The organism is Arthrobacter sp. 01T425 (genome assembly GCF_056398725.1).
In genome coordinates this window covers 54749-169718 of record NZ_JBFTPY010000001.1, presented here as the reverse complement: position 1 = coordinate 169718, position 114970 = coordinate 54749, and the positions used below count along the sequence as shown (strand labels likewise).

Annotated in this window: 102 protein-coding genes, 4 tRNA genes, 1 pseudogene and 1 riboswitch (2 of these 108 cut by a window edge); of the genes and pseudogenes, 37 read left to right on the top strand and 70 right to left on the bottom strand. The window is 64.9% G+C overall.

All coding sequences use genetic code 11. From position 1 onward, the window contains the following. The 3 genes in view from AC1DNG_RS00830 to AC1DNG_RS00820 are tightly spaced (each overlapping or abutting the next) and all read right to left on the bottom strand, a layout consistent with a single transcriptional unit that may run on beyond the window. Window positions 1-1521: the 5' portion of an FtsX-like permease family protein gene (locus tag AC1DNG_RS00830; RefSeq protein ID WP_476886406.1), read on the bottom strand. 705 nt of this gene lie to the left of the window's left edge; 1521 of the gene's 2226 nt are visible here — the first part of the coding sequence; its start codon is at window positions 1519-1521; its stop codon lies off the left edge, out of view. Beyond that, window positions 1518-2231 carry an ABC transporter ATP-binding protein gene (locus AC1DNG_RS00825; protein WP_476871670.1) on the bottom strand — a complete coding sequence of 238 codons (714 nt, stop codon included), beginning with the start codon at window positions 2229-2231 and terminating at the stop codon, window positions 1518-1520. The genes AC1DNG_RS00830 and AC1DNG_RS00825 overlap by 4 nt, the downstream gene beginning before the upstream one ends. Further along, window positions 2228-2755, bottom strand: coding sequence for a PadR family transcriptional regulator (locus AC1DNG_RS00820; RefSeq protein WP_476886405.1), 528 nt, complete (start codon window positions 2753-2755; stop codon window positions 2228-2230). Before AC1DNG_RS00820 ends, AC1DNG_RS00825 begins: the two co-directional genes overlap by 4 nt. A 248-nt stretch (window positions 2756-3003) precedes the next feature. On the opposite strand from AC1DNG_RS00820, the gene AC1DNG_RS00815 reads away from it, so the two are divergent. Beyond that, the gene (locus tag AC1DNG_RS00815) at window positions 3004-4554 is read left to right on the top strand and encodes a M1 family metallopeptidase (RefSeq protein ID WP_476886404.1); all 1551 of its coding nucleotides are present in this window, start codon (window positions 3004-3006) and stop codon (window positions 4552-4554) included. Between the two features lie 127 nt (window positions 4555-4681). Here the strand turns inward: AC1DNG_RS00815 and AC1DNG_RS00810 are convergent, their stop codons facing one another. After that, a complete protein-coding gene (locus tag AC1DNG_RS00810; protein WP_476886403.1) occupies window positions 4682-5416 on the bottom strand; it encodes an NUDIX hydrolase in 735 nt (244 codons plus the stop codon). A 106-nt stretch (window positions 5417-5522) separates the two neighbouring features. Here AC1DNG_RS00810 and AC1DNG_RS00805 point away from each other — a divergent pair, with 106 nt between their 5' ends. Further along, window positions 5523-6584 (top strand): SPFH domain-containing protein, encoded by a 1062-nt coding sequence (locus AC1DNG_RS00805; protein WP_476886402.1) that lies wholly within the window; start codon window positions 5523-5525, stop codon window positions 6582-6584. Window positions 6585-6593: 9 nt separating this feature from the next. Then, a complete protein-coding gene (locus AC1DNG_RS00800) occupies window positions 6594-7565 on the top strand; it encodes a diacylglycerol kinase catalytic domain-containing protein (RefSeq protein WP_476886401.1) in 972 nt (323 codons plus the stop codon). Window positions 7566-8156: 591 nt separating this feature from the next. On the opposite strand, the gene AC1DNG_RS00795 is transcribed toward AC1DNG_RS00800, so the two are convergent. Continuing rightward, window positions 8157-8495: an ArsR/SmtB family transcription factor gene (locus tag AC1DNG_RS00795; protein WP_476886400.1), complete on the bottom strand. Its 339-nt coding sequence runs from the start codon at window positions 8493-8495 to the stop codon at window positions 8157-8159. An 85-nt stretch (window positions 8496-8580) separates the two neighbouring features. Between AC1DNG_RS00795 and AC1DNG_RS00790 the strand changes: the two genes are divergently transcribed. From AC1DNG_RS00790 to AC1DNG_RS00740, 11 genes are all read left to right on the top strand, one after another. Next, window positions 8581-9507, top strand: a complete 927-nt coding sequence (locus tag AC1DNG_RS00790; protein WP_476886399.1) for an alpha/beta hydrolase — start codon at window positions 8581-8583, stop codon at window positions 9505-9507. A gap of 218 nt (window positions 9508-9725) precedes the next feature. Beyond that, window positions 9726-10706: a porphobilinogen synthase gene (gene hemB, locus AC1DNG_RS00785; protein ID WP_476886398.1), complete on the top strand. Its 981-nt coding sequence runs from the start codon at window positions 9726-9728 to the stop codon at window positions 10704-10706. Window positions 10707-11061: 355 nt separating this feature from the next. Further along, window positions 11062-12102 carry a LacI family DNA-binding transcriptional regulator gene (locus AC1DNG_RS00780; RefSeq protein ID WP_476886397.1) on the top strand — a complete coding sequence of 347 codons (1041 nt, stop codon included), beginning with the start codon at window positions 11062-11064 and terminating at the stop codon, window positions 12100-12102. Between the two features lie 183 nt (window positions 12103-12285). After that, window positions 12286-12828, top strand: a complete 543-nt coding sequence (locus AC1DNG_RS00775; protein WP_476886396.1) for a 2,4'-dihydroxyacetophenone dioxygenase family protein — start codon at window positions 12286-12288, stop codon at window positions 12826-12828. Between the two features lie 251 nt (window positions 12829-13079). Further along, on the top strand, window positions 13080-14081 hold the full coding sequence (locus AC1DNG_RS00770; protein ID WP_476886395.1) for an alcohol dehydrogenase catalytic domain-containing protein: 1002 nt from the start codon (window positions 13080-13082) through the stop codon (window positions 14079-14081). A 75-nt stretch (window positions 14082-14156) separates the two neighbouring features. Then, complete coding sequence (locus AC1DNG_RS00765; protein WP_476886394.1) at window positions 14157-15509, top strand: MFS transporter; 1353 nt, start codon at window positions 14157-14159, stop codon at window positions 15507-15509. Between the two features lie 23 nt (window positions 15510-15532). Further along, a complete protein-coding gene (locus AC1DNG_RS00760; RefSeq protein WP_476886393.1) occupies window positions 15533-16336 on the top strand; it encodes an SDR family oxidoreductase in 804 nt (267 codons plus the stop codon). A 260-nt stretch (window positions 16337-16596) separates the two neighbouring features. Continuing rightward, window positions 16597-17091 (top strand): MarR family winged helix-turn-helix transcriptional regulator, encoded by a 495-nt coding sequence (locus AC1DNG_RS00755; protein ID WP_476886392.1) that lies wholly within the window; start codon window positions 16597-16599, stop codon window positions 17089-17091. A 116-nt stretch (window positions 17092-17207) separates the two neighbouring features. Continuing rightward, window positions 17208-18014: an MBL fold metallo-hydrolase gene (locus tag AC1DNG_RS00750; protein WP_476886391.1), complete on the top strand. Its 807-nt coding sequence runs from the start codon at window positions 17208-17210 to the stop codon at window positions 18012-18014. Further along, window positions 18005-18433 carry a nuclear transport factor 2 family protein gene (locus tag AC1DNG_RS00745; RefSeq protein WP_476886390.1) on the top strand — a complete coding sequence of 143 codons (429 nt, stop codon included), beginning with the start codon at window positions 18005-18007 and terminating at the stop codon, window positions 18431-18433. The genes AC1DNG_RS00750 and AC1DNG_RS00745 overlap by 10 nt, the downstream gene beginning before the upstream one ends. Window positions 18434-18533: 100 nt before the next feature. Further along, entirely contained in the window at window positions 18534-19052 is a 519-nt protein-coding gene (locus AC1DNG_RS00740) for a DUF2087 domain-containing protein (RefSeq protein WP_476871721.1), read from the top strand. A gap of 139 nt (window positions 19053-19191) precedes the next feature. On the opposite strand, the gene AC1DNG_RS00735 is transcribed toward AC1DNG_RS00740, so the two are convergent. Further along, window positions 19192-19497 carry a hypothetical protein gene (locus AC1DNG_RS00735; RefSeq protein ID WP_476886389.1) on the bottom strand — a complete coding sequence of 102 codons (306 nt, stop codon included), beginning with the start codon at window positions 19495-19497 and terminating at the stop codon, window positions 19192-19194. A 274-nt stretch (window positions 19498-19771) separates the two neighbouring features. On the opposite strand from AC1DNG_RS00735, the gene AC1DNG_RS00730 reads away from it, so the two are divergent. From AC1DNG_RS00730 to AC1DNG_RS00720, 3 genes are all read left to right on the top strand, one after another. After that, window positions 19772-21391 carry a phospholipase D family protein gene (locus AC1DNG_RS00730; RefSeq protein WP_476886388.1) on the top strand — a complete coding sequence of 540 codons (1620 nt, stop codon included), beginning with the start codon at window positions 19772-19774 and terminating at the stop codon, window positions 21389-21391. A gap of 270 nt (window positions 21392-21661) precedes the next feature. Further along, window positions 21662-22042, top strand: coding sequence for a nuclear transport factor 2 family protein (locus AC1DNG_RS00725; protein ID WP_476873750.1), 381 nt, complete (start codon window positions 21662-21664; stop codon window positions 22040-22042). Between the two features lie 248 nt (window positions 22043-22290). Further along, complete coding sequence (locus AC1DNG_RS00720) at window positions 22291-23097, top strand: SDR family oxidoreductase (RefSeq protein WP_476886387.1); 807 nt, start codon at window positions 22291-22293, stop codon at window positions 23095-23097. Window positions 23098-23182: 85 nt separating this feature from the next. Here the strand turns inward: AC1DNG_RS00720 and AC1DNG_RS00715 are convergent, their stop codons facing one another. Together AC1DNG_RS00715 and AC1DNG_RS00710 are read right to left on the bottom strand one after the other, a co-directional pair. After that, entirely contained in the window at window positions 23183-24043 is an 861-nt protein-coding gene (locus AC1DNG_RS00715) for a 3-hydroxyacyl-CoA dehydrogenase (protein WP_476886386.1), read from the bottom strand. Window positions 24044-24069: 26 nt separating this feature from the next. Further along, on the bottom strand, window positions 24070-24702 hold the full coding sequence (locus AC1DNG_RS00710) for a TetR/AcrR family transcriptional regulator (RefSeq protein ID WP_476850100.1): 633 nt from the start codon (window positions 24700-24702) through the stop codon (window positions 24070-24072). Between the two features lie 69 nt (window positions 24703-24771). Between AC1DNG_RS00710 and AC1DNG_RS00705 the strand changes: the two genes are divergently transcribed. The 4 genes from AC1DNG_RS00705 to AC1DNG_RS00690 all read left to right on the top strand — a co-directional run bounded on the left by AC1DNG_RS00705 (window position 24772) and on the right by AC1DNG_RS00690 (window position 29983). After that, the gene (locus AC1DNG_RS00705; protein WP_476886385.1) at window positions 24772-27180 is read left to right on the top strand and encodes an alpha/beta fold hydrolase; all 2409 of its coding nucleotides are present in this window, start codon (window positions 24772-24774) and stop codon (window positions 27178-27180) included. Window positions 27181-27422: 242 nt separating this feature from the next. After that, window positions 27423-28058, top strand: coding sequence for a hypothetical protein (locus tag AC1DNG_RS00700; protein WP_476886384.1), 636 nt, complete (start codon window positions 27423-27425; stop codon window positions 28056-28058). 338 nt (window positions 28059-28396) lie between these two features. Beyond that, complete coding sequence (locus tag AC1DNG_RS00695; protein WP_476886383.1) at window positions 28397-28825, top strand: YybH family protein; 429 nt, start codon at window positions 28397-28399, stop codon at window positions 28823-28825. A gap of 747 nt (window positions 28826-29572) precedes the next feature. Next, window positions 29573-29983, top strand: coding sequence for a hypothetical protein (locus AC1DNG_RS00690; RefSeq protein WP_476886382.1), 411 nt, complete (start codon window positions 29573-29575; stop codon window positions 29981-29983). 761 nt (window positions 29984-30744) lie between these two features. Here AC1DNG_RS00690 and AC1DNG_RS00685 read toward each other — a convergent pair. The 3 genes from AC1DNG_RS00685 to AC1DNG_RS00675 are packed head-to-tail and all read right to left on the bottom strand — an operon-like array spanning window position 30745 to window position 33227. Then, a complete protein-coding gene (locus AC1DNG_RS00685) occupies window positions 30745-32382 on the bottom strand; it encodes an esterase/lipase family protein (protein ID WP_476886381.1) in 1638 nt (545 codons plus the stop codon). A 26-nt stretch (window positions 32383-32408) separates the two neighbouring features. Beyond that, a complete protein-coding gene (locus AC1DNG_RS00680) occupies window positions 32409-32873 on the bottom strand; it encodes a hypothetical protein (protein ID WP_476886380.1) in 465 nt (154 codons plus the stop codon). A gap of 48 nt (window positions 32874-32921) precedes the next feature. Then, window positions 32922-33227: a hypothetical protein gene (locus AC1DNG_RS00675; RefSeq protein ID WP_476886379.1), complete on the bottom strand. Its 306-nt coding sequence runs from the start codon at window positions 33225-33227 to the stop codon at window positions 32922-32924. Between the two features lie 544 nt (window positions 33228-33771). Here AC1DNG_RS00675 and AC1DNG_RS00670 point away from each other — a divergent pair. Further along, window positions 33772-34875 (top strand): serine hydrolase domain-containing protein, encoded by a 1104-nt coding sequence (locus AC1DNG_RS00670; protein ID WP_476886378.1) that lies wholly within the window; start codon window positions 33772-33774, stop codon window positions 34873-34875. A gap of 239 nt (window positions 34876-35114) precedes the next feature. Here the strand turns inward: AC1DNG_RS00670 and AC1DNG_RS00665 are convergent, their stop codons facing one another. From AC1DNG_RS00665 to AC1DNG_RS00645, 5 genes are all read right to left on the bottom strand, one after another. Continuing rightward, entirely contained in the window at window positions 35115-35837 is a 723-nt protein-coding gene (locus AC1DNG_RS00665) for a hypothetical protein (RefSeq protein WP_476886377.1), read from the bottom strand. Window positions 35838-36503: 666 nt separating this feature from the next. Then, a complete protein-coding gene (locus tag AC1DNG_RS00660) occupies window positions 36504-36932 on the bottom strand; it encodes a hypothetical protein (protein WP_476886376.1) in 429 nt (142 codons plus the stop codon). Window positions 36933-37136: 204 nt separating this feature from the next. After that, window positions 37137-38093 carry a DUF4429 domain-containing protein gene (locus AC1DNG_RS00655; protein ID WP_476886375.1) on the bottom strand — a complete coding sequence of 319 codons (957 nt, stop codon included), beginning with the start codon at window positions 38091-38093 and terminating at the stop codon, window positions 37137-37139. 62 nt (window positions 38094-38155) lie between these two features. Next, window positions 38156-38233, bottom strand: a tRNA-Arg gene (locus tag AC1DNG_RS00650). Between the two features lie 165 nt (window positions 38234-38398). Then, window positions 38399-38475 (bottom strand) — tRNA-OTHER (locus AC1DNG_RS00645). A 527-nt stretch (window positions 38476-39002) separates the two neighbouring features. Between AC1DNG_RS00645 and AC1DNG_RS00640 the strand changes: the two genes are divergently transcribed. Continuing rightward, window positions 39003-39380, top strand: coding sequence for a hypothetical protein (locus AC1DNG_RS00640; protein ID WP_476886374.1), 378 nt, complete (start codon window positions 39003-39005; stop codon window positions 39378-39380). A gap of 135 nt (window positions 39381-39515) precedes the next feature. Here AC1DNG_RS00640 and AC1DNG_RS00635 read toward each other — a convergent pair whose 3' ends face one another. From AC1DNG_RS00635 to AC1DNG_RS00620, 4 genes are all read right to left on the bottom strand, one after another. Continuing rightward, window positions 39516-40070 carry a hypothetical protein gene (locus AC1DNG_RS00635; RefSeq protein ID WP_476886373.1) on the bottom strand — a complete coding sequence of 185 codons (555 nt, stop codon included), beginning with the start codon at window positions 40068-40070 and terminating at the stop codon, window positions 39516-39518. A gap of 223 nt (window positions 40071-40293) precedes the next feature. Then, the gene (locus AC1DNG_RS00630) at window positions 40294-40890 is read right to left on the bottom strand and encodes a hypothetical protein (protein WP_476886372.1); all 597 of its coding nucleotides are present in this window, start codon (window positions 40888-40890) and stop codon (window positions 40294-40296) included. 2 nt (window positions 40891-40892) lie between these two features. Then, on the bottom strand, window positions 40893-41138 hold the full coding sequence (locus AC1DNG_RS00625; RefSeq protein ID WP_476886371.1) for a hypothetical protein: 246 nt from the start codon (window positions 41136-41138) through the stop codon (window positions 40893-40895). Window positions 41139-41145: 7 nt separating this feature from the next. Further along, window positions 41146-41760: a hypothetical protein gene (locus AC1DNG_RS00620; protein ID WP_476886370.1), complete on the bottom strand. Its 615-nt coding sequence runs from the start codon at window positions 41758-41760 to the stop codon at window positions 41146-41148. A 172-nt stretch (window positions 41761-41932) separates the two neighbouring features. Between AC1DNG_RS00620 and AC1DNG_RS00615 the strand changes: the two genes are divergently transcribed. Then, the gene (locus AC1DNG_RS00615) at window positions 41933-42196 is read left to right on the top strand and encodes a helix-turn-helix domain-containing protein (protein ID WP_476886369.1); all 264 of its coding nucleotides are present in this window, start codon (window positions 41933-41935) and stop codon (window positions 42194-42196) included. Between the two features lie 1014 nt (window positions 42197-43210). On the opposite strand, the gene AC1DNG_RS00610 is transcribed toward AC1DNG_RS00615, so the two are convergent. From AC1DNG_RS00610 to AC1DNG_RS00585, 6 genes and pseudogenes are all read right to left on the bottom strand, one after another. Beyond that, window positions 43211-43954, bottom strand: a complete 744-nt coding sequence (locus tag AC1DNG_RS00610; RefSeq protein WP_476886368.1) for a hypothetical protein — start codon at window positions 43952-43954, stop codon at window positions 43211-43213. Window positions 43955-43995: 41 nt separating this feature from the next. After that, the gene (locus tag AC1DNG_RS00605) at window positions 43996-47412 is read right to left on the bottom strand and encodes a DEAD/DEAH box helicase family protein (RefSeq protein WP_476886367.1); all 3417 of its coding nucleotides are present in this window, start codon (window positions 47410-47412) and stop codon (window positions 43996-43998) included. 127 nt (window positions 47413-47539) lie between these two features. Beyond that, window positions 47540-48088 (bottom strand): restriction endonuclease, encoded by a 549-nt coding sequence (locus AC1DNG_RS00600; RefSeq protein WP_476886662.1) that lies wholly within the window; start codon window positions 48086-48088, stop codon window positions 47540-47542. Between the two features lie 99 nt (window positions 48089-48187). After that, window positions 48188-48463, bottom strand: a pseudogene (locus tag AC1DNG_RS00595) (winged helix-turn-helix domain-containing protein); the annotation flags it as partial. Window positions 48464-48474: 11 nt separating this feature from the next. Continuing rightward, window positions 48475-49635 carry a restriction endonuclease subunit S gene (locus AC1DNG_RS00590; protein ID WP_476886366.1) on the bottom strand — a complete coding sequence of 387 codons (1161 nt, stop codon included), beginning with the start codon at window positions 49633-49635 and terminating at the stop codon, window positions 48475-48477. Then, window positions 49632-51128, bottom strand: a complete 1497-nt coding sequence (locus AC1DNG_RS00585) for a type I restriction-modification system subunit M (RefSeq protein WP_476886365.1) — start codon at window positions 51126-51128, stop codon at window positions 49632-49634. Before AC1DNG_RS00585 ends, AC1DNG_RS00590 begins: the two co-directional genes overlap by 4 nt. A 331-nt stretch (window positions 51129-51459) precedes the next feature. Here AC1DNG_RS00585 and AC1DNG_RS00580 point away from each other — a divergent pair, with 331 nt between their 5' ends. After that, window positions 51460-51936 carry a hypothetical protein gene (locus AC1DNG_RS00580; protein WP_476886364.1) on the top strand — a complete coding sequence of 159 codons (477 nt, stop codon included), beginning with the start codon at window positions 51460-51462 and terminating at the stop codon, window positions 51934-51936. Between the two features lie 341 nt (window positions 51937-52277). Here AC1DNG_RS00580 and AC1DNG_RS00575 read toward each other — a convergent pair whose 3' ends face one another. Continuing rightward, window positions 52278-55142: a hypothetical protein gene (locus AC1DNG_RS00575; protein WP_476886363.1), complete on the bottom strand. Its 2865-nt coding sequence runs from the start codon at window positions 55140-55142 to the stop codon at window positions 52278-52280. A gap of 351 nt (window positions 55143-55493) precedes the next feature. Between AC1DNG_RS00575 and AC1DNG_RS00570 the strand changes: the two genes are divergently transcribed. Next, the gene (locus AC1DNG_RS00570) at window positions 55494-55832 is read left to right on the top strand and encodes a hypothetical protein (protein WP_476867089.1); all 339 of its coding nucleotides are present in this window, start codon (window positions 55494-55496) and stop codon (window positions 55830-55832) included. Window positions 55833-55859: 27 nt separating this feature from the next. Here the strand turns inward: AC1DNG_RS00570 and istB are convergent, their stop codons facing one another. From istB to AC1DNG_RS00520, 10 genes are all read right to left on the bottom strand, one after another. After that, window positions 55860-56678, bottom strand: coding sequence for an IS21-like element helper ATPase IstB (istB, locus tag AC1DNG_RS00565; RefSeq protein ID WP_476886362.1), 819 nt, complete (start codon window positions 56676-56678; stop codon window positions 55860-55862). Then, window positions 56675-58351 carry an IS21 family transposase gene (gene istA / locus AC1DNG_RS00560; RefSeq protein WP_476886661.1) on the bottom strand — a complete coding sequence of 559 codons (1677 nt, stop codon included), beginning with the start codon at window positions 58349-58351 and terminating at the stop codon, window positions 56675-56677. The genes istB and istA overlap by 4 nt, the downstream gene beginning before the upstream one ends. Before the next feature lie 1309 nt (window positions 58352-59660). Beyond that, the gene (gene nrdF, locus AC1DNG_RS00555; RefSeq protein WP_223916933.1) at window positions 59661-60635 is read right to left on the bottom strand and encodes a class 1b ribonucleoside-diphosphate reductase subunit beta; all 975 of its coding nucleotides are present in this window, start codon (window positions 60633-60635) and stop codon (window positions 59661-59663) included. Then, on the bottom strand, window positions 60632-61426 hold the full coding sequence (locus tag AC1DNG_RS00550) for an NUMOD3 domain-containing DNA-binding protein (protein ID WP_476886361.1): 795 nt from the start codon (window positions 61424-61426) through the stop codon (window positions 60632-60634). The genes nrdF and AC1DNG_RS00550 overlap by 4 nt, the downstream gene beginning before the upstream one ends. Window positions 61427-61463: 37 nt before the next feature. Further along, on the bottom strand, window positions 61464-63584 hold the full coding sequence (gene nrdE, locus AC1DNG_RS00545; protein WP_476850156.1) for a class 1b ribonucleoside-diphosphate reductase subunit alpha: 2121 nt from the start codon (window positions 63582-63584) through the stop codon (window positions 61464-61466). 65 nt (window positions 63585-63649) lie between these two features. Further along, complete coding sequence (gene nrdI, locus AC1DNG_RS00540) at window positions 63650-64054, bottom strand: class Ib ribonucleoside-diphosphate reductase assembly flavoprotein NrdI (protein WP_223916943.1); 405 nt, start codon at window positions 64052-64054, stop codon at window positions 63650-63652. A 167-nt stretch (window positions 64055-64221) separates the two neighbouring features. Continuing rightward, entirely contained in the window at window positions 64222-64467 is a 246-nt protein-coding gene (gene nrdH / locus AC1DNG_RS00535) for a glutaredoxin-like protein NrdH (protein ID WP_018773329.1), read from the bottom strand. 408 nt (window positions 64468-64875) lie between these two features. Next, the gene (locus AC1DNG_RS00530; protein WP_476886360.1) at window positions 64876-66333 is read right to left on the bottom strand and encodes a class I SAM-dependent methyltransferase; all 1458 of its coding nucleotides are present in this window, start codon (window positions 66331-66333) and stop codon (window positions 64876-64878) included. After that, on the bottom strand, window positions 66330-67091 hold the full coding sequence (locus AC1DNG_RS00525; protein WP_476850107.1) for a DUF1365 domain-containing protein: 762 nt from the start codon (window positions 67089-67091) through the stop codon (window positions 66330-66332). Before AC1DNG_RS00525 ends, AC1DNG_RS00530 begins: the two co-directional genes overlap by 4 nt. Next, complete coding sequence (locus AC1DNG_RS00520; protein WP_476886359.1) at window positions 67088-68509, bottom strand: NAD(P)/FAD-dependent oxidoreductase; 1422 nt, start codon at window positions 68507-68509, stop codon at window positions 67088-67090. Before AC1DNG_RS00520 ends, AC1DNG_RS00525 begins: the two co-directional genes overlap by 4 nt. Before the next feature lie 317 nt (window positions 68510-68826). On the opposite strand from AC1DNG_RS00520, the gene AC1DNG_RS00515 reads away from it, so the two are divergent. Beyond that, on the top strand, window positions 68827-69747 hold the full coding sequence (locus AC1DNG_RS00515) for a LysR family transcriptional regulator (RefSeq protein WP_476858332.1): 921 nt from the start codon (window positions 68827-68829) through the stop codon (window positions 69745-69747). 28 nt (window positions 69748-69775) lie between these two features. On the opposite strand, the gene AC1DNG_RS00510 is transcribed toward AC1DNG_RS00515, so the two are convergent. Then, a complete protein-coding gene (locus AC1DNG_RS00510) occupies window positions 69776-71173 on the bottom strand; it encodes an aldehyde dehydrogenase family protein (protein ID WP_476886358.1) in 1398 nt (465 codons plus the stop codon). A gap of 110 nt (window positions 71174-71283) precedes the next feature. Here AC1DNG_RS00510 and AC1DNG_RS00505 point away from each other — a divergent pair, with 110 nt between their 5' ends. Beyond that, window positions 71284-71790, top strand: a complete 507-nt coding sequence (locus AC1DNG_RS00505; protein ID WP_026537142.1) for a DUF2004 domain-containing protein — start codon at window positions 71284-71286, stop codon at window positions 71788-71790. A 191-nt stretch (window positions 71791-71981) separates the two neighbouring features. On the opposite strand, the gene metE is transcribed toward AC1DNG_RS00505, so the two are convergent. Together metE and AC1DNG_RS00495 are read right to left on the bottom strand one after the other, a co-directional pair. Next, window positions 71982-74324 carry a 5-methyltetrahydropteroyltriglutamate--homocysteine S-methyltransferase gene (metE, locus tag AC1DNG_RS00500; RefSeq protein WP_476886357.1) on the bottom strand — a complete coding sequence of 781 codons (2343 nt, stop codon included), beginning with the start codon at window positions 74322-74324 and terminating at the stop codon, window positions 71982-71984. A 58-nt stretch (window positions 74325-74382) separates the two neighbouring features. After that, window positions 74383-75372, bottom strand: coding sequence for a methylenetetrahydrofolate reductase (locus AC1DNG_RS00495; protein ID WP_028277878.1), 990 nt, complete (start codon window positions 75370-75372; stop codon window positions 74383-74385). A 431-nt stretch (window positions 75373-75803) separates the two neighbouring features. Here AC1DNG_RS00495 and AC1DNG_RS00490 point away from each other — a divergent pair, with 431 nt between their 5' ends. After that, on the top strand, window positions 75804-76001 hold the full coding sequence (locus tag AC1DNG_RS00490) for a hypothetical protein (protein WP_018773338.1): 198 nt from the start codon (window positions 75804-75806) through the stop codon (window positions 75999-76001). A gap of 17 nt (window positions 76002-76018) precedes the next feature. On the opposite strand, the gene AC1DNG_RS00485 is transcribed toward AC1DNG_RS00490, so the two are convergent. The 20 genes from AC1DNG_RS00485 to AC1DNG_RS00390 form a co-directional block, all read right to left on the bottom strand. Then, a complete protein-coding gene (locus tag AC1DNG_RS00485) occupies window positions 76019-77221 on the bottom strand; it encodes an ROK family transcriptional regulator (protein WP_476886356.1) in 1203 nt (400 codons plus the stop codon). 155 nt (window positions 77222-77376) lie between these two features. Beyond that, the gene (locus AC1DNG_RS00480) at window positions 77377-78522 is read right to left on the bottom strand and encodes a class I SAM-dependent methyltransferase (RefSeq protein ID WP_476886355.1); all 1146 of its coding nucleotides are present in this window, start codon (window positions 78520-78522) and stop codon (window positions 77377-77379) included. A gap of 100 nt (window positions 78523-78622) precedes the next feature. Further along, the gene (locus tag AC1DNG_RS00475) at window positions 78623-79738 is read right to left on the bottom strand and encodes an NAD(P)-binding domain-containing protein (protein ID WP_476886354.1); all 1116 of its coding nucleotides are present in this window, start codon (window positions 79736-79738) and stop codon (window positions 78623-78625) included. Between the two features lie 14 nt (window positions 79739-79752). Then, window positions 79753-80112 carry a zinc ribbon domain-containing protein YjdM gene (locus AC1DNG_RS00470; RefSeq protein WP_230008766.1) on the bottom strand — a complete coding sequence of 120 codons (360 nt, stop codon included), beginning with the start codon at window positions 80110-80112 and terminating at the stop codon, window positions 79753-79755. Between the two features lie 81 nt (window positions 80113-80193). Next, a complete protein-coding gene (locus AC1DNG_RS00465) occupies window positions 80194-80991 on the bottom strand; it encodes an amino acid ABC transporter ATP-binding protein (RefSeq protein WP_476886353.1) in 798 nt (265 codons plus the stop codon). Next, complete coding sequence (locus AC1DNG_RS00460; protein ID WP_230008768.1) at window positions 80978-81643, bottom strand: amino acid ABC transporter permease; 666 nt, start codon at window positions 81641-81643, stop codon at window positions 80978-80980. The genes AC1DNG_RS00465 and AC1DNG_RS00460 overlap by 14 nt, the downstream gene beginning before the upstream one ends. A gap of 36 nt (window positions 81644-81679) precedes the next feature. After that, window positions 81680-82501 carry an amino acid ABC transporter substrate-binding protein gene (locus AC1DNG_RS00455; RefSeq protein ID WP_230008769.1) on the bottom strand — a complete coding sequence of 274 codons (822 nt, stop codon included), beginning with the start codon at window positions 82499-82501 and terminating at the stop codon, window positions 81680-81682. A 219-nt stretch (window positions 82502-82720) separates the two neighbouring features. Then, window positions 82721-82796 (bottom strand) — tRNA-Ala (locus AC1DNG_RS00450). A gap of 181 nt (window positions 82797-82977) precedes the next feature. After that, window positions 82978-83050, bottom strand: a tRNA-Ala gene (locus AC1DNG_RS00445). A 162-nt stretch (window positions 83051-83212) separates the two neighbouring features. Next, window positions 83213-83614: a ribosome silencing factor gene (rsfS, locus tag AC1DNG_RS00440; protein WP_018773346.1), complete on the bottom strand. Its 402-nt coding sequence runs from the start codon at window positions 83612-83614 to the stop codon at window positions 83213-83215. A 64-nt stretch (window positions 83615-83678) separates the two neighbouring features. Continuing rightward, window positions 83679-84965, bottom strand: a complete 1287-nt coding sequence (locus tag AC1DNG_RS00435; protein WP_476886352.1) for a hypothetical protein — start codon at window positions 84963-84965, stop codon at window positions 83679-83681. Between the two features lie 7 nt (window positions 84966-84972). Then, window positions 84973-85656, bottom strand: a complete 684-nt coding sequence (gene nadD, locus AC1DNG_RS00430) for a nicotinate-nucleotide adenylyltransferase (RefSeq protein ID WP_476850133.1) — start codon at window positions 85654-85656, stop codon at window positions 84973-84975. Between the two features lie 55 nt (window positions 85657-85711). Next, window positions 85712-85951 (bottom strand): hypothetical protein, encoded by a 240-nt coding sequence (locus AC1DNG_RS00425; protein ID WP_230011093.1) that lies wholly within the window; start codon window positions 85949-85951, stop codon window positions 85712-85714. Window positions 85952-86031: 80 nt separating this feature from the next. Then, window positions 86032-87417, bottom strand: coding sequence for a glutamate-5-semialdehyde dehydrogenase (locus AC1DNG_RS00420; protein ID WP_476850134.1), 1386 nt, complete (start codon window positions 87415-87417; stop codon window positions 86032-86034). Window positions 87418-87443: 26 nt separating this feature from the next. Beyond that, the gene (proB, locus tag AC1DNG_RS00415; RefSeq protein ID WP_476886351.1) at window positions 87444-88631 is read right to left on the bottom strand and encodes a glutamate 5-kinase; all 1188 of its coding nucleotides are present in this window, start codon (window positions 88629-88631) and stop codon (window positions 87444-87446) included. Then, window positions 88621-90210: a GTPase ObgE gene (gene obgE, locus AC1DNG_RS00410; protein WP_079555434.1), complete on the bottom strand. Its 1590-nt coding sequence runs from the start codon at window positions 90208-90210 to the stop codon at window positions 88621-88623. Before obgE ends, proB begins: the two co-directional genes overlap by 11 nt. Before the next feature lie 117 nt (window positions 90211-90327). Further along, window positions 90328-90591 (bottom strand): 50S ribosomal protein L27, encoded by a 264-nt coding sequence (gene rpmA / locus AC1DNG_RS00405; RefSeq protein WP_009372867.1) that lies wholly within the window; start codon window positions 90589-90591, stop codon window positions 90328-90330. Between the two features lie 61 nt (window positions 90592-90652). Continuing rightward, a complete protein-coding gene (rplU, locus tag AC1DNG_RS00400; RefSeq protein ID WP_476886660.1) occupies window positions 90653-90961 on the bottom strand; it encodes a 50S ribosomal protein L21 in 309 nt (102 codons plus the stop codon). 402 nt (window positions 90962-91363) lie between these two features. Next, window positions 91364-92911 carry a bifunctional hydroxymethylpyrimidine kinase/phosphomethylpyrimidine kinase gene (locus AC1DNG_RS00395; protein ID WP_476886659.1) on the bottom strand — a complete coding sequence of 516 codons (1548 nt, stop codon included), beginning with the start codon at window positions 92909-92911 and terminating at the stop codon, window positions 91364-91366. Window positions 92912-92980: 69 nt separating this feature from the next. Next, a riboswitch (TPP riboswitch) is annotated at window positions 92981-93078 on the bottom strand. 148 nt (window positions 93079-93226) lie between these two features. Continuing rightward, window positions 93227-96496 carry an Rne/Rng family ribonuclease gene (locus tag AC1DNG_RS00390; RefSeq protein ID WP_476886350.1) on the bottom strand — a complete coding sequence of 1090 codons (3270 nt, stop codon included), beginning with the start codon at window positions 96494-96496 and terminating at the stop codon, window positions 93227-93229. A 481-nt stretch (window positions 96497-96977) separates the two neighbouring features. Between AC1DNG_RS00390 and AC1DNG_RS00385 the strand changes: the two genes are divergently transcribed. From AC1DNG_RS00385 to AC1DNG_RS00370, 4 genes are all read left to right on the top strand, one after another. Continuing rightward, entirely contained in the window at window positions 96978-97649 is a 672-nt protein-coding gene (locus tag AC1DNG_RS00385) for a vitamin K epoxide reductase family protein (protein ID WP_028277864.1), read from the top strand. 165 nt (window positions 97650-97814) lie between these two features. Continuing rightward, window positions 97815-98360: a flavodoxin domain-containing protein gene (locus tag AC1DNG_RS00380; RefSeq protein ID WP_476856908.1), complete on the top strand. Its 546-nt coding sequence runs from the start codon at window positions 97815-97817 to the stop codon at window positions 98358-98360. Window positions 98361-98424: 64 nt separating this feature from the next. Further along, window positions 98425-99147: a dienelactone hydrolase family protein gene (locus AC1DNG_RS00375; protein ID WP_476886349.1), complete on the top strand. Its 723-nt coding sequence runs from the start codon at window positions 98425-98427 to the stop codon at window positions 99145-99147. Window positions 99148-99188: 41 nt separating this feature from the next. Further along, entirely contained in the window at window positions 99189-99809 is a 621-nt protein-coding gene (locus AC1DNG_RS00370; protein ID WP_476886348.1) for a hypothetical protein, read from the top strand. Window positions 99810-99951: 142 nt separating this feature from the next. On the opposite strand, the gene ndk is transcribed toward AC1DNG_RS00370, so the two are convergent. The 4 genes from ndk to ileS form a co-directional block, all read right to left on the bottom strand. Next, complete coding sequence (ndk, locus tag AC1DNG_RS00365) at window positions 99952-100365, bottom strand: nucleoside-diphosphate kinase (RefSeq protein ID WP_018773361.1); 414 nt, start codon at window positions 100363-100365, stop codon at window positions 99952-99954. Between the two features lie 73 nt (window positions 100366-100438). Continuing rightward, on the bottom strand, window positions 100439-100894 hold the full coding sequence (locus AC1DNG_RS00360; RefSeq protein WP_476856911.1) for a DUF4233 domain-containing protein: 456 nt from the start codon (window positions 100892-100894) through the stop codon (window positions 100439-100441). Between the two features lie 3 nt (window positions 100895-100897). Then, window positions 100898-102256, bottom strand: a complete 1359-nt coding sequence (locus AC1DNG_RS00355) for a bifunctional folylpolyglutamate synthase/dihydrofolate synthase (protein ID WP_223917442.1) — start codon at window positions 102254-102256, stop codon at window positions 100898-100900. A 3-nt stretch (window positions 102257-102259) separates the two neighbouring features. Continuing rightward, window positions 102260-105634 (bottom strand): isoleucine--tRNA ligase, encoded by a 3375-nt coding sequence (gene ileS / locus AC1DNG_RS00350; protein WP_476886347.1) that lies wholly within the window; start codon window positions 105632-105634, stop codon window positions 102260-102262. A 444-nt stretch (window positions 105635-106078) separates the two neighbouring features. Here ileS and AC1DNG_RS00345 point away from each other — a divergent pair, with 444 nt between their 5' ends. Beyond that, window positions 106079-107140, top strand: a complete 1062-nt coding sequence (locus tag AC1DNG_RS00345; protein WP_476886346.1) for an endonuclease/exonuclease/phosphatase family protein — start codon at window positions 106079-106081, stop codon at window positions 107138-107140. On the opposite strand, the gene AC1DNG_RS00340 is transcribed toward AC1DNG_RS00345, so the two are convergent. The 3 genes from AC1DNG_RS00340 to AC1DNG_RS00330 form a co-directional block, all read right to left on the bottom strand. Continuing rightward, a complete protein-coding gene (locus AC1DNG_RS00340) occupies window positions 107137-108216 on the bottom strand; it encodes a glycerophosphodiester phosphodiesterase (RefSeq protein WP_476873726.1) in 1080 nt (359 codons plus the stop codon). The genes AC1DNG_RS00345 and AC1DNG_RS00340 overlap by 4 nt on opposite strands. Before the next feature lie 172 nt (window positions 108217-108388). Continuing rightward, window positions 108389-109180, bottom strand: a complete 792-nt coding sequence (locus AC1DNG_RS00335; RefSeq protein WP_223917446.1) for an SDR family oxidoreductase — start codon at window positions 109178-109180, stop codon at window positions 108389-108391. A 27-nt stretch (window positions 109181-109207) separates the two neighbouring features. Beyond that, entirely contained in the window at window positions 109208-109597 is a 390-nt protein-coding gene (locus tag AC1DNG_RS00330; protein ID WP_476856916.1) for a DUF488 domain-containing protein, read from the bottom strand. Window positions 109598-109703: 106 nt separating this feature from the next. Here AC1DNG_RS00330 and valS point away from each other — a divergent pair, with 106 nt between their 5' ends. Next, window positions 109704-112322: a valine--tRNA ligase gene (gene valS / locus AC1DNG_RS00325; protein ID WP_476886345.1), complete on the top strand. Its 2619-nt coding sequence runs from the start codon at window positions 109704-109706 to the stop codon at window positions 112320-112322. A gap of 90 nt (window positions 112323-112412) precedes the next feature. Here the strand turns inward: valS and AC1DNG_RS00320 are convergent, their stop codons facing one another. Beyond that, window positions 112413-112706 carry a putative quinol monooxygenase gene (locus tag AC1DNG_RS00320; protein WP_476871691.1) on the bottom strand — a complete coding sequence of 98 codons (294 nt, stop codon included), beginning with the start codon at window positions 112704-112706 and terminating at the stop codon, window positions 112413-112415. A gap of 286 nt (window positions 112707-112992) precedes the next feature. Here AC1DNG_RS00320 and AC1DNG_RS00315 point away from each other — a divergent pair, with 286 nt between their 5' ends. Beyond that, on the top strand, window positions 112993-113466 hold the full coding sequence (locus tag AC1DNG_RS00315; RefSeq protein WP_476886344.1) for a DUF6325 family protein: 474 nt from the start codon (window positions 112993-112995) through the stop codon (window positions 113464-113466). Window position 113467: 1 nt separating this feature from the next. Further along, a complete protein-coding gene (locus AC1DNG_RS00310) occupies window positions 113468-113614 on the top strand; it encodes a hypothetical protein (protein ID WP_155855732.1) in 147 nt (48 codons plus the stop codon). Window positions 113615-114155: 541 nt separating this feature from the next. Here the strand turns inward: AC1DNG_RS00310 and AC1DNG_RS00305 are convergent. After that, window positions 114156-114761 carry a mycothiol-dependent nitroreductase Rv2466c family protein gene (locus tag AC1DNG_RS00305; protein ID WP_459386006.1) on the bottom strand — a complete coding sequence of 202 codons (606 nt, stop codon included), beginning with the start codon at window positions 114759-114761 and terminating at the stop codon, window positions 114156-114158. Between the two features lie 112 nt (window positions 114762-114873). Further along, on the bottom strand, window positions 114874-114970 hold the final stretch of the coding sequence (gene clpX, locus AC1DNG_RS00300) for an ATP-dependent Clp protease ATP-binding subunit ClpX (protein WP_476856918.1). The gene runs 1187 nt beyond the window's last position; only the last 97 of its 1284 coding nucleotides appear in the window; the start codon falls outside the window, past its right edge; it ends in the stop codon at window positions 114874-114876.

Genomic DNA, 114970 nt, shown 5'->3' with positions numbered 1-114970 from the left:
CGGGCCGGGGGCAGCAGGGGCGTAGCCGATGGTGACGTCGCGGATTCCGGCACGTTCCCCAGCCCTCTGGGCAGCGGCCGACACCTGGCCGGCAGCGTGTCCGGGCGCCACGAGCGCGTAGACGCTGGTGGGCAGGAGCAATCCCGGACGGGCCTCAGGCGGTTCAGCGGTTTCAATTGCGCTGGCGCCTCCGGCGAAGACGGAGACCATGAAGACGGCAATGACCAGCCCGGACACGGAGCGGAAGGTGGCAACGGGCGTTCTGCTGATGCGGCTGGCGGCGATGACCGAGGCTGCGCTGCGCGCCTGGTGCAGGCCGATGGTGCTGGCCATCCGGGTCAGCCACGGGCCGATGGTGACGATGCCGGCGGCGGTCAGCGCGAAGCCGCCGAGCAGCAGCGGAGAAGTCCACGGGTTGCCGTCCGTGTCGATCCTGGCCAACACGGCGCCTGTGGCCATGCCCGCCAGGCCGGCCAGCAGCGGCACGGCCCGCCACAGCGTGGGCGCTTTCTCATGCACGGCCCGTGTAACTCCCAGCGGGCCAATGCCCGTCCTGGCGGTGCGGCCGGCGGCGACCAGCGCGCAGGCGGCCACCACGAGCACTACGGTGGTCGCCGCGAATCCCGCGCCGAACGTGAAATCCGCCACGAACACTCTAGTGCCGTTGACGGGGATCTGGGCTGCGACCGGCCCGAACACAGCCGCCATGACGACGCCGAGCAGGGCACCGGCCACGCTGGGGATGGCGGTCTCCACGGCCGCCATTCCTGAAATCAGCCGCGGCGACGCGCCGATGAGGCGAAGGGTGGCAAAGCGTTCCCGGCGCTGGGCCGCGCCCAGGCCTGTCGCGATGCTGACCAGCAGGAGCACCGGGAACAGCACCGCGATTCCGCCGACCAGCAGCGCCGTGCGGTACAGGCTGGCGCTCTCGCCGTAGGGATTGGTGGTGAAGTCCGTGACGAACATTGCCGCCGGACCCTGCCGGAGCCGGGCCTCCGTAACGCCGGTGATGACCACCAAGGCATCGGGGCCCGGGAGGGCGGCGTCGTCGATGACGCCCGCAAACTGACCGTACCGGTCCCCCAGCTCCTCAGCCGGAGTCGATTCGATCAGTCGCTGCAGGGCGGGCGAGGCGTAGTACTCTCCCGGTGCCGGCGGGGCCTCGATGCCCGGAATTTTCACGGTGGTTGTGGGGAGCGCGGCGATGTCGCGATGACTGATGAGCTGGTCGCGGAAGATGTCGCCCGGGAATCCCAGCAGAATCTTGTCCGGTGTCAACGGGATCGGTTCCGGACGGCCGCTGGCGGTGAGCCCGTCGGCTGCCAGCGGAAGTGTGACCGAGGGTTGGCCCAGCTCGCGGAGCCAGGCGCCCCGCGCGTCGCGCTGGGCCAGACCGTTCGCCGCACTCCACAGCAGGAGCACCAGGCACACGCCGATTGCCACGCCGCCGCCCACACCGGCCATCCGGCCCCAGGAGGACCTGCTGCCAAGCAGCGCTATTTTCAGGAGTGCCGGGTTCATGCCGGCACCCGGTGGCCGGCAGCGACGCTTCCGTCGCGCATGATCACTTCCCGGTCGGCATATGCGGCGGTCCGGGCGTCGTGGGTGATCATCACTACGGTGGTGCCGGCTTCCCGGACAAGGTCCAGCATCAGCGTCAGGACGTTCTCGGCCGCCAGGGAATCCAGGGACCCGGTGGGTTCATCGGCGAACAAGACTGCGGGAGAGGTCACCAGGGCACGGGCGATGGCCACCCGCTGGGCCTGGCCTCCCGAGAGCTCCCCCGGCAGCTTGGCAGTGCATCCGTCCAGCCCGAGCCGTTCGAGCACTTCCTGCGAGCGCCGGCGTGCTTCGGCCCGTTTGGTACCGCCCAGAAGCAGGGGAAGGCTGACATTGTCCAGCGCCGTGAGTTCGGGCAGCAGCTGGCCAAACTGGAAAACGAAGCCGAAGTCGGTCAAACGCAGCCGGGACCTTTCAGCCTCACCCAGTCCGCTGATGCTGACGGGCTCCTGGCCGCGGGGCGCATAGGCCACGGCGCCGCCGTCCGGGGCAAGGATGCCGGCCAGGCAGTGCAGCAGGGTGGACTTACCCGACCCCGACGGGCCCATGACCGCGAGTACCTCACCGGCGTGAACGTCGATGTCGATACCGCGCAGCGCCTCGGTCTGTCCGAACGCGTGGCGGACACCGCGGGCGCTGAGGATGGGTGCAGTGGTGTCGATCGTGCTCATGCGCTCTGGAGCTCCTTTTGGAGTTGGGACAGCCGGGCACTGGTCAGCTCGATCCAGCGCAGGTCAGCCTCGATGTGGAAGAGGCCGTAGTCGCACATCAGCACCTGCAGCAGGTCGGCGTCGCGCTTGAGGCGGGTCAGTTCGCGCATCCGGGCCATGTGCTCGGCGCGCTGCGCATCCAACAACCGGTCGGCGTCGTCGTCGAGCAGCAAGGCGACCACGGTCTTGGCGAACAGCTCGCTCTGCAGGGTTTCGGAGGGCACATCGGGGGTAAAGAGCCACTGCCGCACCCTGTCACGGCCGGCAACCGTGGCCTCGTACTTCTTGCGGTCCGGACCGCCGCCGCTCTCCTCCCCCAAAGCGATGATCAGCTCGTCACGGAACATCCGGGCCAGCGTGGAATACACCTGCCCGAAAGCCAACGGTTTCTGGGTGCCGAAATAGCGGTCATAGGAATGCTTCAGATCGTACCCATAGCTGGGCTCCCGGCTCAGCAGCCCGAGGAGGGCAAGAGAGTTGTTCACACCCCCATCTATACACTCAGTGCATAGTCGGAGTCCAGCGCATCGTCGGGCTTTCGTGGGCCCGGCGGCTTCACCTCTGACAGGTACCAAGGTTTTCCAAAGTTGCGGTGGGGATCATGGGCGACATTCCACAACTGCATTGGGGGCACGGTCATGACTTCTCAGACCGAGATCGTTTCTGTTCGGGACAACGGTTCTGCTGTTTCACCCAGATGGACATCCCGAGACCTGGATGGAGGAAATCGGTGATGAGGCAGCACTTCAGAGGGCGGCTGCGCCGGACAGCGGTCATCCTCGTGCTGGCCGTGGCCGGCGTCGGCGCAATCAGCGGGGCTGCGCAGGCCGCCCCCAGCCACGACAACCGCCATTACACGGCGGGCGCTCCCGGCAGCGGGGACGCGTATTTCCCGTTCGCCGGCAACGGCGGCTACGACGTCCTGCACTACGACCTCGCCCTCCGCTATACGCCACCGACCAATCCCGCGGTGCTCGCGGGCCGCCTCAGCGGGGTCGCGACTGTCACCGTCCGTGCGAAGCAGAACCTGGAGTCGCTCAACTTCGACCTGCGCGGCCTCGGCGTCACGTCGGTCCAGGTCGACGGCAAGGCCGCCAAGTGGTCCCAAGTGCAGAACGACGCGAACCGGATCTGGGAACTCACGGTCGGGCTGCGGCCGAAGCTGAAGGCCGGACAGACGACGTCGATCGTGATCGAGTACGGCGGAATCACCGGGCGGCCGCTCGACACCACCGGAGCGCTCTACGGTTGGGTCACCACCGCTGACGGTGCGATGGTCGTCAACGAGCCCGAGGGTGCGGCGACCTGGTATCCCGTGAATGACGACCCTGAAGACAAGGCGACCTATACGTTCCGCATCACGGTGCCGGCGGGGAAGACGGCCGTGGCGAACGGCCTGCCCGTCGGCCGGCCGGCGACGAAGGCAGGATGGACCACGTGGACGTGGAAGGCCTCGGACCCGATGGCCAGCTATCTGTCGACGGCGAACGTCGGCGACTTTGCCCTGTCGTACGACGTCGGTCCGCACGGGCTGCCCATCATCAATGCGATCGACGCGGACGTGACGGGAGCGGCACTGGCCGAGACGAAGGCGTCGCTTGCGTTGCAGCCCAAGATGATCGCATTCCTTGAGGGCCAGTTCGGGCGGTACCCGTTCGAGGCCTTCGGCGCGATTGTCGACGACGACACGGTCGACTATGCGCTGGAGACGCAGACGCGGCCGGTCTACTCGGAGGTTGCGGACGAATACACGGTGGTGCACGAACTCGGGCACCAGTGGTTCGGAGACGCGGTGAGCCCGTCCGACTGGCAGGACATCTGGCTGAACGAGGGCTGGGCGACGTACATCGAGTGGCTGTGGGCCGAACACCAAGGCACAGCCACGATGCCGGAACAGTTCGGGGACGCGGTGGCATACCTCGACGCGAACAACCGCTGGGCGCTGAACATCGCAGACCCGGGCCGTGACAACTTGTTCGCGGGCCAGGTCTACCTCCGCGGTGCGGCTGCCCTCTACGCGCTGCGCGCGAAGATCGGCGACGCGGCATTCCTCAGCGGCACCCGGACGTGGTTGAGCCGCTACAACGACTCGACGGCGACGACGGAAGACTTCGAAGCCGTGATGGAAAAGGCGTCCGGCCAGCAGCTCGACGCGTTCTTTGACGACTGGCTGCGCGAAGGCGACCGCCCGGCGATGCCACAGCAAGCGGGAGCGAAAACTCACGTGATCGCGGGATCCGCGCCCATACATTCCCACAACACGCCGCGGAGCACACTCCGGTAACGGAAGCCTTCTGGAACATCGGGGGAGTCTGCAGGATCGCGGCTTCTCCGGCCCGCACCCACTCGATGGCCCTGCGGGCCACCCACCCGCCCTGGGCCCGCACCATCAGCCCTGACTCCATGGAGCGTCAGTCGCGCGGGCGCATCAGCGGGGGGTTGAGCACGGCCCGGGCCGGCTGGCCAGCGGTCGGCCGGGCTGCTTGGGCGAGCCGGAAGAGCGCCGCCGGGCGGCCCGCCTCGCCCGTCGTCATCCGACCGGTGTCTTCCAGAAAACCCGGCGTTCCTGTGGCCTTGCGGTGGAAGTTCCGGGGATCCAGCCGCGTGCCCCAGACGGCCTCGTACACGGCCCGGAGCTGGGCAATGGTGAACTCATCGCCGCAGAACGCGGCCCCCAACGGGGAGTATTCGAGCTTTGACTTCGCCCGCTCCAAGGCGTCGGCGAGGATCTGCTCGTGGTCGAAAGCGAGCCGCAATTCGCCGCCCGGGACCTGGCTGACCGGGTACCACGCGGCATGCTCGGCGTCGCTCCCGGCGGAGAGGACGGGGAAGTTGGGTGCGAGCAGCAGGTGGGCCACCGTGAGCACATCCCCGCGCGGGTCGCGCCCCTTCGGGCCGTAGCTTCCCAGTTGTTCCAGATGGCCCGGGACCTCTTCGACGCCGGTTTCCTCGGTAAGTTCGCGGCTCGCCGCGGTCGCCAGGTCCTCACCCGCCAGCACGAAACCGCCCGGCAAGGCGAGCCTGCCGCGGAAGGGCTCGATGAGGCGGGTGATGAGCAGGACGTTCAGGACGTCGTCGGTCACGGTGAGGGCGACGACGTCGACCGTCACCGGGAAGCGCGCTGGCGCCGGGTGGGATTCAGGCATGAACCCATCGTAGGCACTTATCGTCATCTTGACAATAATTCAAAAGCAGCCCTAAAGTTAGTTATCGTCAGATTGACGACAACATCGAACGGTTTAGGAGAATCACATGGCCAGCATCAAGCGCTACCCCTGGATCAGCCACTTCCTGGGCAGCCCCACCGGCTATGTCGTCCACCTGCAGAAGGGCGAGGTCCGGCACCGGGGAGTCGGCCAGGCCTTCTGGTTCCGGCCGGCTAACTCTGTGCTCAGCGAGGTTCCTGTGGATGATCAGGAACTGCCCACCCTCTTCCACGCCATCACCCGTGACCACCAAGACGTCAGCGTCCAAGCCAACGTGACCTACCGCTTCATCGACCCGGTGGCCGTTTCCAACCGGCTGGACTTCGGCCTCCAGACGGCCGCTGCGGCGCCTGCGACTGGGAAGGAGCAGGTGGCCACGATCATCGGCCAGCTGTGCCAGAGCCACGCCATCGACCAGATCGCCACCACCACGTTGGCCGAGGCACTGGAACGCGGAGTCAGCCAGCTCCGCACCATCCTCACCGGGGCCCTGCGCGCTGACGCCCGGCTCCTGTCCACCGGCATCGAGATCCTGGGCGTGCAGGTCTTGGCGGTCCGGCCGGAGTCCGACGTCGAACGGGCCTTGCAGACGCCGGTCCGGGAACAGCTCCAGGCCGAGGCAGACCGCGCCGTGTACGAACGCCGGGCGGTCGCCGTCGAACGCGAACGAACCATCTCCGAGAATGAGATGGCGAGCCAGATCGAGCTGGCCACCAGACGCGAACACCTGGTTGCCCAAGAAGGCGCCAACGCCCGGCGTCAGGCCGAGGAAAAAGCCGCAGCGGGACTCATCGAGGCGCAGGCTTCAGCCGAACGCAAAGGTATCAGCGCAACCGCCGAAGCGAACCAGGTCCGGATTGTCGGCGAAGCAACCGCGGCGCGTGAGGCCGCCACCATGGAGGTCTACAGCGGCATGGAACAGGCCACCCTGCTGGCACTGGCCCTGCGCGACGCAGCCGGATCACTGCCCAACATTGGCAACCTCACCATCACGCCGGACCTTCTCAGCGGGGCACTGGCCGGGCTGTTCAGGGAGCCCGCGAGCGGCGCGGCTCCGGCTGCTGCCGCCGGCGTGGCGGCAAGCACCGCCGGCAGCTTCGAACACTAGGATCTCGACATGGCAAACCCCCGCCTCGTCATCGTCCACCGCCGGACCGAACTCCAGGAACTCCTGGACAGGCACGCCACCCGCGGCCAGGCCGAATTCTTCCTCCGCACCCGTGGCCGCACCCTCCAAGACGCGCAGGAGCGCCACGACCGGCTCACCACGGCCCTGGCGACGGTCCGCGCCGCAGTTCCGGCCGAATGGCGGCACGCCGAAGTGGAACGCGCGGACCTCAGCAGGTTCCTGCTTACACCGGAGGACGTCATCGCCGTGGTCGGTCAGGACGGGCTCGTGGCCAACATGGCGAAGTACCTCAACGCCCAGCCCGTCATCGGGATCGATCCGGAACCGGGAGCAAACCCGGGGGTTCTGGTTCGACACTCGCCCGAGGCGGCCGCAAGGCTCCTGCACGACGCCGCTGTGGCCGGCGCCGTTGAGCGGCTGCAGTGCCAGGACCTCGCCACAGTGACAGCACGGCTCGATGACGGGCAGGAGCTCTCGGGGCTCAACGAGGTCTTCATCGGGCACGCCTCGCACCAGTCGGCCCGATACCAGCTCACGACCCCGGCCGGCCAGGCTGAACGTCACTCTTCCTCGGGCCTGATCGTCTCCACGGGCACGGGCGCCACGGGCTGGTGCGCCTCCATCGCCCTCGAACGCGGCGGGCGCACCCTGCCGGCGCCAACAGACCCCCGACTGGCGTGGTTCGTCCGGGAGGCATGGCCCTCCCCCATCACCGGCACATCCTTGACCGAGGGTGCGCTGGAGGCAGGCGAAAGACTCCGCGTCACCGTTGCATCCGACCAGCTCGTGGTGTTCGGCGACGGCATGGAGGACGACCACCTCACCGCATCCTGGGGTCAGGAAATCACGGTCCAGTTGGGCGAACGGCCACTGCGGCTGGTGGGGCAGGAATTCCGGCTAGCGCCTCCTGCAGCGGGTCAATCTGACAGGCGCGCTCCTGGCCGAAAATCGGGTCAGTGAGCGCGGCAGTGGGGACACCGACAAAAGCGGGGTCACCCACGTACTTGCCACGGTTCGCGAAGGCCAGCGCGCTGGCCTTGAGTCCGCGCCGGTCATCGGCCAGAATCACTCAGGGGCCGCCGATCAGGGCCCGTCCTTGGGGAGAAACTTTGAAGACCTCAGGTACCGCTGCCGCTGTCCTGCTGGCTGCGGCCGGCCCGCTGCTCACGTCCGTGCCGGCCAGCGCCGGAACCTGACCGGCCGGCCGAGGCGGGAACGAAATGGGCGGCGGCTCGGGCTTCTGTACTCCGGTCTTCAGCGGCGGAGGTACCGGCGGAATCGGCACCTTCAACGCGGGCGGCACGACTGCCCCGCCACCCCAAGCCCAATTCTTCCAGAACCCCAACCCCTACTAGGCGCCGGTGTACGCGCCTGCACCTGCCCAGGCACCCGCGCCGGAATATCAACCGCCGGCCTACCGCGTCCTGGACGCGCCCGTGGTTACGGCGTAGTGCTGTCAGCATGGCCGGTGCCCCGGCACGCGCCCCACCGGGATGCCGAGCAGGCGCATTGCCTTCACTCACTTTTCCCGCGACAAGTGGTTGTGAAGGCTTAGAGAGCCGTGGCCACGGAGGACCGGAAACGGTCGATGGCCGCCTCATTGCGGGCGAAGTACGTCCACTGTCCAATGCGGGTGGTCTGCACGAGGTCCGCGTCTGCGAGGGTAGCCATGAACTGCGAGGCGGTGGACTGGGAGACCTCGCAACGCTTCCTGATGCTTGAGACGCACACCCCGTAGCGTGTGGCGTCGACTTTCTGTTCTTCAAAATTCGTCACAGGGTCGCGGAGCCACTGCAGGATCGCCAGGCGGTGTGGGTTGGAGAGTGCGCGCAGTGCTGCAAGCAGCTCATCCTGCTGGAGCTGGGTCCCGGGGTTCTCATCTATAGGCACTCCATAAGACTACCTCAAAATCGTCATATCGCAATTTACCGATGAACGTGCTAAAACTTAAACCTCCCCCTCGAAAGGAACGAACATGCCTATCACCACAGAAGTTTCCACCGCTGTTCACAACTGGAGCTCCAGCCTGGCCGCCCTTCCCCCGTTGCTCCGCGGAGAACCGTCGGACACGACCCTCGATGAACTGCGCACCGCATACGACGAGATGCTGGCCGCCCATCCCACCCCAGAAGGGGTCACCGTCGAAGAGGTGGACATGGGAGGGATCCCAGGAATCGTGGTGACGCCCGAGACCGTGGAGGACAACCGGGCCCTCTTCTACATCCACGGAGGTGCTTACATCGTCGGCAGCCCGGCGGGCTACCACGGCCTCGCCGGAAACTTTGCAGTTCGACTAAACGCCCGGGTGTTCCTGCCGCACTACCGGCTGGCTCCGGAACACCCCTTTCCCACGCCGATCAATGACAGCGTCGACGCGTACCGTTGGCTGCTGGAGCAGGGTCAGGACCCGGAGCGTCTGATGGTCGCTGGTGATTCGGCCGGCGGCGCCATGACAGTCACGGTGATGATCAAGGCTCGCAATCTGGGGTTGCCGCTGCCGGCAGCCGGGGTTGCCCTGTCACCCTGGGCGAACCTGGAGCACACAGGCGCGTCGATGACCAGCCGGGAAGGCCTCGACCCGCTGAACAGCAAGGCCGTCCTGGACTTGCTGGCACGCAGTTTCCTAGGCGGGGCACTGCCGAATGACCCGGACGCATCCCCGGTCTTCGCCGACGTACGCGGACTGCCCCCGATCCTGGTCACAATCGGGGAGAACGAACTCATGCTCAGCGACGCAGTCCGGCTCGCCGGGCACCTGGCCGAGAATCGCGTGCGAGTGAGCCTGGACGTCTGGCCCGAGATGTTCCACGTCTGGCAAATGCACCAGGACCGGCTCCCCGAGGGGCGCAAAGCCCTCGACGACGCGGCCCGGTTCTTGCTCGCGGCGCTGCCCGCCCGGTAGGTACATCATCGGGGCGCCGTTGAGGCGCCCTGCAAGATGGGCAACAACAGATCGTCTGCCCGATCCAAAATGGCTGCGCCCTTACACATCGACCTCCTCGTCACACGCTCAACGCGGAGGTCACCTCGAACAACTCTTTCCCCAGATTGCTCGGGTAATCAACCGCCGAAGCCCACACACGGGCCTCCTCCCGCCAATAAAAGAGAAAAGGACAGGACATGAGCTTTCCCCGGACACGACCCCGGCGCCTCCGTCGTTCGCCCGCCATCAGGCGCTTGGTAGCCGAGTACCGCCTCACTGCCTCTGAGCTGATCCTGCCGGCCTTCATCCGGGAGGACCTTACCGAACCCGCAGCCATAGGCTCCATGCCCGGCGTCGTACAGCACACCACAGACTCGCTCAAGCGAGCCGCCGCACGAGCCGCCGAACAGGAACTGGGCGGCATGATGCTGTTCGGGATTCCGGCACACCGGGACCCTGTCGGCTCGGCCGCCCTGGACCCCGAGGGTGTCCTGAACGCAGCTATCCGCGATGTCCGGGCGGAGGTGGGCGATGACCTCGTCGTGATGAGTGATCTGTGTCTGGACGAGTTCACCGACCACGGACACTGCGGCGTACTGGACGACACGGGATACGTGGACAATGACGCCACCATGGAACTCTATGGCCGGATGGCCATCGCCCAGGCCGACTCCGGGGCACACATCGTGGCTCCCTCCGGCATGATGGACGGCGGCACCGGGGCCGTTCGCCGGGCGCTGGAGAGCGCGGGCCATACGAACACCGCCGTGATGGCCTACGCAGCGAAGTACGCGTCAGCGTTCTATGGCCCCTTCAGAGAGGCTGTCGATTCACAACTGACCGGGGACAGGCGAACCTACCAGATGAACGCCGGTAACCGCCGCGAAGCACTGACCGAGGTCAGACTCGACGTCGAAGAAGGCGCCGACATCGTGATCGTCAAACCCGCGATGAGCTACCTTGACATCCTGGCGGACGTCGCCGCAACAAGCACAGTACCGGTCGCGGCATATCAGATCTCGGGCGAGTACGCGATGATCGAAGCTGCGGCCGCCAACGGCTGGATCGACCGCCGCGGCGCCGTCCTTGAGTCGCTGCTTGGGATTAAACGCGCCGGGGCCGACATGATGCTCACGTATTGGGCATCCGAGGCCGCGGCGTGGCTGAAAGAAGCATGACGGACGGCGGCCCAGCAATCCCACGCGCCCTACCGGCTAAAGCCACAGCTGGCTGAACAGATCTTAGGAATATAGGCCCAAGCTCGAGAGCCGGCCAGCACGTGATCCGTTTCCGCGCGGGGCCCGCTTAGCCTCCTGAGGCCACTGTTCCGTCTCAGCAGGGATCCTTTGATGAGATGGCAAGCCGACGAGTTGCTGTATCCCGAAGTCCTAAACTCGGCAACGGGCTAGCAGGTGGCCGGCTTCCGTGGAGAGGAAAGCCGCATCGGCGCGCACCACAGGAGAAACGCCCAAATGGCTAAGCGCCGCCGAAGGAGAAAGGGCATCTCGCAAATCTTCTTAAACGGATAAGCTGATGTCTATGGTGACGGAAGCACGGTCAGGCCCGGATAAGAGCGTGCGCGTTACCATCCGCGACGTTGCACAGCGGGTGGGTGTCTCATCCGCGTCAGTGTCCTATGCAATGAGCGGGCGGCCCGGGGTTAGTGATGATCTACGCGATCGCGTCCTCACTGCTGCGGAAGACCTGGGGTACCGCCCCAACAAGGTAGCCCAGCAATTGCGCCGCGGACGGACAGATGCCGTCGGCCTGCTTTTCGCCGACATAGCCAACCCGTTTTACCCTGATCTTGCCAGCGGAGTGATCGCCGCGGCCACCCTGGAGGGCTTCGAGGTATTCGTCTCCAACGTCGGCATAAATGGGGAGCGACAGACCGAAGCGGCAATGGCCCAGCTTGACAGGAATTCGGCCGGCCTGCTCTTCACCTCTGTAGCCGATCAGGACCGCGACTTGCTTGAAAGCCTCACCCGACGCGGTGTCCCCTTCGTACAGTTGCATCGAGTGCTCGAGGGAGCTGCCGCCGATTCGGTGGTGGTCGACAATCTGGCTGCGGCCCGGGAGCTGGCACAACATGTGGCGGAGACAGGCCGGACAAGAGTCGCGGTGCTCGGCGGCGCCGGCGCGTCCAGTGTGTCCCGAGACCGTGAGCGGGGCTTCCGGGACGGCCTGGCGATGGCGGGAGCGACCGTTGTGAACGAGGACGGGCTGTGGGGTGCGCTGACCCGGGAATCCGGGGCCGCTCGGGCCCGGACGCTCTTGAGCGCCGGGCATCAGGTTGATGCCGTGTTGTGCGGCAACGACATGATCGCGGTGGGTGTCCTCGACGTCTGCCGGGAACGGGGGCTCCGGGTACCGGAGGATTTGGCGGTCGCCGGATTCGACGACATGAGCTTCTCCAGCGCCGGGCCGCTGCAGCTGACCACAGTGACGGTCCCCCGCGAAATGATGGGCCGACGCGGCTTCGAACTGCTGCTCCGCAGAATCCAGGGATACGACGGGCCCCCCGAGCGCATAGTGCTCCCCCACGTCCTTCAAGTCAGGGACACAACAGGCTAAGTCGCACTCGAATGTGAGCCGGCAATAAAAAATCCTCGAGAGCTCTTGCGCACCGGGCTGATGGCATGAATACTTAACTTAATCGATTCAGCAGAACGGGTTTTGGCCATGTTCGAACTTAATCGATTCAGTTCCGCAAGTGATGTGACATCCACATCGGTTCCTAAACTTCGAAGGAGAAGAATGACTGCGAATGCTGCTGAAGCAACCATGGATGAGGCTGCCGTTCCTTACCGCGGCGAGCAGCCCTACGGCATCATCGATGACGTCATCGTGCCCGGTGCACTCGACCTGGACGCGGACGAGCGCCTGTGGGTGCCCCAGTCCAGGGACGTGTCCTTCCGCCCGCTGATTCTCTCGGCGAGCCAGGGATATTTCGTGAACATTCTGCGCGTGCGCAAATCCGGGATCCTCTCCCGCCACAGGCACGCCGGGCCGGTTCACGCGATCACCCTAAAGGGCCGATGGCACTACCTGGAGCACGGGTGGTGGGCCGAAGAAGGCACTTACGCCTTCGAAACACCGGGCGATATCCACACGCTCGTCGTCCCTGACGGGGTCGAGGAAATGGCCACCCTGTTCCACGTCACAGGCACCTACATCTACGTGGATCCCGACGGCAACCCGACGGGCATTGAGGATGTCTTCACGAAGATTGCCCTTGCCCGGGCACATTACGAAGCAGTAGGCCTTGGCGCCGACTACGTCGACCAATTCATCCGCTAAGAGGCCTCCCCTCCCCTCGGGGGCCGGACCGTGATTCCCGGAATCGCCACCAACCGGCCGCAACCCGGGGCCGAGTCCGGTGCTGCTCCTGCGGTCACTTCAGCCAGGAGCGGCACCGGGCGGCATCCAGATACATCAATGACGCTGTCAACCTGCCCCGGCGCTGTTCGGCGCCGACGGACCAGCCGTTACCACCGACTGCGGAACTTCGAAGGAGAAGAACCGATGAACAAATTCGTACAGGGTTGACCGTGAAAGCCCTTAGAAAACAAAGCACCTCACCGAAAGACGTGCAGGTGCAGGAGCATCCCAAGCCCGACCCGGCTCCCGGCGAGCTCCTTGTCCAGACACTGGCCTGCGGCCTCTGCGGCAGCGATGTGCATGCGTGGCGTCAGGATACGGGTTACGAATGGGTGCATTGCCCGGTGACACTGGGTCATGAAGCGGTCGGCGTCGTTGTAGGTATCGGAGCGGGAACGGACAGCCAGTGGATCGGTCAACGCATTGTGCCCATTGCCATCGACGGCTGCGGATCCTGCGATCTGTGCCGTCGTGGAACTCGTCAACTTTGCCTGGATCGAACCGTGCTGGGGCTTTCATTTGACGGAGCCGCCGCAGATCTCTTCTCCATCCCTGAATACCGCGCCGTGCCGGTGGACAAAGATCTGCCCGCTGCGGTTCTCGCCCTCACGGAGCCGCTGTCCGTGGCCCTGCGCGCGGTGACACGCCTGGAGCAATCAATACCGGCCCAGGCCCGTGTCATGGTCAGCGGTCCCGGGCCGATAGGCCTCATGGCCGCGTTGCTCCTGAACCAGCGGGGGCATCGGGTTACGCTTCTCGGCGCAGCACGCGACGAACAGCAGCGCCTGCCTCTGGCCCGTTTACTTGGTCTAGATACCATCCTGGCAGAGGATGTGACCCCGGGAGGGTTGCACGGTTGGCTGGAAGCATCGGGCGCGGCCCAGGCATTGTCATCTGCGGTGGCAAGTGTTGGCCCGGGTGGAACCATCGTCGTCGCCGGACTGTTCCCGTCGATCCCGGCAGTGGACATCAATGTGCTGGCCAGGAACGAGATTCAACTTGTCGGGAGCTACGGCTCAGTCGCCCTCGACTACCGTAACGCGCTGGCAGCGCTGGAGGCAGCGCCTGACATGTGGGCGTCACTGGTGACTACCTTCCCGCTGACCGAGGGCACTCGCGCACTCCAAGCGGCAGCCGACGCCGAAGCCGTCAAGGTCGTGCTCCTTCCCTAAGGCGCCTGCAGGTCAACGCTGACCGTAACCAGAAGCCATCATCAAAGCATCGTGACACATCCAACGGAGACCCCCATGGTTAACGCACACACCCAGACGTCCGTCGCCGTCGCACGGACGCCCATCCGCAAGGTCGTATTTGCCAGCCTTATCGGAACGGCCATCGAATGGTATGACTTCTTTCTCTACGGATCAGCCGCAGCGCTGGTCTTCGGAGCGGTATTCTTTCCCAGCCAGGACCCGGCAACCGGAGTGCTTCTGGCCTTCGGCACCTACGCTGTCGGCTTTGTCGCGCGGCCGCTGGGCGGCATCATCTTCGGTCACTTCGGAGATCGCGTAAGCCGCAAGAAGATGCTCGTCATCAGCCTGGTGCTCATGGGTGCGGCCACTTTCGCCATTGGCCTGCTGCCCACCTACGCCATGATCGGAGTTGCCGCTCCACTGCTTCTCGTCTTCTGCCGCTTGCTCCAAGGCTTCGCAGTGGGCGGTGAATGGGGCGGAGCTGTCCTCATGGCCGCCGAACACGGCGATGACCGGCACCGTGGATTCTGGTCCTCCTGGGTCCAGGCCGGCGTACCCCTGGGCAACCTGATCGCCGCAGTCGTGCTGTGGGTGCTGGCCGCAGTGCAGTCAGACAGCGATTTCCTGGCCTGGGGTTGGCGCATCCCCTTCCTCCTGAGCGCCCTGCTGGTGCTTGTCGGGCTCTGGGTTCGCCTGAGTATCGAGGAGTCCCCCGTCTTTGCCGAAGCCAAGAAGGCAGCATCCATGCGCGAGAAGACCAAGGCCCCAATCTTCGAGGTCCTGCGCAAATACCCGCGTGAGGTTGCCATCGCCATGGGCATGCGCCTGGCCGAAAACATCGCCTACTACATTTTCAGCATTGTCGTCATCACCTACATGGTCACGTATCTGGGCATGCGCAAGGATGTCGCCATAGCCGGCGTGCTGATCGGCTCTGTGGCCCAGTTCGTGCTCACTCCGATCATCGGATCCCTGTCCGACCGCGTAGGCCGCCGGCCCCTTTACCTGGCCGGAGCGGCAGGCACGGGTCTTTGGGGCTTTGTCTTCTTCCCGCTCATCAACACCCGTAACGACGGACTTATTATCCTTGCCATTGTCGTCGGCCTCGTCTGCACCACGTTCATGTACGCTCCCCAGGCAGCGTTCTTCTCTGAACTGTTCGGCACCAGCGTCCGCTACAGCGGCGCCTCCCTCGGCTACCAGCTGGCATCGGTCTTCGCCGGCGGACTGGCACCTCTCATCTCCATCGCCATTCTCGGCAGCGTGGACCAGAAAAACACCCTCGGTGTCAGCATCTACCTCGGCACAGCGGCAACAATCACCTTTATTGCAGCACTTGTGGCAAAGGAAACCGCCAAATCATCACTGCGGCACGACCGCGTACTCGAACCGGAGACCACGAAATGAAGCCCGCCGGACCCGGTTCAGCAATGGGGAACACTGCAACCCTTGCGGCCGGACAGCCACTCGTGGCGAACCCCTTCTCCCTGCACGGCAAAACTGCCCTCGTCACAGGCGCCGGCAGAGGACTGGGCCGTGCGGTAGCCACTGCCCTAGGACTTGCCGGAGCAGAAGTCATGGCGCTGGACCTCTCGCCTCTGAACGAATTCAAGGACGAACTGGAAGGGCAAGGCGTCAGGTGCCGGATCCGGTCGCAGAACCTTGCCAATCTCTCGCCGGACCAGGCCGCAGAAATCATCACCTGGGCCAAGGAAACCGGGAAAGGGCCCGACATCCTCGTCAACAACGCCGGACTGATCCGGCGCGGTCCTGCGCTCGCAACCACCCTCGAAGACTGGGAATCCGTGATCGGTTTGAACCTGACTACACCTTTCGTGCTCTCCCAAGCGTTCACGCGCTCCCTGATCGACGAGGACCGGCCTGGAAGCATCATTAACATCCTCTCCATCAATGCCTTCCAAGGAGGCGTCGAAGTACCCTCCTATGCGGCATCCAAACACGGACTCCTGGGAGTGACCCGTGCCCTCGCGAACGAGTGGGCCCCCCATGGAATCAGAGTCAACGGTATAGCCCCCGGATACATGGAAACAGAGCTCACCGCAGCCCACCGCGAAGACCCTGCGCGGTACCAGGCCATGCGCAGCCGCATGCCTATAGGCCGCTGGGGACAACCCGACGAAATCGGCGGGGCCGCGGTCTACCTCGCGTCCGCGGCGTCCACCTATCTATCGGGAACCGTCATTAACGTCGACGGGGGCTGGCTTTCCCGCTAAGTCGGCCGCCAAGCTGTCCACCACGATCCCGCCGGCTCGATTCGCCCCTCCGGCCGGGCCCGCTGATAGGCCTCCAAACCGGCCAGTTTTGTGCCGGGGTGAACGACCTGCGAGGGGTCGGGCCTCCGGTCCAGAATTACTCATGGACTTCCCGCACGCAGGAAATCGCTGATATAGACATTCGTGATGTTCCTGATTCTCGCCCCCCGAATTAGACAAGAGGCAAGCGACACTCCGTTAGTTCCGCTTAGTGTTGGACGGTGAACAATGCAACGGAATTTGGATCAGGCCAAGAGGCTGCCAACGATCATCGCATCTTGGTCTTCGGGCGCCTACTGGGTGCGGCGAACCGGCTGGAGTTTCTCCTCGGCCGCGCCCTGGAACAGGAGTTCGGGCTCAGCCATTCACTCTTTGAACTTCTCCTCCTGGCGGCAAGGGGCGGCAACAAGGGAATTCCAGTGCGTGACATCGCGCAGGCGCGGGTATTGACGTCCGGCGGAGCCACCCGACTGGTGCAGAGGGCGTCAGCGCTGGGCCTTATTGAACGCGAGAGCTCTGCTGTCGACGGCCGGGTCCAGCTCATCCGCCTCACCACACATGGCGAAGACGTCCTCCTCCGGGCAAGCACCCGCCACGTGGAAAATATTGAACGGTACATGCTCGACCTGCTCTCACCCGCAGAAGCCGAGGTGTTGTCAGCGGCCGTGAAGAAGATCAGCAAAAACGCTGCACAGCACCTGCCGATCATGCCATGATCGAACGGTCTTATCCCTAGGGAATAGCTGACTAGTCAGCTATTGTTGGATTTGAGTAAGCGTATCTGCGCGACTCGCTTCGGACACTCCGGGGCATCCGAGAAAGGTTCACCAGCATGTCGCTGCATTTTGAAGTCTTGGATCTCGACTTCCCCGCAGGTTCACCCAACAAGTCAGCAACATTGATCACCGGCCCATCAAAGGCCCTCCTCGTGGATGCCGGCTTCACCCGGGCCGACGGTCACCGTCTCGTCGCGGCCATCCTGGACTCCGGTAAAGACCTGGAAACCGTTTTCATCAGCCACGCTGACCCTGACTACTACTTCGGCCTGGAAGTCATCGCCGATGCGTTCCCAAATGCCACAGTCTTGGCGACACCGATCGTCATCGAGCACATCCAGGCAACCTACGAAGGTAAACTCCAGGCGTGGGCAGCACTGGGTGCCAATCTTCCGACCCGCTTGGCAACGATCGCGCCCCTGAGTGCAGACGCGATCGAACTCGACGGGTACCGCTTCGAACTCCGAGGCGGCTCTGACCTGCTACCGGACAGGCACTACCTCTACAACGTCGATCAGAATGCAGTCGTCGGTGGAGTCCTTGTCTTCCAGGAAGAACACGTCTGGACAGCAGACACGGCCACCCCCGAACAGCGCTCGGCTTGGATCGAACTACTTGACCAGATGCGGGCCCTGAACCCGGATCTCGTCATCGCAGGCCACCGGCTGCCGGGAACGGCCAACGATTCCACAGCCATCGACTACACACGGTCCTACCTCCAGGAATTCGAACGGATCCTCGCCCGCTCAGCAAATGCCGCGGCCGTTACGGCTGCCCTGATCGAAAGCTACCCGAATTCCGGGATGTTGATCGCGGCGCAAATCGGACCCAAGGTCGCCAAGGGGGAAATGACATGGGGCTGAGTGACATCACCGAACTTGCCCGCTCAACCTCCCCGCGCGATGTCGTCCGCCGGCAGTATCTGGCTTCAGCAGCCGGTGACCTCGAAGCGCTCCGCGCCACGATGGCCCCGGATGTTGAATGGACTGAGATGGCCGGCTTCCCCCTCGCAGGGACCTACCGCACCCCCGACGGGGTCACTTCCAATGTCATGGAAATTCTCGGCCGGGACTGGGACGGCTGGGTAGCCCACGACGACACGTACATCGTAGAAGGTGAAAACGTAGTGGTCCTCGCCAGGTACACCGCCACGCACCGGTCAACCGGGAACCCCCTGAACGTCCGGGTGGCCCACCATTTCATCGTCCGCGGCGGACTCATCGTCCGCTTCGAACAATTTGTCGACACCGCAAAAGTCGTCGAAGCAAGCGTGTTGGTATAAGTCTGCGACGACTTTCGTTTGACCCTCAAGGTCGGCTGAACCGGACCTGGATCCCGAAGCCGGCCTGCCCCCGGGGCAAATGCAGAGTGAGGAAAACGCTGTGACCGGAACGACGATGGTGAGTGGACCGCACTGGCGGCGTGTAGTGGCAGCCCTCGCTAACACGGACGCTCGGACCGCCTACGCGCAGATAGTGCTCGGCGCCAAGCTCCCCGACGTGCTTGCTGACCTGAATGACCACCGGCGAAACCGGGCTATCGCTGCCCTCCTTGAGTCAGGACTCGTGGAAAGCAATGCCGCCAGTGACCTTGAGGCACCCGAGGCGATCTTCCGCGACCTCCTCAGGCAGCAACCCCGGCGGCAGCCGCAGACCGGATTGGCCCGCTTCATGCGCTTGGGGCGGATCGAGAGGTATCCAGCCAACATGACGGAACGGCGGGAGCTCCTGGCCTGGATCGTCAGCGAAGCTTTTGAGCCGGGCGAACACCTAACGGAAAAGCAGGTTAATGAACGACTGCTCAGTTATACCGATGACGTCGTCATGCTGCGCCGCTACATGATCGACTTCGGACTACTGGAACGGACGGCCTCGGGTTCCTCATACTCCCGGCAGGCATAACGCGGGCTCCATGCGGGCATTACGTGGGCTTTGAACTCGACGCTCTCATAGCGCCCAAACCTGCCCGAGAGCCAACATTGGCACCCACGGGATGTCGCGGTTTCTTGTGCCACCGCGAGTCCAGCATGATTCTCAGCGGTCAGCCCGCGCCCTGGCCCTCGCGGGCCACTTCTTCCAGAATCCTGGCTGTCGGCGCTGCCGTCATCAGCTGCCCGATCACCTCGGGTTTGTCCCACACCTGGCTGCGCAACTTATCCAGAAAGCCGGTCGCGGCGTCCCTGGTGTCGAAGTCAAGGAGCACGGCCACGCTGTTCTGGTCCTCCGTATCCCTGAACAGGCGGACAGACCGGGTGCCGGAGGCGGCTCGGCCTGCGGGATCGCTGTCGAAGACCTTCTTAAAGGCCTCGTAGTCCCGGACCGGATAGCTAATCTGCAGGGTGAACATCGTCGTTCCTTTCCCTCGGGCTATGTCAGGACCACGATAGGCCGTCCAGCGTCATCCCGGTAGGGCCGGAGAGCGGCTTTGATCCGGTGCTGCGCCGCCTTCCTTACAAGCAATCCCTGGGTATCAGTTCAAGTGGGCGCCCGACAGGAGCGGGTGTTCCACGGGTCCTCTGATACCGGCGCCTTTGACCCGGTCGGTGACATTGGGCAGCACAGTCGCTACGTTGAAGACCGGACACTAGTGCCCTGGGCTCGGGCGCCGAAAGAAGGACTGAGTGGACAGTGATGCTGGTACGTGGTTTCTGAGCCGCGCCGAGCGGGGGAATTTGGCCACAGACGTACACGCGGGCGGTGCCGGATCGCCGCCGTGGTCGGAGGGCAATCTTGTGCGGCCCCTGATTCATGGCGCGACCTACTTCGCCCGGCTGCATGAGGAGTTGACGGCTCTGCAGGCCGGGGACCGCGTGTGGTTCACCGACTGGCGTGGCGACGCCGACGAGCGGCTGCTGGCGGACGGACCGTCGATCGGTGAGGTGCTCGCTGGCTTGGCCCGTGAGGGAGTGGAAGTGCGTGGCCTTGTCTGGAGATCCCATGGAGAGCGCGTGTCGGCCCCGATCAGCGGCCGATCCAATGAGCTCCTAAGCCGTCAGGTCAACGACGCGGGCGGAGAGGTGCTGCTGGATCAGCGTGTACGCCTGTTTGGCTCCCATCACCAAAAAATCTTCGTCATCCGCCGTCGTGACAACCCGTCGCGGGATGTCGCGTTCGTTGGCGGGATCGACCTTTCGCACAGCCGTCGGGACGATGCCGACCACGCGGGAGACCCGCAGGCCGTGAGCATGGATTCCCGGTACGGGAAACGACCGCCATGGCACGATGCCGCCCTCGAACTGCGTGGCCCCGTGGTCGCAGATGTCCTGGCAGTATTTGCTGAACGGTGGAACGACCCGCATCCTCTGGACCGGCGTACCCCCTACCGGATGCTGCTGCAACGTCTGGCCCGCATGCCCCGGCACCCCGAACCGCTCCCGGCCACTGCACCGCCACCGCCACCGCCACCGGCGGGTCCTCATTCCGTGCAGCTGCTGCGCACCTACGGGGTGAAACGTCCCCCGTTTCCGTTCGCGCCTGTTGGGGAGCGCAGCATTGCCCGCGCCTACACGAAAGCCTTCGCCCGCGCCCGCTCGCTGATCTACGTCGAGGATCAGTACCTGTGGTCGAAAGAGGTCGCAGCCGGAATCGCGGAGGCCCTCGACCGGAATCTCGACCTGAACGTGATCGCCGTTGTACCCCGTTACCCCGACTCTGACGGGCCTCTCGCAGGGCCGGCGGCCCGGATCGGGCAACTGCGTGCCATCAGCATGCTGCGTAGGGTTGCGCCCGACAGGGTGGGCGTGTTCGACCTGGAGAACCGCGCGGGAACTCCGATCTATGTCCACGCCAAGATCTGCATCATCGACGACACTTGGTTCACCTGCGGCTCAGACAACTTCAACCGCCGGTCCTGGACCAACGACAGCGAGCTCACCTGCGCCGTACTCGACACGACTGTCGACAACCGGCCCTCGCCCGGCACAGACAACAGCCGCGACACTTTCCGGCCTTTGGCGCACGGGCTCCGGCTCCAACTCTGGGCCGAACACCTGGGCCTGGAGCAGAACGATCCCCAGCTCGTCGACCCGGCGGCCGGGCTCAAACTTTGGAACACTACCGCAGACGCTCTCGACCGCTGGCATGAAGGCGGCCGCCGTTCCCCCCGCCCCGCCGGACACGCGCGCCACCACACTCCAGAGCCGGTGTCGGCCCGCCAACGCCTCTGGGCAGATCCGATGAGCCGTCTTCTCATGGACCCAGACGGCCGCCCGCGCCGGCTGCGCGGCACTACCCAGTTCTAGGCAAGACGCTGACGGCCGCGAACCGGCAGAACGCCTGAACGACTCCGGGGACTGTAGCCCCGTCACGCCGCCGCGTCTCCGCCTCAACCTTCGTGCATCCCAGGCAGACGACGGCGAGCACCACTCCGCAGCGGCAGCCCTCCTCGACGTCGTGACTTCTGTACTCAACGGATATAACCTGACCGGCGACGATCCGGTCCAAATTGAACCGCGTTCTCCGCCTGATCGATGTGCAGAGCTTGAAGATTTCAATCTTAAGGAGGACTGCCGATGTCCACGCTGAGCAAGGCTGCGCCAGACGTACTCCAGCGCTACTACCGGATCCTGGCCGCCGGCATAGATGCGTTCGACCCCGACGGCGAGCTGCGCACTTTGCTCGTCGACGACCTCGAATTTGAAGGCCCGATCGCAGGGAAGCGCACAGGGGCCGCCGGATTCTGCCAAGGCGTAAAAGGCTTCATCGCCACGGTGTCGGACCTCGAGATCATCCAAGAGGTCCACGGCGCAGATGGCTCCGCGACACTCTACGACGCCCGCATGCCGGCCGGGATTGTCCGGCTCGCAGAGTTCTTCCGCTTCGACAACGGCAAAATCTCGACACTCCGGATCCACTACGATCCCGCCGACTACGTACGACAAGGCGGCCGCTGATCTTCGTCCCCCACCCGAGGCAGACGCCGCCGGCGTCGCGAAATGATTCAGTCTAAATCCGTCCGCGGCGTCCCGACAGACCCCCGGCAATTGCCCCGTTGCGATGAAACAGCGCCGCCGGGGAACCACCCGGCGGACAGTCACCTCGGAACTGTCACCACGCCTGCGCCCTTGCTCTCCCCCGCCACTACGCGTATGAGAGAAGCATGGGTTCGCAACGAGATGTCCTCCGCGGTCGCGTGGCAGTCGTGACTGGCTCGACGCGCGGCCTGGGGTTGGCCATGGCCCGGTTGCTGGGGCATCAGGGTGCGACGGTGGTGCTGGCGTCCAGGTCGGACGCCGACGTCGAGGCCGCAGTCGAGCGGCTGCACGCGGAAGGGATCGTGGCATCCGGGCGTCACTGCGACACCGGTGAACTGGCCGACGTCGAGGCCCTGCGCGACGAGGCCCTTAGCCGCGGGACGCTCGACATCTGGGTCAACAACGCCGGAGCTTCCGGTGTCTTCGGGCCGACGGCCTCCACGCCGGTCGAGGACTTCACGCAAGTGGTGCGCACGAACATCCTCGGCACGTTCCACGGGTCGAGGGTGGCGTTGCCGGTGTTCATCGGCCAAGGTCGCGGCGACCTCGTCAACGTGTACGGCCACGGCGACCAGGGGCCGGTAGCGCTGCAGAACGCGTACGCGTCAAGCAAGCGTTGGGTGCGCCAATTCACCGAGACGTTGCGGGTGGAGACCAAGGGCACCGGCGTCCGGGTGCATGGCATGAATCCGGGCCTGGTGATCACGGACATGCTGGGGCACGTCACGTCCCAGCCCGGGTACGAGCAGCGACTGGGCGGGCTGCAGGTCGTGGTCGGGCTGTGGGGGCAGACCCCTGACGACGCCGCGCGGCCGCTGCTGGACCTGGTAACGTCGGACGCCGCCGAGTTCCGGTATCTGACCAAGACGACCATGGTGACCCGCGGCGTGCGCAACGTGCTGGCCGGACGCCTCCGTCGCGCCAAGCGCATGCCCCTGGACATCACCGTCCTGGACACGAACCGCCAGGGCTGACCGGGTCAGTGTAAAAAGCGGTTCCACAGCCACTCCCCCTCCGCTAGACCGTCCGTCAGCACCGTCCGTCAGCCCACGCGAAGACTTAGTAGGTGTAGAAACCCTCGCCCGTCTCGACGCCGAGCTTGCCCTGGTCGATGTAGTTGTCCTTGAGGTACCGAGCGAAGGCCTGCGATCCGGGGTCTGGCGATGAGGCGGCAATGTTGTAGGCGGTTCCCAGCCCGACGACGTCGTAGATCTGGAACGGACCGCTCGGCGCTCCGGTGGCAATGCGCCACGTCTTGTCGATCGTTTCCGGGCTGGCGACGCCTTGCAGCAGCAGGCCGGCGGCCGCGTTCAGGAGCGGGACCAGCAGGGAGTTCAGCACGTAGCCGGCCTTCTCCTTCCTGATCTCGATTGGCTCCAGCCCGCTGTTTCGCGCGAAGTCGACGACGGCGTCGAAGACGGCGGGATCGGTTTCACCGGTGCCCATCACCTCGGCGATGTTCTGCGCCCAGATGTTGTTGGCGTAATGGATGGCGAGGAAGCGGTCGGGGCGGCCGGTGGAATCTTTGAGATCACTGGGCAGCAAAGTTGATGAGTTCGTGGCGAAGATGGTCTTGGCGGGGGCCAGATCTGCGAGCGTGTGGTAGACGTCCCGCTTCACCTCGAGCAGCTCAGGAACGGCCTCGATCACAAGGTCTGCATCGGCGACGGCGTCCCCGAGGTTGGAGGTAAGGCGGAGGTTTTCAAGAGCTGCCTCGGCTTTGCTCTCTCCGGCACCGCCGACGTTGGCCGCCCGGTAGATGCCGACAAGCCGGGCGAAGCGCGCCCGGGCCTTCTCCAGGGCGTCGCCGTCGACGTCGTAGGCGGTGACAGCGAATCCGTGGAAGGCTGCCTGATAGGCGATCTGGGAACCGAGCACTCCGGTGCCGAGCACGGTCAGGGTCTTGATCTGGTGGGGCATGCGGGTTCTTCCTTTCCACCCGGGCGCTAGGAACGGCCGGGGTTGACGGACCCATAGATACTGCGGATCCAGATGGTGGATAACACGTCCAGGGCATGGGACTCCGCGATCGCGGGAATCTCCCGGTTGAGGACGGCGGTGATCACCCGCTCGTTCATGAGATTGAGGCTTACGGCCAGGTCATGGGCGTCGATGCCGTCCGGCGCGGCCCCTCGGGCTTGCTCCGACGAGATGACATCGCTCGAGAAATCGACCCAGGACTGCATCGATTTGGACCAGAGGGCGCGCACCTCGTCGTTGCGGGCCCGCGCTGCAATCGCCGCGGTGGCGACGCCGCGATGCGCCACGAACACCTCAACGAACATGCCAATGGAGCGCGTCCAGGCTCCCGCGGGGTCACTTTCGAAATTTCGCGGCAACTCGCTGACCCGGTGTTCCACCTCGGAGATCACCCGGTCCAGAAGGGCCAGCAGCATCTCATCCTTGGACGAGAAGTAGAAGTAGAAGGTGGGGCGCGAGATGCCGGCGCCGCGGGCCAGCTCCTCGATCGAAACGTCGTCGAATGACCGCTCGCCAAGGAGCGCCTCGGCGGTGGTGAGGATCGCGTCCTGGCGTTCATCCCCCGAGACCCGTGCTGTACGTCTTCCACGTGGAGCCATGCGCCCATCCTAACGCGAGGCATCAACACGGTGTTGACTCTCTCGACTTTAAGTCGATAGCTTGGCGTGATGAGCGCGCACGTGGATGTGTTGATTGTCGGAGCCGGGCTGAGCGGCATAGGTTTCGCGAGCCGGCTGAAACGCGAAACACCAGGGAAGACGTTCGCGATCCTGGAGTCCCGGGGCACGGTGGGCGGCACCTGGGATCTCTTCCGATACCCGGGCGTCCGCTCCGACAGCGACATGTACACACTCGGCTATTCCTTCCGGCCCTGGGCCGGTGCCAAGGCGATCGCCGACGGCGATTCGATCCGCGACTACATCGAGGCGACCATTGCGGACGAGGGCCTGTCCCCGCAGATGCGGCTGAACACCCGGGTGGTCTCTGCCAACTGGTCCAGCGACACCGCGCTGTGGACAGTGACGGCCGTCCACACATCCGAGGGCGAATACCGGCACGGCGACCCGGGACCCGGCACCGCCGAGGCGGTCACGTTCACGTGCTCTTTCCTGTCTGTGTGCTCGGGCTACTACCGCTATGACGAGGGGTTTACCCCTGCCATTGAGGGCGCCGACACCTTCGCCGGATCGATCGTCCACCCGCAGCACTGGCCGGCCGACCTCGATTACGAGGGCAAGCAGGTGGTGATCATCGGCAGCGGGGCCACCGCGGTGACACTTGTGCCGTCCATGGCGAAGTCGGCCGCGAAGGTGACGATGCTGCAGCGCTCCCCCACGTACATCGCCCCCGTGCCGTCCCGCGACCACCTGGCCGACCGCCTCCGGGGCAAGCTGCCCGCGCAACTGGCGTACGACGTCGTTCGGGTCAAGAACATTCTCTTTTCGATGTTCACATACCAGCTCAGCCGACGGCGGCCGGAGACCATGAAAGCGATCCTGCGCAAATCGGCGGTCACCAAGCTGCCGCAGGGCTTTGCGGTGGACACGCACCTGGCGCCGTCGTATCAGCCGTGGGACCAGCGGGTCTGCGCGATCCCCAACGGGGACCTCTACCGCGCGATCAGCGCAGGCACTGCCGACATCGTGACCGACAGGATCTCCCGGATCACGCCGGACGGGATTGACCTGGTCTCGGGCGGGTCGATCCCGGCCGACGTCATCGTCACGGCGACGGGATTGAATCTGCTGGTGATTGGCGGGATGACGCTCACCGTCGACGGCGAACCCGTGGATGTGGGCAAGACCCTGACCTACAAGGGCATGATGCTCGACGGCGTGCCCAACTTTGCGCTCACCATCGGGTACACCAATGCATCGTGGACCCTGAAGGCGGATCTGGTCGCAGGCTACGTCTGCCGGCTGCTGAAGCATCTTGACCGGCGGGGACTGCATTGGGTGGTGCCCGCGGCGCCTGCCGAAGTCGCCAACGGTGAGCTGTCCTCCCTGATTGACCTGAAGGCCGGCTACATTTTCCGCGGGGCCGATCAGCTGCCCCGGCAGGGTGCCGGTTCACCGTGGCGGCTGCACCAGAACTACTTCCGAGACTTTGCCCTCCTGAGGGCCGGCAGGTTGACCGACCGGGTCCGTTTCGGTCGGCGCGGACAACAGGTGCGGGCGTCCGGTGGGGCGCCATGTGTGCGCCAGGATCCCCTGACGCTCCCGGGAACGGGATACGTCGACGTCGCAGGCACGCGGTTGCGCTACCGGAAGACCGGCAGCGGCGACCCGGTGCTGGTCCTGCACGGGATCGGCCAGAGCCTGGAGGACTGGAACGGGCAGCACGAGCGGCTCTCGGCACGCCACGCCGTTTACAGCGTGGACCTGCCCGGATTTGCTTACTCGGAACGGCTTTCCGGGCCGGCGACGTTGGCGAAGCTGGCCGACGTCTTGCCGGCTTTCCTCGACGCCGTCGGGGTGCACGAGCCGCTCCCCGTGATGGGAAACTCGCTGGGCGGGGCCGTCGCCATGAAACTGGCCGCCGAACACCCGGACCGTGTTTCGGCGCTGGTTCTTGCGAACAGTGCCGGGTTTGGCAAGGAGGTTGCACTGGTATTGCGCCTGCTCGCGGTCGGGCCGCTCGCGGCGTTGCTGCTGCGTCCGGATCCAGTGGCTTCGCGCCGCACCGTCCAGTCGATCTTCTACGACAAAGCACTGGTGACCGACGCCCGCGTTGACCACGCGTTCGCTTTGTCGCAGCGGGCATCCCACCGCCAAACCCTCCTCGACGTCGCCCGCGACCTCGGAACCATCTTTGGCGTCAGGGCCGGGTGGCGGAGAGCCCTCCTCGGGGCGTTGGCGCAATCGGAGACTCCCACGCTCGTGGTCTGGGGCGACCACGACCACATCCTCCCGTTCAGCCACCTCGAGGCGGCAGTGGCAGCGTTGCCACACGCCGAGTCGTACACGTTCTTGAAGACGGGGCACATGCCGCAGATCGAACGGCCCGACGAGTTCGCCGCGGTGGTGGAGGACTTCCTGTCACGGGTGCCGACGGGGAGGCAGGCTGCGGCCATCTGAGGCGTCTGGGCGATCGGAAGGCATAAATAACTTGCCCGGGCTGTAATTACTGGCCGCGTCCCGGAAACTTTGCTTTCAAGCGGGACATTCGGCCCGCCGTTATAAGAATTGGGGGCTACACAATGCATTCACATCGCGCCAGACTCTTCACTGCCGTCACCATCGCAGGTTCTTCCATCGGCCTCGCCCTTGCCGGCTGTGGGCCACAGCCAGGGGCTCCGGCCGCCGCTTCGAGCCTTGTCGTGAGTACCATGGCAGACCGCACGGCGACGTTAACTTTCCCACCTGCTTCCACTGCAGGACCGACGGCGCCTGCCGCCAGGGCGGTACCGGCGTCGGAGGTTCCCGCCTCAGCGGCTAAGCACGGGTCTCCCGCGCTGAAGACCTTCACGTTCCCGGACGGACACATCTCCTTCGCCTATCCGGAGACGTGGACCGTGCGAACCGTGCACCCGCCCGCCGGCCTCCCCGGCGTTGAGGTCACCGTTGCTGACGGTGCGGGAAACGATCTGCTCTTCCTGGCCAACGGCGTCACTGCAGGGTGCACTGGCGGTCCCGTGACGCGTCACGTGTTCGATCACAAGGCAGTTTCCGGTATGACGGCGCCGGACGGCAAGAAGCCCGTCTTCGGATTCGCTGTGGAATCCTTTGGTGACGGCGATGCCTACTTCATGGGGCTAACTGATCCCCGGTCGCTGAAGGAGGGCGGGGGCGTCGCATCATGGTGCAATCTCGTCTCCACCGCCAACGGCGGACTGTTCACCCGGGTCCTTTTCGGCGACCCGGGGTTCCCGAACAGGGAGGCCGCGAAAGCCTGGATGGCGACAAACCAATACACCCAACTCAAAGCACTGCTGCTCAGCCTGAACTACACCTGACCGTTGGACCGAGGATCGCGGCCACTCGTACCCACGCAGGTGCGGGCGGCCCGATCACGGTCGACGCATGAGATAGTCGACCGCCACGCTGGATTCCTCGCTGGCGGCGGGGCGTTGCTTATGGGGGACTTCAACAGCAACACGGTCTGGGATAGGCATCATCCGAAGAGGAACCACAGCATGCTGGTCGAAAAGCTTGCTGGGCTTGGACTCAGCAGCACGATGAGCTTGGCAGGGCAACAGTCCCGGGGCTTAGTTCCGGCCAGCCCCGCAGGCTCATCAATACTCCACAGGTCTAAAATAGAGGCGTTCCCCAGGATCCCTGCAGGAGGCATGCCATGGACTTCGACACCGTCCTCGAGCAATACCACGAGGCATTGGACACCTTCGCCAGAGGCGACGCCGGGCACATCAAACGGTTGTACTCCCACGGTAATGACATCGTCCTCGCGAACCCGTTCGGCCCTGCTGCCCAAGGCTGGGCCGATGTTGAAGAGCGAACGGACTTCGCAGTAGCGCACTTCCGCGACGGGGAGTGCAGGTCATTCGAAGGCCTGTACCGCCTGGTGTCGGCCGACACAGCCGTCATCCACGAAGTCGAACACTGGAAGGCCAAGGTTTCGGGGCGGACGGAAGCACGTCCGTTCACCCTCCGGGTCACAACGGTCTTCCGAAGGGAAGACGGAGTCTGGCATGTTGTGCTCCGGCACGCGGACCCGATCAGCAGCCCAGACGAGGACGGGCCCCTCCGGGGCGGGACCACCTAGTCAAATGGCCGGAAAGCGGGCCGCAGCCGCGCTGGTTCTACCGCTTCCGCCTGAACATTCACGCCGCGGATTCAACAAGTGTCCGGTCGAATTTAACATCACAGGAGAGGGGAGCGTCGGCCGGCGGCCCTGCCAACAATGTCGGCGTGTATGTGCGCAAAGAACTCAACCGGACCCAGACCTCACAGTTGGCCAACAGCATCGAGCAGCAGTTGGCCAACTACCGTGAAACGTGGCCACGTAAGTCGGGAAATGGCCACGTAGCGTGGAACGTCACATCACACACAGGACCAAAAGACCGTTTAGTTTGTCCAGGGACCTTTTAGCTCGTCCAAAGGACCAAATAGCCTGTCTAACTAAATGAGAGTGTGAGTTGTTGATCTACTTGGAAGAACTTCCAGCAACGTATCGGCGGAATCCCGCGGGGCACTTATCCTAAGAACTGGCACGAAGTGGCCCGTCTAATTGGAAGTTTGTGGCGTCGGCTCCGTTCGGTACAGATTTTGGTGACCCCTTCGGCGGCTGAGTTGCAGTACATAGAACGGCTTTGCTCAACTAGCGGGCGTCCGGGGAATCTTGCTCACACTCCGGCTGGTTAGGATGCTTATCAGCCGATCTTGGTCCAGAGGCCGCAGCGCTGGGATTGGAAGCCTTCTCCGACGTACACGCGAGACGGCCGTGCCGACGACGAAACCCTCCAGCAGGTCATTCCCGGCCGCTATCTCCGCTTCTGGTTAGGATGAGCCGGTGAAACGATTCCTCCCGATCATCGTCCTCGCCGCCGCCACACTGAGCGGCTGCTCCTCGACTCAGAACGAGGCCCCCTGCAAGAATTTCGAAGCGACGTACAACGCTGTCGACCTCCGGGACAAGCTCAGGGTCAACGACGCCAGCGGAGACGACTACAGGCCATCGCTGAAGAAGCTGGCTGACACCGCGGCCGCCGGCAGCGCGAAGGCCGGCGGGGACGTCAAGACGAAACTGGAATCCATCGTTGAGGAGGAAGCCATGTACGCCAAAACCGAGACGGAGACCAACTTGCCGTACGACTTTCTGGATATGCGCATCAAGATTAACAACACCCGCGATGGCCTCGTCCAGGCCTGCAAAGACTCCGGCTACCCGATCCAGCTCGAACCGGACCACCCCGTGAAGTAAACGCTCGGGGGCGCCTCCCGGGGAGTGGTCCGCCCCCGTCCGCACACATGGGTGCTCATGACCATTGAGACACGGAGGGCCCGCAGCTGACCATAAGCCAGCTGATCGCCGCCCTGGACGAACTGCCCATCGCACAGGATCAGTCTCGTATGGGGCCTGGTCTTTAGCGGTTCGGTGTACGTTGCGTCCTTTCGGCCAACCGGTCATTCCTTCCGCCTCCCAGGTTGGCTTCGGTGAGCAATTGCGAGGTGTACCGATCGGTGGGCTTGCCGACTTACTCGCGAAGAGCGTTGCGGTCTACTGTTGCTATACCCCGCCGTGAACCTTAGGTTCATGGCGGACCGCCGTCTGAAGACCTATGTCGTCTGAACTGAATGTCAGGGCTAATGCATGACTGAATGTTTGCATCCAGCTGGACCCGTCGAGTCCGTTCACTTGGCCCCTAATGAGCTGGATTTGCGTGGGGCTGAATTCCAGTCGAGCTGACGAGCTTCTTGACGCACGGCTGCGTTCCGGGAACGCGTGCGCGCAGCCGATGCGGGCTGCATCCGTGCCAGACCGCCGGCGGGCAGAACGCCAGTAGACGCGCACGGCAGTGCGGCGAATTTCAGCCCAAGGTACACGCTTTTTCAAACGCGCCCCATCGGGTACCCCAATCATGTGTACTAATTCAGCACCCGTCAAGGAAATGCCAGATTCAAAAGTCAATGTGTCACAGGTCCAGCCAAAGCCTGGTCGAGCGGCAGGAGACGCTTGCGTTTCTAGCCGTAGGCGCGGACAACTTCGACCTCGGTAGGCGTCTGACCCATTTGCCCGTAGGACACTTGGTACTGCCCTGAAACCGCTTTACCGTCCCAGAGCCTGGCATCGACGGATCCTACGGTATTGAGGGGTTTCGACCATACGAAGCCGGCAACCCCACCTACTTGGCCCTCGCAGAAGTAGCCGACATCGCGCCCGGGCGGTGGATCGGGGGCGGCGAAGCCTTGATACCGAGTGCAGCTGGTCCCGTTCGCCAAGTCGAGGAAAACGGGGAGGAAGGCGGAGTTGGCTTCGCTCGTATACGCCTGACCGCTGCGGATCATCCCGTGAAGGACAATCCATTTTGTGGGCGATCCACCGGTACAGGCATAGTCCGAGTTTGATCCGGGTTTGGCGAAGCAGATGGCATGAGAACCGCCGGGCCCCATTTCTGTCGAACAGGAGTAGACATCGTGTCGATCCGAGGAGTCCGTCTGGGTGCAGTAGCCGGATTGGACGTCCGGTGTACCGCTGAACGTGAACTGCGTGGCTCCCGTCGGCCCATCAGGTTGTGCCCAAGGGTCGAGCTTCACAATTTCGGTTTGGCGGGCGTTTGCCATTATTTTTACGTATTTCGCGGTCAAAGCGTCAGCCTGTCCGTTGGTCGGGAGGTTGCCGTGCGCACACGGAGGGCCCGCAATACCAATAGCGGCAGCCCATTCAGCACCTCGGATCCCCGCCTTTCCGGAAACAAGCTGGTCGAGCGCGCCGTAGTCCGTCCACATATGTAATCCCGCTGTGAGTGCACCGCCGAGGGCCGTCGTGCGGTAGTTAATGTAGCTGGTGCTGATCTGGCACGTGATCATGTCCATCCCAATGAGCGACCCCCTCGGCACGGTGCCCGCCGCTGAGCCGAGATAGCCCCACGCTGAACTAAGCCTGACGATTCCGTCCCCGACAACTGCATCCGCAGAGGGGAACGGCTGGAGATCAAAAAGTTTGATTTGAACGGTCATCTGACCGCCGATCGTGGCGATCTTCTGCCCAGTAGTCAGGTACGGCACAGGGGCACAGTCAGGTGGCCTCGGCCACGCGAGACACTTCGATGCGGCCGTGTCAGGTTTTGGTAGGGGCAGCGACTTGAACTGGAGGTGTCGCTGCTCCCATTCCATGGCGGTCGCGTAACCGCCTGAAAAAGGCGACCCTTGGTGTGGTGTGCCCAGAGTGACGAGGCCGGCGAGATCGCCTTCGTGATGTGTTGAAGCGAGAATCCCGGAAGCTGCCCGGACGGCGATGCCGCCCATCGAATGGGCAACGGCCACGGCTTTGCCTACTCCGTTACCGGCCCGGGAGGCATTCGCTGCCTCTTGGATGTACAGCGCGAGGCACCCTGCGATTGTCGACTCGGCACCCCACGTGGTGTTCAACTTCGAGTAGTCGAAGGCGAATACCTTGTAGCCGCTCCCGAGGGCCCTGGACAGGTCTTTTGCGGCGTCGGCAGAACCGTCAGCACTTCCGAGCCACCCGTGCACGTAGACCACGGGCACCTCGGACAGCGAAGACGGGATTGTGTTCGGCTGCGGTTGGCATTTCAACTGAGTGTCCGCTGAGGCCGGGACGGAAATGACCGACAGAGTCGAGGCGAGAACCAGTGCCACGGACGCTACGACGGCGGTCAGAGTCCTCACTGCGCGGCCTCCCCGTAGAAGATAACGAGCACGCCAGTTGAATCTCTCATCAGCCCCACATGCCATGTCTTTCCTGTTTTGTCTTGTGCAGCGACGTCCCAGCCGCCCCCGGCAGCTTTCAGGGACTTTTGGTCCAACTGGATATGGAGGTCTTTGAGTTGCTGAGAGAACCGGCTGGCCAAGACGGTACCCGGGGGGGCTCCGATCAGGGGAGCCATCAGTTCATTCGATCCAGATACGAGTGCGTTCTGGACGCTGTTCAACTCGGCTGCACTGGGAGGTGCGGCGGAAGGACTCAACGAAACAGTGGGCTGCTCCGATGGAGAAGGGCTATCGCGGTGCTGAACGGTCGGCATGGCTGGGAGCATGACTGCAGCAACGATGGCTGCTGCGATCAGCAAACCCGCTGCAGAAAGCGCCCAGATCCGTCGATGTCTCGCGGGGTCAGCAGTCTTGTCCAATGGCTTCCTTAACCGATCAGGATTACTTGAGGTCTGGCGACGGTGCTGTCAGAACGAATCGAGCTTTGCCTTCGCGGCATCAACGAGCTTCTGAACATCTGCATGGCTCAGGCCGATTGTAGTCACCCTCACCACGACATTCCGTGATTGGAGTTCTACGTATTGCTCATCAAGTTTCGTCCCGTCGGGATAAACACCGCTTCCCGACGGCTTTGAGTGGAGCTCATAGGATTCGACCCACGAGACTATTCCGGGTCCAAACGTATCTACAGGGTCCAGACGTGTCGTGACTTTGGAACCGTTGATGTCGGTATATACACCGCAGTTGTTGACGTTCGAAGCGATGACCCGCATGTGGGATACAGCGGCAGAACTACCATCGAAGGCGCGTGCCCGGGGCAGTCCCGCACAGACCTTCCATACACGAGGTTGGACTGCCGACGTGCAAGCCTTTTTCAGAATGGCGTCACGCCTATACTCGGTGCACCGAAACCACTGCAAAGCAGCGAACGGTGCTATTGGAAGGTCGCGGTCACCGTGATCAGGAATCCTTTCAAGAGACCCGGACACCAACATGGCGATGAGTCGATGCAGGCGCCTCCCGTCCTCCTTCCTGGATCAAGCGCCAGGACGCAGCGATCAGCCATGGCAAGAGCAACCTGTTTTTCATCGCGCACGAAGATCCCTCGCCCCCATCAGTGACCTGTCTTCAGGGCCATGACATCCTGCCCGGCGAAACAACCTGCAGTCAGGGTCATCCGATCGGCTAAGAGGCTGCAGACTACCCACTGGACACGTTTGAGCGTAAAACGATGGCATGGGTGCCTTGGCTGTTTGGTGGCGGACGCGCTTTTGTCCGCTCGGTGCCGCAGTTTTCTCCGCGGCTCTCGTTCTCGCTGTGAGCGGTTGCGTTGGGGCCCTTCCCGGGCCGGCCCCGTCGAGCGTCTTCGCGACCCAGGCAGCGACGGATTCTCTGGAACGCAGGGTCCAGCACTTCATGGAGGGCGGGGCGACGTCCGTTGTTGTGCAGGTGAGATGGCCGGGCGGCGAATGGTCCAAGGCCTACGGGGTGCGAAACCTGGACAGCAAGGACCCGGCCCGGCCCCAGGACAGGGTATCCGTTGCCAGCATTACAAAATCGATGGTCGCCGTCTCCGTCTTGAAACTCGTCGACCAGGGACTTATCGGGCTCGATGATCCGGTGAACGGCGTCCTGGAGAGCTTCCGAACCACGCTGCGGCCGCCCGGACCGATCACCGTCCGCCAGTTGCTGAACCATACCTCCGGCATGCCCGATTTCGGCGACTCGGAATACGCGGCGGGACCACTGAAGCAGGTTGCGAACACGCGGCTCAGCATGCAACGAGGACTCGAACTGGCCGCCACTCTCCCGTGGGAGTCCAAGAACGTGGACCGCTTTTCCTACTCGAACTCCAACTACCTGGCCCTCGGTCAGCTGATCGAAAAACTGCGCGGACGGCCCGTCGCCGACGTGCTCAATCAAGACATCTTCGCGCCCCTGGGACTTCAGCACACGTCGCTGGTCGAACCGGACCGCCAGGCTCCGGACAACATCCACGCCTACGTCATTGAGGGCGGCGAACGGGTCGATCTCACCCAGCCCGAGGCTGTTGTCGGCTCCCCCGCAGGCGGCGTCATCTCCACCACCCAGGACCTAAACACCTTCTACCGTGCCCTCCTCCGCGGCCAGCTCCTCTCCCCCGGCATGCTTGAGGAAATGAAGAAGGGCGAATTCTACGGGCTTGGTCTGGGGCGGTATCCTGACGCATGTTCCGACGACGTCCGCTACGGCCATGCAGGGCACATATTCGGCTACACGAGTATTTCCATCACGAGCGCCGACGGCGGCAGCCAGATCACGATGACCATGGCACTACAGCCGCTGGCCTGGCAGGACCCCGCATCCACGCGCCGCATCGACCTGCTCCAGACGCAGATGGAACAGGCCGCCCAGGAAACCCTCGACCGCCTCTGCCAATGATCTGGTCACGCCCGCGAAGCAGTCACAGAGCATATCCGCGCAGGACCGTCTACTTGCATGTATCGAGGATGGAGCGGATCGCGTCGCGCTCAGCTTCGGTCATCCACAGCTTGTCCTTGCCTTCACGGCCGTCTGCCGGGCGACGTACTCGCACCGGAAAGCCTTGTTGGACGGCAGTCAGGACACCGAGTCACTATCCCCTCATGAGGAGTTCGCCGGGCCATCCGCCGCCCGCCAGGTCAGAGCCCGCGTGTCTCCCGTGAAAGTCCGATGCCCATGACGATGGGGACCGGGACCGTCATAAGGAATGCGAACAGGAACGCCCCAGTGGCAGCTATGCCGAAGAATGACAGCAGCAGGTCAACCCCGGCCACACACAGCACGATAATCGGAAGGGCCCGGGCCCTCGCGCGCTGCTTGATCAGCAGGATGATGCCCGTCGTCATAGTTCCGGCTGCGGCAATGAGGGTGAAGAGGAGTAGTACCGCCAACGACGAGGATCTGTACGACGAGATCCCGATGAAGGACGAGATGAGCATCCAGAAGCCAAGGGCGACCATGACGATCCCGGATGCCAGCCGGTAGCCCGATGACCTGGAACCAGCCGCGACGGCCGGGTATCCCGGAACATCCGCCGGCGCGTACTGCTGCGGCTGGCCCTGCCCCGGGTACGGGGCCTGCCCGTAGCCAGGCTGTCCCTGGTAGGGCTGCTGATACTCGGGCTGGCCGAAGCCTGCCGGAGCCTGGGGCTGGTGCTGCCCGTAGCCAGGCTGTCCCTGGTAGGGCTGCTGATACTCGGGCTGGCCGAAGCCTGCCGGAGCCTGGGGCTGGTGCTGCCCGTAGCCAGGCTGTCCCTGGTAGGGCTGCTGATACTGAGGCTGGCCGAAGCCTGCCGGAGCCTGGGGCTGGTGTTGCCCGGGCGGGTGCTGCGGGTGTGACGGTACGCTCTGGTTCTCGGTCAAGGTTCCCCCCATGGGTTCGGCATTCATACGGATCGATCACAGGCTATCCGACTGCCGGTCGATTATTGAGGATGTGACTGCGAGCCCCGCTGCCTTCGGCCCTAGTATGTGCCGCCGTATTCCTCGAAGAGGGCCGCGGTGTCTTCCCCCGCCCGAGCCGGCGGCGATCTTGCCCTCCAGAACGGTGTTGGCCCGGCCCGTGAGCTCCAGAGCCTTGAGTACGCCAACCTTGTGCGCAGGACCGGGTGCAAGTTCAGGGTGGCCTGCGGGCCCGGCGGATAGCGGCCAGTTCCGCGGCACGGGTGCCGCCGTGGTCCGGGACGGCCTTGCAGACGCGGTATGGAGTCGATTGTTGGCGTTGCGGCTGGCCGACCGACGACGCTGTAGCCCGGCAGAAAGCCTGCGGCTACGCCCGTCAGGTACGCGCTTTTTCGTACGTGTCCCATCTGCTTCCGGCAAGGCATGCACGTGAACACAGTTGTCGCCGGCACCGGGTCCTGCTGGTCCCTAGAGATCTCGCGCAAGGCAGCCAGTGTCTTGTGCTTTCCGGCACGGACAGCTGATAGTTGCCTCGCGATGATCCGGACGCTGGGGTGATCGGCGCCCCTGACCCATCATCGACGGAGGACCCCGGTTTACCGAGGTCCTTCTATGTCCGCGGGTTGGTCAGAGCCGGCTGAGCAACTCAGCCCGCTTCGCCTCGAACTCCTCGTCGCTGACAAGCCGCTGTGCCTTCAGCCGGGACAGGTCTTCGATCTGCGAAGCAACGGTCGGCGCCGGAACCGTGACGACCGGGGGGCGGTTGTTGCCGATGGAACGGACGATGATTCCGGTCAGGACTAAGATGACCCCGAGGACGATCAAGATCCACGTCGGCACCGCGTGCGCGGCGATGGCCGATTTACACTGTGACACCCCACCGCCGTACGAGCCCGTGAAGCTGTCGTAGAGCTCGGCTACATGGTTATCCGGGCTGAAGACGCTGCCGCACATGCCTCCGGCCTTCATGGATCCGTTGACGATACCGATGACGGCGACAAGCAGCCCGATAACGACGAGCCAGATCCAGCCGCGACGTTTCGGCTGTTTGTTCATTTCAGACAAGGTTTCCCCAATGGTTATGCGAATAATGCCTGAGGAATCATATCCGCGCTATGCCCGGTCCGCCGCCCGCCGCACACAGGATGCCTTCGTTGGAAGGCGTCACTGTGTCCTCCTCGCGGGCCGCAGCGTCTCCGCGGCCTCACCCCATGTGTACGGAGGCGGCCACCGGGCTCACCAGGACAAGGACCCGCCAGGTCAGCCCTGTGCGAGCGGGGCGGTATTCCCTGTCCAGGCAGTACCGTCCCAGTATTCTTGAACGTCGCCGCGCGGGTACCAGCCGGCCGGAACACCGGCGGGCGGCGGAGGCGGCACGGCTGCCGCGGCCCGGGCTGCATCGTCCTTGCCGGCGCCGGCTTTCTCCTTCACGTCCAGCATGCTGGCCCGCTTCACCTTGGTCGCGAATTCACGGGCCTTGGCCTCATCAAGCCCGGAGACCTGCTCAAAGAACATGTCGTCCGGCGTGATCACCGTCATGTACACCGCGCTTCGGTCTTTCTTGGCGATCGACCCGATCAAGGCGCCGGCCGGCCCGGCCAGCAGCGCGCCGGTGGCAACCCGGGTCGCCGTCACTCGGGAACCGACGTTCGCTCCGGCGTCGATGACGATCTCGCATTCGCCGACCGGCCACGACTTGGTTCCCTTGCGGAGGGTCCGCCCGGAGAGAGTAATGCCGCGGAATGAACCGCTGCTCTTCACGGCCTCATCGAGGGCGGCACTTGCCTCTGCAAGTCCGTTCATGAAGTCTTTGAAGGACGCCTTCGGCTTAGGGGCACCTGCTCCAGCCGCGGGCGGCTCCATGGATTCAGCTTCAGTCGTGGGTGGCTCCGGCGCTTCGTACTCCACCGCTTCAACGGCTTGCTGCAGCCGGGCTGCGAATTCCTGGGCCTCTTTGAGGCGCCGGCCCGCACCCAGCACGACCGCGAAAGTGTCGTTCATCGAATGCACGCGTTCCTGGTCGGCGCCCATGATGATGCGAAGGTGGCCGGGTTTCCACACAGTGGGGGCGACAAAGTCCACCTCGCGCACATGCTTCAACGGAATGATGCGGCGGCCGAGGGCCTTCTTAGCCGCTACGGCGACCGTGCTGTCGAAGGTCAAGACGACCGTGTCCTCTGTCAGGGCCGCGCTGCCTTCAATGCATTTGAGATTCATGCGTCGAATCCTAGCTTTCTTCCAGCGCCCAACACGGACGCCCACACCGGACGGTGTGGCAGTGGTGCCCCCGGCAGGACTCGAACCTGCAACCCTCGGTTTAGGAAACCGGTGCTCTATCCGATTGAGGCTACAGGGGCATCCCGGCGTTGCAGGTCAACACAGTGGCAGCACCGAATCCCTACCTCGGTACTAATGCGGTGTTGTTCCGGTCCTGTGCGGAGCCGGGTCCACACCCGCCAAATATGCTTCGCGTGAGCCCTGACGGGCGGCTTCCCTCGGCCGGGACTGGGTATCCGGCTACGGTCCGCTGCCTGGACTTTAACCAGGGACTTCCCAGCTAGCGGCGGCCGAGCGCTTTAACCAACTGAGCTACAGCAGAACCACCGGGTAGGCGCCCGAAAGATTTTGGTCCCGCACCGCGTCTTGGTACCGACGAGGGGTACGGCTCCGTGGCCGGCCTTGCCGGTGTCGACCGTCACCCATACGGCGCCACTATCGTTATCCATGCGGCAGGTGGGCCCACAAGCACGAATGACTCAAGGTCCGTCGGCGACCGTGGCGAACGTACTCGGCTCGATGAAGGAACTCACAGGAGAGCATCAGCATTCAAGGGCGGCAAACTCCTGATCGGTCGCCGGCGTGTCGGGCCCTGTAGTCGACTGCCGCAGTAGTGCCGGCCGCTCGGTCTATCTGGATCGTCAATGACAGAAACGGCCGTGAATACGCCGACCGTCAGAAGCTCCTGGCCGAAATCAGCGCCTACCCCGGTTTGCGAACATGTCACCAGCTTCGACGACTGAAGACTGGCTGAGACGGCAGCCGGGCACCGCAGAGCCGTAGGCGCCCGACATGCTGCGGTTCCCGCCGGCACAGCAGTCCTGTCGGTAGGATTCGGAAACCATCACTTTGCTGAAAGACGATCCATTGCACAAACCTGTCGCCCTCGCCACCGCTGCCCTTCTCATCATGCTCACCGGCTGCGCCGCGTTATCCAGCACGCCATCTCCTTCGCCCAGTTCCGAATCCGCTGAATCCAGGAACAAGGCGATTGCCAGCTGCGGGATCATGGGCCGTCTGCTCAACGGCGATATGCCAGTCAATGCGAGCACATACTCGGAGGTGGACAAGACCCTCAGGAATTTAGCCGAGAGCGGTCCTGGCGACGTGAAGACCACTGCTCAATTCGTTCTCGACCGCATCGACGGCAAGGAGCAGAGCGAGTCCGAATCCAAGGAACAAATCGAGAAGTTCAAGAACTACTGCCTGAATTACACCGTCGACTGACGCCCGGCTCCGGGCATGCCACGGGGGTGGGAGACCCCCATTTCGCTCCAAACGGAGCGGCCTGCGCCAACCCGAAGCCGGGGCCGGATGATCCGGCCCCGGCTTCTTTTCTGCCCGGGCTGAGCCGGACCGTCGCTACCAGGCGCGCTCGGAGTGTTCCGGGCGCTCGGGGCCGGAATCAACCCCGACGATCAAATCCTCACCGGCAGCCAGCGACGCGGCCATGTCGGCAATGTAGGGTGCTTCGATCCAGTAACCCCGCTCTTTGAGGGCCGCTGACAGGTCGGCGCTGATCGAGCCCACATCGTCCCCGCTGCGGTCCCCGAGGGACTTGATTGCGGCATTGATCGCGGCCTCTTTATGTTTCGGCACGTTCAGCCCAATGGAGAAGGCTACGCCGCCCTCGCCGTCGGGAACCATATCGGTGGTCAGATACTCCTGACCGGCAGTCAGGTGCTCCTGCTCAGCCGCGAGCATCTCCTGCTCTTCGAGCGCATCCTTGTCAGTGAACAGGTCCCTCTCGCGGAGGGCCTGAAAATACTCGGGGTGCCCCTCTCCCAGGGCAAAGGCAACGATCGCACGTCTCTCCATGAACTTGCGCCACTCCGGGCCGAGGGCGGGCTCCGGGTAGGGCACGGTTGCTTGGGCGTCAGTGCGTGCCTGGGAGAGATCGTCTCTTGAAGATTCCATGGCACGGAGTCTAACGGTGAGCGTTGCCCCGGACGCCGCACACATGGTCTTCGAGAGCCAGGCGTCAACATCGTCTCACCGGGTTCCATCAGATCAGCCTGGTGCTGAAGTGAAGGTAGTGCCAGGGAGTTCATTCCTTTCGACTCCCTGCCATGGTGCTTCCTGCGCCGCTCAGGAAAACGGGCCGGTTATCCGGCCCGCTTTCTGTCTGCCTTGGGAACTTTCAGGCCAGTTTGCGAGGTGTGTTCGTCAGGCATTCGTAGCCAACCACGGGAGTTTCAGGCATGGCGGTGCCCTGTTGGTTCAACACCCGGGTAGAGGAATTGCTGGTGGACGTCATCCCAACCTTCACCGGCCACCGCGCTTCCTTCTTTCGGATGGCCAGCTCCTTGTAGCTGGGGAAATAATAAACATACACGCGGCCGGGCCCCTGGCCCTCGCTGGTTTCCTTATTGGCCGCTTCGAGTTCACTGCCCGCAAAGACGCCGGAGTTGGGCCAGGGGCCGGGGCCGATCTGCAGGCCGGCCGGGACGTTTGCCCCTGTCTGCCACCGCCACCAGCCGGGCTTGCCCGCTCCCTCAAGCAACCCCGCACGCGCCAGTATGGTCACAGCCTTCTTGATCAAGGTCATGATGTCCGTCTCGGTCGGCGCCCCGCCTCTTGCCAGATGGTACTCCCGGATCTTTCCCAGTGCAGTGCGGCGGAAGACCGGCTCCTGCACTAGGTTCCTGGCCAAGTCCGCCATGATCTGCGGCGTGAGACGCCTGCCCTCGTACTTGTATCCCAACGGCACTTCGCCGGCGCTTTCATCCTGCTCCATGCTCACCACATTTCCCTCCACCTGCTTCGCACAGGCCACGGCGGCCGGTGCAGCCACGAACTGCCGTAATCAACCTCCAGCGCCACCAGGAAGGGTTCCGGTAGTTCACCGGTCAGGAGTTTGTACTCCGCGGCGACCGCATCGACCACCTCGTAGACGTGGCGCGCCCGGGTGACCAGTCCAGGCACCTTGGGCACTTCCACGGTCCACCAGTCCCCGGATCTCGACACCCAAGCAGTCAGTTCCATGGCTGTCTCATCCCCCGTTAAGCCGTTCGATCGAAACTACCGTGGTGGTATTGCGGACCGTGGGAATGCCGTCCCTGCGCACGTCGAGGAGCAGGGCTCCGGGTTGGCCGAGCTGCAGCTGCCCGATAGCCAGCAGGGGCAGGGTTTCCCCGTCCCGCCGGAGGTCGGCCACCGGGATCCGGGCGTAGTCTCCCTTCGGCTTCTCCCGGCCAGGCAGGCGAGTCAGGGTGCGCCTGTCCGGGCCCAGGTCCAGGAGATACACCGTGCCAGAGGCGGTGATGACCTGCCAGAGACCCTCGTTGCCGTCGGTGAGGCGGTCTGTCAGCTCCGCCATGTGAAGCAGGACCTCACGGGCTGCCGGATCGCCCAAGCCGTCGAGGTCCCCGATCCCATCCACCCCGACAGTGGCTCCGGGTACGATCCGCTCCACGGCCGCACTGAACCAGCGCACCGTCTTCACGGACACCGTACGGCCGGGGCCCACCCGCACGATCAGATACAGCTCCACCCGCCCAGCAAAGCGCCCCATAGCAGTGTCTGCGGCCATCCAGACCCGGTCGAAAGCGATCTCCCGACCCGCATGCAGGATTTCCACCAGCTGTTTAACGCTGAGTTGAACCACCGCCGGTCCTCTTCCTGGTGATGCCATGGCCTGAGGCGCTAGGTGTCCGGCAGCCGGTCGGACTATGCGTTCCGTTGGCCGCGACACGCTGTGAGACGAGCGTCACGTCCGCTGCGGAAAAATCCTTATATATAGGGTCGATTGTATTGGGCCATATTGACATGTTCAATGCATGCCCTGGACCAAACAACACTCGCTCCAACTTGGACTACGGATCCGGGAGCTGCGGCTGCTGAACGGTCTAACGCAGGAATCCTTGGCGCACCGTGCGGGGATTACGAAGAACCAGATGCAGCTCATAGAGGCAGGTCGGGGATCACCGGGAAACCCCCTGCCCGGTTCCAACCCCAGGGCGTCAACTCTTGTCGGGATCGCCGAGGTGCTTAGCGTCAGGCCGGGAGATCTTCTCAATGAAGCGGTAGCACCACCTGAGTAGGTCATGGCACATGCTGGACGTCATGGCTTCTCCCTCCCTCACTGGGCAATCGGCGGAGCGGCTTGCGAGGGCCCAATCGGTCGCCGCCGCCCGCTCCGCCTTTCATGGTCCTTGACATCAGGACCAGGAGATTCTGACCCTGTGCGTACTCGAGGGATTCTCCATGGCTGACGCCGGTCAAGTGCTGGACATCCCGCCGGCACCGTGAAGTCCCACCTAAGCCGGCGAAAGCAAAGCTCGCGGAGAAGATGACCTCCCTCCCCCACCACTCAGACCTTGCCAGGAGCACACCAGGAGCTCGGATGTTCAGTTTGATGAAAAGCGCAGGCGCGCCGTCAGGAGCCTCCTGGTGGCAGCCGTCAGGAAAGACACCGCTCCCCCAAGGAAGCGCCGCATGTTCGCGATCGGTCTTATTACAGCAGGATCCCTGGCCTTGGGGACGGGAGCGTTCGCAATTGCGGGCCAGCCGGGTTGGATTGCGCTGCCGTGCACCAGCCAGGAAGCGTGCACACCTTCCTACGCGCCGGTTCCGTCATGGCCAATCAACGACAGCGGCCAGACCTACGACGTGCAGGGCGACAGCCCCGTAGCTCCGGTCCTCGTGCGCGTCATGGCGACAAACGGCAAGGAAGGCTATGCCTGCTCTACGGAACTGCAGGGCCCGCAGCCGACCAGCCCGGCGGACGCAGCAAAGAACGTCTCCACCCCGAGGCCAAGCCGCCAGGCCCCCTTTATCACAGCGACGGGGAAACCCAAATCGGAGTCTTTCAAGCCGGCTAGGAGGGCCGGGGAGGAGGACCAGGCGCCGCCCCTCTCCGGCGAACTGGAAGGTTGTGCCAACCGGGGGCGGCAGGGTCCTCCGCACAGCTCCAAACGGAGGCAGGGATAGACAGAGCTGGTCAAACTCCACTTCGCATCGAACCGCTCGTCATCCGCGGCACGTAGTTCGACGTCGCGGCCCTACCCTCCCGGTGTTCGGCCGCGCTTCGCAAAAAGGAAAACGCCTGAGTTCGGCTACCCGTGCCAGGCAATTGACGAGCATACGGACTTTGCGAGGCGCCGGACGGACGCGTTGACGGACGGGTCCGCCGAGGAGAAGCAGGCGGCCTGACAGCCGACCACAGCCGAAAGTTCCGCCCAGGTGATCCAGCAGAATACTTCGGGAATCTGTTCAACCATCCGGTCCATCATTAGGTGCTCGTTGTTGGCGCGAAGAAGAACAGACTCAAGTTCGGACGAGATGGCCTGTTCAAGGCCCATTCGGCCACGGCCTCGAACAAGAACTGGAGGCTCTGCACCGAGTAGCAAAATCAAAGGAGTGCGAGTTCCGGCATGCGCAATCGTTGCCGAGTATTCCTTTGCCAGCTGCTCTGGCTGGAATGAACTCGCTCTAACACGCTTGGCCTCAACGAGGACAAAAGAGCTCGTTGACGTGATGAGAGCGTCTGGCTGCACCACGAGCTGGTCATTTCCTGGCCGGTTCGGGGCGAGCGTCATATCCCCGGGCAGGAATCGAAGTTCGGCGTCTTCGATCTCATTGATCAGGACATTCCTGGCGTTGTCGGCACCCTTGGCGGCACGAATTACGGCACCGAGGAAGCGGTCGCGGGGAAGGAAGTCTAGTGCCATCATGACTTCTGCGCTCAATACGTTCTCCCGTCCCCGGCCGCCTTGACGGTAGCTGGTGGTTTGTTCCCACGAGACTTCCTCAAGCAGCTTTCCGACCATTGACATGGCAAGACTGGGCATAGCTTCCACAGACACTTCCTTCCCTGCATCTGACCTAGCCACGGTGGCAGTTACCCCACCATCGCCGAAACGCGCACCCGGTTCAGCGCTTCGGCCAGCAGATCCACATCCGCCTCCGGGAACAGGCTCTCCGGCCCGGCAGGAGCAGCGTCGCTATAGGGCGATTCGTACAGCGCGCCGACATCCACGACGCCGTTCTCGGTGAGTTGCTGGACGATCATGTCGACGAAGTGCAGCTGGTTGGCATTGAGGGTCTTGTCCCCCACGAACTCGGACAAGGAATCCAACGCCGCCTGGCGGTCCATGCCCACCAAGGACCTGACGAACAGCCCAAGGCCCTCGGCTTCCGCGGTGGCCGCTTCAAGTTCCTCGGGTGAACCCGCGCCGCTCTCAATCAGCATGCGCTGGAGTTCAGCAAGGTCGGTCTCGGTCAGGGGCAGCCCGCGGCGGAGGCGATGGATGGCCATGTGGTCCAGAAAGCCCTGGAGGTACATCCGGGCCTTCTCCCGATACCGGGCCAGATCAACCGATCCGGTCACGGTCCCCTTTAGCTCACCCTCGACAATCTCGCCGAGGGTGTCTTCGAAGTTTGTGTAGACCACCTTGCGGCGCTTCTTCTCGATCAGGTGCACCAGCGCCCGGAGCCGCACGCGGATCAGCTCGAGCCACTGCGGCGAGACCTGGCCCCATTCTCCGCCCTCGAGAATCGACTGGATGAGCAGCATCTGGGCGGCGATGGCGGGGATGTTTGGTTGGTCCTGCAGCGCGGATGCAATTTCGACGATTTTCTTGCGGTGCGGCTCGACGGCGGCGGCAGAGGTCAGGGAAGCCAGCTGTGCCTGGTACATCAGCAGGTCGAAGCGTTTGGCTTCCTCCGTGTCGGCGGCGGAGGCCAGCGTCGCCAAGGGGGCCAGCTTGGTCTGCAGGTCCGTCAGGTCCTGGGTGCCGAGTGCGGCCCACGAGTCGGCGGTGGCGAACTTCTCCACCCACTGCAGCTGGGGGCGCACCAAGAAGTTCTCCCGGGGCAACCCCGCTACCTGGCCCATCAGGCCGGCCTGGAGCGCCGGCACGAAGTCGCCGTCGAGCCCGGCAGTGCGGGCTTCGGCCAGCAGCTGTGTCCGGACGGCGAAGCTGCGGTGCGCCAGGGACTGTCCAAGGGACCCTTCGGAACCGGGCAGCTCGGCGTTGAAATATTCAATGTTCTGGCAGACGTCAAAGATAAAGAAGTCCTGCTTGTCCTCACCCGGTCCGTACAGCTCCGGTCTGAGTCGGGTGCCGCGCCCCACCATTTGCCAAAACTTTGTCTTGGAGCGCACCACCTTGAAGAAGAGCAGGTTGACCACTTCGGGCACGTCGATACCGGTGTCCAGCATGTCCACCGACACGGCAATGTGTGGACTATCCTCGGTGCGGGCGAAGGCGTCGATCAGGGTGGAGACGTAGTTGACGCTGTGCGTGATGATCTTCGCGAAGGCGCCCCCGTACTGCGGGTTGTTGATGTTGAACCGTTCTGCGATGAATTCGGCATGCTTCTGGTTCTTGGCAAAGATGATCGTCTTCCCAAGCCGGTCTCCCCCGGCGACCTTGTGCCCGCGGGTCATCAGCACCTCGAGTGCCTTGTCCACGGTGTTGGCGTTGAACAGCCAGGTATTCAGGATGGCCGGATCCACGGCGTCGGGGACCTCCCCGTCCTCGTCCCATTCGGCGGAGTCCCATTCCTCCTTTTCCTCCTCCGAGAGTTCCTCGTAGCGGATTCCTTCGACCGGGAACTTCAGCGGAATGGACACGGTCCGGGGCGGTACGAGGTAGCCGTCGGAGATGGCCTGCGTCAACTCATAGGCGAACGTGGGGACGTGGTCCTCGATGTCGAACAGGGAGTAGGTGTTGCGGTCCACTTCGGACTGCGGCGTGGCTGTCAAGCCCACCAGATACGCATCAAAGTAATCGAAGATGGCCCGGTACTTCTGGTACACGGAGCGGTGGGCCTCATCGATGATGATCAGGTCGTAGTGGCCGATTCCGAACTGTTGCTTCAGGACCGTGCCGTCGTCCGTCCGTTCGTTGATCAGGTTCATCATCGTCGGATAGGTGGCGATGTGGATGCGGCTGTCCGCCTCCACATCGCGGCCCAGGACCACCGGGGAGGACCCGGGCAGGTTGGTTTTGAAGGCGCGGGCGGCCTGGTCCACCAGGGCGACACGGTCGGCCAGGAACAGTACGCGTTTGGCCCAGTTCGCCTGCATCAGCAGGCTGGAGAGCGCGACGACGGTGCGCGTCTTGCCGGAGCCGGTCGCCATCACCAGCAGCGCCTTGCGTTCCTTGTCCTTTTCCAGAGCGTCGGTGACGGCCCGGATGGCGGCCTGTTGATAGCTGCGTCCGGCGATCTCGGTATTGATGGCCGCCGTGGAGAGGGGTTTCCGGGTCGTGCGGCGGTCCACCATGAGCTGGAGCTGGTCGCGTGTGTGGAAGCCCTGGACCGGCCGCTGCGGATAGCCGGAGACGTCGTCCCAGATCCAGTGCTCGTAGCCGTTGCTGTAGTAAATAACCGGGCGCTGCCCCTTCTCCGTCTCAAGCGCGTCGGCGTAGAGCTTGGCCTGCTGCTGGCCCTCGTACGGCGACTTGGAAGACCGCTTGGCCTCGACGACGGCGAGTGGCTTGCCGTCGGATCCCCACAGTACGTAGTCCACGAACCCGGTTCCAATGGCGGGTCCGGCGTGGGTGGGCATGTGGTGGACTTCGAATTCGCGGTCTTCGGCCTTGTCCAGCGCCCATCCTGCTTCGCTCAAATAGAGGTCGATGTAGACCCGGGTTTCGGCTTCTGAGTAGTCGTGTCCGTCCGGGAGCTTCTTGTTTCCTTCCTTCGCCCGGGCGATCTGTGCGCGCAGGGCCGCAAGCTGGGCGTGCAACTGCTCGTTGTCCTGCTTCTGAACGGCCAGCGCAGCGTCCTTGGCCGCCAGATCTTCGGCAAGTTTGGCCGTCTGGTCCGCAGTGCGGGGCTTCTCGGCGGGCACCGTAATGCCCGGCTTCGGCGTCGGGCTGAGGAACTGTCCGTTGAATGCAACAGTTGAAGCCGGGCGGTTGGCTGGATCCCGGGTGTAGCGAAGCGCCAGCCAGATGCAGACGTGGAAGAGTTCCCGGTTGGTCTGCTCAGAATGCTGGACGGTGATGGCAGCGTTGGTGTGGATGGCGCTGTTCGCCACCCGGCGGATGAGGTGGAACTTGCTGACGATCGTTTCGCCAGCGAGCCGCTTGAATGTCGGTTCCGACATCAGGCCGTTGAGATCGCTCTTGTAGGGCAAGGTGAGGGAGTCGTCAGCGTCGTACAGCCAAGCCAGCAGCGCTTCGACGGACCGCCGCGCATAGAGAAGCGAGGACCGCGGGTCCCGCCGTGCATACCGCTCGGCCAGCCGGGCTTCTTTCGCGATTCCCGGCCACTCCGCCTGCAGTACAGCGAAGTTGCTGTTCACATCCCCCAATGCCACTCCTCTGTTGATCTTCTCTCTGGAGCCTAGATGGTGTTGCCCGGTATATGGCCGGGCAACACCGGTTTCAACTCAAACCAGAGCCATTGAGAAGTTAGTTCCGGGAGTTTAACTACTCGAAGAAGTCCTCGTCGAGCTCGACAATGTCATAGCTCTGCTTCACCTGGACTCCGACCCGGTACTTGATCATGAGCCCGACGAGCCGGGCGCCGTCGATCAGGATGACGCGCGACGGGACTGCTTTCACGTAGTCACGTGCGCCGGAGGTGAAGGCGCTCGTGGTGATGAAGACGCCGCGAGAGGCGCCGACACCGTGCAGCGCGCCAACGAACGCCTGAATAGCTTCACGGCCCACAGTATTGCCATCGGCGTACCGCTTGGCCTGCACATAGATGCGGTCCAGTCCCAGCGCGTCCTGATCGATGACCCCATCGACGCCGCCGTCGTTGCTGCCGCCGATACGCTTCCCTCGCTGCTCGGCTCCGCCATAGCCCATCTTGAGGAGCAGATCGACCACCGCTTGCTCGAAGAAATCGGGGTGACTCTCCCGGAGACGTGTGAGGAGTGCATCACCGACGTCGGAGTGGATGCGGTTGATCCCGGATTCGATCTGCTCAATGGGGTCAAGGTCAACGACCAAGGCTTCGTCAATAACTGACACCGTTGGCTTCCCATTCGTTGGCTTGGGCCAGAATCGTGCAAACGCCAAGTTCGCAGATGAAAAGTCCCGGATGCCCTCGGGATTCTCTGCCAACCACTGCTGGCCAGCCTCAGTGAGGCGATAGTTGGCGCGAGACGGCCGTTCAATCCAACCAGCCTTCGATAAGTGGCTGAGCGCCCAGCCGATCCGATGCTCGGACCGACGCCCTCCGCTATCCAGTGTCTCGGCCCTCGCTGATTCGGAGAGCCCGGATGCCTCAATAACGCGTGAGACGACGTCCCTGCGACTCAAGGTTTCCCCTGGGGACAGAACCCGGAGCACGTGGACCACAAAGAGGGGCCAAATCGGCACTTCCGAATCTGCGGTGAAGGACATAGTCTCGCCCATCAGAGTTCTCCCATGAACGCGCGATGTTGGAGGGACGCGAAAAGGTCGTCTAACGCAACCATCTGTGCACGATGTTGATCCTTCAAGCGTTCAACAGCGGTCGCTTTGTCCACGAAATCCCCCTGTAGCTCAAGTGGTGGCAGAACTACGGGTAGTTTCCGGATGGGTCCTTGAAAGAGATTCGCTTGACTCGACGCGTTGGCACTCTGCTTCATCTTGCGTTGTAGCTTAGGGGTTAGAAGCTGCTGTTCGAGGAACTTGGACAACAATTTCTCCGGATAGGGACGGACAAGAGCCACACTGCGCACAAGCGAAAAGTTCTCGTCCGTGTCCACCACCGCAACGCGACCAATGGAACCTGAGCACGATATGAGCACGTCGTCGCGCTGCGGCCTGCATCGTCTGCTAATTCTTTCGTATTCAGACAAATCGATGTAGTCAACATTTCCGACGTCGAGCCGCCCATTCCGGACGTTGCGAGCCGAAAGAAGCTTGATTCCCGAGGATTGGCGTATTGGCGTTTGATGCTCACCATCGGTTATTTGACTTGCAACGGATTCTAGGGCTACTGTCGGCCATCTTTCGGCATTAGCAGTAGGGTGTTCAAAAATGGAGTGGAAGATGGATTGGGTAAGGCTGTCTAGCTCAGCTAGAGCCACTCGGCGTTTGTTACGGAGTTCGTCGGCCTTGTCCAGGATGTTCGAAATTCGCCGTTGTTCGAATAACGGCGGAGGCTTCGGGATTTCAAGAGCAAGAAAATTCTCAACCGAAGAGCGCCGTTTTCTCGGAACTGAACCGAATGCAATCGTGTCGTAACGATCAATCATGTTTCCGGTCAGTAAGAGACGACTGACAAAAGTAGAGTCATAGCCTTCACGAACTCGAAAAGTCGGATAAAGGGGAGAAATTAGGCCAGCTTCCCAATCCGTGTTGTGCGCGACGGCACCTGCCCATAGAAGGTACGGATTAAAAGCTATATCGCCCCGTCGAATAACCTTGTATGATTTGGTATCCGCCACGGCCAACCGCTTTTTGAATTTGGTTGACTGTGCCACGAAGCCGTTGCGCTCTGTGAGAGTGAGAACCTCAGGCTCCACGTTGTCGCCAAGCTTCTCCTTGAACTCACAGAGCATATCGCCAACGGAAATAGTTGAATTCACTTCAGTAAATCCTTCAAGTCTGCCAAGCCGGATGCAATTTCGTTTTCAAGAGCCTGAATTCCCGCGATAATCTCCGCCGGTGCAGCATACGAAACGACCTCGTGTTCAACTTCCTTGTACCTGTTGAGGGAAAGGTCGTAGCCGTTTTCGACGATCTCGGATTTGGGGACTAGGAAAGACTGCTCGGTGCGTACCCGGCCGGCCTCGAGCGTCGTCCGCTGCTGCCAGCGGGCCAGAACGTCGTCGACGTCAGACGTTTCTAGCGGGGTGCGCTTGTCATCGAGGCTGAAGCCGTCCGAGGTCACATCGTAGAACCAGACGTTGTCGGTGCCACCGGAATTGGTCTTGGTGAAGAACAGAATCGCGGTGGAGACCCCCGCGTAGGGTTTGAAGACACCGGAGGGGAGTTTGACCACGCCGTCGAGCTTGTGGTTTTCGACGAGCATTTTTCGGAGTGCCTTGTGCGCTGTGGAGGAGCCGAACATTACGCCGTCGGGCACGATCACCGCGGCCCTGCCTCCGGGCTTGAGCAGCCTCAGGAACAGGGCGAGAAAGAGCAATTCGGTCTTTTTCGTCTTGACCAGGGAGAGCAAATCCTTGGCGACATTCTCGTAGTCCAGGCTGCCAGCGAAAGGCGGGTTAGCGAGGATGACGTCGTATTTTTCCTCCTCGGTCCCGTGCAGGTCAGCCAGCGAATCCCGGTAGGTGATGTCCGGGTTTTCCACTCCGTGGAGGAGCATGTTCATGGAGCCGATGCGGAGCATGGTGCTGTCGAAGTCGTACCCGTGGAACTGGCTGTGGTGGAAGAACCGGCTCTGCTCGGGGGTAGTTAGCAGGTTGGGGTTGTGCTGCCGGAGGTATTCGCCGGCCTGGACGAGGAACCCTGCGGTGCCGGCCGCCGGGTCGCAGATGGCCTCCAGCGGCTGGGGTGCTGTCATCTTTACCATGAGGTCGATGATGTGGCGGGGCGTGCGGAACTGGCCGTTGGTGCCGGCGGAGGCGATCTTGCCGAGCATGTATTCGTAGAGGTCACCCTTGGTGTCGCGCTCGTCCATCGGGATTTCGTCGATGATGTCGACGACTTTTTCCAGCAGCCCAGCGTTAGGGATGGTGAAGCGGGCGTCCTTCATGTGCTGGGCGTAGGAGGACTCCTCTCCGTTGGCCAGCTGGACCAGCCCGGTGCGCAGAAACGGGAAGATGTGCTCTGCGAAAACCGTGTACATCTCGTCGCGGGAGAAGTTCTTGAACTTGCTCCAGCGGAAGTCCTGGTAGGAGCGGCCCTTCTCATCCAGACCGCTGGGGAAGACAGGGTTCTCGACCGGTTTGCCGGTGCGGCTGGCCTTGTTCTCCGCGCGCGTCTGGTTCTCGTCCAGGCGCTTCAGGAAGAGTAGATACGTGATCTGTTCGATTACTTCCAGAGGATTGGAGATGCCGCCGGTCCAGAACGCGTTCCAGACCTTGTCTACCTGAGATTTAATTTCGCCTGTTATCACCGTTCGAGTTTAGTGGGTATTCCACGGGCGATTCGGCTGCCTCGCAGGCTTGCGCCAGACGTCAAGGGGCCGAGTCACCGCCCTTCTAGAGCGCAACGTCGATCCAATCAATGCGTGCCCGCTGGACCGGGACCCACTTTCAATGGATAGCCTGATCCGAGATCAGCTTCAACAAGTCCAATGTCTCCGAAGATCAACCCCTCCTCGACCGCGCGATCCCCTCGGTGAAGCCTGCTGACCGGGTGCCAATTGGCGGGCGCTCCTCCTCACTCTTCAAAGACACGGTGATAGTTTGGCGGGAGACTCATCAAGCGGCCGGTCAGGGGACAGAGTGGAGTACGGATTTGGACGTGACGAGGACCTCTTTGAGCTCGACTTCGATGACCTGAACGTCACTGTCACTATGATCCCGGTGGCGAAACAAGCCGAGAGGGTTTTTCGTGCTGGCAAAGACGAATGGCCGGCCGTGGAAAGGATGTATCGGCAGTTCGCGGCCGAGATGGGATTTGACCTCGGGACCCCTTCGTTTGGAGACAGCGGAGACGTCTGGCTGGTGACAGCTCCCAAGATCCTGCGAAATTATTCGTTGGTTTGTGGCGCAGTGGAGGTCACCACAACAGCAGCGGGGACTGCGGTGGAGTGGATGTGGGTTCATCCCGTGCAAAGGGGCGGTGGTCGAAGGGGCCCGGCTTGGCTGCTATGGAGCAAGGTAGCAGAGGAGTACGGGACAGTGGGGCTTAATCCGCCTGTAAGTCGAGCTATGCGACGATTTGTGGAGAATTTTGAGCAGAGCACGCATACGTCATAGCCGGAGATGCTTCGCCTCTAGTGCTCATTCTGACTTCTTCGTTAGTTTCACCGCCCCATGGGCGACGGGAATAAGCCTCTGCCCGCGCACCATGCCATGTGGGCCAGGATGCAGGACCACGGCCGCCGTGGAGCACAAGAAGGGTTGACCATTCCGACATCGCCAGGCGGGTCGGAGGCAGCTACGACACCGCCAGCTATTCCTCCTGACAAGTGATTCAGGCTAGACCTTGAACTTGACGTCCTTCGTTTGGTCTTCGCGCGCCACCAAAGAACACAGCCTTCCGCAGTCCGTTCAGATCTGGCGTCGGCCGGACGGATGTGTTGAAGGATGAAGTGCGCCTAGTCGCTCACGTCCTCCTGGGTGATTTTGCCGTCCAGCACTTCTTGGACTTCCTTCTCGAGACCTGGGTTGCCATTCTCCCCCAGCTTGTTCATGAACAGCACAGCATCCTGCTTGAGCTGTTCATCGCCAGAGTCGATTGCTCTAGCGATGACCAACGGCACTGCATTCTGGCTGAGATCCCAGAGTGACATGCCCTCTTGCGCGCGATTCGTGAGGAGCGCTCGGGCCACCTCAAACGCACCGCGTGGGTCAGCATCTGCGCAGCTTGCGATTTGCTTAGTGATCATAGAGCGCTGGCTTGCGAGTTCCGGATCAAGCTCAACCGCTTCTTTCAATCGAGGAAGCCACCACGAGGCATCGAACTTGCCACTCCGGACAAACCAGTAGTACTCGTTCAGCTCTAGTTTGTCCTCAGGACGTGAGCGGACGTGCTTCACTCGCGCATCCCAGAGATCTGCAAACCGATCACGAATCGCCTCTTCAACGGATTCGGCATGTATGAATGACCAGGCGATGCGACCGATAGCTGCTCCACGAACTTTAGGTTCTGCCGTGGCAAAGAATGCTTCAGCGACGGGATCTTCAAACGTCTTGTGGCCGCGGATGATTGCATTGACGACCCACTCCCCAATGCGCTGTAGCGGATCAGACTGGCCCTGCCAGCCTGCAACGAGAGGCTCGCCTGACCGGATGGCTGCGATCATGGATGGGGTTAGAAGGTCGTAGATTGCCACGTGATAACGATGAACTGCCATGGCGGTCGTCAATGCGATTTGCTGGGAGCGTGACAACCCGTCGGCTGACCCAAACAGTTCCTCCATCCTCGGCGTGAGCCAGTCGGGGTCGACGGTCACCAATCGGCCGAGCGCCTGACCTATAACCGCTCGCGAGGCACCACGCCTATCGAGTCGCTCGATGTCACGCTCTAGAGCTGAGCGCGCCGCCTCATACCAGGGGGTGGTCTTGCCGTGCGAAATTAGATTGAGCAGACCGCGTACCCGAGTCGGCCATTGCCAGTTGAGCGAGAGAGTAAGGGGGTCCAAACCACTCTCGGACTCGTCCGAGTCATAAGCCTTCCAGGCGGATTCGCTGTCGGCCTCCCCGATCAATAGGTCAGCAAAGACTTTCTCCGACTCAGCCGGGATTGCTGGAGTCTCTCGCTGTTGGGCGAGTTCCTCGAGCAGGTTCACGGCAGCTTTCTTTGTCCCGCGGAAGTCAGCGTCGTCATCGAAGTCGCGGCCTTCTTGAGGGAAGAGGGATGTGTCACCGTGGGCGAGTATTTTCTGATTCATGTCCGCTACATAACGCCACTCGAGTTCAATGCCCGCCTTTACGGCCGCTTCCCATCCCTGCAGAACCGCGCGCAGGTAAGTAGGTCGTAACCTATCGGCTAGGCCTTCAATGCCATCGAGTGCCCTCGGGTTCGTGGTGATGAGCGACGATAGCTCCCGTCCTTGGCCTTCGTGCGATGGCCCGGGCCCCCAGCCATTGCCGGTGTCGTGCCAACTTTCAAGATGTGCCACGAGCTCCGTAGGACTCATGACGGACATCTCATCTTGGGAGATTGGGCTATTTGGCCCGCTCCAGCTTGACACTTTGTTGAGAGCTGCAAGCGGTGATTCGATTACACCCCGCCCTGCGTCGAGTTCCTCAAGTACTCTCTTGAGAGCGGACGGTAACGCCTCACTGCCAACAGCGGAAAGCCACCTATGCCTCCAAGTATCAACTACCGCCTGGACTCGTTCATCGAGATTTTCAGGAGTGTCATCCTCATCCGTGCGTAGACGGTCCCTCAACTGCTCTCTGTCTAGTTGAGGTCCCGCGGTGATGAAATCAGTAAGCGGTTCTAGTGCGGACGGGGAGTGCCTCGCCACTTCACGGGCAAGCTCGCCAAACTCGATCCGACAGGAGTCATCGTAAAACTCCTCGCCCGCCACAAGCCGCGCCGTGACAGCCAGCAGATGCTCGGCCTCTGCGGGCGGCCGAGCACTGCTGCTACGGAGTGCCTCTGTGACCGCATATAGCGTAATTTTTCGCGCCAGATTCATAGGACTCTTAGCCATAACTGCGGCTGCGGCTTTAGGATCACGTGCCATCGCATTGGAGGCCAGGTCCCGGACTGTGTCGATGAGCGAGTGTTCAATAGATGGGTGGTAGTCAGCTTTGTCGCGGATCGATTCGCGCGACATGTCTGTCATATCGAACGTATCCGTAAAGCGCTTCGATTGACGCTCATATTCTTCCAACCAAGGCAGGACGGTCTTGAGGCCATCATCACTGAGTGCCTCAACTACGCGTGGCAGGCCATCCTGGTACCAGTATTCGTCAAGGGCTAGGTTCGGCTTGTGCGGGTTCTCGGATGCGCTGGGTCGAAACAGGAGATTAGCCATCCACTTGCCAGCTTTGGACTGCCCGCCTTGGAGTAGGTTGACGGCGAAGCCAACCATGTCACGAGGGTCGCTCCGCAAACCAAAGCCAGTTTCGACCCACGATTTGATCATCGGCTTCAGCCTTGCCGCTTCGTCCGCTGGGATCGAGGCACCGATTGTAAAAACCGCTCTCCGGACCCAAGCGTTGTTGCTGTCGGAGAGTTTTAGCAGAACATCAACGACTGCTTTCGGTGCGGCCGGCGCGACCCGGATCAGATAGGCAATCTCGGGCCAGTAATGGTCTCGAACGAGACCCTCGCTGGTTCTCTCGGGCTCCGGTGGGTCACCAAAAATTCCGGCCTTTGCCAACGGTTCTACCCATAGAGGATGCTTCAGCCCCTCAAAGAATGCGCGACGCAGTGGCGGCGTAGGGATCCGGCGCAAGGCCTCGTTTACCTGCTCAGGGGTGGGTCGTTTAGCGCCTGCCATCACGCACTCTCCTCGTCGAAATCGTTGATCTCAGCCAGTAGATCCTCGATCGCACGCAGGTTCTCGAAGAAGAGGGCACTCCGAACTTCGATGACATCCTCCACAACACGAATCTTCGCTTGAAGGGCTTCATTATTGGGGAGGGGTCTCTGCTGTTCGTGATTACGGTCTAAGTGTGTTGAGTATGTCAACTATCTTTGGCCCCGGTGGGACGGTTATTTCTGGCCCCGCTTCATCGGCTTAGCTCGCTGATTGTGGGTTAAGCGTGCGCAGAGGCGGGCGCGGCCCTCACGACTTGAGCGTCTGGGGGTTAAATACTGGGACATCCCCTATGTCGACATTTAGGATGCAGGCATGTTCACCTGCAATTTGACCGTCGTCCGTCAGAGTGGCATGGATCTCACGGTCCAGACTTTGGAGACCACGGAGACCCATCTCCTCATTCGCCTCAGATCAGAGGCCCGAATTCCATCCAGACATCATCGGGCCGGGACAACTCTTGCAGCGGCGCATGAGGGATTTACGCTCACCGATGGACACGGCACGACGCTGATGTTGGCGCATAGCAACTCGCTTTCAGACAGCCCCTTCGGAGGAATCCTCGACCTGGCCTTCCCGTCAGATGGCCAGTTCGATCTAGGCACTCCGCTGACCCTCAAATCCGAGAACGCCGAAGTGATATTTCAACTCTGACGCAAACGTAGGTGTGCCTTACAAGGGTCAGCTCGAAGTTTGTTGGTTGAGGGTGTGGGCGAGGCGGTAGGAGTCGGTTCCGGTTTCGATGATGGTGCCGTTGAAGGTAAGGCGGTCCACGATGGCGGCGCAGAGGCGCGGGTCGGTGAAGGTTTTGGTCCAGCCGGAGAATGACTCGTTCGACGCGATCGCAATGGAATTCTTTTCCTCGCGTTCGGTGAGGACCTGGAACAGTAGTTCGGCGCCCCGCCGGTCCAGTTCCATGTAACCCAGCTCGTCGATGCAGAGCAGGTCCACCCGGCCGTACCGGGCAATGGTCTTGGCCAGGACCTTCTCATCGGCGGCTTCGACAAGTTCGTTCACGAGACGGGTGGCGAGGGTGTATTTGACTCGGTAGCCCTTCTCTGCGGCGGCGGTGCCGAGTCCGATGAGCAGGTGGGATTTGCCGGTCCCGGAGTCCCCAATCAGGCAGAGGGGTTGTCCTTTGCGGATCCATTCCCCGGTGGCCAGGGTGTGGATGGTGGCGGGGTTGATGTTCGGGTTTGCATCGAAGTCAAAGTCCCCGAGCCACTTGTCCCGGGGAAAGTTCGCGGCTTTCACGCGCCGGATCGAGGAGCGCCGGTCCCTGTCGTCGCACTCGGCCAGCAGCAATTCGGCCAGGAATCCTTGGTAGGAGAGTTGTTCCTTCCCCGCGACGGCGAGGGCTTCGTCGAGCACCGCCCGGATCGTGGGCAGGCGCAGCCGACGGCACGCCTGGTCCACGGCGGCGACCGCGGCCTGCTCAGTCAGGCCTCGCCGCCGGCGCAAGGTCGGGGTGATGGTGGTCGCCGGTGCGGTGGGGCTCATGAGATGTTCTCCTTCGACGCGGTTCCTGCAGGGTGTTCGGAACGTTTGGCCAGCAGCTCGTCATAGGCGCGGACTGAGGGCAGTGGCCGGCTATCAGGCGGCAGCCCGGCAATGACCGCGGCGGGGTCCATGAGCCGGCGTTGGGTGAGACTGACAACCCGTTGCACTTTCTCTTCAGCATGAGCACCGGGATGACGGCCGGACCTGGCCCCACCCCGGCAAGATGCCGTAGCGTATCTGCGTGCTTCGACCGCAACGACGTCGGCGCTGACCGCACCCACTACCAGCGCCGCACTGATCCCTGCATGAATGTCTCCGGCATCCATCGACCGGTGAAGGAGCAGGACGTCGATGAGTTCACGAGTCCCGTCGGCGTCGCCGTTGACCCGGCGGGAGGCGGCCCAGAAAGCCTCGTGCGCGCTGGTAAACGCCCCGGACTCCCGCGCCCTTGCCAAAGCAGTAGAGCCTGGAAGGGCGCCGGGCTTGGTTTTGAGGACCTCGAGATAGTGATCCAGCTGGACCGACTGACCGGACCGGGCGGCGAGCCGCTGATGCCTGGCGACCACGGTGCGGCCATCGAACACCACAACCTCGGACGCCCGCAATGAGACCCTGACCCTCCGCCCGATGAACCGGGCCGGGACGGAATACTTCACCATCCTGACCGTGACCATCGAGGACCTGTCGACCCTCGGGTTCAGCGCCAGACCCGGATCAAATTCCTCCGCCGGCAACGGGGCCAGAAACGGCCGTTCAATCTCGAAGTCCTGGCCTATCGTGCGGATCCTGTCATTGATCCGCCGGTTCACGTCCTGAGCTTCCCAAGCCCGTATCCGGTCGTTGAGCTCGTCCAGGGAGTCAGCAACAGGCATCGGTGAAAGCCGGTTGCGGCGGAACCAGCCCACCTCACCCTCAACCCCGCCCTTTTCGTGGGCCCCTGCGATGCCGGACTGGCAATAGAAGGGATCGAAGCCGTAGAACGAACGGAACAACACCCATCTGTCGTTCTCCCGGCGCTGCCGGCCCTGCCCGAACACCACCGCGGTGACAGCACTGGTGAGGTTGTCATAGCGGATGTGTTTAGTCGGGACGCCGCCCAGAACCTTGAAAGCCTCGACGTGCCCTTCAAGAAAGGCTTCCTGGGCCTGGGTCGGGTAGATCCGATGGATGGCCCTGCCCGAATGCGATAACCGGAAAATGAACATGTGGCACTTCGTCTTCACGCCGTTCAGCACGACATAGACCTCGCCGAAGTCCACCTCAGCCTCAGCACCCGGTGCGTGTTCCTGGGGAATGAACACCTCAACGCGGCGTCCGGCCTCCACATCAATTTGGGCCCGGCGGACCCTGACGTAATCACGCACCGTGGAATACGACAGCTCTTGCGCACCGTGCTCTTCGATGAGCCGGGCCAGAATCCTGCGTGCAGTATGGCGCTGCTTCCGCGGCGCCGTCGTGTCCTCGATCAGCATCGCGTCGATCGCGCCCTTGAACGGCTCCAGCCTCCAGGACACGCCTTGTCTCTGTTTACGCTCCGGAGGGGCAGCTGAATCCAGCGCCTGCCTCACCGTTCGCCTGTGAACCCCGTACCGGACCGCCAACGCACGAACCGATAAGCCCTCAACCCGGGCGTCCCTCCGAATCCGCGCGAACAACTCCACTCTCGACTCCATCCAGACCAGCCTTCCGCCGCATCCATCCACTGATGGATCCAACGTTGAAGGTGGGGCCACAAATAACCGTCACAGGTGCCCGGCGAGTCACGAAGTGGGGCCAGAAATAACCGTCCTACCGGGGCCATCCAAACCTGTCACAGCCAGTGTGTCCAACTCAGAAAAAACTGGTATGCGTCCAACCATTGGGCGATTGCCGGGTGGTCGGCATCTGACTCTCCCGTCACAAGTGCTGCAGTATTGGCACGGTTACGTCCTTCTTCCTGGGTAACTGCGCTGACTAGAGACGCAAGCACCCGGGCAACCGCACGCGGGACGGGCACAAGGTCTTGATCGAGTCCCAAATCGGCATCGGGGTGCGCTGTCAGTAGCCCGGGAAGTTGCTTCATCAAGGATGCTGACGACGGGTTGGGCCGGGGAATAGCAAAGTCAGACATCACGGCCGGGAGTCCGCTCATCAACTCGCGCATGCAGTGACAGATGGTCGAGATTCGCGCACTCTCGCAGCCAGGACTGGCCGTGGTGACTAGTATCTCTTGTGCCGTTCTATACATGCCCGCGAGTTTTGGACTTCGGGGCTCCAGCGCCTCGATCACGCGTGTTTGGCGCTCACCCGGCCCCAATCCATCTCTCACTACTGCCGTTCTCCTCCGCATAGCCCGTAAAATCGCTCAAAGAGGGCCCCAAAGTAGCGCGCACGCACTGCTCGTTCCAGCCATGACCACCCTTGGTGGAGAATCGGGCCCCGGAGACAGTACCCTCGTGATGCTGTGCCTTGCGTCCGAATGCTGCCGTCCGGGATAGCGGTACCGAGACATGTGCTGGTCTCGTCCGCGCGCAGGCCATCGGACTCGATGACCGCATCGAGCTCGGTCCCTCGGCTCCAAGCGGCCCACCATCACCACGCAATGCCGTTGAAGGGCCTACACAGGGGTCGCGATAGCTCACGGACTGCGCTGCCAAAATCCCATAAAGATATTCAGATGTCGGTAACCAGCGTCAGGGCCAGTCTTCACCGAAGCTCCAATTCCATTTCGTTAGCTATTGGTCGACCGCCAACTGGCCCCGAGCCTCACAGATCCCGCTGACGGTCTGTGTCAGCCCCACAATCTCGGGGACTCTCGGGGCACACCAAAGAAACGCATTTGTTATGAGTCAAATTGGCCGGTCAGCGATGGTCGGCCAAGATAGTTGGCACCGCGCCATACTGTCTGTCACAGTGCCAACTAACTTGTCCGTTGTGCCAACTATGTCGTCAACTCACAATAGGGTGCCGTTCTTCCACCTAGGTCGACATCTCACAGAGAGACTAGAAGTCCCAGTCGTCATCCTCAGTATTGACAGCCTTGCCAATCACATACGACGAACCCGAGCCCGAGAAGAAGTCGTGGTTCTCGTCCGCGTTCGGCGACAGGGCCGAGAGGATGGCCGGGTTCACGTCGGTGACGGAGGCCGGGAACATGGCCTCGTAGCCCAGGTTCATCAGGGCCTTGTTGGCGTTGTAGTGCAGGAACTTCTTGACGTCCTCGGCCAGGCCGACGGAGTCGTAGAGGTCGTGCGTGTACTGGACCTCGTTCTCGTACAGCTCGAAGAGCAGCTCGAAGGTGTAGTCCTTGATTTCCTGCCGGCGCTCCTCGGAGACCTTCTCCAGGCCCTTCTGGAACTTGTAGCCGATGTAGTAGCCGTGCACGGCCTCGTCGCGGATGATCAGGCGGATCAGGTCTGCCGTGTTCGTCAGCTTGGCCCGCGAGGACCAGTACATCGGCAGGTAGAAGCCGGAGTAGAACAGGAAGCTCTCCAGCAGCGTGGAGGCCACCTTGCGCTTGAGGGGGTCGTCGCCCTGGTAGTAGTCCATGACGATCTGTGCCTTCTTCTGAAGGTTCTCGTTCTCGGTGGACCAGCGGAACGCCTCGTCGATCTCCTTGGTGGAGGCCAGCGTGGAGAAGATGGAGGAGTAGCTCTTGGCGTGCACGGACTCCATGAACGCGATGTTCGTGTAGACAGCCTCTTCATGCGGGGTGAGGGCGTCCGGAATCAGCGAGACGGCGCCGACGGTGCCCTGGATGGTGTCCAGCAGGGTCAGGCCCGTGAACACGCGCATGGTGAGCTGCTGCTCGTCCGGGGTCAGCGTCGCCCACGACTGCACGTCGTTGGACAGCGGCACCTTTTCCGGCAGCCAGAAGTTGTTGACCAGGCGGTTCCAGACATCCACGTCCTTGTCGTCCTGGATGCGGTTCCAGTTAATGGCTTCAACGTGGCTGAGAAGCTTTACTTTTTCTGTCATGACTCCGACTCGCTTTCTGAAGAGAGACTGGGTTTGGCTGAGTCCTCGACGCAATACTTGCAGTCGGCTTTCTCTATGCCTCTGTTGGTGTGATGTCTGGTGTGGGCGTTTCGCTGGCTGGAAGGCATCGGACGGCCCTTCCGTACTGCTGACATTTTCGCACGGGTTTCGGCACTGGCCTGCTTCCCAAAGTTCGGGTTGCCGGCACCTTTCTTGGCTTCTGAAAGTGCTTTGCGGGTTTCGTCACCGACCGAATGCCCAAAACTTGGATGCTCCGGGCCGAACTTCCCAAAGTTCGGGTTCTCCGGTCCGGAGTTAGTTCCCTTGCGATCCTCCGCCCACTTCTTCCGCTGCTCCAGGCTGTGCTTGCCGCCGTAAAACGGGTTATCGGCACCTGAACGGCTAAGCCCCTTGCGGCCGGTACTCCTGATGCGGGCGGCTTCACGCTGTTCTTCGGTCCAGACGACGCCGGTCGGTCCCAGACCGCCTTCCGCGATGTTCAGAAGACGGTCCCCTTCTCGTCGCAAATAGCTGATCCACTCGATCTCCGCCCGCCCCAGCTCGGGCAGACCTTCAATCCAATCCAGCTCGTCCGCGATGAGATCAGCCGGATCGTGTTTTCGAAGCCAATCGTAGAACGGCGTCTTACGGCCCTCAGCAGCCACTCGCAGGTGCTGATGGAAACGACGACTGGCCGTCTTAGTCGTGATACCGACATAACGGTACTCGGCCTCCCGCCTAAGCCGGATGCCGTAGACCAAGCCGCCCGTCGCCGTCGTCGTTTCCATCATTTCAACCGATCACTCAAAATCAGCCGATTTCAGTTGATCAAAGCATGCACGAGACACAATTTTCTACCTCGGTCCCTTCCAGCGCGAGCTGGCGGAGACGGATGTAGTAGATGGTCTTGATGCCCTTCTTCCAGGCGTAGATCTGGGCCTTGTTGATGTCGCGCGTGGTGGCGGTGTCCTTGAAGAACAGCGTCAGGGACAGGCCCTGGTCCACGTGCTGCGTGGCGGCGGCGTAGGTGTCGATGACCTTCTCGTAGCCGATCTCGTACGCGTCCTGGTAGTACTCCAGGTTGTCGTTCGTCAGGTACGGCGCCGGGTAGTACACGCGGCCCAGCTTGCCTTCCTTGCGGATCTCGATCTTGGACGCCACCGGGTGGATCGAGGAGGTGGAGTTGTTGATGTAGGAGATCGAGCCGGTAGGCGGAACGGCCTGCAGGTTCTGGTTGTAGATGCCGTGCTCCATGACGGAGGCCTTCAGCTCGCGCCAGTCATCCTGGGTGGGGATGTGGATGTTCTTGAACAGCTCGGCGACCTTCTCGGTCTGCGGGACCCATTCCTGCTCGGTGTACTTGTCGAAGAACTCGCCGGAGGCGTACTTGGACTTCTCGAAGCCGCCGAATGTCTGGCCGGTCTGGATGGCCAGCAGGTTGGAGGCGCGGACCGCGTGGAACACCACCGAGTAGAAGTAGATGTTGGTGAAGTCCAGGCCCTCTTCGGAACCGTAGTGGACCCGCTCGCGGGCCAGGTAGCCGTGCAGGTTCATCTGGCCGAGGCCGATCGCGTGGCTCTGGTCGTTACCGCGGGCAATCGAGGGCACCGAGGTGATGTTGGACATGTCCGAGACGGCCGAGAGGGACCGGATGGCCGTCTCGATGGTCAGGCCGAAGTCCGGCGAGTCCATGGTCTTGGCGATGTTCAGCGAACCCAGGTTGCAGGAGATGTCCTTGCCGGTCTGGTCGTAGGACAGGTCATCGTGGTACGTGGTGGGCTGGGAAACCTGGAGGATCTCCGAGCACAGGTTGGACATGATGATCTTGCCGTCGATCGGGTTTTCCCGGTTCACGGTGTCCTCGAACATGATGTACGGGTAGCCGGATTCGAACTGGATCTCGGCGAGGGTCTGGAAGAACTCGCGCGCCTTGATCTTGGTCTTCTTGATCCGGGAATCGTCCACCATCTCGTAGTACTTCTCGGTGACCGAGACGTCGGAGAACGGCATGCCGTAGACCTTTTCGACGTCGTACGGGGAGAACAGGTACATGTCCTCGTCCCGCTTGGCGAGCTCGAAGGTGATGTCCGGGATGACGACGCCGAGCGAGAGGGTCTTGATGCGGATCTTCTCGTCCGCGTTCTCGCGCTTGGTGTCCAGGAAGCGGTAGATGTCCGGGTGGTGCGCGTGCAGGTACACCGCACCGGCACCCTGGCGGGCACCGAGCTGGTTGGCGTAGGAGAAGCTGTCCTCGAGGAGCTTCATCACGGGGATGACACCGGAGGACTGGTTCTCGATCTGCTTGATCGGCGCGCCGACCTCGCGGATGTTGGTCAGCGCGAAGGCGACGCCGCCGCCGCGTTTGGAGAGCTGCAGGGCGGAGTTGATGGACCGGCCGATCGACTCCATGTTGTCTTCGATGCGGAGCAGGAAGCAGGAGACCAGCTCGCCGCGCTGGCGCTTGCCGGCATTCAGGAACGTCGGGGTGGCCGGCTGGAAGCGGCCTTCGATGATCTCGTCCACCATCTGGGTGGCGAGCTTCTCGTCGCCGCGGGCCAGGTGCAGGGCCACCATGCAGACGCGGTCCTCGTAGCGCTCCAGGAAGCGCTTTCCGTCGAACGTCTTCAGCGTGTAGGAGGTGTAGAACTTGAACGCGCCGAGGAAGGTCTCGAAGCGGAACTTCTTCTTGTACGCGCGGTTGTAGAGCTCGCGGATGAAATTCATCGTGTACTGGTCGAGGGTTTCGCGCTCGTAGTACTCGTTCTTGACGAGGTAGTCGAGCTTTTCCTCGAGGTCGTGGAAGAACACGGTGTTGTTGTTCACGTGCTGCAGGAAGTACTGGTGCGCGGCCTCGCGGTCGGCCTCGAACTGGATTTCCCCGTTGGGGCCGTAGAGGTTCAGCATGGCGTTCAGCTCGTGGTAGCCCAGGCCCTTGTAGGCGGCCGGCATCTCGTGCTTCTTCTCAACAGCGGCGGCGGCTGTGCCGGTGCCCGTGTGCAGGCCTGCGCCTTCAGTTACTGCTTTGTCTGCGACAGTCGTGTCCAAAACTCTTCCAATCCTTGTTGTACGCGGTTGACGTCTTCCGGCGTCCCCATGAGTTCGAAGCGATATAGGTGCGGGACCTTGCACTTGGCGGCGATGATGTCCCCTGCCATGCAGTAGTTGTCCCCGAAATTGGTGTTTCCTGCGCCGATCACTCCGCGGATCAGCTTCCGGTTGCCCGGATCGTTCAAAAACCTGATGACCTGCTTTGGAACAGATCCCTCTCCCCCGGTGCCCCCATAGGTCGGGAGCAACAAAACGTAGGGCTCCCGGGCCACCAGCGGAGCGTCCCTCGGGTAAAGGGGGATCCTGGCGGCGTCGACGCCCAGCTTCGCAACGAAGCGTGCGGTGTTTTCGGAGGTGGAGGAAAAGTAGATGAGCCGGCAGTGCGTGGTGGTCGCCGGTGCTGCCGTGCTGACCGCTTCCCCGCCGTCAGCCGTGGCAGCCACCCGATCTTCAGTTGTTACAGCCACGGTGGTCACCTCATCTACCGTGAATTCTTCCCTGGTAGCGGCGTCCTGGGCTTTTCAGGCGACAGGGCGTTTCAGGCTACAGCGACGGCGGCAGCCTGCGCCAGTTCTTCGATCTTGTCCGGGCGGAAACCTGACCAGTGGTCCTGGTCGGTGACGACAACGGGGGCCTGCATGTAGCCCAGGGACTTCAGGCGCTCAAGGGCTTCCGCGTCCTGGGAAATGTCGACGCTCTGGTAGGCGATGCCCTTCTTGTCCAGCGCGCGGTAGGTCGCGTTGCACTGAACGCAGGCCGGCTTCGTGTAAACCGTAACGGTCATGGTCCTGTCCCCTTTGTTGAAGTCTTCTGTGGAGCGCAATCCCGGCTCCGGATGTCCCGCGCTGATGCTCTGCTGGAACTGTATGTCGATACTACATGTAGTGCAAGAGCCTCATGTGGACCCCAAGATGATGTATTACAAGTATGTCATTTAACCCACCTTTAATCCACAGGAGGGGGCCCTCCAAATGTCCGGATTTCCGCCATTTTGGCGGACGAAATCCACACCCTGTGGAGTAGTTAGCCACATTAATCACGCCCGCGTGTCGCACCGCAGACGGCGTGTCGCGCGCCGCCGCGGGGACCCGGGTTGGTGGCGCCGGCCACTACATCTGGTGTCCGGGCACACGAAAGAGGCGGGCACCGCGGTGCCCGCCTCAAGCGATTCGTGATTGTTCTAACACCGGGGCTAGGAGGCGGAGTCAAGCACGATCTGCTGCACGTCGAGGTAGCCCGTTTCAAACCCGGCCCGGGAGTAGCAGAGGTAGAACAGCCACATCCGCTGGAAGACCGCGTCAAAGCCCATGGCCCCCACCTCGTCCTCGCGGGCCATGAACCGCTCTTCCCAAAGCCGCAGCGTCTGGGCGTAATGCTCACCCATGGCGAGGCGTTCGCGGACGCGCAGTCCGGTCTGCTTCGCCGTGATGTCCTCGATGGCCCGGACGGACGGAATGACCCCGCCCGGGAAGATGTACTTGTGCACCCAGGTGTAGCTGGTGCGGGTGGCCATGAGCCGGTCGTGGGCGATCGTGATGGCCTGGATGGCCACCCTGCCGCCCGGGGCCAGGACCCGCTCGATGGTCTGGAAGTAGGTGGCCCAGTATTCGAAGCCGACGGCCTCGATCATTTCGACCGAGACGACGGCGTCGTACTCGCCCTCCACGGCGCGGTAGTCCTTGAGCTCGATCGTGACGGCGTCGGCGTAGCCGGCCTCGGCCACGCGCTGGCGGGCCAGTTCCTGCTGCTCGCTGGAGAGCGTCACGGAGTAGACGGTGGCGCCGCGGGCGGCGGCGCGCAGGGCAAGCTCTCCCCAGCCGGTGCCGATTTCCAGGACCCGGGTGCCTTCCTTCACACCGGCCTTGTCCAGCAGCCGGTCAATCTTGGCCTGCTGCGCTGCGGCCAGCCCGTCCCAGGCCACGTTCCGCAGGGAGTCGCCGCTTTCCGGGAAGAGAGCGCTGGAGTACGTCATGGTGCTGTCCAGGAACGAGGCGAAGAGCTCGTTGGAGAGGTCGTAGTGCCGGGAGATGTTGGAGCGGGTGTTCTTCTCCGTGTTCCGTTCCCTGCGCGGCTGGCGCGGCAGGTACAGGCCGCGCAGCTTCTGCAGCGGCTCGGGAACGAGCGTGCCGACGCGGGAGGCAAACACCTCCATGACGGCGGTGAGGTCATCGGCGTCCCAGTCGCCGGCCATGAAGGACTCGCCCAGGCCGATCAGGCCGCCGTCGCCGAGGCGGGTGGCGAAGGCAACGGGTCGGTTGATGGTCATGACGGGATAGCCGGCGGCAGCCTGGTCAGAGGCGGTGCCGGCGGGTACCTGGTCGGAGGGAGCCGTGCCCAGTGCTGCTTTGCCCAATACTGTGCCGTCCGGGTACCGGACTTCCAGCGGCAGCCTGCGCACGGCCGCCTTGAAGATGGCGTCCGCAGCGCGTCCGGCCACACGGGCCTTGAGGCTCGAGGGCACCGTGGCGATGCTGGGCCAGATGGCGGCGTCGATGGTGGCGGGAGGCTGGGGAACGGTGTACGGCACCCTGCTGGTGACGAGCCCGCTGTCGACGGCGCTGCCGGCAACTGCGCTGCCGTTTACTGCGCCGCTGTGCGTGGTGCCCTGTGCCCGTCCCGTACCGGACCCGGTCGCTTCGGTCATTGTCACTGAACTGCCTCCTGTGAAGGGTGGTGTGGTTTTTTGATGATGGGCAGGCGGCGCGCCCACAGTTTGATGCCTTGCCAGCGGATCTGCGCCGCGACACGCAGCGGGGCCGCGGGTACGGCGAGCGCCGCGGACACGATGTTCCGCACGCTTGCTTGGTGCCGGACGCCGTCCATGGTGGCGATGAAGGGCTGCTGTCCCTCCCGTTCCAGGACGATCGATACGGCGAGCCGTTCGCCTGGTTCGGGGAGCTTCATGCGGTACTCGCCGTCGACGTCGTTGAACGGCGAGACGTAGAACGCCTTCGGGACGCTCGCCCTGCCCGTGGCGTCGGTTTCGAGGAGGTAGCAGTGCCGCTCCCCGTACGTGTTGTGAACCTCGGCGACGACGCAGCGCAACTCACCGGAGGCACTATGGCACCAGAACACGCTCAGCGGGTTGAACACGTGCCCGAAAACCCGGGCGCTGGCAAGCATGGTGATGCGCCCGCCGTCGGGCTTTATCCCCTGGGTGGCAAGGTAGCTTTCCACGTTGCCGCGCAGGGTGCCGTCCGGATCACCGAGGTGGTCCTCCACCCGGAATCCCGCCAGCGGCCGCAGCAGGCGCGGCAGCTGCGGGAGATGGTCGACGTCGACATACCAGCTGTAGCTGCGGTAGGTAAACGCGTTGCGCAGCGGAGTCCGCCGCACATGGGCGATGGCAGTGCGGTAGATAGCCGCGCCGTGGAGGCCGGCCGGATGGATGGTGGCCGGCGCGCTCATGGCACCTCCACCGCGGCCGGCGGAACTGCGGCCGGCTGGACTGCGGGCGGCGCGAGGTCCGGGTCCACGGCCACCGTGCCGATGTTAACGGGAAGCTGGTCCCAGTCGCGGCCGAGCCGGGCGGCCGCCTTGAGACCAGACAGGGCGCCGTCCTCGTGGAATCCCCAGCCGTGGTACGCGCCGGCGAAAGCCAGCCGCCCGTCGCCGAGTCCGAAGATCCGCTGCTGCGCCGCCAGCGACTCCGGGGTGTACTGCGGGTGCTCGTAGACCATCCGGTCCAGGACCGTGGCGTCGTCGATCAGCTCGGATTCGCCGAGGCTGACGATGTACCGGCCGCCGTCGACGGGTTCCAGCCGTTGCAGCCGGGTCATGTCGTAGCTGACCAAGACCTTGTCCGGCCGGGCGTCGCAGGACGGCAGCCGGTAGTTCCAGGAGGCCTGGGCGTTGGGGCTGGCCGGCAGCACGGCCTCGTCACGGTGGAAGAGCGTCTGGTTCACCGAATAGGGCATGCCGCCAAGGGCGGCCCGCTCGGCCGCCGAGGCGTCGGTGAGCATGCGCAGGGCCTGCGCCGGGTGGGTGGCGATGACGACGGCGTCAAAGGTCTCGCGCACGGTCCCGGCACCGAGCGCGGACGTGACGTCGACGCCGTCGGCGTGCCGGTGCACCGTGGTGACCGGGCTGGCGAGCCGGATGTCCGGCAGGGTCGCGGCGACTTTGTCGACGTAGCTGCGCGAGCCGCCGGTGACGGTCCGCCATTGCGGGGAGCCCTTGACGCCGAGCAGGCCGTGGTGGCCCAGGAAGGTGAACAGGTAGCGGGCCGGGTAGGCCAGCGCGGTGGTGGGGTCGCAGGACCAAACGGCGCTGACCACGGGGGTCATAAAGTGCGAGATGAAATAGCTGCTGAACTTCTCCTGGGCCAGGAACTCCCCCAGGGTGAGCTCGTGTCCGGCGACTGCCGTGCCTGTGGCGGGTTCGGCCAGCAGGGCGCGGGCCCGGCGGTGGAACCGGGTGATTTCCAGCAGCATCCGCAGGTAGCGGCCACGCAGCAGGGTGGACGGCCGGGGAATGATCCCGCGCCCCTTGGCCCGTGCGCCGGCGTATTCCAGCCCGCAGCCGTCGCAGCGGACGGACATGCTCATTTCGGAGTCCTGGGTTTCGACGCCGAGCTCGGCGAACAGGCGCAGGAGCGTGGGATACGTCCGTTCGTTGTGGACGATGAAGCCGGTGTCCACGCCCAGCGTGGGTCCGTTCTGCTGCGGCACATCGTGGGTGTGGGCGTGGCCGCCGAGCCGGGAGTCGGCCTCGAAGAGCGTTACCCGGTCCTGCCCGTTCAGCACGTACGCGGCGGTCAGCCCCGCCACTCCGCTGCCGATGACGGCGACGCGCCGGCCTGCCGGAATCCCTGCTGCTTGCGACACTGATCTGCTCCTGTTGTCTGGCCCGAAGTCTCTTATGGGCAATTCGGTGCCGTCGGGCGGCCGGATGAGTATGAATGTGGGATTTTTCAGTTCTGCTGTCAGACCCTCGCCAGTGACGCCGTCAGCTGCCACTCGAGTTGGGTTCCTCGGATTCTCCTGCATGGGCCCGGCCGCGCAGCGCAGACTTTCCGTGCGGACATTCCGGCAGACACATCAGCACGCAGACCGGCACGGCCGCCGGAGGGCCGGATATGCCACAATAAAGCGGGAATTCCGGTCCCGTCTCCGTGGACCCGCAACCAGGCGAAGGGCAGCCCTTGATCAACCCCGTCCATCTCCGGACCCTTGTGGAAGTGATCCGGCTTGGATCGTTTGCGGCCGCCGCCACCCGCCTTGGCTACACGGCTTCGGCCGTCTCCCAGCAAATGTCGGCACTGGAACGCGACACCGGCGTCACCTTGTTCCAGCGCGCGGCCCGCAGCATCCAGCCGACCGAAGCCGCCGTCGTCATGACCCGGCACGCCGCCAAGGTCCTGACGGACATCGAGACGCTCATGGCCGCCGCCTCCCGGGCGCAGGAAAGCCCCAGCCAGGAGCTGCGGCTGGGCATCTTCCCGAGCCTGGCCACCTATGTGCTGCCGCCGATCCTGCGGAACCCGGCCTGGAAGAAGCTCGGCATCGACCTGCGGGTCTCGGTCGCGGAACCGGCCCAGACCATCCAGGGGCTGCGGACCGGCGGCGAACTCGACGTCGCCCTGGTGTACCAGGTGGGTCAGTCCGGCCTCGCCTGGCCGCACACCGTGGACCGGCAGTGGATCGGCGACGACGACTTCCGCGTGGTGCTGCCGGCGGCCTGGGGCATCGGGACGGATTCCAAGGTCGCCGCGCCGCATCTATCGGACATGCCCTGGATCATGCACCACCCCGGCACGTCCGACGCCACGGTGATTGAACGGCTCTTCGCGAGCTGCAACCTGCACCCCCGCGTGGTGGCCTACAGCGATGACTTCCACGCGAGCCTGGAGATGGCCGCCGCCGGGCTCGGCGCCGCCCTGGTCCCCGACCTCGCCCTGCGGCACCGCCCTGCCGGCGTGGTGGTCCTCGATGTGCCGGAGATCCGGCTGGCACGGAATGTTTTCGCCCTGCTGATCAACGAGAAGCGGACGGCCCAGGTCCAGCTGTTCGTGGAGCTGCTGGCCGAAACGATGCACCGGCCCGGGACCACGGGAAGGGACTGAGCTGAAGCCCCCGTTAGGCCGGCGCCGTTCAGCGCCGCCTGGCCCGCTTCCCGACCGGCGCCACGAGTGCGTCGATGATCCGGTGCTTGGTCCCGGTGTACGGCGGGTAGATCAGTTCCAGCGTGTCCGGCCACAGCGGCTTGTCCAGGGTGGGGCGCTCATGCGAGAACGTCCGCACCGAATGTTCCCCGTGATAGGCCCCCATGCCGCTGCCGCCGACCCCACCGAAGGGAAGCCCAGGGACTGACAGGTGGGCCGCCGGAACGTCGAAGCACAGGGCCCCCGACGAGGTCCGCCCGGCGAAGGCGCGGCGCGTCTGCGGATCGTTGCTGAAGACGTAGAGTGCCAGCGGCTTGGCGCGCCCGTTGACCTCCTCGATGGCCGCGTCGAGCCCGTCCACGGGCACCAGTGGCAGCAGGGGTCCGAAGATTTCTTCCGCCATGATTGCGTCGCCGGGCGCCGGGCGCAGCAGGGTCGGCGCAAAGTAGCGGCTGGCGGCGTCGCGCTGTCCGCCGTGCACCACCGTGCTGGCGTCGGCGAGGGCCGCGAGCCGTGCGAAGTGGCGGTCATCGACTATCCGGCCGTACGACGGGCTCGCCGCCGGGTCCGGTCCGAAGAGCGCCGTAACGGCCTTGATCAGCTCGGCCTGCAGCGGCTCCAGGATCTCCTTCCGGGCCAGGACGTAGTCGGGTGCGACGCACGTCTGCCCGGCGTTCATGAACCGGCCCCAGGCGATGCGTTTGGCCGCCGTGGCCAGGTCCGTGGATGTATCGACGTAGGCCGGGGACTTGCCGCCGAGCTCCAGCGTCACCGGGGTCAGGTGCTCGGCCGCCGCGCGCATGACCACCTTGGCCGCGGCTTCTCCCCCGGTGAAGAAGATGTGGTCGAAGCGTTCGGCCAGGAGGGCGGTGGTCTCCGGGATGCCGCCCTCAACCACTTCGGCGGCGCCGGCCAGGTATTCGGGAATCCAGCGGGCCAGTACGGCCGAGGTGGCCGGGGCATGTTCGCTCGGCTTGAGGACCACGGTGTTTCCCGCGGCCAGGGCGCCGGCGAGCGGGGCGAGCAGCAGTTGCAGCGGGTAGTTCCACGGCCCGATCACCAGCACCACGCCCAGCGGGGTGAGTTCGGTCCAGGCGCGGGCCGGCCGCACTGCCAGCGGCACCGGCACGCGGCGGGGCCGCAGCCAGCCTTCGAGGTGCCGCTCCAGGTGCGCCGCCTCGGCGTCCACGAACCCGATCTCTGCGAGCTGCGCCTCGGTGTGGTGCTTGCCCAGGTCGCGGGCGAGGGCTTCGGCGAAGTCCGCGTGCCGCTCCGCGAGCATGCGCCGCAGCCGGCGCAGCTGATCCAGCCGCCAGGTGAGCGGGCGGGTGGTCCCGGCGTCGAACGCGGCCCGGGCACGGCCGACGGGTGAGATTACATGCTGCATCCGATCAATGTACAGTCATGCGGCCGTCCGCCGGTCCGGTACCGGTGACTCCGGTACGGAAAACCCTGCCAACGCTGGAATGGTCCGGTTTTCAGGACTATGTTGAAGATATGAACAAGGTAGCGAGCAAGCACTTCGGCGAGGTCGAGCTCAACCACGGACGGGAGCATAATCTCACCGCCACGCATGAGCTGGCGGGCCAGACCGTGGAGCTTGACCTGAATGTCAACGCGCATGACCATTTCGATGAAGCGGCCATGCATAAAGTTGACTACCGCCTGCGCTTCCTGCCCGAACTCGTGGACCAGGTCCGCGAAATGATCGCCGAGGAACTGGACCAGGAAGGCACCAGTCCGCAGGAGTACCGCCACTTCCATTGCAACGCGATCAAGGACGAACACCTCAAGAAGGTCTTCGGCGTCGAGGACAAGAGCCAGCTGACCGACGAGGTCTTCCTCAAGGCGCTCAAGCTCGGCCACGTGGGCATCTACCCCGGCCAGCCGGAACGCTACTTCGTCCTCGATTTCACGCTGGGCCAGCACTTCACCGACGAGGTCCTCGTCGCTTCCGCGGATGAGGACGGCGTCGTCGACGACGAAATCCTCTGGGAGTCCTGACCCGGGCATCCTGAGTCGCTGGTAATCCTGCATCGACTGCTCCGTAGATGCCCTTCCGGGCGCGCAAAACGGCGGCTGCCCAGCAATCGATGATCAAGAACGTACGACGCCGGCCGGTCACCTTGGAGGGTGACCGGCCGGCGTCGTTTGTCCGTGGAGCGGGCTCTGACGGCTGCTTGCCTGGTGGCCTGTTACTTGGCGGCTGAGAGCAGTTCGGCGCGGACCGTCCTGGTGGCCGTGACGAGGTTGCGCAGGGACTCCTCAGTCTCGGCGTAGCCGCGGGTCTTCAGGCCGCAGTCCGGGTTGACCCAGAGCTGGCGGGACGGGACGTGCTTGACGGCGGTGCTGAGCAGTTCGGTGACTTCCTGTTCGCCCGGGACGCGGGGCGAGTGGATGTCGTAGACGCCCGGGCCAACGCCGCGGCCGAAGCCGTGGGACTCGAGGTCGTGGACGACCTCCATGCGGGAGCGGGCGGCCTCGATCGAGGTGACGTCGGCGTCGAGGCCGTCGATCGCGTCGATGATGGCGCCGAACTCGGAGTAGCACAGGTGTGTGTGGACCTGGGTGGCGTCCGCGGCACCTGCGGTGGAGAGCCGGAAGGACTTCACGGACCAGTCCAGGTACGCGGCCTGGTCGGCCTTGCGCAGCGGCAGGAGCTCGCGCAGGGCGGGCTCGTCCACCTGGATGACCTTGATGCCGGCCGCCTCGAGGTCGGCGATCTCGTCGCGGAGGGCCAGCGCCACCTGGTTGGCGGTCTCGCCGAGCGGCTGGTCATCGCGGACGAAGGACCAGGCCAGGATGGTGACCGGGCCGGTGAGCATGCCCTTCATCGGCTTGCTGGTCAGGGACTGCGCGTACTCGGCCCACTTCACCGTGATCGGGGCGCTGCGGGTGACATCGCCCCACAGGATGGACGGTCGGGTGCAGCGCGAGCCGTAGGACTGGACCCAGCCGTGGACGGTGACGTCAAAGCCTTCGAGGTTCTCGGCGAAGTACTGGACCATGTCGTTGCGTTCGGGCTCGCCGTGGACCAGGACATCGAAGCCGAGCTCTTCCTGCAGCTCCACGACGCGCTTGATCTCGTCCTTCATAAGCTGCTCGTACTGCTCCGTGGTGAGGTCGCCGCGGTTGGCGCGGGCCCTGGCGGTGCGGATTTCGCCGGTCTGCGGGAAGGAGCCGATGGTGGTGGTGGGCAGCGGCGGCAGGTGCAGCGCCTTCTCCTGGGCTGCCTCGCGGACGGCGTAGGCGGAGCGGTTGAAGTCGGCGCCGGTCAGGGCGGCGGTGCGGGCCCGGACGTCGCCGCGGCGGACGCCTTCGGCCTCGGCGCGGGAGGCGATGACGCGGGTGGCCTCGTCGATGGCGGGCTGGACGGCTGCCTCGTCGGTCAGCAGACCGGCGAGGGTGACGACTTCAACGGCCTTCTGGTCGGCGAAGGCCAGCCAGCTGCGCAGCTGCTCGGAGAGTTGGACTTCCTCGTCGACGTCGTGCGGGACGTGCTGCGTGGAGGTGGAGGTGCTGATGGCCAGCTTGGCCACCGACTTCTTCAGTTCGGCGATCTTCTTCGCGGAGGCGGCGAGGTCGTTGCGCCAGATGTTGTGGCCGTCCACGACGCCGGCGACGAGGGTCTTGTTGCCCAGCGCGGCCAGGGCAGCGGCGGACGGGACCTCGCCCTTGAAGACGTCCAGGTGCAGGGCGTCGATGCCGGTGGCGGCGAGGGTGCCGAGCTGGCCGTTGAGCGCGCCGTACGGGGTGGAGACGAAAAGCTGCGGGCGCTGGGCCGCGGCGGCCAGGGCCTCGTAGGAGCGGGCGACGGCGGCCTGGATTTCCACGGCCGGGGTGTCCTGGTCCACCACGAGGGCGGGCTCGTCGAGCTGGACCCAGCTGGCGCCGGCGGCGGCGAGCTTCTGAAGCAGCGCCGTGTAGACCGGGAGGACGTCCTCCAGGCGGGACAGCGGGCTGAAGCCGGCCGGGGCGTCGTCGGAGGCCTTGCTCAGCAGCAGGAACGTGACCGGGCCGACGATGTACGGGCGGGTCTCGACGCCGTTGGCGAGGGCGTATTCGAATTCCTCGACGATCCGGTTCGAGGTCAGCGCGAAGTTGGTTTCCGGCCCGATTTCCGGCACGAGGTAGTGGTAGTTGGTGTCGAACCACTTGGTCATTTCCAGTGGCTGCTGGTCCTTGTTGCCGCGGGCCAGGGTGAAGTAGCCGTCGATGTCGAGCTGGCCCTGCGCGTTGAGGAGGTTCCCGAAGCGGGCCGGAACAGCACCGAGGTGGGCGGCGGCGTCGAGCACCTGGTCGTAGTAGGAGAAGGTGCCGGGCACCGCGGCGGCTTCGGTCAGGCCCAGGCCCTGGAGCTGCTTAGCGGTGCCGAGCTGGATTTCCCTGGCGGCCGCGTCCAGGGCTGCGGCGTCGATCTTGCCGGCCCAGTAGGCCTCGACGGCCTTCTTGAGTTCGCGGCGGCGGCCGATGCGCGGGTAGCCCAGGATCGAGGCGGCCGGGAACGGAGTGGGGTTGAGTGTGTTCACTGCAGTCATGGGAAGTCCTAAGTGTTGGTGGTGTGGTGCGGAGGGAAGTTGTGTGCTCTTGGCGCGCTCAGCTGGCGAGCTGGCGGCGGCTGGCCGTGTGCCGGTTGCCGCTGTTCTTGTTGCCGCTGTGCCGGTTTCCGCGGTGCGGGCGGGGCAGCGCGAGTTTGTCCAGCACATCCAGGGCCGCGGCGTGCTCATTGAACGTGTAGAGGTGGATGCCGGGGGCTCCGGCGTCCAGGGCTGCGTTGGCGAGATCAACGGTGGCGCTGACCCCGATCCGGGTCCGTTCGGCGTCGGTGTCGGCAGCCGCGAGGCGTTCGATCAGTTCCGGGGCCGGTTCGACGCCGGTCAGTTCGCCGAGCCGGGCGAGCCGCCGGAGGCTGGTGAGCGGCATGACCCCGGGAATGATCGGGATGGTCACCCCGGCCCGGCGTGCCCGGGCCAGGAGGTCGGCGTACTGCTCGGTGTGGAAGAAGACCTGGGTGATGGCGAAGTCGGCGCCGGAGCGCTGCTTGGCCAGCAGGACCTCGACGTCGTGCGCCTCGCTCGGGGATTCCGGGTGCCGGGTCGGGTAGGCGGCGACGCCGACCGCGACCCTGCCGGCGCACAACAGCGCCGATCGGCGCTGCTCCACGCGGCGAATGAGTTCGATCAGGTCCTGGGCGTACCGGAGCGATCCCGGCGGCGGGGTTTCTCCATCCTTGGGCCGGTCGCCGCGGAGGGCGAGGATGCCGCGGACGCCGACGTCGAGCAGTTCGCCGATAATCTCTGCCAGTTCCTGCGGTGAATTCCCCACACAGGTCAGGTGGGCCAGGGGCCGGAGCGTCGTTTCCTGCACGAGCCGGTTGACGAGATCGACGGCGGTGCTGCGGTTGGAGCCGTTGGAGCCGTAGGTCACGGACACGTAGTCCGGGTCTGTGGCTTCCAGTTCGCCGATGGTGGTCCAAAGGGATTCCGCGGCTGCGGGCGACCGCGGCGGGAACAGCTCGTAGGACAGCGCAACAGGGGCCGCGCCGGCAAGATTGGGATGGGTATCGATAAGGCTTGGTGGTGACATTTGCGTCCTTGGCTTTGAACACTGCGGCCGGGAGATCCGGAAGCCCCGAAGGACCGGAACCAGAAACGGAAACTCCGTCGTCAGTGAATTGAGTTTGGGGAACACGGAGGGAACTTCAGCAGGGCGCAGCCGCGACTGTTACGCCTGATACGAAGTTGTCCGTGAGCAAATGTCAGGCCCACATGGGGGCACCCACACCCTCCTGGGCCGCCCGGGGGCAGCTTTCAGCGGAGGATCGCTGACACGTTACTGAGGTAACTTGTATAGAACTCTAAGGCCGGGCCGTGGGGCCCTTCAAGTCGGGCCCCGAATTAAGACGCACCTTTACGGCTGTTTGCGGCGCCGGGCAGAACAATGTTCGCCCAAGGCGCCATTTTCGCCCCACGCGGCCCGCTCTCCCCAACGCATCCGGGCAGGACTATCCTGTTGCCATGATCCAGCTTCCAGCCAGCTATCAGCAGTACCTCGCCGGCAAGAGCGAGAGCTTCATCAACACCGTCCGGCCAGTCCTCATGCAGTCGGCCGCAGAGAGGTTGCACGGGGTCCGGATTCTCGTGCTTCCGCATGGCCACCAGGCGCATCTGGATGACACCATCCCGTATGGGACGGTGGTTGAGGACATCGACTGAGCCCGGTTAGCCTTTGTCTAGTCCCCCAGGAGCAGCCGCTGGGAACGCGGGGCCAGCGTGTGTTCGAGCACCAGGCAGGCCGCACCGACGGCGCCGACGTCCTCGCCTACCCCCGTGCCCACGACTTCGATCCCATGGATCCTCCGGGTGGCACTGTTCGCCTCAACCAGACCGGGGACCAGCTCGAGGTAAGCCGCCGAGAGGCAGGTCCAGAACGGGCCGCCGAACACTACCCGGTCCACGTCCAGGGCGTTGGTGACGACCGACACCGCACGGGCCACGAGCACTGCGGACCCACGAATGATTTCCTTGGCTGCGTCGTTGCCGGCTTCGGCGATCGCGCACAACTCGGCGAAACGTTCCTGAACTGCCGGCGCGCTCCTGTCCTGGAGTGAACCATTCAATATCCCGGCCGCCTCAGCCTGCGCCACGAGGACCTGCGGAATGGCGGAGGACTTCACGCAGCCGTGTTGCCCGCAGTCGCAGAGGGCACCGCCCGGGTCGACGATGATGTGCCCGATTTCTCCGGCGTTGCCCGAGGTCCCGCGGACGACTTCGTCGTTGAGCACGATCCCGCAGCCGATCCCGGTCCCCATGTACATGAAGACGAAGCTGCCCTCGCCGCTGGGGCCCCCGGCCCAGGTTTCGGCCACGGCTGCGCTGGTGACGTCCTTGTCCATGAGTGTCGACAGGCCCGTGGCTTCCGCGAGGCCATCCCGCAGCCCCACGTGGTCCCAGCCCGGCAGCAGCGGCGGGTCCACGACGGCGCCTTCGTTGAGGTCGATGGGCCCCGGCGACGCAACCCCGAGCCCGGCGATCCGGTCCGGGTCCACCCCGGAGTCCAGGATGAGCCTCTTGATTTCGCCCGCGATGGTGTCAATGACAGCCCTGGGGTCGGTGCCGGGCGGGGTGGTGATCCGTGAGTGCCGGACGACGGCGCCGAGCAGGTCCAGCACGACGAACGTGAGGACGGCCGGGTCCAGGTGCACGCCCACGGCGTACATCCCGGCGGGATTCAGCCGGAGCATGGTCCTGGGCTTGCCCGGCCCGGTGCCTTCCTTGCCCGCTTCGACTATCAGGTGCTGGTCGAGCAGCCGCCGGGAAATGTTGGAGATGGTCTGCGGCGAGAGTCCGACAATCTGGGCCAGTTCCACCCGGCTCAGCCCGCCGGGCGTGCGGCGGATGGCGTCGAGGATGACTGTGAGGTTGAAGTCGCCCATCTTCGGTAGGTTGGTCCCTCGCCTCGGCGAGGGTTGCCGGAACTCGGTCACTGATACCTCTAAACGTTTTGGCCACGCACAGCAGTTGTCAGAATCGTACGTTACGTGCAGGCGTGCGCCCACACTTGCGCTTTACCGACACAAAGTTTCTTGCGTCAAGGCCGCCGGGTGCTGGCCGTGACCGTGAATTTTGGATTCCTGCCGGCCTCGCGGGTGGGACCGATCAGCCGTTCCAGGGCCGGCCGGTAGTGCAGGTGGCTGTTGAACACGGTCCAGAGCTCCCCGCCCGGGGCAAGCACCCTGCCGGCCGCTTCGATCAGCTTGATCCCCGCGCCGGAGTGGACCGCCGCTTCCAGGTGGAAGGGCGGGTTGAGCAGCACCAGGTCCGCGCTGGCGTCCGGGAGGGAGCTCATGGCGTCGTCCTGAAGCACGTCGATCCGACCGTCCAGGCCGTTGGCCCGGGAGGTGGCCAGGGCTGAGTCGACAGCTGCGGCGGACCGGTCGGTCGCGGTGACGCGGGCGCCGGGGTTGGCGCGGGCGTACATCGCGGCGAGGATTCCGGTGCCGCAGCCAAGGTCGACGGCATGGGTGGCGTGCGGCATCCGGGGCAGGAAGTCCAGCAGGAACCGGGTCCCGATATCCAGCCCGGTGCCGGCAAAGACGGCGCCCCGGGCGCAGACCGTGAGCCCCAGTTCGTCGTTGACCTCAGTGACCGGGAAGGGCAGCGCGGCCGGGACCGGCCTGGGGCTCCGGGCCAGCAGGAGCCGTGATTTCTGCCGCGCCAGCTGGGGCTGGACATCCTCAAAGTAGCGCGCCAGGACGGTGTTCATGCCCAGGCCCATGTGTTTGACGCGTCCGCCCGCGACCAGCACCACCTCTGGCGCCGCGTAGCGGGCCACGGCGTCGGCGATTTCCTCAAGTTCCGCCAGGGACCGCGGCAACTGCAGCAAGACCATGGAGGCTCCCTCCAGCAGTTCGGCGCCCAGCGGGAGGTGCTCGAAGCCGCCGTCGATGCCCAGGGCCCCGGCGTTCGCCCGCAGTGCCCGTTCACCGGTGATGAGGTCCTGCTGGACGCGCACAGCGTCCGCCCCGAGGGTCAGTGCGCCGAGGGTCAGGGCACCGTACCGGTCCCCCACCACGGCGAGCCGGCCGCCGGGCTGCAGCAGGCCGGCCGCGGGCATCTCAAGGGCAGAGTCCAGCAGGAGCCTGTCCGTGGCGTCCCAGGCCTGCAGGTTGTCGGCCTCGACGTCGGGGAATCTTCTCAGCCGGGCAAAGAGGGATTCGAAGCTGTTGTCCGCCACGCGCGTTGTGCCGCCGTTTCTTCTCGGGCTTGGGTATGGGTGCTGGCAGTGGGAGCCGGGTGTGAGGCCTCCCCCGGCGCTGCTCGGCAGGTCTTACGTTTTACGTTATACCGGACCGGGCCAGCAGGGGGACGATTCCGGCGACGGCGGCCCGGCCGGCCCGGTTGGCGCCGATGGTGGACGAGGAAGGCCCGTAGCCGACGAGGTGCACCCGCGGCTCGCCCGCGACCTGGGTGCCGTTCATCGCGATGCCGCCGCCGGGTCCGCGCAGGTGCAGCGGGGCGAGGTGTTCGAGTTCGGCACGGAATCCCGTGGCCCACAGGATGACCCCGGCGGCCAGGAAGCTGCCGTCAGTCATCCGGACCCCGTCGGGTTCGATCGCGGTGAACATGGGGTGCCGGTCCAGGGCGCCGCGCGCGGCGGCGGCGCGCAGGGCCGGGGTCCAGATCAGGCCCGTCACGGAGACGACGCTCTGCGGCGGCAGGCCCTGGCGCACCCGCTCCTCGACCAGGGCGACGGCGTCGTGGCCGGCCTGCCGGTCGAACGCGGCCTCGCGCCAGACCGGTACCCGGCGCGTGAACCATGTGGTGGTGGTGACCTTGGAGATCTCATCGAGCAGCCCGACGGCCGAGATCCCGCCGCCGACGACGATGACGTGCTGCCCGCGGAATTCGTCGGCGGATACGTAGTCGGCGACGTGCAGCTGCCGGCCGCGGAAGCTGGCCTGGCCCGGATAGATGGGCCAGAATGGCCGGGTCCAGGTGCCGGTTGCGTTGATGAGGGCGCGGGCAGAGAACCGGCCGCGGGAGGTTGCGATGCTCAGCCGCCCGGCGGGGTCATCGTCCTCGCGGCTCACCGACTGCACTTTGACCGGCCGCTCAATCGCGAGGCCGAGGTCGTGCTCGTACCCGCCGAAATAGCGGGTGAGGAAACTGGAGCTGGCCTCGGCGGGGTCCACATCGGGCTGCGGGATTCCCGGGAGGTCGCTGATGCCGTTCACCGTGGCCATGAGCAGGCTCTTCCAGCGGTGCCGCCAGGCTCCGCCGGGCCCGTCCTCGGCGTCGAGCACGATGTACGTCCCGGCCGCGGCCGGGCCGGCCGGGTCAGCGCCGGCCGGGACGAAGCCGCGGCGCTGAAGGTGGTAGGCCGCCGACAGGCCCGCCTGGCCGGCGCCGACCACGACGACGTCGGCCGCCCGCACCGTCTCTGCGGTCACGGTCGTGTCCCCGGTCAGATCTTCTTGACGACGCTGGACTTGAGCTGCATGGGGCCCACGCCGTCCACCTTGCAGTCGATGTCGTGGTCTCCAACACCGTTGACCAGGCGGATGCCGCGGACCTTGGTGCCCACCTTGATGACGGTGGAGCTGCCCTTGATTTTCAGGTCCTTGACCACGGTGACGGTGTCGCCGTCGGCGAGGACGTTGCCCACCGCATCCTTGATGACCGCGGCCGCGGGGGTGTCGGCCTCTGTGTCAGTCTCCGCGGATGCGGACCATTCGTGCGCGCACTCCGGGCAGACCAGGAGCGCCCCCATTTCGTAGGTGTATTCGCTGGAGCATTCGGGGCACGGGGGCAGGGAGTCGTTCACCCGACCAAGTTTAGTCGCCGCCTGTGCCCATCCCTGTGCCCGCCCGAATTCTCGCCGCTGGCGGGGCGCCGGCGGGGCGCCTTAGAACGGGTTCAGCAGGCGGTCCACGAACTGCCGCGTGCGCTCCTCCCGCGGGTCCCGCAGTACGGTGTCGGGGTGGCCGCGTTCGACCACCACGCCGCCGTCCATGAAGATGACTTCGTCGGCCACCTGACGGGCGAACGCGAGCTCGTGGGTGACCACCACCATGGTCCAGCCTTCGTCCGCGAGTTCCTTGATGACGGCCAGGACCTCGCCCACGAGCTCGGGGTCCAGCGCAGAGGTGGGCTCGTCGAAGAGCAGCAGTTGCGGGCGCAGGGCGAGGGCACGCACAATGCCGACGCGCTGCTGCTGGCCGCCGGAGAGCTCGAACGGGTAGCTGTTCTCCTTGCCGGTCAGGCCGACGCGGGCCAACAGGTCCCGGGCCTCCTGGATCGCGTCCGCCTTGGGCCGCTTCTGCACCTGGACCGGGCCCTCGATCACGTTCTCCAGGACGGTCTTGTGCGGGAAGAGGTTGTAGTGCTGGAACACCATGGCGCTGCGGTCCCGCAAGGCCAGCACCTGCTTCTTCGCCACCGGTGTGGCGAAGTCCACGGTCAGTTGCCCCGCGAATTCGGCGACGCCGGCGTCGGGCACTTCGAGGCCGTTCAGGCAGCGCAGGACTGTCGTTTTTCCTGATCCGGACGGCCCGATCAACGTGACCACTTCGCCGCGGCGGACTTCAAGGTCGATGGATTTGAGCACAACATGGTGGCCGAACGACTTGCGCAGGCCCGTGACGGTCAGGAGCGGCTCGTCCGGGACAGGAACGTCAGATGGTTGAGGTTCAGTGGGCGACATAGCGGTCCAATCTCTTCTCCAGGACGGACTGTCCGCTGGCGAGAACGAGGCAGATGATCCAGTAGATCACGGCCGCCTCCAGATATAGCAGCATGAACTCCTGGCTGAAGGCCGCCACCTGCTGCGCCACGCGGAACAGTTCGGTGACGAGGATCAGCGACGCCAGCGACGTGTCCTTGACCAGGCTGATGAAGGTGTTCGACAGCGGCGGAACCGAGACCCGGGCGGCCTGCGGCAGGATGATCCGCACGAGCGTCTGCCGGCGCGACATTCCGATGGTGTGGCCGGCCTCCCACTGGCCCTTCGGAACCGACAGGATGGCCGCCCGGATGACCTCCGCGGCATAGCCGCCGACGTTCAGGGAAAACGCGATGATGGCGCTGGGCCAGGGGCTGATGGTGATTCCGACGGAAGGGAGCCCGTAGAAAATGACGAACAGCTGGACCAAAAGCGGGGTTCCGCGGATGACGGAGATGTAGGTCCGCGCCACCGCCGAAACCAGGCGGTTGCGGCTCAGCCGCATGAGGGCCACCACCAGTGCCAGCAGCAGGCCCAGGCTGAACGAGGCCAGCGCCAAGGGAATGGTGCCGAAGATCGCACCCGTCAGGAGCGGGCCCAGCGATGACCACACGAGTTCCCAGTTGATGCTCATGCCCGGACGCGGCGTTTCTCTGCGGCTTGCACAGGGCTACTTCGAGACGTCGGCGTCGAAGTACTTCTGGGAGATCTTCGTCAGGGTGCCGTCGGCCGCCAGCTCGCCGAGGGCCTTGTTGATGGCATCGGTCAGGCTGGTGGATCCCTTGCGCAGGGTGAACGCGCTCAGCGACTTGTCGGTGGTCTCGGCGGCAATCTTGATGTCGGCGTCGTGGTCGGTCTTCTGGGAGTCCAGGTAGGTCAGCTTGTCGTTGATGGTGGCATCGACGCGGCCCTGCTTGAGCAGCGTGATTGCCTGCGCCCAGCCCTCGACGGCCTCGACGTTCGCGCCGCTCTGCTGCGCCAGCTTGTACCAGTTGCTCGTCAGGGACTGCGCCGTGGTCTTGCCCTTGAGGTCGTCAAAGGAGTGGATGCTGTCGTTGTCCGACTTCGTGACGATCACGCCGGTGCTCACCGTGTACGGGGTGGAGAAGTCGTACTTCGCCTTGCGCTCGTCGGTGATGGAAACCTGGTTGGCGACGACGTCGAACCGTTTGGCGTCGAGGCCGGCGAAGATGGCGTCGAACTGCGTCTCCTGGTAGGAGGGCTTGACGCCCAGCTTCGCGGCGACGGCGTTCATGATCTCCACGTCGTAGCCCGTCAGCTCACCGCTGCCGTTGGCGTGGAACGTGAACGGCTTGTAAGTGCCTTCCGTGCCGACCTTGAGCACGCCTGCGCTCTTGACGTCGCTGAGGGAGGTGTCCGCACCGGCTGCCGGCGCTGAGCTGGCCGGGGTGGTGGACGCCGACCCGCAGCCTGCCAGGGCGAGTCCTGCAGCGGCGATGAGGCCAATAACGGAAAGTCGTGTGCGCTTCATGATGTTCCTTAGTCGTGGAGCCGGAAATGGCCTTCCAGCTAAGCCGCAGGGCGGCCGTCTCCTAGCGACGATAGCAAGGTCCAGCTCAGGGTGGAGAGCCTAAATGACAGTTTATGACGTCCGGTCATGAGACGGTCTTGACGGATGCGACTTTCGAAGTCCTGCACAGCTGCAGAGGGTACGAAAAAGGGAACCACCGCCTGGCGGTGATTCCCTTTCTGGTGGAGCTGAGGGGACTCGAACCCCTGACCCCCTGCATGCCATGCAGGTGCGCTACCAGCTGCGCCACAGCCCCTCATTTGCCTGGAAGTTTCATCCTCCCTGAAGCAACCTGAATAGCCTAAACCACAAATCGCGTTCGCGCTAATCGGCGCGCTGACTCATGGAACAGGGGTGCGGAACGGGGCACAAAATCCAACATGGAACCGGGCACAAAAAAATCCGCCGGAATCTTTCGATTCCGGCGGATTGTCCGGTGGAGCTGAGGGGACTCGAACCCCTGACCCCCTGCATGCCATGCAGGTGCGCTACCAGCTGCGCCACAGCCCCGAATTTTCGCTGCTCCGAGCATGTCTGCCGACGTGCGATGTTCCGGTTTTTTGTCCGGATTTCTCCGAAGCAACTCAAATATCTTAGACCAGCCCTCCGGAAAATTCCAAATCGGGCATATTCGGCCCGGTTTGGCGTCCGGAGGTGGCCTGAACGCGGGCGCTACTCCGTGTCGGTGCCGGCGGTGGCCTTGGCGGAGGCGTCGTCGCCGAGCTGCAGATCGACGACGGGGCAGTCCTTCCACAGGCGCTCGAGGGCGTAGAACACGCGGTCTTCCTCGTGCTGGACGTGGATGACGACGTTGGAGTAGTCCAGCAGCACCCAGCGGCCGCCGGAGCGGCCCTCGCGGCGGACGGGCTTCTGGTCAAACTTGGAGAGCTCGTCCTCGATGCCGTCCACGATCGCGTTGACCTGGCGTTCGCTCGGGGCCGAGGCAATCAGGAAGACGTCGGCCAGGGCCAGCCGTTCGCTGACGTCCAGGGCCACGATGTCCTCGGCAAGCTTCTCCGAGGCAGCGCGGGCTGCGTGGCGGGCGGTAGTAATGGATGAATCGGTTGCAGTCACGGGACTCCTTGTAGTGATGAAAAATTATGGTGATGAAAATATGGCGCCAGTGGCGGCCTGAGACCTAGTGGGCCAGCCCGGTGACGATCAGCGTGATGCCGGCGATGAGGGCAACGATCCCCACCGCCAGGACGCCGAGCTGGAGCATGCGCAGGCGGCGCGCCCGGCCGAGCCCGGCGGTAGCGGCATCCAGGGGTTCGAGCCCGTAGGCGGCATTCGCGGCTACGGGCTCCCCGCCCACGAGTCTTTCCTCGGCCTCCCCCGCCGAATTTCCCGCGTTTGCCGCGTTTGCAGCGTTTGCCGGCCGTGCCGTTCCGGCTTTCGCGGCTGCTTCCGCACGGGCCAGGACACCGGCCCTGCCAGCGGCAGAACCCGTCGCGGGACCTGCGGCCTTCTGGCGGGAGATGCCCGGCCGCCGCAGGCCGGGTTTCCGTGGCGCGTCCACGCGCGGACCCGGGTTGGTGACAACCGGAACGTACGACGTGGCAGGGCGCTTCATGACGGGCCGCTCCACGCCGGGAACCTTCTCGAATTCCAAGGGTGTGACCATGGCCAGGTTGTTGGCCGTGGTCGGATCGTTGCGGGGCGCCGTCGGCTGGCTGTTTTGTTCGGCAAGCTTCTGCTTGGCGGCGGCGCGGCGGTTCAGGATCGCGGCACGCTCGGCGAGGGCGATCTGCTCGGCCAGGACGGCCGGATCAACTGCATCCGGATCCGTGGCCGCAATGTGTTCCATCTTGGCCACTTGGTTCTTGGCCTGCTCCGCGAGGAGTTCGCGGGCGGCCAGCGCCTGCTCCACGGTCATGCCCTCGGGCGTCGCCCCGCCCGGTCCGGCGCCGTCGGCCGCGGGAGCCTTGGGCGCAGCGGGGGCCTTGGGCGCCGGGGCGGCCGCCCCAGCCGGAGCAGCGTCCTTCGGGGCGGCGCCCTTCGGGGCGGCGTCCTTCGGGGCGGCATCCTTCGGGGCCGGGGGAACCACCGGGGTGGCCCGGGTCCGCGGCGACACCGGGACAATGGTGTTGGCCTGGGTGGCCGGGGCCGTTTCGGTCGCCAGCTCCAAAAGCCTCAACTGGCGTCGCGTGGGCGGCCCTCCGCCGGCCAGCTGGCCTTCCTTCTCTGCGAGTTCCTTGATGGTCCGCAGCGCGGCGCGGTCCCGTGCCCGGACCTGGGAAGACCGCTCAGTGCCAGCGGGCACAGAATCAGCACGCACAGAGTCAACCGGGGCGTCGGCGACGCGACGGCTCCGGCCGGTGATTTCGGCCTCCGTCGGCTCGCCCGGGCCCGGAGTGTCCAGACGTTCATCTCTGGCCTGCCGCAATTCGCGGCGGCTGCGGATGGGAGGCTGTTCCTGACTCATGGCAAACTCATTCAGTGCTGGCTGGTTGGGTTATCTCAAAGGCTGGATCGTGCTGTGCTGGGGCAGTCCCTGCCGCGCCGTTTCCGGCGTTGGCGGTCCCGGCGTGTCCGGCTTCGAGGCGATCGGCGTCGGGACTGGCGTGGTACAGGCCATACTTGGCGATGTACTGGACCACCCCGTCCGGCACGAGGTACCAGACCGGGTTGCCTTCGGCCACCCTCGTGCGGCAATCCGTGGAGGAAATGGCCATGGCCGGGACCTCCAGGAGGCTGACGTCTTTGCGGCCCATGCCGTCCAGGACGTGGCCCGGCCGGGTTACACCCACGAAGTGCGCGAGGGACCAGAGTTCATCGATGTCTTTCCAGGACAAAATCTGGGCCAGGGCGTCCGCGCCGGTGATGAAGAACAGATCGGCGTCCGGACGTAGGGTCCGCAGGTCACGCAGGGTGTCGATCGTGTAGGTCGGTCCCGGACGGTCCACGTCCACGCGGCTCACGGTGAAGCGCGGGTTCGAGGCCGTGGCGATGACTGTCATGAGATACCGGTGCTCGGCTTCGCTGACCTTCTTGGCCATCTTCTGCCAGGGCTGTCCTGTGGGCACAAAAACGACTTCGTCGAGGTCGAACTTGGCCGCGACCTCACTGGCCGCGACAAGGTGTCCGTGGTGGATGGGGTCAAATGTGCCACCCATCACACCCAGACGCAGGCGGCGCTGGGCGCCGCGCTGCTTCGTGGGGGCGGAAATATTAGTGACCTTGGCCGTGATCGTGCTTGTTCGGGTGCTGGCGGTGCGGGTCCGAGTGCTCCTCGACAGCCACGTGGCGCCGTCCCAGGTTGGAGTAGGACAGGGTGATCAGCAGCAGGACCACCAGGATCGCGAACATGGTGCCGCCAATGACAAACGGCGGTGCAATGAGCGGTGCGAGTTCCTCGTGGCCCGATTCGCCGGCGGCGGCGACGAAAGTGGCGATCTGCTGCGACAGCATGTTCTCCCCTAGTGAGTTCAAAATTTGACGACGGCGGAGGTGTCCGCCGTTCCGGTCTTCCGTTCCATGTTACAGCGTTGCTAGCCCCGGATCTGGCCCTCGCCCTGCACAATCCACTTGGTCGTGGTCAGCTCGGTCAGTCCCATGGGGCCGCGGGCATGGAGTTTTTGGGTGGAAATGCCCACTTCGGCGCCGAGGCCGAGCTCGCCTCCGTCGGTGAAGCGGGTGGAGGCGTTCACGATCACGGCCGCCGAATCGACCTCGGCGATGAAGCGCTCGGCGTTGGCGAGGTCGTTGGTCAGGATCGCTTCGGTGTGGCCGGTGGACCACTTGCGGATGTGCCTGACGGCCTCGTCCAGGCTGTCCACCATGGCCACGGCCAGGTCCAGGTTCATGTATTCGGTGGCCCAGTCGTCTTCCGTGGCCGGCACGGACTGGACCGAGGCCGGCAGGGCGGCGCGGATGCGCTGGTCCACGTGCAGGGTGACCCCGGCAGCCCGCAATGCGGCGGCTACCGCGGGAAGGACAGTGGACTTGGAGTGCACCAGGAGCGTTTCGACGGTGTTGCAGACGCTGGGCCGCTGGGTCTTGGCGTTGAGGAGGATGTCCACGGCCATTTCCTCGCTGGCGGAAGCGTCCAGGAAGATATGGACGTTGCCTTCACCGGTCTCGATGACCGGCACGGAAGAGTTCGTCACGACGGCCTGGATCAGCTCGCGCCCGCCGCGGGGAATGAGCACGTCCACCCGGCCGCGCGCCCGCATGAGCGCGTTGGCGCCGTCGCGGCCGTATTGGTCCACGGATTGGACGGCGTCGGCGGGCAGGCCCACCGATTCCAGCGCATCCCGGAGGATGGTGATCAGGGCGGCGTTGGTGGCAGCGGCGGCGGATCCGCCGCGCAGGATGACGGCGTTGCCGCTCTTGAGGGCCAGTCCGGCGATGTCGACCGTGACGTTCGGGCGGGCCTCATAAATCGCGGCCACCACGCCCATGGGTACGTTGATCTGGCGCAGGCGCAGCCCGTTGGGGAGAGTCTGGCCCCGCACCACGTTCCCGACGGGGTCGGGCAGGGTGGCGAGGTTTTCCAGTGCGGCGGCGAGGGCCGTGATGCGTGACTCGGTCAGCGTCAGGCGGTCCAGCAGGGCGGCGCTGGTGCCGGCGGCCCGGCCGGCCGCGACGTCCTTGGCGTTGGCGGCCAGGATCTGGTGCTTGTGATCCACCAGCGCCTTGCCGACGGCGCGCAGGCCCCGGTCCTTCCAGGCCCGGTTGGCGCGTGCCATCCTGTGGGCGGCGTGGCGTGAGCGGTCTGCGACCGCGTGGACGGCTGCTTCGGTCTCCGTTGCCGTGCCAGGAGCCGCTGCCGGATCCGGCGCCGCGGCGAACCCTTGGGCGGGCGCGGCGTTACCGGCGGGAACGGTGCCGGCAGGCACATCAGTCACGGCAGCGGAAGTCAGGGCCTCAGTCATGCTTCCAGTTTAGGCGTCGGGGGAACCTAGACCAGCACCAGGTCGTCAACATGAACAACTTCGCGGTCATATCCGCGGCCCAGTGCCTTGCCGAGCTCATGGGTGGAGCGGCCCAGCATCTGGGGCAGCTCGGCGGCCGAATAGTTGACCAGCCCGCGGGCAATCACCGTGTTGTCCAGAGACACCATCTCCACGGCGTCGCCGGCCTCGAAGTCGCCCTTCACCGCGGCGATTCCGGCCGGCAGAAGCGAGGTGCGGCGGTCGCGGACGGCCTTGACCGCGCCGTCGTCGAGCACCAGGGTGCCGCGCACGGATGCCAGGTGGGCCAGCCACAGGAGCCGGATCGGCTTGCGCGCGCCGTTGACGGAGAACCACGTGCCCACGTCCTCGCCGGCCAGCGCGGCGGCCGCATTGGCCGTGGATGTTACGAGGGCGTGGATACCCGACCCCGCGGCGATGCTGGCGGCTTCGACCTTGGTGACCATGCCGCCCGTGCCCACGCCGGCCTTGCCGGTGCTGCCGATCGAGACGCCGTCGAGGTCGTGGGGGCCGGAGACGTGCGGAATCCGCTTGGCGCCGTGCGACGGCGGACCGTCGTACAGGGAGTCGACGTCGGAGAGCAGCACGAGCGCGTCGGCGCGGACCAGGTGAGCCACCAGGGCAGCGAGGCGGTCGTTGTCGCCAAAGCGGATCTCGTGGGTGGCTACGGTGTCATTTTCGTTGACCACCGGGACAACGCCGAGGTTCAGCAGCCGGTCCAGCGCGCGGAACGCGTTGGTGTGCTGGCTGCGGCGCATGAAGTCATCGGCGGTCAGCAGCACCTGGCTGACGGTAACCCCGTGCGCGCCGAAGGCGTGGGTGTAGCGGGCCATCAGCAGGCCCTGACCCACACTGGCGGCGGCCTGCTGGGTGGCGAGGTCGCGGGGGCGCTTCTCAAGGCCGAGCGGGGCGAGGCCGGCGGCGATCGCACCGGAGGACACCAGGATGATCTCCGCGCCCGCGTTGCGCTTGTGCGCCAGGGCGTCGGCGAGCCCGGTCAGGGCCTCTTCGGAGATCCCGCCCTTGATGGACGTCAGCGAGGACGAGCCGACCTTGACGACGATCCGGCGCGCCCCGGACAGCGCGGTGCGGTCCGGGGCGTTGATGGTCTGGGCCTTGAGGTCTTGAGCGCTGAGCGGCTGGGACCGGTGCTCGACGACGGCCTTACTCGTCATCGGCTTCGCCCAGTCCACTCTCCTTGAGCGGCTGCCGCGCGCGGCGGCTGCTGACGGATTCGGTCCAGATGCCGGCCTTGCGTTCGGCTTCGAGCTCGGCGCGGGCGGCGGCCTTGGCGTCGCGGCGTTCCTGCTGTTCGTCGCGCTTCTGGCCACGCGTCGGGCGGTCGCCGATGTCGGCGAAGCGCACGTCGGTGCCGCGGGGCGAGGCGAGCAGCTCAGCACCGGCCATCATGGTCGGCTCCCAGTCGAAGACGACGCCGTCGTCCTCGCCGATGACCACCATGTCGCCCGGCTTGGCGCCCTGCTTGAACAGTTCATTTTCGACGCCGAGCTTGGCCAGGCGGTCGGCGAGATAGCCGATCGCTTCCTCGTTGGTGAAGTCGGTCTGCTTGACCCAGCGCACGGGCTTGTCGCCGAGGACGCGGAAGAGCGGCTCAAGGTTCTTTTCTTCGCGGCGGATCGTGAAGCCGGTCTCGTTGACGGCGCGGGGGCGCAGCACGGGGGCGTGTACCTTCGGCGGGGTCGCGGCGACGGCGTCGCGGGCGGCCTTGACGATTTCAGCCATGGCGAAGCCAAGCTGGCGGAGGCCTTCGTGGCTCGTCGCCGAGATTTCGAAGACCTTGTAGCCCCGGGATTCGAGCTCCGGGCGGACGAACTCGGCCATGTCCTTGCCATCCGGCAGGTCAACCTTGTTCAGGGCCACGAGGCGCGGGCGGTGGTTCAGCGGTACGACTTCGCCGTCGGACCCGCTGTAGCTCATGTCGACGGCGTACTTCTCCAGCTCGGCCTCGATGATGGCGAGATCGGAGAGCGGATCGCGGTCCGATTCGAGCGTGCCGCAGTCCAGCACGTGCACCAGGGCGGCGCACCGCTCGACGTGGCGTAGGAAGTGGTGGCCCAGGCCCTTCCCCTCGCTGGCACCCTCGATCAGGCCGGGGACGTCGGCAATGGTGAAGCGGACTTCACCGGCCTGGACGACACCCAGGTTGGGGATGAGGGTGGTGAAGGGATAGTCCGCGATCTTGGGCCGGGCGGCGGACATTGCGGCGATCAAGCTGGACTTGCCGGCGGAGGGGAAGCCGACGAGGGCGATGTCGGCGATGGACTTCAGTTCCAGGACGACGTCGCTGGATTCGCCTTCGATGCCGAGCAGCGCGAAGCCGGGCGCGCGGCGCTTCTGGGAGGACAGCGAGGCGTTGCCGAGGCCGCCAATCCCGCCGGCGGCGGCGATGTATTCGTCGCCTTCGGCCACGAGGTCGGCGATGACTTCGCCGGACTTGGACTTCACCACGGTGCCCACCGGCACCGGAAGGATCAGGGTTTCGCCGTTTTTGCCGCCGCGCCAGTCGCCCATGCCAGGGCCGCCGTTGGTGGCGTGCCGGTGGGGCGCGTGGTGGTAGTCGAGCAGGGTGGTGGTCTGGGGGTCAACGCGCAGGATGACGTCGCCGCCGTTGCCGCCGTTGCCGCCGTCGGGACCGCCGAGGGGCTTGAACTTCTCGCGGTGGACGGAGACACAGCCGTGGCCGCCGGTACCGCCGGATACGTGCAGTACTACCCGGTCTACAAAGCTCGCCACGTGGATCTCCTCAGTGCTGTTCCCCGGACCCCCAAAGAGGCCCAAGATGATTGTAATGCGGTTAAAACACCGGTGGAGCGGACCTAATGGCCCGCCCCACCGATTTAGAACTTATTGTTACTCTGCAGCTGCAGCAGCCACGATGTTCACAACGCGGCGACCACGGCGGGTGCCGAACTCGACAGCACCGGGGGTCAGGGCGAACAGGGTGTCGTCCCCGCCGCGGCCTACGCCGGCGCCCGGGTGGAAGTGAGTGCCGCGCTGGCGGACGATGATCTCGCCTGCGGAAACTACCTGGCCACCGAAGCGCTTGACGCCGAGGTACTGGGCGTTGGAGTCACGACCGTTGCGAGTGGAACTCGCGCCTTTTTTATGTGCCATTTGAAATGCCTGCCTTCAAAAATTCTGGGGAATCTGCTGGAACCTGAACAGTAACGAAGAGTTACTTGATACCGGTGATCTTGACCTTGGTCAGTTCCTGACGGTGGCCCTGACGCTTCTTGTAACCGGTCTTGTTCTTGAACTTCTGGATGACGATCTTCGGACCACGGAGGTCTTCGAGGATCTCAGCCGTAACCGTTACCTTGGCCAGGTCCGCAGCAGCAGACGTGACTTTGTCACCGTCCACCAGGAGCAGTGCGGGCAACTCAAAGGTGCTGCCGGCTCCACCGGGGACGCGGTTCAGGGTAACGAAGTCTCCAATGGAAACCTTCTCTTGGCGGCCGCCTGCGCGGACAATCGCGTACACCACTGGGGAACTCACTTCTCTCGACGTTTATTACTAGATTTGCGTGCGGAACCAGGGGCCAAATTCTTTGGACCGGCTCACGCTGTGCCTCAACGCCGGTGGATTCCTCGGGGGAACCCATGAGCTATCCCCGGAACAAATCCATTTGAAATTCCAAGCGGACCGTTCTCAGGGTCATAACCCAAGTGTTGGCGTAAGCACCGAAGATCTAGAATACGCTAATTTTGCCTTCGGCCGCAAATGAGGCTGGTTCCGGCGGGTAGTCCGTGATAGGCGCCACAACATCTTGATGCAAAGTCCCTGCCAATGTTCTTGGCCGGGATCTTGACCATCTTGAGCTGTGTTGCCGCAACGACTTCCGGAACCGTGCCCCACCATCGTACCGGTAGTCCGGACCAGCTCGCGTCAGGCGTACAGCCGCGGCGCGTCGAAGAAGTCCACTTCGTAGCGCGATGACTGCCGGAAAGCCAGGGCCATGGCCTGCCGCTCGCTCTCCGATGCCCGCCCGGCCGCCGTGTCCGTGTACGCGATGGCCTGCCGGGTCGCGGCGGCGAAGTCCTCGTCGGCGTAGGTCCGCAGCCAGCCGGCGTATGGGTGCTCCCCGGGGGCGCCGCCGGCCAGGAACTCCCGGTGCAGCGTGGAACCGACCTCGGCGTAGAGCCAGAAGCAGGGCAGCGCCGCCGCCACGAGGACGCCATAGCTGCCGGAGACAGAGGCGGCCAGCAGGTGGTCCACATACGCTTTCGTGACCGGGCCCAGGGTGGAGGCCGTGAGGCGCGTGCTGAGCCAGGAACGGTGCAGCTCGGATTCGACCTCCAGGCAGGTCTGCGCCGAACGGGCCCAGAACAGCTGCTCGGCCTCGGTGGGGGCAATCGCCGCGGCCCGGGCCAGGACCCGGGAGTAGCCGTTGAGGTAGATGGCGTCCTGGGCGAGGTAGTACGCGAACTCGTGCTCGGGCAAGGTGCCGTCGGCCAGTCCGCGGACGAAGTCCAGGGCGTAGATCGCCTCAAGATCGCCCGCGGCTCCTGCGCGCAGGGCTGCGGCGAACTCCCCCGCCGCCGGACCCTGCCCGGCCTGGAGGTGCTGCAGGTGGTGGAAGTGGTGGACCGGGCCGGTGCCGGAGCCGACGTCCAGGGCCGAGGCTCCGCGGAGCGCGCCCAGCAGCCACGGCTTGACTTCCCGCAGCGTCGCTTCCCAGTCCCCCACCCTGGCCTGCACAGTGGCCATGGCCGAGGACAGGGAGCAGCCGGTGCCGTGGCTGTTGCGCGTCGCGATCCGCTCCCCCGGCACCACCACCGTTTCCTGGCCGAGCAGGCCGCCGGTGTTGACCAGCGCATCCGGGCAGCCGGTGCCGGCGCCGTGGCCGGCGGCGTCGTGGGCATCGGCGTCGTGGGCATGCCCGTCCCCCGGCCCGGCGCCCTGGAGGTGTCCGCCCTTAACCAGGACGGTGGTGCCGGTCAGGGCGGCCAGCCGCTTGCCCTGCGCCAGGGCCTCGGACCACTCGGCAGCGACGGGTTCCTTGAGCAGGATGGCGAGTTCGGCGAGGTTGGGCGTGATGAGGTCCGCCAGCGGCAGGAGGGCCTGCAGGGCGGCCTCGGCCGATTCCTGCAGGAGCCGGTCACCGCTGGTGGCGACCATCACCGGGTCCAGGACCATGACGGCGGGGCGCACCTTTTCCAGCCAGCCGCGGACGGCGTCGATCACGGCGGCGTCACCGAGCATGCCGATCTTGACGGCGTCGATGCCGATGTCGTCGCTGATGGCGTCCAGCTGCGCCGTGAGGAACGACGCCGGGGGGACGTGGACGGCGCGCACGCCCTGCGTGTTCTGCGCTGTCAGGGCGGTGATGGCGGCCATGCCGTAGCCTCCGTTCGCCGCGATGCTCTTCAGGTCGGCCTGGATTCCGGCCCCGCCGGAGGGATCGGAGCCGGCGATGGCCAGCACGCGGGGAATGCGCGGCGGGGCCGGCAGAGACTCGTTGTGCAGAAAATTGGGCGGGAGGAACTCGGACGGATTCGATTTCGCGGACAAGGAAGACATCCCTTCGCCGGTGCTAACCGGACAGGTTCAACGGGTCTGGATCTCAGCCGGCCCGATGCCCGGCACCCCGTGTCAGTGTTCCAGCCTAGCCCTTGCCACCCGGAGGACCCGTTAACGCACGAGCGGGCCCGGGCCCGGGCGGACGTATGTTACGTCTGCCCTGACCCGGACCCGCGGCCCGACCAGTCGAAATAATGACCGGACGGGGACGTGGTCAGTCGCGGAGGACTACAGCTCCGACGCCGGCACGCCGACGCCGAGGATGATCGGCTCGTTGCCGGCCGGGATGGACGCAGGCCCGGCCGCGGCGGGAGCCTTGGCCTCGTGGACGGATCCGGCCGCGGCCGGCCGGGTTGCCTCGCGGTGCTCCACGGAGGTTTCGTTGGCTGCGCCCTGGGCGCGGCTGGCACTCCGGTTGCGGCGCCCGCGGCGGCCGCGCAGCGTCGTGGTGTCAGCTGTGCGTGACGACGGCGCCTCCGCAGCGCGGACGGCCGACGGCGCCTCGGGCGCCGTGGCTTCCGGTGCGGCAACAGCTGCTGCCTGACCGGCCGCCAGGCCGGCGGCCTGGTCCGGCTTGCCGGCCTCGGCTTCGCCCAGGTTTGCGAAGGCCTCGGTCAGCAGGTCCAGGGTCAGGGCCGGTGACGGCGCGTCCTCCGCGTGCTCGACGAAGGGCAGGGCCACCTGCTCGCCGCCAAACGTCAGCACCGTTGCGGGGCGGCCGGCTGCCTCGTCGGCGGCTGCGAGCTGCGTGACGGCGTCGACGGCGGCCTGGCGGGCCCCGGCGTCGCTGGCTGCGGCTGCCTCCCCGTCGTGCAGGTGCGCGGCGTGCGCCGCGGCAGCGATGTTGGCCAGCGCGGCACGGGTGGCCTCGGCCTTGGCGTGGCGTTCGGCCTCGGTGGGTTCGGCGTGGACGGGCGCGGGTGCGGTCGGCGCGGTCTCTCCGCCCTGGCCTCCCCGGCCGCGGCGACGGCTCTTGCGTTCCGGGCGGGCAGCAGGCTGCGCCTCGGTGCGCGGCACATAGTGCTCCGCGGCGACCGTGTTGGCGCGGCGGTGCTCCACCGGCTCGTCGTGGGTGACGATGCCGCGGCCCGCACATGTTTCGCACTGTTCGCCGAAGACTTCCAGCAGCCCGGTGCCCATCCGCTTGCGGGTCATCTGCACGAGGCCCAGCGAGGTCACCTCGGCCACCTGGTGCTTGGTGCGGTCCCGGCCCAGGCACTCCACCATGCGGCGCAGCACGAGGTCGCGGTTGGATTCGAGCACCATGTCGATGAAGTCGATCACGATGATGCCGCCAATATCGCGCAGGCGCAGCTGCCGGACGACTTCCTCGGCCGCTTCCAGGTTGTTCTTGGTGACGGTTTCCTCGAGGTTGCCGCCGGAGCCGGTGAATTTGCCGGTGTTGACGTCCACCACGGTCATGGCTTCGGTGCGGTCGATCACGAGCGAACCGCCCGAGGGCAGGAAGACCTTCCGGTCCAGGGCCTTGTGGATCTGCTCGTCGATGCGCCAGGCCGCGAAGATGTCCGTGTCCTTGGTCCACTTCTCGAGCCGGCCCACGAGGTCCGGCGCGACGTAGGTGACGTAGGCCTCGATGGTGTCCCAGGCTTCCTCGCCGGAGACGATCAGCTTGGAGAAGTCCTCGTTGAAGACGTCCCGGACCACCTTGATGGTCAGGTCAGGTTCGCCGTAGAGCAGCTCGGGGGCGAGGATCTTGGTGGACGTCGACTGGCTCTCGATGCCTTCCCACTGCGCGCGGAGGCGGTTGATGTCGTGCGTCAGCTCTTCCTCGGAAGCTCCCTCGGCCGCGGTGCGGACAATGACGCCCGCGTCCTCGGGCAGGCGGTCCTTGAGGATCCGCTTGAGGCGGTTGCGTTCGACGTCGGGCAGCTTGCGGGAGATGCCGGTCATGGAACCGCCGGGCACGTACACGAGGTACCGGCCGGGCAGCGAGATCTGGCTGGTGAGACGGGCGCCCTTGTGGCCGACTGGGTCCTTGGTGACCTGGACCAGCACGGAGTCGCCGGACTTCAGCGCGTTCTCGATGCGGCGCTGCTTGCCCTCGAGGTTGACGGACTCCCAGTTCACTTCACCGGCGTAGAGCACGGCGTTGCGGCCGCGGCCGATGTCCACGAAAGCGGCCTCCATGGAGGGCAGCACGTTCTGGACCTTGCCCAGGTAGACGTTGCCGATCAGGGAGTCCTGCTGGGTCTTGGACACGAAGTGCTCGGCCAGGACGCCGTCTTCAAGGACACCGATCTGGATTCTGTCGTCGCGCTGGCGGACGATCATCTGGCGGTCCACGGACTCGCGGCGGGCCAGGAACTCGGCCTCGGTGATGACGGTACGGCGGCGGCCGGTGTCGCGGGATTCGCGGCGGCGCTGCTTCTTGGCTTCCAGGCGGGTGGAGCCCTTGACGGATGTGACGCGGTTGTTCACCGGCGCCTCGGCCATGGCACGCGGCGCACGGACGCGGGTCACCGTGTTGGGCGGATCGTCGCCTTCCCCGCCGGTCAGCTCGAGGTCTTGGTCTCCACGGCGGCGGCGGCGGCGGCGGCGGGAGGTCACACCGTCTTCAAGGATCAACTCGGAGCCTTCGTCGCCCTCTTCTTCGGTGCCTTCCGACTCCGTGTCGGACTCGGCAGAGGTGCGGGTGCGGCCGCGCCGGCCGCGGCTGCGGCGCCGACGGCGGTTGCCGGCGTCCTCGTCCTCGTCGCCTTCCTCGTCCTCGGGCTCAGCTGCTGCGGCGGCAACGGGGACCGGACGCACCACAGTGCTCAGGTCCGGGGCCTGGAAGATGACGGAAGTGAGGGCACCCGGTTCCATGAACAGCGACGCGGCCGGGCTTTCCTCGGGCCGGGCTTCCGGCTCTTCGGGCTGGGCTGCGGCGGCTTCCGCGGTGGGTGCTTCCGCAGCGGCGGATTCTTCGGCCGGGAGTACTGCCGCGGGTGCTTCTTCGGCCTTCGGGGCGGCCTTGGCACGGCTGGCACGGCGGCGGACCGGCTTCTCTGCAACCGTCTCTGCGGCCGTTTGTGCGGCTTCTGCGGCGGCAGTTGCGTCAGTGCCAGCTGCTGCGGGGGCCTCAGCCGCGGCAGGTGCGCCGGTTTCGGCATCGCCGGCGAAGGCAGGCAACGGTTCCGGGGCTGCTACAGCTTTCCGGGTCCGGGTGCGCCGCGCGGGCGCCTTGGCCGCAGTCCCGGCGGCAGCAGTTTCAGATACAGCAGCTTCGGGTTCAACAGTTTCAGATCCGGCTGCTTCGACGTTGGCCGGCTTACGGCGGCCCCGGACGGGCTCATCTGAACCGGCCGCGTCGGCCAGGGCCGCGGCTTCGGCGACAGCCTCGGCCGCCTCCGCGGCGTTGACCTTGGCGACGGGCGCCTTCCGGCGGGTCCGTACGGCCCTCTTCGGGGCTACCGGAGCCTCTGCTTCAGCAGTTCCCTGCGCTTCCCCGGTGACTACTAGTTCTTCGTTTCCGGCTACTACCTGGTCATTATCCATATGTGGCGACACTCCTGCCCCTGATGCGCCGCCACATTCGGCGCCCCTTGGGCAAATATGCGTCAACACCCGCAGGCATTGACAGAAGTCAATTGGATACCCTCAGGTTCGCACCGGCAGTGGGGTGCGGCAGCCCTGGAGGGCCGGCGAGATTGTTTTGGAACCCGTTGACCTACACGCCACAACCAGGTGCCGTCCAATGGCATTGCGGGACAGCTGGAATCAGAGGATCCGCAGCTCCCTGCTCATCATTGGCGGTCTTGAAACAAAATCGCCGGACCGGAATCCGGATGTGGATCGGGTTCCAGCCACGATCATTGTCTCACAGGAGCCGTGAAAGCAGGGGCAGGCGGGGCCGGAAGTGCAACAGGTGCGGCCGGGCGCGGCGGCCGGGGCCGTTCTCCGGCGCTGCTCAGCCTCCGGCGTTACAATCGGGGCAAGAAGCACCCGGTCAAGACGACTAAAAAAGGACTCAATTTCCATGCCCAGCATCTCCAGCACCGCCGGCGACGCGACCGTGCACCAACCGGGTTCCGGCCCGGCCCCCGCGGCGCGGCCCCTTCCCACGATGACCCGCGACCGCCCGTTCGCCTGGCTCCTGCTGATCACCGGCGTCATCGGCTGGCTCGCATCCGGGGCCCTGGTGCTGGAGAAGCTGGAGGTCTTGAAGGACCCGAACCACGTCACGGTCTGCGACGTGAACCCGTGGATCTCCTGCGGCCAGGTCATGCAGACACCGCAGAGTTCCGTGTTCGGCTTCCCCAATATGTTCATCGGAATCGTCGCCTTCGCCGTGATCATCACCACGGCCATGGGTATCCTCGCCGGCGCCCGGTTTTCCCGGTGGTATTGGCTGGGGCTCCAGGCGGGCGTGACGCTGGGCTTCGCGTTCGTGGTCTGGCTCTGGTCCCAGGCCCTGTACGCCATCCACATCCTCTGCCCGTTCTGCATGATCGTCTGGGCCGTGATGATCCCGCTGTTCGTCTGGGTGAGCGTCCGGAACATCTCCCACGGCGTGATTGCCCTGCCCGCCGGTCCCACCAAGGTGATCGGCGACTCCGGCTGGATCATTACGGCGCTGCTGTACGTCGCCGTCGTCGCGACGATCTTCTTCGCCTTCATCCAGGTTTTCATCGGAACCTCCGGCTACTAAACGCCCCAACCGCATCGAAGAGACAGTTAAGGCCAATGTTCGCGCCGGGCATTGGCCTTAGCCGTCTCTTCGGTGAGAGGGTCCGGGCCCATGTCGGGACTTATGGCACGACCCCGCGCGCGCAGGTTACATAAGGCTGGAGGAAGGAAGACCGGAGGCCTCTTGATGACTGTTCTAATTGCCTACGCAAGCGCCCTGGGCTCCACCCGGGAGATGGCACAACATATGGCATCCCGCATGGCGGGTGCACTGGGCGAGGTAGAGTGCCGGTCCGTGGAGGACGTCGGGGCCCTCTCCCGCTATGAGGCTGTCGTCGTCGGCAGCGCCGTCCACAACCAGGCCTGGCTGCCCCCGGCTTTGCTGTTCTTCAAACACCACGCCCGCGAGTTGGCCAGTCGGCCCGTCTGGGCCTTCAGTGTAGGGATGGCGGATGCGCTGCCCAAGCCCATACGCCGGCGCGGCGCGGCACTGCAACAGGAACGTCTGGCAGAAGTCCTGATCAAAGAAGTTCCACTTCGAGGCCACAAACTCTTCTCCGGCGTCTACCAGGCCGGCCAGATGCCGGCACCGCTCCGGGTGTTGTTCCGGCTCACCGGCGGCCGATTTGGGGATTTGCGGGACTGGGCGGCAGTCGACGAATGGACGGATCAGATTACGGCCCAACTCGCTAAACCTGCTTCGTCCACGTCTTCAGGCAGCATCACAGGCTAATGCCGTCGGGACTGCGCATCCCGGCCGCGGCGCCCGGCTCGGTGGGGCGTGCACGGGAGGACCCATGACCGTTGTGAACATTCACGCCGAACGAGGGGACATGCCTGCCTACGCGGCGACGCCGGCCGGTACCGGTCCGTGGCCCGGCGTCGTCGTCATCCATGACGCACTCGGCCTGAGCCGTGACACCAGAGACCAGGCCGACTGGCTGGCCGGCGAGGGGTTCCTCGCCGTGGCACCTGACCTGTTTTACTGGGGCACCAGGACGGCCTGCTTGTGGTCCCTCATCCGCGGCTGGCGGCCCCTCGGTGACCTGGACCTCACCCGCGCCTGGCTGGCCGGACAGGACGGCTGCACCGGCCGGATCGGCGTGATCGGTTTCTGTATGGGCGGCGGGTTCGCCCTCATGCTGGCCCCGGACCATGACTTCGCCGCGGCAAGCGTCAACTACGGCGGACTGGATGACGGGACCGCCCGCGCAATGCCCCGCGCCTGTCCCATCGTTGGCAGCTACGGCGCCAGGGACCGCTGGCCCGGAGTGCGCAAGGTGCCGGCGCGTCTGGAGCCGCTGCTCGCCGACGCCGGAATAGAGCATGACATCAAGGTCTATCCCGACGCCGGTCACGGCTTCCTCAACAGGCATGGCCCGTCGGACCTCACGTTCGGGGACAAGTTGCTCGCGAAGCTGGTTGCTGCCGGTTACCACGAGCCCTCCGCCGAGGACGCGCGCCTGCGCATCCTCGGGTTCTTCCGGGAACACCTGATCACTGAGGGGGAAGCGCGATGATGCACCCTGCACCGAGGGGATCCCAGCTGGCAGCGGGTGCCGTGGCCGTTTTCACCACCGGCTACCTGGCCGTTGCGCGGCCACGCCTGCTTCGCTGGGGTGCGACCGTTGACGAAGCGCGGGGACCTTACCCGGGCGCCGGGTTGATTCCGGGCAGCACCCGAAGCGCGACCATGGCGGTGACCATCGATGCGCCCCCTTCCCGCGTGTGGCCCTGGCTGGTGCAGATGGGAACGGATCGCGCCGGCTGGTACAGCTGGGACCGTCTCGATAATTTCGGGCGCCGCAGCGCAGGGCGCATCCATCCGGAGTGGCAGGACATCGCCATCGGTGACCGTCTGGCGGCGAAGCCCGACGGCAGCGAGTGGTGGGCGGTCGCGGCGCTTGAACCCGAGAGGTTCCTGGGCCTGCGTATGTCGGTCGATCTCCGCGGGCGTCCCTTCGACCCGGCACGAACCCGGCCGCGCTATTACACCGACTCGCTCTGGGGATTCGAGCTGCGGGAGGCCGCTGGTGAGCGCACCCGGCTGGTGGTCAGCGGGTACTGGTCGCTACGGCCACAATGGCTGCAACCTATCATGAGCATTGCCATGCTGGAGCCCGCGCACTGGGTCATGCAGACCCGTCAGTTCTCGAATCTAGTGCGCCTCGCCAGCCGATGAGAGGTCTCCGGACCCGGAGCACGCAGCGAAGCCCCACCCGCCGCGAGGTCCCAAACGGCGAGGGGACGGTTAAGGCCAATGTCCGGTACGAACATTGGCCTTAACCGTCCCCTCGCTGGCGGAGGGCGTCCCGAAATTCGGGCTAGAACCAGATCTTGATCTCGCGCTCGGCGGATTCCGCCGAATCCGAGCCGTGGACCAGGTTCTGCTGGACCTTCAGGCCCCAGTCGCGGCCGAAGTCGCCGCGGATGGTACCGGGCGCCGCCGTCGTCGGGTCCGTGGTGCCGGCGAGGGTGCGGAAGCCCTCGATCACGCGGTGGCCCTCGAAGATCGCGGCGACCACGGGGCCGCTGAGCATGAACTCAACCAGCGGCTCGTAGAACGGCTTGCCGACGTGCTCCTCGTAGTGCTGCTCCAGCAGTTCGCGGCTTGCGTCGACTTTCTTGAGCTCGGCCAGGGTGTAGCCCTTGGCTTCGATCCGGCTCAGGATGGCGCCGGACAGGTTGCGGGCGACGCCGTCGGGCTTGATCAGGACGAGGGTGCGCTCAATGCTCACAGCTGCTCCAATGTGTTGGGGTGGGATTTGGGTCAAGTCTACGGGGTTCGGGCCAGGTGCCCGGGATGGAGGTTCAGGCGCTCTTTCCCGGCGCGGGGCCCTGGGGGTGGGCCGCATCCCAGTCAGCTTGCTCGCGCTCCCGCTGGGCAGCTTCCCGGTCAATCCGGATGCCGGTCCGGATCCCGTACCACCACGCCACGGCGAAGAGCGCGCCGACGAGGTACATCGCCGGTTCCACGATGCCGCCCAGGATCAGCACGAGCTGCAGGACCCAGCCCAGGGCCACTCCCCACGGCTTCGAGAGGACAGCGCAGGTGAAGACGAAGACCAGGCACAGGCCGATCCCGACCGAGAAGACCAGGGCCGCAGGGTATTCGTTCCGGTGCAGTCCAAAGACGGCCAGTGTGCCGAAGAGCACCACGAACGCTTCCAGCAGCAGGACCGTGGAGGCGAACATGACCTTCGTCGACCGTCGTTTTTTGGGCATGCCCGGGCGCCATTCGCGCTGGGCTTTGGTGAGCTTCGCCATCGCTTAAGCGTCCGCCTTTCCGAGCAGGATCCGGGCGTCCGCGACGAGCGTGATGGAACCGGTCACGAGGACCCCGCCGGCGGGCTCGTCATCGGCTTCGGCCCGTTCCACGGCCCATTCGAGGGCATCATCGAGCTTCCCGGCGACGTGGATGTTCTCCTCGCCGAAGCCCAGGTCAACCGCGATTTCGGCCAGGTCCTCGGCCGGGACGGCCCGGGGCGAGTTGGACTGGGTGAAGCAGTATTCGGTGGCGAGGCCGCCCAGGGATTCCTTGAGCTGGCGCAGGATCTCCTCGGCATCCTTCTCCCGCAGCACGCCGACCACCACCACCAGCTTGGTGAAGTTGAAGGCCTCGTGGATGGCCTCGGCGGAGACCCGGATGCCCTCCGGGTTGTGGGCCGCGTCCACGATGATGGTCGGCGCGGTGCGGACCACCTCAAGCCGTCCAGGGGAGGTGACGGAGGCGAAGGCCTCCTGCAGGATCTCGGCGTCGATCGCCTTTTCCCCGCCAAAGAACGCTTCCAGCGCAGCAATGGCGACGGCGGCGTTCTCGGCCTGGTGCGCGCCGTGCAGCGGCACCAGCAGGTCCTCGTAGCGTCCGGCGATGCCCTGGATGGTGACCATCTGGCCGCCGACCGCGACGGTGCGGGATTCGACGCCGAACTCCACGCCCTCGAAGCGGAACGGCACGTTGACCTCTTTGGCCTTTTCCAGCAGGACCTGGGCCGCGTCGACCGGCTGCGCCGCGCTGATGAGGAAGCTGCCGGGCTTGATGATGCCGGCCTTCTCGTAGGCGATGTCCCCGGTGGTGTCGCCCAGCAGATCGGTGTGGTCCAGCGAGATCGGGGTGACGACGGCCACCTGGCCATCGCCGACGTTCGTGGCGTCGGTGATGCCGCCCAGGCCCACTTCGATCACGGCGACGTTGACCGGCTGGTCAGCGAAGACCGCGAAGCCCAGGATCGTCAGGCACTCGAAGTAGGTCAGCCGGGGCTGACCCGCCGCCTCGAGTTCGCCGTCCACAATCTGCAGGTAGGGACGGATCTCGTCCCAGATCCGGACGAACGTCTCATCCGGCACCGGGGCGCCGTCGATGCTGATCCGCTCGGTGACCTTGGACAGGTGCGGGCTCGTGTAGCGGCCGGTACTCAGGCCGTGGGCGCGCAGCCCGGCCTCGATCATCCTGGCCGTGGAGGTCTTGCCGTTGGTGCCGGTGACGTGGATGATCGGGAACGCCTTGTTCGGCTCCCCCAGGATTTCCATGGCCCGGTGCAGCGGGGCGAGCCGCGGCTCCATTTTGTTTTCCGGCGCCCGGCCCAGCAGCTCGGCGTAGACGCTTTCAACGGAGAATTCATCGGTCATGGTTTAGGCTCCAACTTTCTTGGCAACGCTGACCTGTGGGTCCTTGATGTCGGCCGCCAGGGTTTCCAGCTCGACGGTCAGGGTTTCGGTCTTGACCAGCTCCGCGTTGGCCAGCAGCGCCTCGACGACGTCCTGCTTCGCCGTGACGGACGTGCTGATCCGGTCGCTGACATTGAGTCCGGCGTCCTTGCGGGCCTGCTGGATGGCGCGGACCATGTCACGGGCCAGGCCCTCGGCCTCCAGCTCCGGGGTGACCTCGGTGTTGAGGACCACGAAGCCGCCGCCGGGAAGCACGGCGGCCGCGCGCGAGCCTTCGCCTTCCGCGGCCTCGGCCACGACGGTTTCCAGGGTGTACTCCTGCGGTTCGAGGTCGAGGCCGCCGGCGGTGACCACCCCGGCGTCGCTGACCGACCAGTCGCCGGACTTGGAGCCCTTGATGGCCTGCTGGACGTTCTTGCCCAGGCGCGGGCCGGCGGCCCGGGCATTGACCACGAGCTTCTGCTCGATGCCGAACTCCTCCGGGGAGGCGCTCTCGGCGTCCAGCAGGCGGACCGAGCGCAGGTTCAGTTCATCGGCGACGACGGCGGCGAAGCCGCCCAGCGCGTCCGCGCCCGGTGCCACGACCGTGAGTTCCTGCAGCGGCAGGCGCACGCGCAGGTTCGCGGCCTTGCGCAGCGAGGAGCCGGTGGAGCAGATCTGCTGCACCCGGTCCATCGCCTCGACCAGGCCCGGGTTGGCCGGGAACAGTCCGGCATCCGGCCAGTCGGCCAGGTGCACGGAACGCCCGCCGGTGAGGCCGCGCCAGATCTCCTCGGAGATCAGCGGCAGCAGAGAGGCGGCCACGCGGGTGACGGTCTCCAGCGCGGTGTAGAGCGCGTCGAAGGCGTCCACACTCTCGTCGAAGAAGCGCTGGCGGCTGCGGCGGACGTACCAGTTGGTGAGCATGTCCAGGTAGCTGCGCAGCTCGTCGCAGGCGCCGGAGATGTCGTAGCTGTCGAGCTGGGCGGTCATGTTCCGGACCAGGTCCCCGGTGTTGGCCATGAGGTACTGGTCCAGGGTGTCGGCGTAGCCGTCGTAGCGGAGCTTCGCGTCGTACCCGCGCCCGCCATCTGCCGCGTTCGTGTACAGCGTGAAGAAACTGTAAACGTTCCACAGCGGCAGTATGACCTGACGGACGCCGTCGCGGATGCCCTGCTCGGTGACCACGAGGTTGCCGCCGCGCAGGATCGGGCTGGACATCAGGAACCAGCGCATGGCGTCGGAGCCGTCGCGGTCCAGGACCTCGGAGACGTCCGGGTAGTTGCGCAGGCTCTTGGACATCTTCTGCCCGTCCGAACCCAGCACAATGCCGTGGCTGATGACGTTGCGGAAGGCCGGTCGGTCGAACAGCGCGGTGGAAAGGATGTGCAGCATGTAGAACCAGCCGCGGGTCTGGCCGATGTACTCGACGATGAAATCCGCCGGGTTGTGCGTGTCGAACCATTCCTCGTTCTGGAACGGGTAGTGGACCTGGCCGTAGGGCATGGAACCGGAATCGAACCAGACGTCCAGGACGTCCTCGACGCGGCGCATCACGGACTGGCCTTCTTCCGGAGTGCGGGGGTCATCCGGGTTCGGGCGGGTGAGCTCGTCGATGAACGGCCGGTGCAGGTCCACCTGGCCGGCCTTGTTCAGCGGCAGGCGGCCGAAGTCGGCCTCGATCTCGGCCAGGGAGCCGTAGACGTCGGTGCGCGGGTAGTCCGGGTCGGTGGACTGCCAGACGGGGATGGGGCTGCCCCAGTAGCGGTTGCGGCTGATGGACCAGTCGCGGGCGTTGGCGAGCCACTTGCCGAACTGGCCGTCCTTGACGTTGCCCGGGATCCAGTTGATGTCCTGGTTGAGCTCGGACATGCGGTCCTTGAACTTGGTGACCTCGACGTACCAGGAGGACACGGCGCGGTAGATCAGCGGGTTGCGGCAGCGCCAGCAGTGCGGGTAGCTGTGCTCGTAGCTGGCCTGGCGGACCAGGCGGCCCTGGGCGCGGAGCACCTGGGTGATGGGCTTGTTGGCCTCGAATACCTGCAGCCCGGCGATTTCGGCGAGGTCGCCGTGGCCGAAGAGCGGCAGGAACTTTGCGCCTTCGTCGACCGAGAGGACAACGGGGATGCCGGCCTCTTCACAGATCTTCTGGTCGTCTTCGCCGTAAGCGGGGGCCTGGTGGACGATGCCGGTGCCGTCGGTGGTGGTGACATAGTCGGCCACGAGGAAGCGCCAGGCGTTCTCGGTGCCGTACTTTTCGGCGTCGTGGAAGTAGTCCCAGAGCGGCTCATAGCTCAAGCCGTTGAGCTCGGCGCCGGTGTGGCGGGAGGTGATGGCGGCTTCCGCGGCGGCGGCACCCTCGGCCCCGTCGCCGTAGCCGAGGTCCTTGGCGTAGGCGGCCAGGAGGTCCGCGGCGAGCAGGAAGCTGCCCGTGACGGGGGCGTCGGCCGCGGCGGCCTTGATCCCGTGCGGGCCGGCCGGCAGGACCACGTAGCTGATGTCGGGCCCGACGGCGAGCGCCAGGTTGGTGGGCAGCGTCCAGGGCGTGGTGGTCCAGGCGAGTGCCTGTACCCCGGCGAGCTGCCTGGACAGCTCCGAGTCCCCTGCCGTGATGGGGAACGTGACCGTGACGGTCTGGTCCTGGCGGTTCTTGTAGACGTCGTCGTCCATGCGCAGCTCATGGTTGGACAGCGGCGTCTCGTCCTTCCAGCAGTACGGCAGGACGCGGTAGCCGTTGTAGGTCAGGCCTTTTTCGTGCAGCTGCTTGAAGGCCCAGAGCACGGACTCCATGTACTCGACGTTGAGCGTCTTGTAGTCGTTTTCGAAGTCCACCCAGCGCGCCTGGCGGGTGACGTAGCTCTTCCATTCGTCGGCGTACTTCATGACGGAGGCGCGGCAGGCGTCGTTGAACTTGTCGATGCCCATGGCCTCGATCTGGGTCTTGTCCGTCATGCCCAGCTGCTTCATGGCTTCCAGCTCGGCGGGCAGGCCGTGGGTGTCCCAGCCGAAGCGGCGCTCCACGCGGCGGCCGCGCTGGGTCTGGTAGCGGCCCACGAGGTCTTTGGCGTAGCCGGTCAGGAGGTGGCCGTAGTGCGGCAGGCCGTTGGCGAAGGGCGGGCCGTCGTAGAAGACGAACTCGTTGGACCCGCGCTTGCCGTCAGGCAGGTCGGGATCCCGCTGGTCGATGCTCGCCTGGAAGGTGCCGTCCTGGTCCCAGTATTTGAGGATGCGCTCTTCGATCTCCGGGAACTTCACGGAGGCAGACACACCGGAGGTGTTGGAAACTGCGTTGGAAGCCGCGTTTGACGCAGAGGTGGTGGAGCCGGCGCCTGTGGCGGAGGCCTTGGGGTAATAAGTCATCTCGACATCCTGGGTTGAGCTGGTGAACACATGCATTCAGGATGCGAGGACGGCCCTGTTGTCTTCCGACACCACGGACCGCGGTACCACCTCACTTACCGCCACCGGTCCGCTCCCCTTCGCGAAAGGTTCTGCACCGGCGTCGGCCGCTCATTACTGCTGTGACGGGCTTACCCGTCCGGTTCTACTGGCCCGTGCACGCACCGTGGCGACTAAATCTCCACCTCACGCGAGGGTGTTCTTCCGGAAGCTCACCGGTGATGGCCGGGTCAAAGCTGCTACGTCGATGGTACCGGAGAAAATAGTGCGTTTCACTGCCCCGCTGCAGTGACGGGCAGTGCGACTGCATTTCACAGCTACTAACTCCGCTGTGAGGGGCGACGCCGGCGGTCCGACTGCATAGACTCATGCCATGACCGTCCCCCGGCCGCCCCGGGCCTACCCGTGAAGCGCCGCAGCGCCAGCCGCCGGTGGCAGGTGTCCTCTGTCCTCTGCGCCGCGCCCGTTGCGGTGGTATCCATCTTCCGGGCGGTCCCGGGGCCCTGGCCAGCCCCGGTGGTCCAGCTCGTGGCCTTCACGCCCTGGTTCGCGCTCCCTGCGGGCGCGGCCCTCCTGCTCGCGCTGCCGGGGCGGCGTCCCTGGGCGGCCCTCCCGGCCGGCGCCCTCCTGGCCCTCCAGCTGCTGTGGCTGTTCCCGCCGGACCGGGTGGCGGACAGGCTTCTGCCCCGGCAGGCGGATTCGCTGCCTGGCGAGCAACGGAGCACGGGGCAGGCACAGTCCACAGCCCCGGCGCCGACGGCGGAACTTACGGTCATGAGCCTCAACGCCTGGAAAGGCCAGGCGGACGCCACGGAAGTTGTCCGGCTGGTGCGTGAAAACGGTGTCGGGCTCCTTGCCGTCCAGGAACTCTCCCCGGACCTGGAAAAACGGCTGGACGCGGAGGGGCTGGACGCGCTGCTTCCGCACCGGATCAGCCGCTCGAGGGACGGCGCGGGCGGCGGCGCCGTGTACTCCTCACGCCCGATCATTCCGGTGGACTCCGTGGACGGTTCCGCCTTCCACATGCCAACGGTGCAGCTGGAGCTCGACGCCGGCGGCCGGCCGGCCCCCCTCACCGTGACCAACGTGCACACCAAGGCTCCGGTGTGGGGCCGGGCCGGGCAGTGGCGGAGTGAATTGGCTGCCCTGGGCCGCCTTGCCGCCCGTCCCGGCAGCATGCTGCTGCTGGGCGACTTCAACGCCACCCTCGACCACGCCGAGTTCCGCCAGATCCTTCAGGGCCCTGACGGCACCGGGCCCGGCGGCCCCCGCGTCGACGCGGGCGCCGCCGCCCTGGCACGGCTGGTTCCGACCTGGCCGATGGCCGGGCCCCCGCTGCCGGGCGTGGTGATCGACCACATTTTGACCAGCCCGCAGGTGGGCAGCAGCGGCTATGCCGTGCTGCCGGTGGCCGGGACGGACCACGCGGCGGTCCTGGCCACGTTGTCCGTCCCCGCGGCGGACTAGCTGCGCGGCAGTTTCATGCCGCACTCGGCCATCACGTCCCGGAGCCGGTCCGGGTAATCCGTGATCAGCCCGTCCACGCCGGCACCGATGAGCGCCCGCATGGTGGGCTTGTCATCAACGGTCCACGGAATGACCTGCATGCCTGCCGCATGGGCACGGCGGACCATGTCGGCGGTGACGTAGGGAACATAGCCCGGATCCGTCACGGCGCCGTCCTGCGGCGTGCCGTGCACGGGAGAGATGGCGTCGAAGCCCAGGGACGAGGCTGCGGCGACGAGGTCACCGCCGAAGTCATCGGCGTCGATGCCGCCCAGCCACGGCGACTTGCCGGGCTGGCCTGCCTGGAGGAAGTCCTTGTTGGTCAGGGCCACGGTGCGGATCTGGGGATCGCGCTGCTGGACCAGGCGCAGTGAGCCCCAGTCGAAACTCTCGATTGAGACGCGGCTCTGCATGTGGGCGGCCTTGATTTCGCGGAGCGCGACGTCGACGAACTGCTCCCGCGGGGCCGTTTCCTGCGGCGCCCCTGCCTCGACCTTGGTTTCGATGTTGAACTTCACCTGGCTGGCGCGGTGCGAGTCCGCCAGGGCGAAGACCTCGGCCAGCGTGGGCATCTTGGCGCCCGGCGAGGCCGCCTGGCCCGGGAACTGGGGCAGCGTGAGGGTGCCGCAGTCCAGGCTGCGGACCTGCGCGAACGTCAGGTCCTTGATGTATCTGCCCACGTAGGGGAACTGTGGGTCGTTCGGCGTGACAGGAGCCGTATCCAGGCACTTCTGGCCGCTGATCTTGCGGTCGTGGGTGATGACCTCGTGGCCGTCCTTGGTGATCTGGAGGTCCAGTTCGAGGGTGGAGACGCCGGTCTCGATCCCCTTGGCGAAGGACGCCAGGGTTGACTCGACAGTCAAGCCGATGCCGCCTCGATGGGCCTCGAGGTCAAAGTGGTTGCCCTGGCTGTTGGGGTTCGTGTCGGCCGCGTGGGCCTCGGCGGCGTTTGCCTGGGCGGCGTTTGCCTGGGCAGCGGCGGCGAGGAGCAGGGCTGCGCTGAGCACGGCAGCGCCGAGCTTCGTCGGGGTTCGCATGGGAAAGTTCTCCACTCTGGTGGTGTGCAGTTGCATGCGCCACCTTGCCCAACCCCGGCCAACTCCGGACCAGCGCAGCCTGACCTGCGCCCCACGCCTCGGTGAACGTCAGGTGTCGCAGCCGGATGTCCCGGCCCCTTGCCCCGCCCTTGGCCCCGCTCCTGGCCCCGCCCTACTGGTTCTTGCGGATCAGCTTGTAGTTGGCCGCCTGCGCCACCGGGCGGATCACGATCTGGTCCAGGTTGATGTGGTGCGGCGCGACGACGGCGTAGCGGACCACATCGGCCACGTCCTCGGCGGTCAGTGGCTTCTCGACTCCCTGGTACACCTTGGCCGCCGCGTCCTGGTCGCCGAGGCGGTTCAGGGCGAATTCCTCGGTCTGCACCAGCCCGGGGGCCACCTCGATCACGCGGAGGTTGTGCTCGGCCTCTTCGAGCCGCAGGGCGCCGGTCAGGGCGTGCTGGGCGAACTTGGCCGCGTTGTAGCCGCCGCCGCCCTCATAGGCCGCGAGCCCGGCCGTGGAGGTCAGGTTCAGCACGGTTCCCTCGCCGCAGGCACGCAGCATGGGCAGGAACGCGCGGATCAGCTTCATGCTGCCCAGCACGTTGACCTGGAACATCCATTCCCAGTCCTCGGTTTTGGCCCCGGCGACCTTGTCGGCGCCGCGGGCACCACCGGCGATGTTGATCAGCGTGTCGATGCCGCCGGCGCGGGTCACCTCATCGAGCAGCCGGGCCACATCGGCGTCGTCGGTCACATCGGCGGGAAGGGCGACGGCGCCGGTTTCGGCGGCGAGCGCTTCGAGCCGGTCGGCACGGCGGGCGACGGCGAACACGGTCCAGCCTTCCTTGCGGAGCGCACGCACCGTGGCCTCGCCGATTCCGGTGCTGGCGCCGGTGACTACTGCTGCTTTGGCTCCTGCTGCAGTGAATTCTTGTGTGTTGTTGTCGATTCCCTCAGTCATGGCACCACAGTAACGGCAATGCCGGGCTCATTTCCTGCTGCTGCTGCCGTGCTCCAGGAACTCCTGCAGCACCCGGGCATGGTTGGTCTCCGGGTCCCGTGCACCGAACAGCAGCGTCACTTTCCCGTGCTCCGCCGCGAGTCCGTACAGCGTCTGCACGGCCGGGTTGCCCTCGAGCTCGGCTTCGTAGGCCGCCCGGAAGTCCGCGAACCGTTCCTGCATGTGCCCGAATTCCTTGCGCAGCGGTGCAGACGGTGCCACGTCCTTGAGCCAGAGCTCCAGGTGGGCCCGTTCCTTGCTGACTCCGCGGGGCCAGAGCCGGTCCACCAGGACCCGGCAGCCGTCGTCGTCGGAAGGGTCGTCGTAGATGCGCTTGATCACGAAGGTTCCGGCAGAATTACCCTGAGAATTGCCCATCTGCGCATGCTACTTCACGTTACTTGGGCGGCGCCCACACCCGGAGATCCCGCCGCCGGCCGCATCCCGTACATCAGGGGATGGGAGTTAGTGGAAGAATTGGCCCATGGCTGAAGACAATCAGGGTACAGACACGCCCACCACCGCCCCCATCAACGTTCCGGACAAGCCCGCCCTGGAGGGGCTGGAAGAGGCGCTCACGCAGCGCTGGCTTGGCGAAGGGACCTACAAGTTCAACCCGGACACCACCCGGGAGCAGGTCTACTCGATCGACACTCCCCCGCCCACGGCATCGGGATCCCTCCACGTGGGACACATGTTCTCCTACACCCAGACCGACGTCCTGGCGCGCTATCAGCGCATGACCGGCAAGAACGTCTTCTACCCCATGGGCTGGGACGACAACGGCCTGCCCACCGAGCGCCGCGTGCAGAACTACTACGGGGTGCGCTGCGATCCCGCGATCGCCTACGACGCCGGCTACCGCCCCCCGGCCGAGCCCGCCAAGAACCAGCGCGACTTCGACGTCATCTCCCGCAAGAACTTCATCGAGCTGTGCGAAGAGCTCGCGGTCGAGGACGAGAAGGTCTTCGAGCACCTGTTCCAGACCCTGGGCCTGTCCGTGGACTGGGATCTGACCTACCGGACGATCGATGACAAGTCCCGCGCCATCTCGCAGCGCGCTTTCCTGGCCAACCTGGCCGCAGGCGACGCGTACATGGCCGAGGCCCCCACCCTGTGGGATGTCACGTTCCGCACCGCCGTGGCCCAGGCCGAGCTCGAAGACCGCGAAGTCGCCGGCGCCTACTACCGCTACCCCTTCTTCACCGAAGACGGCGAAAAGATCTTCATCGAAACCACGCGCCCCGAGCTGCTGGCCGCCTGCGCCGCGCTCGTGGCCAACCCCGACGACGAGCGCTACAAGCCGCTGTTCGGCAAGAAGGTCACCTCTCCCCTGTTCGGTGTCGAGGTAGAGGTCAAGGCCCACCCGCTGGCCAAGGCAGACAAGGGCTCCGGCGTCGCCATGGTCTGCACCTTCGGCGACCTCACCGACGTCACCTGGTGGCGCGAACTGCAGCTGCCCACCCGCGCGATCGTGGGCCGCGACGGCCGCATCATCGGCGAGACCCCGGAGTGGATCACCACCGAAGAAGGCCGCGCCAACTTCGCGGCCATCGCCGGCAAAACGGTGTTCAGTGCCAAGGAGTCCGTGGTGGAGCTCCTGGCCGCCGCGGAACTGCTTGACGGCGAGCCCAAGAAGATCATGCACCCGGTGAACTTCTTCGAGAAGGGCGACAAGCCCCTCGAGGTCGTCACCTCACGCCAGTGGTACATCCGCAACGGCGGACGCGACGAGGACCGGCGCGAACGGCTGATCGGCCGCGGCAACGAGATCGAGTTCCACCCCGCCTTCATGCGCTCCCGCTACGAGAACTGGATCTCGGGGCTCAACGGCGACTGGCTCGTGTCCCGCCAGCGCTTCTTCGGCGTGCCGGTACCGGTCTGGTACCCCCTGGATGCCGACGGCAACCCCGAATACGACGCACCGATCGTCCCGTCGGACGCGCAGCTGCCCGTGGACCCCGCGGCAGATGCGGCCCCCGGCTACGAGGAAGCCCAGCGCGACGTGCCCGGCGGCTTCACCGGCGACGCGGACGTCCTCGACACCTGGGCCACGTCCTCCCTGACCCCCCAGATTGTGGGCGGCTGGAGCACCGACGAGGCGCTCTTCGCCAAGGTCTACCCCTTCGACGTGCGCCCGCAGGGCCATGACATCATCCGGACCTGGCTGTTCTCCTCCGCCGTCCGCGCCGACGCGCTGCAGAAGACCGCACCGTGGAAGCACGCGGCCATCTCCGGCTGGATCCTGGACCCGGACCGGAAGAAGATGTCCAAGTCCAAGGGCAACGTCATTGTGCCCACGGATGTGCTGGAGGAGTACGGCTCCGACGCCGTGCGCTACTGGGCTGCCTCGGCCAAGCTCGGCGCGGACACCGCCTACGAGATCGCGCAGATGAAGATCGGCCGCCGCCTGGCCATCAAGCTGCTCAACGCCTCCAAGTTCGTCCTGAACCTGGGCGCCACCGAGGACTCGGTCGTCTCCGGCGACCTGTCCGTGCTGAGCAACCCCTTAGACCGGGCCGTCCTGGCCCAGCTCGCCGACGTCGTCGAGCAGGCGACCAAGGCATTCGAGGGCTACGACTACGCCCGGGCGCTGCAGATCACCGAGAGCTTCTTCTGGAACTTCACCGACGACTACGTGGAGCTCATCAAGGACCGTGCCTACGGTGCGGCAGGCGAGGAGCAGCAGGCATCCGTGCTGGCCGCCCTCGCGACGAGCCTGGACACCCTCCTGCGGCTCTTCGCGCCGTTCCTGCCGTTCGCCACGGAGGAAGTCTGGAGCTGGTGGCGCGCCGGTTCCGTGCACCGCGCCCAGTGGCCCTCCGCCATCGCGGTCGACGGCGACACGACCCTCCTGGCCACGGTGGGCACCGCGCTCAGCGGCATTCGCAAGGCCAAGTCCGAGGCCAAGGTCAAGCAGCGCACCGAGGTGCTGTCCGCGACGATCACGGCCTCGGAATCCCTCACGACCCAGCTCAAGGCCGGCCTCGCCGACCTCAAGGCCGCGGCCAACGCCCGTGAACTGGCGCTTGTTGCCGGCGAGGGTGAACTGGCCGTCAGCGACGTTGTGCTGGCACCTGCCGAGCCGCCCGTCCAGGCGTAGTCTCCGGCGGAAACAACACGAAGGGGCCCTCGGCCCGGTTCAGAGAAGCGATTCTGATCCGGCGGGGCCCCTTCGGCGTCGCGGGGAGGCTCAGACCGCGAAGGACGTCTCGAAGTGCGTCAGCACCGGCGGGGCGGCCAGGAGTTCTGCCAGCCCGCTCGCGCCGTCGCCTGCGCGCCAGGCGCGATAGGCGGCGTCGTGTTCCATCGATGCCCACTGTTCGACCACGAGAAAATGCGCCGGATCCGCGCTGTCGACCAGCACGTCGACCCCGAGGCAGCCGTCAAAGGCGCGCGTATCGGAGAGAATATCGCGGAGCACCGCGGGCGCCGTGGGCAGGGCTTCGGCTTTGACGTTCAAGTCGAGATGGGCTGTAACGGGCATGGCGCTCCAATGTTCGCAGGTGGGGACAGGACAAAACCGGGTACAACCGGGCGGGTTGCCCGGAGATCACGACACGGGGACCGCTGCCCCGTCATTGGAAGCAACAGCCGGGCCGCCGGGCTTGTTCCTTCGGCCCGGAACCCGGGGCGGCACAAGCAAGTCCTACCGCTGAGGAGTGAGGTCACCCGGCACGGGTGAGGCGCCGCACCTCACCGGGGGCACAGAATGAAGGTGCAGCGGTCCGTCGGATCGCCTCGAACCCCAAGAAGAAGCGGAGGTCATACGCATGACTGAGACACTCGATGAACTGGGGCCGGTCGACTGGATCGTCGTTGAATTCCCCGGACCCGATTTCGGCAAGGGCCAGATCGCCCCGTTCCTGGAGGACCTGATCCAGCGTGACCTCGTCAGGGTGCTCGACATGGTGTTCCTAAGGAAGATGGAGGACGGCACTCTCGAGACGGCGGAGATCTCCGATCTGGACCCGAGCGAGCTCGGCGAGGTGCGCACGGCCGAGGCCGACCTGGCCATGGTGCTCTCTGAGCAGGATGTCATGGACCTGGCCGAGACGATCGCGCCCGGCCACTCCGCCGCGGTGCTCGTCTGGGAGAACCTGTGGGCGGCCCCGTTCGGCACGGCAGTCCGCAAGGCCGGCGGCCAACTCGTGGCCAGCGGCCGGATCCCGACCCAGGCCGTCATCGCCGCCTTCCAGGCCGATGCCGAAGACCAGTCCCCTGAAGAAGCGATAGAAGGAGCCTGACATGCCACTGGCAGCACGACGCAGACGCAGGACCGCAGCCGCCGTCGGCGGGGCCGTTGTCGTCGCCCACGGGATCAACCGTCGCGGCGACCGCCGGGAAGACCGCCGTGACGACCGCGGCGACCGCCGGGAAGACCGCCGCGACTAACACCCGCGGCTGACCCCCGCGACTGACAACGCGGAGCCGGCCCCGGGCACCCGCAGGTGCGCATGACTCCTCCCGGGTCGTGCGCACCTGAACAATGCCCGCTCCCCCAACCGGGGAAGCGCCCCTGGACGGCGATCTGACGAATTTGGTCACACTGCTTTGGGCCGCACTGTTTTTGGGCAAGGTGTTTTTGGGCAAAGCAAAGTGTTTTTGGGCAAAGGGGAAGCCCCATCAGCGTTAGCCGTTGGTGGGGCTTCGACTTTTCGATTGTCACGTGACGTCATAGACAATCTGGCGGGATCCTTAGACTTCCAGGTCTTCCTACCTCGTCACTGGTAGCCATCATCTGACTTTGCCGAAGGCTGCGTCGGATGAGTGTCACTGAATCTTTGGTTCCTGCGTCCCTCTTCTTTCGAAGTGGGTAAGTTCCATTGTTGTCCTCCGGCCTGCTGTGCACAAGAGCCCCGGCAGAACTACATCGGAGTAGTTCTGCCGGGGCTCCCGGGAGGCCGGGCAGCGGCCCGGCCCGGCGTGTTCAGGCCTAGTTAAAGACCGGGCTTTCGGTACGGCTGCGCTTGATTTCGAAGAAGTACGGGAAGGATGCCAGGGTCACCGTGGCGTCCCAGATCTGTCCTGCTTCCTCGCCGCGCGGGATGCGCGTCAGGACCGGGCCGAAGAAGGCCGTGCCGTTGAAGGCGACGACGGGTGTGCCCACGTCCTGTCCGACCAGCGAGATGCCTGCCTCGTGGCTGGCGCGCAGCTTTGCATCGAATTCGTCGCTCTGGCCCGCGGCGGCAAGCTCGGCCGGCAGTCCGGCCTCGGCCAGCGACTTGGCGATGACCTCGTCAATGTCCTTGATGCCTTCGTTGTGGATCTTGGTGCCCATGGAGTCATAGAGCGCCTTGATGAATTCGGCACCGTGCTGTTCAGCGGCGGCGGTGATGACGCGGACCGGAGCCCACGCCTTCTTCATGAACTCGCGGTACTGCTCGGGCAGTTCCTCGCGGCCCTCATTGAGCACGGCGAGGCTCATGACATGCCACTCGGTCTTGATGTCGCGGACTTCTTCGACTTCACCGATCCAGCGGGAGGTGACCCAGGCGAAGGGGCACATCGGGTCGAACCAGAAGTCGGCTTTGTTGGTCATGGTTTCAGACACAGGTGTTCTCCTTAGGGAAGTCTGCGGGGAAAGCGCCGGCGCGGATCACGCACACGGCGCGCTAAAATTACAGCGACCTTGGCCGCGTTAATATTCCGGATCAGGCGGATTTGCGCCGTTTGACCTCGTCGTGGGCGATCATCGTGGGCGTCGCCTTCTTGGTCACGACCTCTTCGGTGATCACGACGCTGGCGACG

What these genes read in the sequence shown, in the direction of transcription:
- AC1DNG_RS00420 (WP_476850134.1), bottom strand. Translation starts at nt 87,417, where the DNA reads ATGACTGAGGCCCTGACTTCCGCTGCCGTGACTGATGTGCCTGCCGGC.
- AC1DNG_RS00655 (WP_476886375.1), bottom strand. Translation starts at nt 38,093, where the DNA reads ATGAATCTCAAATGCATTGAAGGCAGCGCGGCCCTGACAGAGGACACG.
- rpmA (WP_009372867.1), bottom strand. Translation starts at nt 90,591, where the DNA reads ATGGCACATAAAAAAGGCGCGAGTTCCACTCGCAACGGTCGTGACTCC.
- AC1DNG_RS00335 (WP_223917446.1), bottom strand. Translation starts at nt 109,180, where the DNA reads ATGACTGAGGGAATCGACAACAACACACAAGAATTCACTGCAGCAGGA.
- AC1DNG_RS00805 (WP_476886402.1), top strand. Translation starts at nt 5,523, where the DNA reads ATGGCCAGCATCAAGCGCTACCCCTGGATCAGCCACTTCCTGGGCAGC.
- nadD (WP_476850133.1), bottom strand. Translation starts at nt 85,656, where the DNA reads ATGGGTGGCACATTTGACCCCATCCACCACGGACACCTTGTCGCGGCC.
- metE (WP_476886357.1), bottom strand. Translation starts at nt 74,324, where the DNA reads ATGACTGCAGTGAACACACTCAACCCCACTCCGTTCCCGGCCGCCTCG.
- AC1DNG_RS00625 (WP_476886371.1), bottom strand. Translation starts at nt 41,138, where the DNA reads ATGGAACTGACTGCTTGGGTGTCGAGATCCGGGGACTGGTGGACCGTG.
- AC1DNG_RS00360 (WP_476856911.1), bottom strand. Translation starts at nt 100,894, where the DNA reads ATGGCGAAGCTCACCAAAGCCCAGCGCGAATGGCGCCCGGGCATGCCC.
- AC1DNG_RS00815 (WP_476886404.1), top strand. Translation starts at nt 3,004, where the DNA reads ATGAGGCAGCACTTCAGAGGGCGGCTGCGCCGGACAGCGGTCATCCTC.
- ileS (WP_476886347.1), bottom strand. Translation starts at nt 105,634, where the DNA reads ATGACTTATTACCCCAAGGCCTCCGCCACAGGCGCCGGCTCCACCACC.
- AC1DNG_RS00310 (WP_155855732.1), top strand. Translation starts at nt 113,468, where the DNA reads ATGCCACTGGCAGCACGACGCAGACGCAGGACCGCAGCCGCCGTCGGC.
- AC1DNG_RS00725 (WP_476873750.1), top strand. Translation starts at nt 21,662, where the DNA reads ATGTCCACGCTGAGCAAGGCTGCGCCAGACGTACTCCAGCGCTACTAC.
- AC1DNG_RS00765 (WP_476886394.1), top strand. Translation starts at nt 14,157, where the DNA reads ATGGTTAACGCACACACCCAGACGTCCGTCGCCGTCGCACGGACGCCC.
- AC1DNG_RS00340 (WP_476873726.1), bottom strand. Translation starts at nt 108,216, where the DNA reads ATGCGAACCCCGACGAAGCTCGGCGCTGCCGTGCTCAGCGCAGCCCTG.
- AC1DNG_RS00435 (WP_476886352.1), bottom strand. Translation starts at nt 84,965, where the DNA reads ATGAGTCAGGAACAGCCTCCCATCCGCAGCCGCCGCGAATTGCGGCAG.
- AC1DNG_RS00375 (WP_476886349.1), top strand. Translation starts at nt 98,425, where the DNA reads ATGACCGTTGTGAACATTCACGCCGAACGAGGGGACATGCCTGCCTAC.
- AC1DNG_RS00630 (WP_476886372.1), bottom strand. Translation starts at nt 40,890, where the DNA reads ATGGAGCAGGATGAAAGCGCCGGCGAAGTGCCGTTGGGATACAAGTAC.
- nrdF (WP_223916933.1), bottom strand. Translation starts at nt 60,635, where the DNA reads ATGACAGAAAAAGTAAAGCTTCTCAGCCACGTTGAAGCCATTAACTGG.
- AC1DNG_RS00745 (WP_476886390.1), top strand. Translation starts at nt 18,005, where the DNA reads ATGGGGCTGAGTGACATCACCGAACTTGCCCGCTCAACCTCCCCGCGC.
- AC1DNG_RS00320 (WP_476871691.1), bottom strand. Translation starts at nt 112,706, where the DNA reads ATGCCCGTTACAGCCCATCTCGACTTGAACGTCAAAGCCGAAGCCCTG.
- AC1DNG_RS00825 (WP_476871670.1), bottom strand. Translation starts at nt 2,231, where the DNA reads ATGAGCACGATCGACACCACTGCACCCATCCTCAGCGCCCGCGGTGTC.
- AC1DNG_RS00615 (WP_476886369.1), top strand. Translation starts at nt 41,933, where the DNA reads ATGCCCTGGACCAAACAACACTCGCTCCAACTTGGACTACGGATCCGG.
- AC1DNG_RS00315 (WP_476886344.1), top strand. Translation starts at nt 112,993, where the DNA reads ATGACTGAGACACTCGATGAACTGGGGCCGGTCGACTGGATCGTCGTT.
- AC1DNG_RS00425 (WP_230011093.1), bottom strand. Translation starts at nt 85,951, where the DNA reads ATGCTGTCGCAGCAGATCGCCACTTTCGTCGCCGCCGCCGGCGAATCG.
- AC1DNG_RS00635 (WP_476886373.1), bottom strand. Translation starts at nt 40,070, where the DNA reads ATGGAATCTTCAAGAGACGATCTCTCCCAGGCACGCACTGACGCCCAA.
- AC1DNG_RS00495 (WP_028277878.1), bottom strand. Translation starts at nt 75,372, where the DNA reads ATGTCACCACCAAGCCTTATCGATACCCATCCCAATCTTGCCGGCGCG.
- AC1DNG_RS00550 (WP_476886361.1), bottom strand. Translation starts at nt 61,426, where the DNA reads ATGATGGAAACGACGACGGCGACGGGCGGCTTGGTCTACGGCATCCGG.
- istB (WP_476886362.1), bottom strand. Translation starts at nt 56,678, where the DNA reads ATGAGCCCCACCGCACCGGCGACCACCATCACCCCGACCTTGCGCCGG.
- AC1DNG_RS00695 (WP_476886383.1), top strand. Translation starts at nt 28,397, where the DNA reads ATGGACTTCGACACCGTCCTCGAGCAATACCACGAGGCATTGGACACC.
- AC1DNG_RS00380 (WP_476856908.1), top strand. Translation starts at nt 97,815, where the DNA reads ATGACTGTTCTAATTGCCTACGCAAGCGCCCTGGGCTCCACCCGGGAG.
- AC1DNG_RS00775 (WP_476886396.1), top strand. Translation starts at nt 12,286, where the DNA reads ATGACTGCGAATGCTGCTGAAGCAACCATGGATGAGGCTGCCGTTCCT.
- AC1DNG_RS00810 (WP_476886403.1), bottom strand. Translation starts at nt 5,416, where the DNA reads ATGCCTGAATCCCACCCGGCGCCAGCGCGCTTCCCGGTGACGGTCGAC.
- AC1DNG_RS00460 (WP_230008768.1), bottom strand. Translation starts at nt 81,643, where the DNA reads ATGAGCATCAACTGGGAACTCGTGTGGTCATCGCTGGGCCCGCTCCTG.
- nrdH (WP_018773329.1), bottom strand. Translation starts at nt 64,467, where the DNA reads ATGACCGTTACGGTTTACACGAAGCCGGCCTGCGTTCAGTGCAACGCG.
- AC1DNG_RS00465 (WP_476886353.1), bottom strand. Translation starts at nt 80,991, where the DNA reads ATGTCGCCCACTGAACCTCAACCATCTGACGTTCCTGTCCCGGACGAG.
- AC1DNG_RS00760 (WP_476886393.1), top strand. Translation starts at nt 15,533, where the DNA reads ATGGGGAACACTGCAACCCTTGCGGCCGGACAGCCACTCGTGGCGAAC.
- AC1DNG_RS00355 (WP_223917442.1), bottom strand. Translation starts at nt 102,256, where the DNA reads ATGACCGATGAATTCTCCGTTGAAAGCGTCTACGCCGAGCTGCTGGGC.
- AC1DNG_RS00455 (WP_230008769.1), bottom strand. Translation starts at nt 82,501, where the DNA reads ATGAAGCGCACACGACTTTCCGTTATTGGCCTCATCGCCGCTGCAGGA.
- AC1DNG_RS00570 (WP_476867089.1), top strand. Translation starts at nt 55,494, where the DNA reads ATGTTCACCTGCAATTTGACCGTCGTCCGTCAGAGTGGCATGGATCTC.
- AC1DNG_RS00505 (WP_026537142.1), top strand. Translation starts at nt 71,284, where the DNA reads ATGAACAAGGTAGCGAGCAAGCACTTCGGCGAGGTCGAGCTCAACCAC.
- AC1DNG_RS00510 (WP_476886358.1), bottom strand. Translation starts at nt 71,173, where the DNA reads ATGCAGCATGTAATCTCACCCGTCGGCCGTGCCCGGGCCGCGTTCGAC.
- AC1DNG_RS00715 (WP_476886386.1), bottom strand. Translation starts at nt 24,043, where the DNA reads ATGCCCCACCAGATCAAGACCCTGACCGTGCTCGGCACCGGAGTGCTC.
- AC1DNG_RS00385 (WP_028277864.1), top strand. Translation starts at nt 96,978, where the DNA reads ATGCCCAGCATCTCCAGCACCGCCGGCGACGCGACCGTGCACCAACCG.
- AC1DNG_RS00780 (WP_476886397.1), top strand. Translation starts at nt 11,062, where the DNA reads ATGTCTATGGTGACGGAAGCACGGTCAGGCCCGGATAAGAGCGTGCGC.
- proB (WP_476886351.1), bottom strand. Translation starts at nt 88,631, where the DNA reads ATGACGAGTAAGGCCGTCGTCGAGCACCGGTCCCAGCCGCTCAGCGCT.
- AC1DNG_RS00705 (WP_476886385.1), top strand. Translation starts at nt 24,772, where the DNA reads ATGAGCGCGCACGTGGATGTGTTGATTGTCGGAGCCGGGCTGAGCGGC.
- AC1DNG_RS00675 (WP_476886379.1), bottom strand. Translation starts at nt 33,227, where the DNA reads ATGCGGGTCATCGCTTCGAACGTCAACAACTGCGGTGTATATACCGAC.
- AC1DNG_RS00490 (WP_018773338.1), top strand. Translation starts at nt 75,804, where the DNA reads ATGATCCAGCTTCCAGCCAGCTATCAGCAGTACCTCGCCGGCAAGAGC.
- AC1DNG_RS00660 (WP_476886376.1), bottom strand. Translation starts at nt 36,932, where the DNA reads ATGAACAAACAGCCGAAACGTCGCGGCTGGATCTGGCTCGTCGTTATC.
- valS (WP_476886345.1), top strand. Translation starts at nt 109,704, where the DNA reads ATGGCTGAAGACAATCAGGGTACAGACACGCCCACCACCGCCCCCATC.
- AC1DNG_RS00330 (WP_476856916.1), bottom strand. Translation starts at nt 109,597, where the DNA reads ATGGGCAATTCTCAGGGTAATTCTGCCGGAACCTTCGTGATCAAGCGC.
- AC1DNG_RS00790 (WP_476886399.1), top strand. Translation starts at nt 8,581, where the DNA reads ATGCCTATCACCACAGAAGTTTCCACCGCTGTTCACAACTGGAGCTCC.
- AC1DNG_RS00710 (WP_476850100.1), bottom strand. Translation starts at nt 24,702, where the DNA reads ATGGCTCCACGTGGAAGACGTACAGCACGGGTCTCGGGGGATGAACGC.
- AC1DNG_RS00800 (WP_476886401.1), top strand. Translation starts at nt 6,594, where the DNA reads ATGGCAAACCCCCGCCTCGTCATCGTCCACCGCCGGACCGAACTCCAG.
- AC1DNG_RS00525 (WP_476850107.1), bottom strand. Translation starts at nt 67,091, where the DNA reads ATGAGCGCGCCGGCCACCATCCATCCGGCCGGCCTCCACGGCGCGGCT.
- nrdE (WP_476850156.1), bottom strand. Translation starts at nt 63,584, where the DNA reads ATGCCGGCCGCCTACAAGGGCCTGGGCTACCACGAGCTGAACGCCATG.
- istA (WP_476886661.1), bottom strand. Translation starts at nt 58,351, where the DNA reads ATGGAGTCGAGAGTGGAGTTGTTCGCGCGGATTCGGAGGGACGCCCGG.
- hemB (WP_476886398.1), top strand. Translation starts at nt 9,726, where the DNA reads ATGAGCTTTCCCCGGACACGACCCCGGCGCCTCCGTCGTTCGCCCGCC.
- AC1DNG_RS00390 (WP_476886350.1), bottom strand. Translation starts at nt 96,496, where the DNA reads ATGGATAATGACCAGGTAGTAGCCGGAAACGAAGAACTAGTAGTCACC.
- AC1DNG_RS00750 (WP_476886391.1), top strand. Translation starts at nt 17,208, where the DNA reads ATGTCGCTGCATTTTGAAGTCTTGGATCTCGACTTCCCCGCAGGTTCA.
- AC1DNG_RS00485 (WP_476886356.1), bottom strand. Translation starts at nt 77,221, where the DNA reads ATGGGCGACTTCAACCTCACAGTCATCCTCGACGCCATCCGCCGCACG.
- AC1DNG_RS00735 (WP_476886389.1), bottom strand. Translation starts at nt 19,497, where the DNA reads ATGTTCACCCTGCAGATTAGCTATCCGGTCCGGGACTACGAGGCCTTT.
- AC1DNG_RS00305 (WP_459386006.1), bottom strand. Translation starts at nt 114,761, where the DNA reads ATGACCAACAAAGCCGACTTCTGGTTCGACCCGATGTGCCCCTTCGCC.